We start from the raw sequence: 113,416 nt of genomic DNA, 5'->3' as shown, positions 1-113,416 counted from the left end.
TGCCCCTGCCGGCGGACGTCCAGGAGCACCTGGAGCTGGCGGTGCGGTCCGTGTCCGAGCTGGAGCTCGTCGCCGGCGGCCGGGGCGGTCGCCCCACGCTGCGCTGGGTGCCGGAGGACCAGCGGCACATCACCCTCGCCTTCTTCGGGGAGGTCCCCGACGGCGCCGTCGACGACCTGACGACCGACCTCAGAGCCGTGACCGCGGAGTGGCCGCCGCTCCGGCTGCAGCTGCGGGGCGCGGGCGTCTTCTCGCGCCAGACCCTGTGGGTCGGGGTCCACGAGGAGTCCCGTGCCCATGGCGGGCGCTGGCTCTGGGACGAGGCCGCCGGTGAGGGCCAGAGCGGCAGGCTCGTCGACCTGATGGCCGCGTGCGAGGACGTCGGCGCCCGGTACGCCGACTTCGAGCGCCGGGACCGCCGCCGGGCGCACGTCACGCTCGCGCGTTCCCGTAACCGGCGCCCGGACGACGGTGAGCTGTCACGCCGCGCGCAGGCGCTGTCGGTCTACACCGGGCCGCCCTGGACGGCGACCCACGCGCGGCTGCAGGTCTCCTACCTCGGGGCCGGCAAGGGAGGTACGCCGCTGCACGAGGCGGTTGCTGACCTGGAGCTCGCGGCGCAGTAGAACGGTCCCCGGCACCCCGGCACCCCGGCACCCCGGCACCCCGGCACGTAGCATCTACCAGGTTGTCGTTGAGCACCACGGCCGCACACGTCGGCCGCCAGTCGTGAGGAGAACGCATGATCCCTGCAGGCGCCGCACAGATTCCGGTCGACGGTGAGGAGCTCGCGGAGCGGGTCGCCGGCTCGCTCCGGGACGCCCTGCACCTGCGGGAGAGCGACGTGGCCGTCACCGCCGAGATGACCGCCCCCGACGCGGTGAACCACCTCGCCGTCGACCTCTCCGGCAGCGTCATCGACAACCGCTACCTCTCGCGCAGCTCGATCAGCCTCCGGCCGCCGAGGTCGACCGCCGGCGGCGTCTCCACCGAGCTGCGGTCCCTGGCCCTCACGGGACGCCCCCGTCGTCGCGTTCGGTGCACCGATCTCCGTCCAGCTCGACGCGCAGCAGGTCCCGGCGACGTGGCTGCACGACGACTCGGGCCAGCTGTGGCTGGCGTTCCGCGACGAGCGCCCCACCGACGGGGCCACCACCGGCCGGGCCGTCGTCGAGGGCGAGGTCGCCGCCGTCAACGCCGCCGCCGCGAGGGTGGCCGCCGAGGTCGGGAAGAAGAAGGGCGTCACCGTCAAGGACGTGAAGGTCACGCCGCGGACCACGGGCCCGAACCGGTGGAGCTTCGACGTCACGGCCAAGGTCACCAAGGGCTTCGCCTCGGCGAACGTCACGGCCCTCGCGAAGGTCCGGCTCGACGACGACATGGTGGTGCACGTCGAGGAGCTGACCGCCAAGGCGGGCGGCGTGATCGGTGCTCTCGCCGGCGGGATCATCGAGTCCGTCCTGGGCCGTTACCGCAACCGCTCGATCGACCTGAAGAACCAGTCCTTCGCAGGGGCGCGCGTCACCGGCATCGACGTCGACCTCGCAGAGCGTTTCCGCGTCACCGCCACGCTCGGGTCGTAGCCGTCGGACCGATGCCGCCGACCGACGGCGCACCACGGCCGCCGTCGGTCCCGATCCTCCGCGCCGGCCCCGGGTAGCGCCCGCCCGGCGCGCGTGCGACAGTCCAGTGGTGGACCGCGACGCGACCGCACCCACGACCCCCCTGCCGGACCCTGGGGCCCCGCAGGGAAAGCCCCGCACATTCTTCGGGCACCCGCCCGGCCTGGCGAACCTCGCCGGCGTGGAGATGTGGGAGCGGTTCAGCTTCTACGGGATGCAGGGCATCCTCGTCTTCTACCTCTACTACTCCGCCACCGAGGGCGGGCTGGGGCTGACCCAGGCCGAGGCGACGTCGATCGTCGGCGCGTACGGCGGACTGGTGTACCTGTCGTCGATCCTGGGCGCCTGGGTGTCCGACCGGCTGTTCGGCGCCGAGCACACGCTCCTCGGGGCCGCCGTGCTCATCATGTGCGGGCACATCTCGCTCGCCGTCGTCCCCGGCTTCGTGGGCGTCGGGATCGGCCTGGTCTGCATCGCGTTCGGGTCCGGCACGCTCAAGGCGACCACGAGCTCCGTCCTGGGCGACATGTACGAGCCCGACGACCAGCGGCGCGACGCCGGGTTCTCGATCTACTACATGGGCGTCAACCTCGGCGCCCTGATCGGCCCGCTGCTCACGGGGCTGCTGTGGAAGATGCAGGGGTTCCACTGGGGCTTCGGCCTCGCCGCCCTCGGGATGGCGGCGGGACTGGTCCAGTACCTGATCCTGCGCCGCTCGACGATCGGCTCGGCCGGCCACGAGGTCACGAACCCCCTACCCGCCAACCGGCGGGTCCGGTACGCCGCCGTCGCGGCCGCCGTCGTCGTCGTGATCGCGGTCCTGTCCCTGCTCGGCGCGATCACCGCCGAGAGGCTCGCCGGCATCGTCGTCGTCCTCACGCTGCTCGCCGCCGTGGCCCTGTTCGCGCTGATGCTCGGCTCCCGCAAGATCGACGAGATCGAGCGTGGTCGGGTGGTCTCGTTCATCCCGATGTTCGTCGCGAGCGCCGCGTTCTGGTCCCTGTTCCAGCAGCAGTTCACCGTGGTCGCCGTGTACGCCGACGAGCGCCTCGACCGCACGTTCCTCGGCTGGACCATGCCGCCGAGCTGGGTGCAGTCCATCAACCCCATCTTCATCATCATCTTCGCCGGCGTCTTCGCCGGGATGTGGCAGCGCATGGGTCCCCGGCAGCCGACCACGCCGTGGAAGTTCGCGATCGGCACGACCGTCATGGGGATCGCGTTCCTGCTCTTCATCCCCTACGCCGGCGGCGGCGAGAACAGCACCCCGCTGCTGTGGCTGGTCCTGATCCTCTTCCTCTTCACGATCGCCGAGCTGCTGCTCTCCCCCGGTGGGCCAGTCGCTCTCCACGAAGCTCGCGCCCCGGGCCTTCCACACGCAGATGATCGCGCTGTTCTTCCTCTCCGTCGCCGTGGGGTCGGCGGCCTCCGGCTGGCTCGCGCGGTTCTACGACCCCTCCCACGAACGCCCGTACTTCCTGGTGCTCGGCGCCGCGTCGATCGCGATCGGCGTCGCCATCGCGGCGATGAACAGGTGGATCACGCGGAAGATGGCCGGCATCCACTGATCCCGCCCGATGTGCCCGCCGGCTCGGTGGGCAGCAGCACGGTGGCGAGGATCCGTCGTCTCCGCCCGGGCGCCCCGGGCAGATCGCGGTACGGGGCGACGGCGGCCCTCAGGTCGGCGACGAGCCGTGCGGTCTCCTCGTCGGTCAGGTCGAGGGCGGCACGGCGGTACCCCACCTGGTCGCGCGCGAGGTCCACGTCGTCGCCCGCGAGGTAGCGGTCGTGGTCGGCCACGAGACCGAGGGCGAACGTGAGGAACGCCTGCTCGTGGTCGCGCCGGCTCATCCCGCGGGCGTCCTCGGCGCCGACCGCCGTCGGGGCGTCGGCAGCGAGCCGGTAGGTCCGCTCGACGGCGCCGCGCACCGGCCGCTCGCCGACGGTCTCCAGCACTCCGCCCCGCACCAGGGCTGCGACCTGGCGGTACAGGGTGGCGGCCGGGACGTCGGGCAGCTCGCCGCGCAGGTCCGCCGTCGTGAGCGAGCGTCCGCCGAGGAAGGCGTGGACGACCTGCAGCCGCACCGGGTGCAGAAGAATCTCCGTCGGGCGCACGAGAGGGATCTCCTCCTCAGGGACGATGACACCGTTCTCATCCGTGGGAACGATAGCAGCGTCAGAACCGGCGGCGCCCCGAGCCGCCGGCACTCCGCGAAGGACCGACATGGCCGAGATCAGCATCCGTTCCGGTGGGCACACCCTTGCCGGCACCCTCACCGTGCCCGACGGCGCGGGCCCGTTCCCCGCAGTCCTCCTCGTGCCGGGATCCGGTCCCGTGGACCGGGACTCGAACGTCAGGAGGCTGCGCCTGGACATCACCGGTCAGCTCGCCCGCGCCCTCGCCGGGTGCGGCTTCGCCACCCTGCGCTACGACAAGCGCGGCGTCGGCGCCAGCACCGGCGACTTCCGCGCCACCGGGTTCCTCGACGGCGCGGACGACGCCGAGGCCGCCCTGGAGGCGCTCGCGGCCGCGCCGGAGACCGACCCCGGGCGTGTGCTCATGCTCGGCCACAGCGAGGGCGCCCTCGTCGCGGGCATCGTGGCCGCCCGCTCGGCCGTGCCGGCGGGGGTGGTCCTGCTGTCCGGCTCGGCCACGCCCGGCGAGGGGCTGCTGCGCTGGCAGACCCGGCAGATCGCCCCGACGCTGCCCGCGGCTGTGCGGCTCGTGCTGCGGCTGCTGCGCACCGACCTGGAGACGAGGGTCGCGAAGAACCACGAGAAGATCCGGGCGACGACGACGGACGTGGCGCGCGTCGACGGCGCCCGGCTCAACGCCCGCTGGCACCGCGAGTTCATGGCCTACGACCCGCGCACCGACCTCGCCCGGGTCCACGTCCCGGTGCTGGCGGTCACCGGCACCAAGGACCTGCAGACCCCGGTCGACGACCTCGAGACCATCGCCGCCACCGTGCCGGGCGCCGTCGAGACGCACGCGGTTGCGGACGTCACGCACATCCTGCGCCGCCAGGACGGTCCCGCGTCGCTGAGCGCGTACAAGAAGGAGGTGCGCCGGCCGGTCGACGGCCGCGTCGTCGCCCTCGTCACCGACTGGGCGCGGCGGCAGGTCGGCGCCGCCGTCGGCCGGAGCTGACCGGTCCGGCAAGCACCGCCTGTGTGAAGCCTCTGTCCGGACCTGCCTGACAGAGGCTTCCCACCGCTCCGGTCAGCGGCGCCCCGTGCGGCCGACGAGGACGCCGGCCACGAACCCGGCGGCCCCGACGGCGAGCGCACCCGTGTAGCGCTGGAGCAGCACCGGCAGGACCGCGGAGCCGAGGTCGATCGCGTCGTCGGCCCGTGGCGTCGCGGTGGTTGCGGGCCGCGCCCGGGGAACCACGTACCCGTGCGTCCCATGCCGGACTGGACCTCGTCGAGGACGAGGAGGGCGCCGGCGTCCCGGGTGAGGCGGCGCGCGGCGGTCAGGTAGCCGCCCGGGAGCGGCCGGACCCCCGCCTCCCCCTGGACGGGCTCGAGGAACAGCGCGGCGACGTCGTCGGCCACGGCCCCCTCGAGGGCGGCGAGGTCGCCGAAGGGCAGGAACTCCACCCCCGCCGCGAGCGGCTCGAAGGGCTGGCGGTACGCGGCCTTGTGGGTCAGGGACAGCGCCCCCATGGTGCGGCCGTGGAACGCTCCCTCGAGCGCCAGCACGCGCGGGCGGGCCGTGCCGCCGTGCCGGCGGGCGAGCTTGAGGGCGGCCTCGTTGGCCTCCGCACCGGAGTTGGCGAGGAAGACCCGCGAACCAGCGGGGGCACCGCCCGGGGTGACGATCTCGAGCAGGCGTTCGGCGAGCGCGACCTGCGCCGGCGTGGTGAAGAAGTTCGACACGTGGCCGAGCGTGCCGAGCTGGGCCGTGACCGCGTCCACCAGCGCCGGGTGCGCGTGACCGAGCGCGTTCACGGCGATGCCGCCGAGGAGGTCGAGGTAGCGGTTCCCGTCGGCGTCCCACACCCAGGCGCCCTCGCCGCGGACGAGCACGCGCTGCGGGTCGCCGAAGGTGTTCATGACGGACCCGCGGTAGCGCTCGAGCCAGCCGTCGCCCGTGGTCGCGTCGGGACCGGCGCTCGCGCCCGTGCCGGCGTGGGTCTGCTCGCTCATGCGTCCTCCTCGTCGGGCTCGACGAGGGTGCCCACACCCTCGTCGGTGAAGATCTCCAGCAGCATCGAGTGGGGCTGCCGGCCGTCGATGACGTGCGCCTGGGGCACGCCGCCGCGCACGGCGCGCAGGCACGCCTCCATCTTGGGCACCATGCCGGACTGCAGCGACCCCAGCATGCGCTCCAGCTCCGCCGCCCCGACGTGGGAGACGAGCGAGGACCGGTCCGGCCAGCTGCGGTAGAGGCCCTCGACGTCGGTGAGCACCACGAGCTTGGTCGCGCCGATCGCCACGGCGAGGGCCGCCGCGGCGGTGTCCGCGTTGACGTTGAGCACCTGGGTGGGCTCGTCGGCGTCGACCGCCACCGTCGAGACGACCGGGATGCGGCCGGCGGCCAGCAGGTCCTCGACGGCCTGCGGGTCCACGGCCACCACGTCGCCGACCAGGCCGACGTCGGTGGGCTCGCCGTCGACGAGGGCCGGGCGGCGCACGGCCTGCAGCAGGCGGCCGTCCTCGCCGGACAGGCCCACGGCGTGGGCGACGTCGGCGTTGAGCAGGGAGACGAGCTCGCGCTGCACGTGCCCGGTGAGCACCATGCGCACGATGTCCATGACGTCCGGGGGTGGTCACGCGCAGCCCGCCGCGGAACTCCGACTCCAGGCCGACGCGCTCGAGCATCGTGGAGATCTGGGGACCGCCGCCGTGCACGACGACGGGCCGCAGCCCCACCTGGTGGAGGAACAGCACGTCCTTGGCGAAGGCCCGCTTGAGCTCGTCGTCGACCATGGCGTTGCCGCCGTACTTGACGACGACGCGGGCGCCGGAGAACCGGCGCAGCCAGGGCAGCGCCTGGATGAGCACCTCGGCCTTGTGCACGGGGTACAGGTGCTGCTCGACGTCCAGGCCCTCGGGGCCGGCGGGGAAGTCTGGTGTCTGCTGGCTCATGTGGAGTACGCGCTGTTCTCGTGGACGTAGTCGTGCGTGAGGTCGTTGGTCCAGACGGTGGCGGCGGCGCCGCCGGCGTGGAGGTCGACGACGACGCTCACCTCGCGGGCGGCGGCCAGGTCCACCAGGGAGCGGTCCTCCCCCACCCCGCCGGCGCGGCAGACGGTGACGCCGTTGATGCTCACGTCCACGGCGTCGGCGTCGAACGGGGCCACCTCCACGGGAACCGTGCCGACGGCGGAGAGCACCCGGCCCCAGTTCGGGTCGTTGCCGAAGACGGCGGCCTTGAACAGGTTGGAGCGGGTCACCGCCCGGGCGACCGCGACGGCGGCGTCCTCGGTGGTGGCGCCGGTCACGGTCACGGCGACGTCGTGGCTGGCGCCCTCGGCGTCGGCGACGAGCTGGCGGGCGAGGTCCGCGCACACGACGGTGACCGCCTCGGCCAGCTCCTCGCGCGTGGCGGTGGCGCCCGAGGCACCTGAGGCCAGGAGGACGACGGTGTCGTTGGTGGACATGCACCCGTCGGAGTCGACCCGGTCGAAGGTGACGGCGGTCGCGGCGCGCAGGGCGGCGTCGGCGTCCGCGGGGTCGACCGCCGCGTCGGTGGTCAGCACGCAGAGCATGGTGGCCAGCCCGGGGGCGAGCATGCCGGCGCCCTTGGCCATGCCGCCGACCGACCAGCCTCCGCGCGTGGCGACCGCCTCCTTGGGCCGGGTGTCGGTGGTCATGATGGCGCGGGCGGCGCCCGGGCCGCCGTCGGCGGAGAGGGCAGCGGCAGCGGCGTCCACGCCGCCGAGGAGGACGGGCATGTCGAGCCGCTCGCCGATCAGGCCGGTCGAGCAGACGACGACGTCGCCGGCCGAGACGCCGAGGACCTCGCCGACGTGCTCGGCGGTGCGGTGCGTGTCGGCGAAACCCTCCGGCCCGGTGCAGGCGTTGGCGCCGCCGGAGTTGAGGACGACGGCGTGGGCCACGCCGTCGCCCACCACGGCGCGCGACCACGTCACCGGTGCCGCCACCACCCGGTTCGAGGTGAACACGCCGGCGACGACGTGGTCGGGACCGTCGTTGACGACGAGGGCGAGGTCGGGGCTGCCCGACGCCTTGAGGCCGGCGGTGACGCCGGCGGCGCGGAACCCGGCGGGTGCGGTGATGCTCACGGTGCCACCCCCCACGGTGGTGAGGCCCGTCGTCTCGGGCAGGCCGAGCGCGAGGTTCATCGACTGCACGGCGGCCCCTGCGGTGCCCTTGACGAGGTTGTCGATCACGCAGACCGCCACGACCCGGCGGGCCCGCTCGTCGACCGCCACCTGGACGAGCGCGGTGTTGGCGCCGGTGACCATCGCGGTGGTCGGCCACGTCCCCTCGGGCAGCAGGTGCACGAACGGCTCGTCGCCGTAGTACTGCTGCCAGGCGGCGCGGACGGTGGCGGGGGGTGACGTCGGCGGCGAGCGGCGCCGTCACGGTGGCGAGGATGCCGCGCGCGACGGGCGCCAGGACGGGGGTGAACGAGAGCCGGACGGCGTCCGCACCGGCGGCCGTGAGGTTCTGCTCGATCTCCGGGACGTGCCGGTGGGTCCCGCCGACCGCGTAGGGGGCGAGCGACCCGAGGCCCTCGGCCGCGAGGAGGTGCGGCCTGGCGGCCTTGCCGGCACCGGAGTAGCCCACGGCGAGGACGGCGACGACGTCGGCCGGATAGACCAGGCCGGTCGCGACGCCGGGCTGGAGGGCGAGGGTCACGGCGGTGACGTTGCAGCCTGGCACCGCGACGCGGCGTGCGGTGCGCAGCCTCTCGCGCTGGCGCTCACCCTCGTGGGCGAGGATCAGCTCGGGCAGGCCGTACGGCCACGACCCGGCGTGGTCGCTGCCGTAGAACTGCTGCCAGGCGGCTGCGTCGGTGAGGCGGTGGTCCGCTCCGCAGTCGAGGACGAGGGCGTGCGAGCCGGTCTCCTCGAGCGCCGCAGCGATCTCGCCCGACGCACCGTGCGGCAGGGCGAGGACGACGACGTCGTGGCCGGCGAGCGCCTCGGCGGACGTGGGCTGCAGGACCCTCTCCGCGAGCGGACGCAGGTGCGGGTGGTGGGCGTCAAGGCGCTGCCCGGCGCTGGAGTGCGCCGTCAGCGCACCGATCTCGGCGTCGGGATGGTTCAGGAGCAGGCGCAGCACCTCGCCGCCGGCGTAGCCGGAGGCGCCTGCGACGGCGACGGAGAAGGACACCTGCATAACCATACAGCCCTCCGTATGCCCTGTCGCCGAGGGCGCGGATCGTCCCGCCATCCGGACTGACGAAGTACGTGCGCGTCGGAGGGAGCGCCGTCCGGGAGAGAGCCCCAGGGTCTCGAACCGCTTTTGTCCCTCCGGCGTCCGGCGCGCCATGCTGGGCCCATGCGCGCGATCCACGCCACCCGGCCAGGTGGCCCCGAGGTCCTGTCCGTCGTCGAGCTGCCGGACCCGGAGCCCGGTCCCGGCGAGGTCGTCGCCGACGTGGCGGCCGCGGGCGTCAACTTCATCGACACGTACAAGCGCGGCGGCGTGTACCCCATGGACTTCCCGCACGTTCCCGGCGCGGAGGGCGCGGGCACCGTCGTGTCCGTCGGCGACGGCGTCACGGACCTGGCCGTGGGCGACCGCATCGCGTGGGCGGACGCCCCCGGCTCCTACGCCGGACGGGTGGTCCTCCCCGCGGACGTGGCGCTGCCGGTGCCCGACGGGCTCGATCTCGAGACGGCTGCGGCCCTGCCGCTGCAGGGCATGACCGCGCACTACCTGGTCTCCTCGACGTTCCGGCTGGAGGCCGGGCAGACGGTGCTCCTGACGGCGGCCGCCGGCGGCGTCGGGCTCCTGCTGACCCAGCTCGCCGTGGCGCGGGGCGCCCGTGTCATCGGGATGGTCGGCTCGACGGAGAAGGAGGAGCTCGCGCGGGAGGCGGGGGCCGCCGAGGTCATCCGGTACGCCGAGCTGGACGACCTCACCACGGACGTCCCCCGCATCGTGCGGGACCTCACCGACGGGGTCGGCGTCGACGTCGCCTACGACGGCGTCGGCAAGGACACGTTCGACGCCTCGCTCGCGTCGGTGCGCCGTCGTGGCATGCTCGTCCTCTTCGGGGGCGCCAGCGGCCAGGTGCCGCCCTTCGACCTCCAGCGCCTCAACCGGGCGGGCTCGATCTTCACCACCCGTCCGACGCTGGGCCACTACACGGCCGACCGCGAGGAGCTGCTGTGGCGGGCCGGCGAGGTCTTCGCCGCCGCCGGCGCCGGGACGCTGAAGGTGCGCATCGGTGCGAGGTTCCCGCTCACGGACGCGCGCGCCGCGCACGAGGCGCTGGAGGCTCGCGCCACGACCGGCAAGGTCCTGCTGGTCCCCTGACCTCGCCCCCCGGGCGGGCGCTCAGCCGGCCTGGGCGAGGTGGGCGTCGAGCTCTCTGACGATGCCGCGCGCCCAGGCGCGGATCTCGTTCCAGTCGCGGTAGTCGCCCTCCGGAGCACCGGAGAGGCGGACGACCGAGCGCTCGCGCAGGACGAGAACGGAGGGGTCGAGCCGTCCCGCGAAGGTGGTGTAGGCGACCGGGTCGAGCTGGCGGATCACGGACGAGGCACGCACCGGGTCCTGCACCCGGCCGGACGAGGCGACGCCGGCGAGGCCGCAGGAGAACGCCCAGACGGGAAGCCGGTGCAGCTCGTCGCCGAGCCGGGCGACGAGGCTGCGCATCGACTCCATCCACTGGGTCATGTAGACGGCTGACCCGAGGACGACGGCGTCGACGCCGTCGAGACTGCGCACCTCCTCCGGAGCGACGCGCTTCGCCTCGTGCCGGGCCGCACGTAGCTCGTCGACGATGGCGTCACCGATCTCCGCGGTGGCGTGGTGCTTGGACGCGACGACGACGAGGATCCTCATTGCTCCACTGTGCAGCCGCGCCGCCGCGCGTTCGGGGGACCTTTGTCCTCGGATGCGGACGCCCCGTCATCATCCTGCGGCGGCGTCCAGGGCCGGTCCTCGGGGAGTGCCTGGCGTCCGGGCAGCGGCCTCGACGACGTCGGCCGCGGCACGCACCGCCGCCGCGGGGTCGATGCGGGCGGCGTACGCCGGCGCCGCCGGTCCGCGCCCGCAGCTTGGCGGCCGGGGCCCGCCGTCCCGGGCTGCGCCGTCGTCCCGTGGTTCACAGCCAGTGGTGCCGCTTGAAGACGACGTACAGGACCACGCCCATCCCCAGCATCGCCAGCAGCGCGAACGGGTAGCCCAGCGCCCAGCCCAGCTCGGGCATGTGCCGGAAGTTCATGCCGTAGATCGTGCCCACCAGCGTCGGGGCGAAGAGGATCGCCGCCCAGGACGAGATCCGCTTGACCTGCTCGCTCTGGAGGTAGCTCGCCTCGGTGACGCGCCGCATCTCCTCGTTCTGCTCCTGCGCCACCAGCGTCGCGTTGACCGTCAGGGCGTTCTGGAGCAGCGCCCGGAACGCCCCCCACGCGCTCGACCACGCGGATCGTGTGGTCGTGGACGTCACGGAGCCGGTGCCGCAGCTCCACGTCGACGCCGTAGCGGTCGAACCCCCTGCTCAAGGTTCTCGAGCATGCCCAGCAGCGGGTGGGTCGCCCGCTGGAAGGCCATCACCTCGCGCGAGAGCTCGTAGATGCGGCGGGAGACCGTCGGGTCGCTCTCGAAGAGCTGGTCCTCGATCTCGTCGATGTCGTTCTCCAGCCCCGCCACCACCGGGCCGTACTGGTCGACGACCTCGTCGAGGATCGCGTAGAGCACCGCCTCGGGACCTTGGCGGAGCGTCTGAGGGTCGCCCTCGAGCCGGCGTCGGACCCGTCCGAGGTTCGGGGACTCGGCGTGGCGGACGGTCACGACGAACCCGGGCCCGGTGAAGACGTGCAGCTCGCCGAACTCCACCTTCTCGACGTCCTCGAGGTACCTGGCCGGCCGCAGCACCGTGAACAACGTGTCGCCGTACCGCTCCAGCTTGGGCCGCTGGTGCGCCTTGTTGGTGTCCTCCTGGGCCAGCTCGTGGAGCCCGAACTGCCGGGCGACGGTACCGACCTCCTCCGGCGTCGGCCGGTAGAGGCCCACCCACGCCATGCCACCGTGCTCGCGCAGGAGGTCGAACGTTCTCTCGAGGCTCTCGGGCGCGGCGGCCCGGGCACCCTCCACGTAGATGACGTTGTCGATCACGCTCATCCGTGCCTCCTGGTCCTCGGGCCGCACCGACCGGCGACCGCGGTGGCACCCACGCCGCCGATGGTGTCACCACCGGCGGAGCGCGGCAGCGCAGTGCCCCCGGCGGGGCTTGAACCCGCGACCGACGGATTATGAGTCCGCTGCTCTGACCGGCTGAGCTACAGGGGCGCGCGGCGACCCGGCGCCGCGACGGCGTCCAGCGTACCCGCGAACGGACGGTTACCGTGTCCAACATGATCTTCGGCCGCCGCTCCCCCAAGCTCCCTCGGGAGGTCAGCGCCCATCTGGACCGGCGCGACACCCCGCTCGCCCAGACGGAGCTCACGGACGGCCGCTGGGCGGTGGTCGGCGCGGGCGCCCTGGTGCTGGTCGACGGCGACGGGGTCAGCGGCCGCTACCCCTGGCACACCATGGAGCACGGCCGCTGGGACGGCGAGGCGGGCGAGTTCACGGTCGCCTGGGTCGACGGGACCGTGGCCCCGCTCGTGCTGCGCCCCGCGGGCGACGAGGTCGCTCCGTTCACCTCGACCCTCCGCGAGCGGGTCCAGTCCTCGGTGGTGCACACCGAGAGCCTGGACACGCCCGGCGGGGCCTTCGTCCGCGTGAACATCCGCCGGGACGACAGCGGCGCCCTGCTCTCGCAGATCACCGTCCAGGGGGCCCTGCGCGGCGACGACGCGGAGCGCCAGCTCATCGACGACCTCGAGCGACGCGCCCGATCTGCTGTGGGGCTTCCCACATGAGCGATGAGCGGAGCCCCGGCCCGTGGGTCGGACGGCCTCGGATCTTTGCTAGAGTCTCATCTCGCCGATCCCGCGTAGCTCAATAGGCAGAGCATCCGACTGTTAATCGGACGGTTACTGGTTCGAGTCCAGTCGCGGGAGCAGCAAGGCCCGGAACCAACGGTTCCGGGCCTTTGTCGTTTCCGCTCGCCGGCCGGGAGGCGGCGGTCACTCCTGGCTGAGCGAGCGGCGCCGGTTCTCCAGCTCCATGAGCTGGGCGAAGATCTGCCCGTAGCCCGGGTCGGACGGGTCGGTTCGCTGGAGCGTGCCCTTGACGTCGGCGATCTCGCGGGTCAGGCCCATGCGGATCAGCGCCACGAGCACCCCGCGGGCGTACCCCCCGAGGGCCTCGGGCCGGTCCTCGGGAAGCGGCGCGACCGCCAGCTCGGTGATGACTCCCGCGACCGGGCCGACGGCGTTCTCGCGGACCTGCTCGGCCCACGTCGCGGCGGCCTGCCCGGCGACGTCGCCGCCCGCTCCCAGCGCCGAGAGCCGTTCGACCTCCTGGCCGCTAGGCGGTCGTCCCGCCGGCGGCCCGGACGGCGTCGTGCACCCCCCCGGTAGGCCGGCACGGTGAACGTGTCCGGCGCCAGGCCGTCGAAGCCGGCGGCGAGGGCGTGCTGCGGCAGCTGGAGGACGACCTCGAGCACCTGCCGCTCGAGCTGAGCCACGGGGTCCTCGCGGAACGCGCGCGGGGCGACGGGCCGGCCGTCGAACCCGCCCCCGAACGCGGCCCGGCCCCCTCGGACGGCGCCCGCGTATCGGCTCCCGGCGGGCTCGCCGCCGTATCGGCCGCCCGTGGGGCCGCCGCCGTTCCGGCCCCCGGGCGCGGAGCTGGGTGTAGATCTCCAGGTCCTCGTCGAACTCCGCGCGGCTCAGGCGGCGCACCGGCCCGTGGCCCGCTCGCTCGGCCGCCTCCCGCCGTGCCAGGACCACGAGAGCCACCAGGAACCCGGCCGCGAAGATCCACCACTGGAACGCGTACGAGATGTTCATGGCGTGCTTCGAGGTGGGCCGGTCGTAGCCGCCGACCGCCGCGGCGGGCGCCGGGTCCTCCGCGGCCGCCGTCACGTACCCGTCCAGCACCGGCAGCCCCGATGCCTGGCCGAGGTCGGTCACCCCGTCCGCGGCGGCGAGGACCTGGCCTGGGGCGAGCGTGTACACCTGCCCTGCGGGCGGGACGCGGTCGTGCGGGTCCTCCGCCTGCCGCAGCCGGGCGGTGAGCGTCACCTCTCCTGCCGGAGGCTGCGGCACGTCGACGCCGGAGTCGGCCACCTCGGCAGGGATCCACCCGCGGTCGACGACGACGAGCAGCTCTCCGCCGTCGGTCCGCGCCACGAACGGCGCGACCACGTGCATCGCGGGCGTGCCGTCGACGGGGCGGTTGCGCAGCAGCACGGTGCCGTCCTCGACGTAGTGCCCGCGCAGCCGGACGGGATGCCACTCGTCACCGGGCCGCACCGTCCCGGCGGGGGAGCCGAGCACGTCGTCGAGGAGGAGGGGCCGGGCGTCGTAGGCGGCGCTGACCTGCTCCGCCTCGGCGTGCCGTTGCACGTACCGGCCCCACTGCCAGTGGCCGAGCAGCACGCAGGCGACCGAGGCGGTCACCATGAGCGCGATCAGGCCGACCCAGCGACGGCTGCGCAGGAACGCGTAGCGCCTCCGGGCCGTCTCACCGTCCGCGCTCACCCGTGCGACTCGTCCAGCTCGCCGACCCCGACGACGTCACGCAGGAACGACCGGTCCGCCAGGAACCGGCTGAGGTGGTCGCGGTGCTCCTCGCAGGCCAGCCACACCTTGCGCCGGCCGGTCGTGTGCAGTCGTGGGTTGTTCCACAGCAGGGCGTGGACGGCCTCGGCGCCGCAGCCCCTGGCGCTGCAGCGCAGAACCTCCTCGGTCATCGCAGGTACTCCGTCGTGGGGTCGTAGGGCAGCTGGCGCGGGGGTGGCGGCCCCGGCGGGCCGAGGAGCGTGCTCGGAGGCTGCGGGCGCTCGCGGCCGGCGTTGGCCACCAGCACGGCGACCGCCGGCAGCACCACGGCGCCGGCCACGCACACCCACTTCCAGGGCCCGGGAACCACCAGGAGGAGCAGGAAGCAGGCGGTGCGGATCCCCATCGAGATCAGGTAACGCACCGTCCGGTCGTGCACGTCGTCGGCCAGGGCGCGCGGGGCGGAGGTGATCGCCTGCACCTGCGATCCCCGTGCGCGACGACCGGGCATCCTCATCCCTCAAGGCTACGCCGCGCACGCCCGACGGGGACCTTCGTCCCCCTTCCGGGCGGCCTGCTGTGGCAAGCCCCACTGGGCCGGCGCCGGGACGCCTTTTCGCGCTCGCCCGGGTGTCGGCTACGGTTTCCCCGCAGCGGCAGGCGGATGAAGAGGAGATGTCGTGGCCGAGAACGTCGGACGCAGCGTGCTGGTGACCGGGGCGAACCGGGGCATCGGTCGCGCGATCGCCGAGCGGTTCGTCGCCGCGGGCGACAGAGTCGCCACCATCTACCGCTCCGGCGAGCTGCCGGCGGGGGTCCTCGGCGTCGTCGGCGACGTGCGCGACACCGCCTCCGTCGACGCGGCGTTCACCCGGGCCGAGGAGGAGCACGGACCGGTCGAGGTCGTCGTCGCCAACGCCGGCGTCACCCGGGACCAGCTCCTCATGCGGATGAGCGACGACGACTTCGACACGGTCCTCGACACCAACCTCGCCGGCGCGTTCCGCGTCGCGCGCCGCGCCAGCAAGGGCATGATCCGCGCGCGCGCCGGGCGCATCGTCCTGATCTCCTCGGTCGTCGCACTCTACGGCGGTCCCGGGCAGGTGAACTACTCCGCGTCCAAGGCCGGCCTCGTCGGGATGGCCCGGTCGATCACCCGCGAGCTGGGCGGGCGGGGCATCACGGCCAACGTGGTCGCCCCCGGCTTCATCGACACGGCCATGACGCAGGCCCTGCCCGAGAAGCAGCAGCAGGCGTACCTCGGCGCCATCCCCGCTGGCCGGTTCGGCCACGTCGACGACGTCGCGGCCGCCGTCACCTTTCTCGCCTCGCCCGAGGCCGCCTACATCTCCGGGGCCGTGATCCCGGTCGACGGCGGCCTGGGCATGGGCCACTGACCACCACCGCCGACGTCGCGACGTCAACCACCGGCGCCCGCGGCGCCACCGAAAGGAGACCCATGGGACTGCTCGAGGGCAAGACGATCCTGGTGACCGGGGTGCTGAAGGACAACTCGATCGCCTTCCACGTGGCGCGCCTCGCGCAGGAGCAGGGCGCCAAGGTGGTCCTGACGTCCTTCGGCCGCCAGTTCCGCCTCACCGAGGTCACCGCGCGGCGCCTCCCCGAGCCGGCCCCCGTGGTCCAGCTGGACGTGCAGAGCCAGGAGGACCTCGACAACCTCGCCGACGCGGTGCGCGAGCACGTCGACCACCTCGACGCAGTGGTGCACTCCATCGGCTTCGCCCCGCGGTCCGTCATGGGCGGGAACTTCCTCGACGGGCAGTGGGACGACGTCGCCACCGCCGTGCACGTCTCCGCCTTCTCGCTCAAGGCGCTCGCCGTCGCCGCGCAGCCGCTGATGGTGCCCGGCTCGGCGCTCGTCGGGCTGACGTTCGACGCCAGCTTCGCCTGGCCGGTCTACGACTGGATGGGTGTGGCCAAGGCGGCCTTCGAGTCCACCGCGCGCTACCTCGCCCGCGACCTGGGCCCCTCGGGCGGTCGCGTCAACCTCGTCTCAGCCGGGCCCGTGCGCACCACTGCGGCGACGTCGATCCCCGGCTTCGACCAGGTGGAGGGCGGCTGGGACGAGCGCGCCCCGCTCGGCTGGGACGTCTCCGACGCCGAGCCCACCGCGCGCACCGTCGTCGGGCTCTGCTCCGAGTGGTTCCCGAAGACGACGGGGGAGATCGTCCACGTCGACGGCGGCGTCCACGCCATGGGGGTCTGACCTTGGCGCGGACCCTCGTCCTGCTGCGCCACGCCAAGGCGGAGCCCGAGGGCGATCTCGGCGACGCCCGCCGCCCGCTCGCGACGAAGGGCCGCAAGCAGGCCACCGCGCTCGGGCCGCGGCTCGCGGAGGCGGTGGGGGCGGTCGACGTCGCGCTCGTCTCCTCCGCGCTGCGCACCACCGAGACCTACAGGCTCGTCAGCCAGCAGCTCCGCGTCCGTGAGGACACGATCAGCGACGAGCTCTACGAGGCCGGCCCGCGGCAGGTGCTCGCCATGCTGCAGGCGCTCGACGCGGGCACCTCCACCGTCCTCGTCGTCGGCCACGAGCCCACGATGTCCCACCTGGCGCACCTGCTTCACGACGCGCAGGACGACCTCGCCCGGCAGGTGAGCCTCGGCATCCCGACCGCGGCCGCGTGCGTCCTCGAGGTCCCGACGGCCTGGGCGGACCTGGACCGGTCGACGGCGCACCTGCACCAGCTGCTGCGGCCCGAGGGGTAGCCGCCGTCAGGCGTGGCCGATCTTCCTTCCGTCGGCGCGCCAGACGGCGACGACGGCGGGACGGGGGAGCGAGCCGCCGCCGTCGGGCCAGTGCGAGAGACGGTTCTCGAACGAGGCACCGTCGAGCTCGCCCGGGTGCTGCACGCACACCATGACGCGCTCGTCGGTCACGAGCGGCCCGCAGGTCTCCGCGCCGGCGGGGACGGTGAGGAACTGCTTGACCTGGCCGCGCCGTCGGCCGTCGACGGCGACGCCGTGCAGCGCGTCGTTCGACCCGATGGAGCTGCCCGCCCCGTCGGTGGAGATCCACAGGTTCCCGTACCTGTCGAACGCCAGGTTGTCGGGGCACGAGATCGGCGAGACCTGGCTCTTGTCGAACCCCGCGAAGTAGGTCGACGGGTCGGCCGGATCGCCGCACACGAGCATCAGCCGCCACGCGAACGTCGTCGAGGTGTTGTCGTTGCGCGCGTCGACGAGTTCGAGGATCTGGCCGAACTTGTTGAAGGCGCGGGGGTTGGCCTCGTCGGTCTGGGCGGGCGTGCGGGCGGTGTTGTTCGTCAGCGCCGCGTACATCACGCCGGTCCTCGGGCTGGGCTCCACGTCCTCGGGGCGGTCCATCTTCGTCGCGCCCACGGCGTCGGCCGCCTCGCGGGTGAAGACGAGCGCCTCCTCGCCGCTCATGCCCTCGACGTGCGAGGTGGCCACGCCGTCGGCGCTCGTCACGAGCGGCACCCACCGTCCCGCGCCGTCGAACTCGCCGTCGACCGGGAGCGTTCCGTCACCGGTGATCTCCTCCGGCGAGTCGCCGGTGAGCACGGCGACGTACAGGGTCCCGTTGTCGAGCAGGTTGGCGTTGTGCGCGTCGTCGCCCTGGCGCATCGCGTCGCGGGAGACGAACTTGTACAGGTACTCGAAGCGCTCGTCGTCACCCATGTAGGCCACCGCGCGACGCCCCGGCGCGAGGATGACGTTGGCGCCCTCGTGCTTGAACCGGCCCAGCGCCGTGCGCTTCCGCGGCGTCGACGTGGCGTCGTAGGGGTCGACCTCCACGATCCAGCCGAACCGGTGCACCTCGTTCGGCTCCTTGGCGACGTCGAAGCGGTCGTCGAACCGCTCCCACTTCCGCCCCGTCGCGCCATCCTCGACCCCGTAGCGCCGCAGGCGCCGGTACGTCACCGGGTCCGGGCCGGCGAGCGCGGCGGCGTTCGCGAAGTACTGGTCGATGTTCTCCTCGCCGCTCAGCCACGTGCCCCACGGCGTCAGGCCCCCGGCGCAGTTGTTCAGCGTGCCGAGGACCGTCCGGCCCTTCGGGTCGGCGTTCGTGCGGACCAGGTCCGACCCGGCCACCGGGCCGGACAGGGCGAACGGGGTGGCTGTGACGAAGCGCCGGTTGAGCGGGTGGTCGACGACGACGTCGAGGGCGCCGGAGCGGCTGCCGTAGGCCCGCCCCGTGACGGCAACCACGCTGAGCCCGTGCGCGGCCCAGGAGACCTCCACCTGCTCCCGCGTCGGGTTCTCCGGGTCGTAGCCGGGAAGCATCATCTCCTCGGTGACGTACTCGTGGTTGACGCACATGAGGTGGTCGTCCCCGCCGAGGGGCAGCAGACCGAGGAAGTCGTTGTTGTAGCCGAACTGGCGCTCCTGCGCGGCGGCGGTCTGGTTGTCGGGGTCGAAGGGGGGTGCGTCGGAGAACAGCGGGTCGCCCCAGCGGACGACGACCTGCTGCAGGTAGCCGCCCGGGACGACCACGGTGTCGGCCGTGCTCGGTGCCACGGGTGCGAACCTCAGGCCGGGGGCGCCGCCGGTGCGCCCGCGTCCGCGGGCAGGGCCGCGCCTCCTCGTCGCGTCCCGGGGCGGCGGTGGCGGGGGACTCGTCCGGGCCGATGAGGTCCTCCAGCACCCCCTGCGCCCACGGGTCCCCGGCCTGAAGGAGGACCCCCAGCCGGTCAGCCCACCGCGGAGAGCTCCCGGGCCCGCGCCAGCCGCTCCTCCGCGCGAGCGCGGCCGGCCAGCGCCCGCAGGTGCGCGCACGGCCCGCGCCACCCGTCCTGCGGGCAGCACCACCCGCCACCACCACGAACCCCGCCCTCCGTCATACATCGATCGTATGTTCGACCACTGACATCGGCCCTCAGGCCTCCTCCATCGTGGATATCGGTAGGAAGAGTCCGGGTACGTCGGACTGACGGCGACCGGCGACCGGCGACCGGAGAGCGGCGAGCGGCGAGCGGCGACGGGCGACCGAAGACGGGGGTCAGGGAGGCCCAGCGAGACTCGGCAACTGACCGCTACCTGGCGGAGCGGCCCTTCAGGAGCGCCTCCACCAGTTCCGCCACGGCCTCGTCGGCGTGGTGCCCGATCTCCAGCCGGGCGAGCTCGCGCACGGGCTCACGGGCGTTTCCCATCGCGACCGGAAAGCCCACGCGAGAGAGCCAGACGACGTCGTTCTCGCCGTCGCCGATCCCGGCACAGAACGCGGGTGGCACACCGATCCGCTCGAGGATGGCGCTCAGTGCTGCCCACTTGTCGGCGCCCTCGGCGCTCATCTCGAAGGCGGTGTCCATCGACCGCACCATCCGCGGGAACTCCGCGCGGATCTCCGTGTCCAGGGCGTCGAGAGTGGCCGGCTTACCAAAGATGCATGCCTTGGTCGTCCCTGCGAACGGCAGCTCCCCGGCGGGGACTGCGCGGACGGGTGCGGCCGGATCTGCGCGCACGAGGAGATCGTGGACCACGCTGCCCTCCTCGACGACCATCGTGTCCACGGTGAACAGCGACGGCTCCACGGCCCGGCCGTCGCAGAACGCGACCACCGCCTGAGCCTCGTCGGGATCCATGACGGCGGCGCGCAGAGGGTCGGGATCCCGGGTGTCGACGGCGACCGCGCCGTTGGACGCCACCGCGTACCCGTCGATGCCGGCGTCGGCAAGGATGGCCGTAGCGGACCCGACGATCCGTCCGGTCACGATGATCGGCTCGACCCCGGCGGCACGAAGGTCGGCCAACGCCCGCAGCGTCCGCGGGCTGACCCGGTGGTCACCGCCGGCGAGGGTGCCGTCGACGTCGAAGGCGACGGCGCGCACGTCGAGCAGATCGTCGTGCAGATTCATGGGCTTCCTCGTGCAGGCTGCGGATGACGCCGGGCGGAACCGGGCCTTCACGGTATCTGCCGTCACCACTCGGTCGGAAACCTGTCCTGTCCGCCTGGTCAGACGTCGGGCTCCCCGCGTCCGTCGGCCAGGTTGGTGCCATGGGCGGGGCTGGAGCCATGCGCTGGGGTGCTGCCTCCGCCGGCCGGGCCGGTGACCAGCCCGCCGGCGCCCTCGCCGGCCAGGCTCCGGCGTCGTCCGCCGAAACCGCGTCGCAAGGTGCGGAAGGTCAGCGAGTACCGCGGTTCGCGTACGGCCGGGATGTGGTGCTGCCACCGCGTGCGCACCGGACCGGCGAGCACGTACGCGGACCGCGGCTCGAGCCACTGCTCCCACACCCGGCGCTCGTCCCCCTTGCCGAGCTGGAACCTCATCGGCGACGGCGAGCCCAGCGAGACCCCGACGACGTCACCGAACGCGGGCGCGTCCCGGTGCCATCCGATCGAGGCGCCGGGCGGGTAGAACGTGGCCAGCGCCTCGGCCAGGTCCGCCGTCGGCCGCTCCAGCAGCGCGGCGCACCGCGCGCGCACCGGCTCCAGCCAGTCCGGGATCGGCTCGCCGGGCATCACCGCTCCGGTCTCGAAGTGGTAGCTCGTGCCGTAGTGGCGCACGACGCGCCGCGCGACCTGGCCGAGCATCCGCACCTCGCCGTACTCGAGCGTCACGAGCCGCTCGAGGAGCCAGTCCTCCTGGGCCTCGCTGAGGAAGTCAGGCACGTAGCGAAGCCCGGCCGGCTCCTCGACGATCCCGCGCATCCGCCCCATCGGACCGCCGCCCGGCTACCCGGCCAGGTCCGCGGCGTCGAGGACGTCCCAGAGGTACGCGGGCGGTTCCATCCGCTGGGCGAGCAGAGAGACCTTTCGCACCGTCAGCACTGGCGCCTCCGCGTGACCGCCGGCCACCGCCGACAGCGCCTCCCGCACCGGCTCACCACTGCCCTCCGCCGTCGCGTAGGCGAGCGACACGTGCGGCCACCAGTCGTCGTCGCCGTGGACATCGAGGCCGGCGTCGGCGATACCGGCGCGCACGGCGGTCCGCAGTTCCTGCAGGCCCGAGTCGTCGCGCACCCCGACCACGACGCTGTCCCGGACCACCTCCGGCGCGGTGAGCTCCACCGTGACGGGCGCGAGGTCCCGCAGCCTTTCCCGCACGGACGACGTCACTCGTCCCGCCGCGTCCGGCGGCAGGGTGTCCAGGAAGGCGACGCCCTGGACGGTCAGGTGTAGGCCGCCGTCGGCCACGGGCGCAAGGTGCGCGAACCCCACCAGGGGCTCCCGCCAGGGGGCGAGGGCACGCACGACCTCGGGGTCGTCGACGAGAACGTGCCAGGTGAGGTCCACCCGGCCCGCGCGCCGGTCCGTGCGCGAGAAGTGGTCCTGCATCTGGAGCTCTGCGGTATGTCTGCCCATTCGTCACAGGGTATGGCGGGCCCCGCACCTCCGCGCGTTGCGGGTGCGCCCCGTCCGGTCCACGACAGAATCGAGGGCATGTGGACCGCCTACTGGACGACGTCGCCGCGCACCGGCGAGCTGCGCACCGAGCCCGGCCGCGATCCCGGCGACGGCGAGGCGCTCGTCCGCACGCTCCGTTCCGGCGTCAGCCGCGGCACGGAGATGCTCGTCCACGCGGGCGCCGTCCCGCCCGAGGTGGCCGCCACGATGCGGGCACCGTTCCAGGAGGGCGACCTGCCCGGCCCCGTGAAGTACGGCTACCTCTCGGTCGGCGTGGTCGAGGAGGGGCCGGACGAGCTCGTCGGCCGCCGCGTGTTCTGCCTCTTCCCCCACCAGGACCGCTACGTCGTCCCGGTCACCGCTCTGACCCCCGTTCCCGACGACGTTCCCTCCGACCGCGCCGTCCTCGCCGGCACGGTCGAGACCGCCGTCAACGCGCTGTGGGACGCCGCCCCTCGTCTGGGCGACCGGGTCGCCGTCGTCGGTGCCGGCATGGTCGGCGGTGCCGTGGCCGCGCTGCTGCGCACCTTCCCCCTGGACAGGCTGCAGCTGGTCGACGTGGACCCCGCCCGGGCCGAGCTCGCGCGGGCGCTCGGGGTCGACTGGGTCCACCCCGACGACGCGGCCGGCGAGTGCGACCTGGTCGTCCACTGCTCCACCTCGGAGCAGGGCCTCGCCCGCGGTCTGGAGCTGCTCGGCGACGAGGGGGAGCTGATCGAGATGTCCTGGTACGGGACCCGGACGCCCCGCGTGCCGCTCGGCGGGCCGTTTCACGCGCGCCGGCTGAGCGTCCGTGCGAGTCAGGTCGGCGCGGTCGCCGCCGCCCGTCGCGCCCGCCGGACGACGGCTGACCGGCTCGCCCTCGCCATGCGCCTGCTCGCCGACCCCGCCCTCGACGCGTTCCTGACCAGCCGCTCCGCCTTCGCCGACCTGCCGGCGGCGATGGAGCGCCTGTACGCCGGGACCGGGTCGCCGCTGTGCCACGTCGTCGTCTACCCCGAAGGAGCCTGATGTTCGCCCTCACCGTCCGTGACCGCATGATGATCGCCCACTCCCTGCCCCACCCGGCGTTCGGGCCCGCGCAGGCGCTGCACGGCGCGACGTACGTCGTCGAGCTGACGATCCGGCGCGCCGAGCTGGGGGAGGAGGGCATCGTCATCGACATCGGCGAGGCGACGGCGCTCCTGAAGGACGCCCTCGCCGACCTCGACTACACCAACCTCGACGAGCATCCCGAGCTCGCCGGCACCATGACCACCACCGAGGCGCTGGCGAAGCTCGTCGCCGACCGTGTGGCGGGTCGGCTGCCCTCCGGGGCGTACGCCGGGCTCGACGTCACCCTCCGTGAGCACCCCGACGCCTGGGCCACCTACACCCCGCGACCTCTGACGGCCGTGGTGGGAACGGGCGGGACGACGGCGCGCGCGGCGTCCGGCGCCGGCGCGCCGGGACCTGCCGGTTCGCGGTCCGACGCCGGCACGCTCGGCTTCGTGACCTGGGACCGCACCGGGCCCAGCGGTGGCAACACCTACAACGGCGAGCTCGTGGGAGCGCTGCGCGCCGCCGGGACCGACGTCGTCGTCCACGCCCTGCCCGGGACCTGGCCGGACCCGGCCGGAACCGACCTCGCACACCTGGCCGAGGCGTTCGCCGAGCACCCGGTGAGCGTCGTCGACGGCATCGTCGCGAGCGGCGCCCCCGGCCCGGTGGCCGACGCGGTGGCGGCGGGGCGGCGCGTCGTCGTTCTCGTTCACATGGCCGCAGCCGACGAGGTCGGGCTCCCGGCTGCCGACGTCGTCCGCCGCGAGGAGGCCGAGGGGCGGGCGCTGCGGGCGGCGACGACCGTCGTCGCGACGAGCGGCGCCGCGGCGCGGGACCTGGCGACCCGCCACGGCCTCCCGGACGTGCACGTGGCCCGACCGGGTGCCCGCCGTGCCGCACCGGCCACGGGGTCGGCGCCGCCCCGCATCCTCTCCGTCGCGAATCTCACGCCGACCAAGGACCCGCTGACCCTCGTGCGCGCCCTGGGGGAGCTGCGGGATCTGCGGTGGAGCGCGGTCCTCGTCGGTTCGCCCGACGTCGACCCCGCCTACGCGTCGGCCGTCCGGCACGAGGCCGAGGGCCTGGCCGACCGGGTCCGCCTCTCGGGGGCGCTGGCCGGCGGCGCGCTGGAGGACGAGTGGGCGGCGGCCGACCTCCTCGTCCTCAGCTCCCGCACGGAGACCTTCGGGATGGTGGTCCTCGAGGCCCTGGCCCACGGCGTGCCCGCCGTCGTCGGAGCGGGTACGGGTGCCGTCGAGGCCCTGACCCGGGGCGCTCCCGGTGCCGGCCCGTGGCCGCCCGGGCCTACGCTGACGGGCCCGGAGTTCCCCGGGGCGGCCGTGCCCACCGGGGGATCCCGCCGCGCTGACCGTCGTGCTGCGCCGATGGCTCACCGACGACGCGTCCGCACCACCTGGCGTCGCGCCGCGCTGGACCGGCGCGCCGGCTGCCGGGCTGGGACGTGACAGCGGCGATCGTCGGACAGCTGCTCGCCGGCTAGGCCCCGGGCGCCGGACGCTCAGGCGCGCACGGCCGCCAGGTCGAGCTCCGTGCAGATGTCCTTGCCCAGCGCGAATCGTCGGACAGGCGCGGAGAGCGCGTCCGCGAGGCGGTCGGAGCCGTCGAAGCGGATTCCGGGTATGCCGTCGCCGATCAGCAGCGGCGCCACGGTGAGGAACAGGCGGTCCAGGAGCCGGGCGACGAGGAAGGAGGAGACGACGCGCCCCCCGCCCTCTACGAGCACGCGTCCGAGCCCGCGCTGGCGCAGCGCGGCGAGCACCACGGCCGGGTCGAAGCCGGCCGGTCCCACCGGCAGGCGCAGCACGCTCACGTGCGCGGCCATCTCCGGGACGGCCGCGTCCGGGCCCACGACCCACAGGGTGGGCGCGTCGCTGACCGTCAGGACGTGCGAGTGCCGCGGGGCGCGGGCCCGCGGGTCGAGCACCACCCGTACCGGCGAGCTGCCCGGCACCGCGCGGACGGTGAGCCGCGAGTTGTCGGCGACGATGCTCGACACCCCGATCACCACGGCATCGACCAGCGCGCGCAACCGGTGCAGGTGCTCCCGGTCCTGCTCGCCGCTGACGTACTCCGCGTCCCCGGACCGTGCCGCGATGAAGCCGTCCAGGCTCTGCGCCAGCTGGCCGATCGCCAGCTCCTTCCCGGCCGCGACCAGCGGTCCGTAGCGATCGAGCAGCACGGAGTCGGCGCCAGCCACGCCGTGCGCCGGCACCCGCCCGGCGACGAGCTCCGACCACGCGTCCGGTACGGCGCCGACCGAGTCGTGGCGCATGCGGCGCCGCTTCGTCTCCAGGTAGAAGGAGTTCTCCGGCCGGTCCGCGACCGGCAGCATCTGCCGCGCCACCACCTCGATGCCCAGCTTGCCCAGGTGCTCCGCCTTCTCCGGGTTCGACGACATGAGCCGGACGCGGGTGGCGCCGAGGTCGTGGAGGATGTCGGCGACCTCGTCGTAGGTGCGCGCGTCGGCGGGGTAGCCCAGCTCGAGGTTGGCGTCCACCGTGTCCAGGCCGGCGTCCTGGAGGGCGTAGGCCTGCAGCTTCGCGAGCAGCCCGATGCCCCGCCCCTCGTGCCCGCGCACGTACACGACGGCGCCGCGCCCCTCGTTCGCGATGGTGGCCAGCGCCGCGTCGAGCTGCTCGCCGCAGTCGCAGCGGCGGGAGCCGAAGGCGTCACCCGTCAGGCACTCGGAGTGCACGCGCACGAGCGGTGCGAGGTCGTCGACCCCCTCGCCGGCGATGTCGCCCATCACCAGGGCCACGTGCCCGAGCCCGCCGGCACCGTCGTACCCGTGCATGGAGAAGGTCCCGTGCTCCGTCGGCAGCGTCGTCGACACCGTCCGGCGCACGGCCAGTCGTGGGAGGTCGGTCATCGCCAAAGACTGGCACAGAACCGGCACCACGGGTGCGCGCATCGCTCGGACGACGTCGGCTCGCCTCGGGTCTCGTGGCCGCTCACGAGGCGACGGCGTCGACGTTCCGGGTCCGCCCGGGGGACAGCGGACGACGACGGAACAGTGCCGCGAGGGTCGCGCCCGAGACGTTGTGCCAGATGGAGAACACCGCGCCCGGGAGCGCGGCGAGCGGGCTGAAGTAGGTGGCTGCCAGACCGGCCGCGAGGCCCGAGTTCTGCATCCCGACCTCGATGGCGACCGTCCGGCGCACGCGCTCGGGCTGCCGCGTCACGGCGGCGAGGCCGTAGCCGAGCGCGAGCCCGAGGCCGTTGTGCAGCACCACCGCGGCCAGGACCAGCAGACCGGCCTCGACGATCTTGTCCGCGCTGCCGGAGACGACGGCGGCGACCACCACCGTGATGGCGACGACCGAGACCCAGGGCAGGACGGGCAGCGCGCGCGTGACCAGACCCGGCAGGAGCGTGCGCACCACCAGCCCCAGCGCGACCGGGACCAGCACGATCTGCAGGATGGACAGCGCCATGCCCACGCCGTCGACGGGCATGTACCGGCCGGCGAGCCAGAGGGTGAGCACCGGCGTGAGGAGTGGGGCGAGCAGGGTGGAGACCGAGGTCATCGTGACCGACAGGGCGGTGTCGCCCTTGGCGAGGTACGCCACGACGTTCGACGCCGTGCCCCCGGGTGCGCAGCCGACGAGGATGACACCCGCCGCGAGCTCGGCCGGCAGCTGGAGCACCCAGCACACGCCCACGCCGAGCAGGGGCATGACCGAGTACTGCGCGCCCACGCCGAGCAGGACCGGCAGAGGGCGGGTCACCACGAGCCGGAAGTCCGGCAGCGTCAGCGTCAGCCCCATCCCGAACATGATGACTCCGAGCAGCGGGTTGATCGCCGGGGCCATCGGCGTGAAGGCGCCGGGTGCGAGGAACGCGAGCGTCGCGCCGGCGACGATCAGCATCGGGAAGAGGGTCACGGCGACGCGGGCGCCGCGGTCCTCCGTGGCGGGCCCGGAGGACGTGCGGGGCGGCTGCGTCGTCATGGGCGCCGATGATGCCCCGCGCCCGCCGGCGACGCACGGTGGCTCAGGATGCGGGCGGCGGACAGGGCGCCGGCGAGGTGCTGCGAACCTCCGCCGCCGCGGGGCGGTCAGTCCCGCGCGTACCGGTCCACGAAGTTGGCGAGGAGCCGCTGCGGGACGGTGATCTCCACGCCGCGCACCCTCGCCTCCACCTCCGCCTGCTCGGCGGGGTCGAAGTATCCGGCGTCGCGGTAGATGCGGATGCGCTCGAGGATGCCCGGGGCGTCGAGCTCGGGGTGGAACTGCGTGCCGTAGAGGTTCTTCCTCACGCGGAACATCTGCACGGGGCAGGACTCGCCACGGGCGAGGAGCACCGCGCCGGCGGGGAGCCGGCTGGCAGCCTCCTTGTGCCCGACGAACGCGTGGAACGTGCCGGGGAGGCCGTCGAGCAGCGGGTCGGCCGCCCCTTCCTCGGTGAGCTCGATGGTGGCGGCGTGGATCGGCTCGGCGTACGTGCCGTCCACCACCGCCCCGAGGTGGCGGGCCAGCGTGCCGACGCCGTAGCACGCCCCCAGGAACGGGAAGTCGGCGGGGATGAGCACCTCGAGCAGGCGGCTGAGCTCGTGCTCGACCCGGAGCTGGGTGTCGGACTTGTGCGCGTCCGGGACGGAGCTGGTGAACGGACTGCCACCGAGCATGATCCCCGACCAGTCGTCGAGATCGAGCGGCGGCAGCGGGGTCGACTCGAGGCGGATCCGGACGAGCTGGTCCTCGGTCAGGCCGCCGTAGCGCAGGAACGCCTCGTACTCGCTGTCGGCGGCGGCGTCCTCGGGGCGGGTAGCCACGAGCAGGAAGGGCTTCACGTCGCGATCCTAAGGTTCTGGACGCCCGCGGCCGCTCGGCAGCACCCCGGCGCGCGTCCCACGCCGCCTTCTGCGACCGTGAAGGTGCGAGGTGTCGAGCGAAGGAGCAGCGGTGGACGTTCTCTGGGGCCTGGGCGGCATGGTGGTAATCCTGGCCATCGCGGTCCTCTTCTCGGCCGACCGGCGGCGGATCAGCGTGCGCACGGTCGGGCTCGCGCTCGCGATCCAGGTGATCTTCGGCGTGCTGGTGCTCTACGTCCCCGCGGGCAAGGCGGTGCTCGGCGCGATGACGGAGGCCGTTCAGGCGGTCATCAACTCCTCGCGTGCCGGCATCGACTTCCTCTTCGGCCCGATCCTGCCCGAGGAGGGTTCCGTCTTCGCGTTCCAGGTGCTGCCGGTCATCGTCTTCTTCGCGGCGCTCACGGCGGTGCTGTACCACCTCGGGATCCTGCAGTGGGTGGTGAAGATCATCGGCGGCGGACTGGCGAAGCTGCTCGGCACCACCCGGCCGGAGTCGATGAACGCCGCCGCGAACATCTTCGTCGGGCAGACCGAGGCGCCCCTCGTGATCAGGCCGTACATCTCCGGGATGACCCGCTCCGAGCTCTTCGCCGTCATGGCCGGCGGTCTCACCACCGTCGCGGGGTCCGTGCTGGTGGGCTACTCCCTGCTCGGCGCCAACCTCGACTACCTGATCGCCGCCAGCTTCATGGCGGCGCCGGCCGCGCTGATGATGGCCAAGATTCTGGTGCCCGCGGGAGCGCTCGAGGACGCCGGGCCGACGACGGAGCCGGCGAGGTCCGTCGAGCGCGGCGCCGCGGACGCCGAGGACCGTGGCGGGCCGTCCGTCGTCCCCGCGTGCCGAGCGCGCACGGTGGGGTCGGCGCGCCGTGGGGAAGCAGAGACGGCCAGCGCGGGCCGGGAAGGAGTGGTCGGCGCAGCCGCCGCCGTCCGCCGTGGGCGGGGGAGCCGGCTGCCGCCGCGAGAGTGCCGTGTCGGTTCGTCAGCGGCCGTTCTCGAAGCAGACCCGACCCGGTCGTGCGCCGGGCGGGGCTCGAGGGACGGCCGACGAGGTTGCGGTTCTGGCTCGTGGACGGCGGTTTTCGGACCAGATACTCAACCTCGTCCGACGCCCTGGCCGGCTCCCTTCCGGATGGGTCCGGATGCGGGGGGGTCCGCCCCGACCGCGGACGGCGGGCCCGTCGTGTCAGCTGTCCTGGACGGCCTGCGCGGGTCGGCCGCCCGGTCTCCGACAGAACAGCCGCCCGCTCGGTGTCCGAGCGCTGCCTGTGTCCCAGCCCTACCGGTTCCCGAGCGGGCGACTGCCGGGCGCCTGTGTGGCCAACGACACGGCCTCCGGGGCGGCGCAGGGTGGCCCGGCCGTTGTCGGGGACGTGGGAGGCCCTGTAAGGTGGCAGCTGCCAAAGACCGCCGGTCGCCCGTCTCGCAGACGGGGCCAAGTCCGCTGACGCGGAGCCTGCGCAGGTGAGAGACGAGCTTGAGCCATTCGTGGCGCCCGAGCCCCGTGCCTTCCTGCGCACGGGGCTTTTCTGCGTTTCGGGCCGCCGACCGGCGTCACTACCGGAAGGAGGGCCATGGCGAGGCCTGACAAGGCGGCAGCGGTTGCCGAGATCACGGAGCAGTTCCGTGGGTCGAGCGCCGTCATGCTGACCGAGTACCGCGGACTCAGCGTCGCCCAGCTCAAGCAGCTGCGCCGCTCGCTCGCCGGTACTGCTAGCTACGCCGTGGTGAAGAACACGCTGACGGCCATCGCGGCGAAGGAGGCCGGCCTCGACAACCTCGAGGACGAGCTCTCCGGCCCCACCGCGATCGCGTTCGTGACCGGGGAGCCGGTCGACGCGGCCAAGGCCCTGCGTGACTTCGCCAAGGCGAACCCTCAGCTCGTGATCAAGGCGGGCGTCCTGGAGGGCAGCAAGCTCTCCGCCGAGGACGTCACCAAGCTCGCCGAGCTCGAGTCCCGCGACGTGCTGCTGGGCAAGGCGGCCGGAGCTATGAAGGCTGCGCTGTTCCAGGCTGCCTACCTCTTCACCGCGCCGGCCACCCAGGCTGCGCGCACCATCGAGGCCCTGCGCGAGAAGCAGGCCGCCGAGGCCTGATCCCGTCCGGGACCCGGCCGCGGCACGCACCACCCCCCACCCTCTGCTCGCGTAGCAGGACTACCAGGAAGGAACGCCAACCATGGCGAAGCTCAGCACCGACGAGCTCATCGAGGCTTTCAAGGAGCTCACCCTCATCGAGCTCTCCGAGTTCGTGAAGCAGTTCGAGGAGACCTTCGAGGTCACCGCTGCCGCCCCCGTCGCCGTTGCCGCCGCCGGTGCGCCGGCCGGTGGTGGCGCCGCCGAGGAGGCCGCCGAGGAGAAGGACGAGTTCGACGTCGTCCTCGAGTCGGTCGGCGACAAGAAGATCCAGGTCATCAAGGAGGTGCGCGCCCTGACCTCCCTCGGCCTGAAGGAGGCCAAGGACCTCGTCGACGGCGCGCCCAAGCCGGTCCTGGAGGGCGTCAACAAGGAGACGGCCGACAAGGCCAAGGAGCAGCTCGAGGGCGCTGGCGCCACCGTCACCCTCAAGTGATCTGACACCGGCCCCGTCCGGCGCGTCCATCGCGCGGGGAGGCGGGGCCGGGAGCCTCTTCGGCTCGACGACGAGGCCCGCACCTGTGGTGCGGGCCTCGTCCGTGCCTGCTGGACCTGGCACTATCCAGCCGGTATGCTGACGCTTTGCGCTGACCTCTGCCTGCCCATCAGGCTCCACCCGTCCCAGGTGATCAGTGCAGTGTGCATTCCAATCGCAGGGAAGGACCCCCTTTGGCTGCCTCGCGCACCTCTTCCGCACCTACTGCTGACGCTATCGCGAACCGTACGGCATCACGCCGCGTCTCGTTCGCCAAGATTCACGAGCCGCTCCAGGCGCCCGACCTGCTCGGGCTGCAGACCGAGAGCTTCGACTGGCTGCTCGGCTCCGACGCCTGGCGTGCACGCGTCGAGGCCGCCGCCGCGAGCGGCGACACCACCGTGAACAACACGTCCGGTCTGGAGGAGATCTTCGCCGAGATCTCCCCGATCGAGGACTTCGGTCAGTCCATGTCGCTCTCCTTCCGCGACCACCGCTTCGAGCCGCCGAAGTACACGGCCGAGGAGTGCAAGGAGAAGGACTTCACCTACGCCGCCCCGCTGTTCGTCACGGCGGAGTTCGTCAACTACACCACCGGCGAGATCAAGTCGCAGACGGTGTTCATGGGCGACTTCCCGCTGATGACCGAGCGCGGCACCTTCATCATCAACGGCACCGAGCGTGTCGTCGTGTCCCAGCTGGTCCGCTCCCCGGGGGTCTACTTCGAGCGGACCCCGGACAAGACGTCCGACAAGGACATCTTCACCACCAAGGTGATCCCCAGCCGCGGCGCCTGGCTGGAGTTCGAGATCGACAAGCGCGACGCCGTCGGCGTGCGCATCGACCGCAAGCGCAAGCAGTCCGTCACGGTCTTCCTGCGCGCCCTCGGCATGACCGAGTCCGAGATCCGCGAGGAGTTCGCCGACTACCCGGTGCTGCTCGAGACCCTCGAGAAGGACAACGTCTCCACCCAGGACGAGGCGCTCCTCGACATCTACCGCAAGGTCCGCCCCGGCGAGCCGCCGACGGTCGAGGCCGGCCGCACCCTGCTCGAGAACTACTACTTCAACCCCAAGCGCTACGACCTCGCCAAGGTCGGACGCTACAAGGTGAACAAGAAGCTCGGCCTGACCACGGAGCTCGGCGAGTCGGTCCTGCGCCTGGACGACATCGCCGCCACGATCAAGTACCTCCTCGCCCTGCACAAGGGCGACGTGACGATCCCCGGCACCCGCAACGGCGAGCCGGTCGACGTGCGCGCGGAGACCGACGACATCGACCACTTCGGCAACCGTCGCATCCGCGCGGTCGGCGAGCTGATCCAGAACCAGGTCCGCACCGGTCTGTCCCGCATGGAGCGTGTCGTGCGCGAGCGCATGACCACCCAGGACGTCGAGGCGATCACCCCGCAGACCCTGATCAACATCCGCCCCGTGGTGGCGTCGATCAAGGAGTTCTTCGGCACCTCCCAGCTCTCGCAGTTCATGGACCAGAACAACCCGCTCGCGGGCCTGACGCACAAGCGGCGTCTGTCGGCCCTCGGCCCGGGCGGTCTGTCCCGCGACCGCGCCGGCATGGAGGTCCGTGACGTCCACCCGTCGCACTACGGCCGCATGTGCCCGATCGAGACCCCCGAGGGCCCGAACATCGGTCTGATCGGCTCGCTGGCGACGTTCGCGCGCATCAACCCGTTCGGCTTCGTCGAGACTCCGTACCGCGTGGTCAGGGACGGCGTGGTCACGGACGACGTCGTCTACCTCACGGCCGACGACGAGGACCGCCACGTCATCGCGCAGGCGTCCGCCCCGCTCGACGACGACGGCAAGTTCCTCGAGGAGTCGGCCCTGTGCCGCCTCTCCGGCGGTGAGCCGGCTCTGGTGAACGTCAACGAGATCGACTACATGGACGTCTCCGCGCGGCAGATGGTGTCCGTGGCGACGGCGATGATCCCGTTCCTCGAGCACGACGACGCCAACCGCGCCCTGATGGGTGCGAACATGCAGCGTCAGGCGGTGCCGCTGCTGCGCAGCGAGTCCCCGCTGGTCGGCACCGGCATGGAGCGCCGCGCCGCCGTCGACGCCGGTGACGTCATCGTCGCCGCCAAGCCGGGCGTGGTCACCGAGGTCTCGGCCGACGCGATCCACGTCGCGGCCGACGACGGCACGAACCAGATCTACCGTGTCGCCAAGTTCCGCCGCTCCAACCAGGGCAACTCCTACAACCAGCGCGTGCTGGTCGACGAGGGCGCCCGGGTCGAGGTCGGCTCCGTCCTCGCGGACGGCCCGGCCACGCAGGAGGGTGAGCTCGCGCTCGGCAAGAACCTCCTCGTCGCGTTCATGTCGTGGGAGGGCTACAACTACGAGGACGCCATCATCCTGTCCCAGCGCCTCGTCGCCGACGACGTGCTCACCTCGATCCACATCGAGGAGCACGAGGTCGACGCGCGCGAGACCAAGCTGGGCGCCGAGGAGATCACCCGGGACATCCCGAACGTCTCCGAGGAGGTCCTGGCCGACCTCGACGAGCGCGGCATCGTCCGCATCGGCGCCGAGGTCAACTCCGGCGACATCCTCGTCGGCAAGGTCACCCCGAAGGGGGAGACCGAGCTGACCAGCGAGGAGCGCCTGCTCCGCGCGATCTTCGGCGAGAAGGCCCGCGAGGTCCGCGACACCTCCCTGAAGGTGCCGCACGGCGAGTCCGGAATCGTCATCGGCGTCCGCGAGTTCAGCGAGGAGGACGGCGACGAGCTGCCCCCGGGCGTGAACCAGATGGTCCGCGTCTACATCGCGCAGCGCCGCAAGATCACCGACGGCGACAAGCTCGCCGGCCGCCACGGCAACAAGGGCGTCATCTCCAAGATCCTCCCGGTCGAGGACATGCCGTTCCTGCCGGACGGAACCCCGGTCGACGTCATCCTCAACCCGCTCGGCGTGCCCGGGCGCATGAACGTCGGCCAGGTGCTCGAGCTGCACCTGGGCTGGATCGCGGCGCAGGGCTGGGACGTCACCGAGGCCGCCAAGGCGGCCGAGGAGTGGGCGCGCACCCTGCCCGAGGAGGCCCTCAGGGGCGAGCCCGGCACCCCGGTGGCCACGCCCGTCTTCGACGGCATCCACCAGGAGGAGATCCAGGGCCTGCTGCAGCACACGACGCTGAACCGCGACGGGGACCGCGTGGTGAACGCCGACGGCAAGGCGCAGCTCTTCGACGGCCGCTCCGGCGAGCCGTTCCCGGAGCCGATCTCCGTCGGTTACATGTACATCCTCAAGCTGCACCACCTGGTGGACGACAAGATCCACGCCCGTTCCACCGGTCCGTACTCGATGATCACCCAGCAGCCGCTGGGCGGTAAGGCGCAGTTCGGTGGTCAGCGCTTCGGCGAGATGGAGGTCTGGGCCCTCGAGGCCTACGGCGCCGCCTACGCCCTGCAGGAGCTGCTCACCATCAAGTCCGACGACGTCACCGGCCGCGTGAAGGTGTACGAGGCCATCGTCAAGGGCGAGAACATCCCCGAGCCGGGCATCCCGGAGTCCTTCAAGGTGCTCATCCAGGAGATGCGCTCGCTCTGCCTGAACGTCGAGGCGCTCGACGCCGAGGGCAACGCGATCGAGCTGCGGGACGCCGACGACGAGGTGTACCGGGCCGCGGAAGAGCTCGGCATCGACCTCTCGCGCCGTCCCGACGCCAGCAGCGTCGACGAACTGTAGGACCCGAGGGGGCGTGCCGTGGTCGCGTGGCCGGCCGAGAGAACACGGTCGGCCACGCCCCGGCACCGCCAGCCCCACCGGCGCCCAACCTCAAAGCTGTAAACGGTGTTCTACCGGAGGAAGTAGGAACCCTTGCTCGACGTCAATGTCTTCGACCAGCTCCACATCTCGCTCGCGACCGCGGGCGACGTGCGCGAGTGGTCGCACGGTGAGGTCAAGAAGCCCGAGACCATCAACTACCGCACCCTGAAGCCGGAGAAGGATGGTCTGTTCGGCGAGCAGATCTTCGGCCCCACCCGGGACTGGGAGTGCGCGTGCGGAAAGTACAAGCGCGTGCGCTACAAGGGCATCATCTGCGAGCGCTGCGGCGTGGAGGTCACCCGCTCCAAGGTCCGCCGCGAGCGCATGGGCCACATCGAGCTGGCCGCGCCCGTCACCCACATCTGGTACTTCAAGGGCGTCCCCTCGCGCCTGGGGTACCTGCTCAACCTCGCGCCGAAGGACCTCGAGAAGGTCATCTACTTCGCCGCGTACATGATCACCGAGGTCGACGAGGACGGCCGCCACGAGGACCTGCCCTCGCTCCAGAACGAGATGGACCTGGAGAAGAAGCAGGTCGAGACCCGGCGCGACGCCGACATCGAGGCCCGCGCGCAGCGGCTCGAGGCCGACCTCGCCGAGCTCGAGGCCTCGGGCGCCAAGGCCGACGCGCGCGACAAGGTGCGCAAGTCCGCCGAGCGCGAGATGGCGCAGCTGCGCAAGCGCGCCGACCAGGACCTGGACCGCCTCGAGCGCGTCTGGGACCGCTTCAAGAACCTCAAGGTCGGCGACCTCGAGGGCGACGAGCTGCTCTACCGCGAGCTCAACGCCCGCTACGGCATCTACTTCAAGGGCGCCATGGGCGCCGAGGCGATCCAGAAGCGCCTGGAGACCTTCGACCTGCAGGCCGAGGCGGACTCGCTGCGCGAGACCATCGCCACCGGCACCGGTCAGCGCAAGACCCGCGCGCTCAAGCGGCTGAAGGTCGTCAACGCGTTCCTGACCACCGGGAACTCGCCGCTGGGCATGGTGCTGGACTGCGTCCCGGTCATCCCGCCGGACCTGCGCCCGATGGTCCAGCTCGACGGCGGCCGCTTCGCCACCTCGGACCTGAACGACCTCTACCGCCGCGTCATCAACCGCAACAACCGCCTCAAGCGGCTGCTCGACCTCGGTGCGCCGGAGATCATCGTCAACAACGAGAAGCGCATGCTCCAGGAGTCCGTGGACGCGCTCTTCGACAACGGCCGCCGCGGGCGTCCGGTGACGGGCCCGGGCAACCGGGCGCTGAAGTCGATCTCGGACATGCTCAAGGGCAAGCAGGGCCGGTTCCGCCAGAACCTGCTCGGCAAGCGTGTCGACTACTCGGGCCGTTCGGTCATCGTCGTCGGCCCGACCCTGAACCTGCACCAGTGCGGTCTGCCGAAGCAGATGGCCCTGGAGCTGTTCAAGCCGTTCGTGATGAAGCGCCTCGTGGACCTCAACCACGCGCAGAACATCAAGGCGGCCAAGCGCATGGTCGAGCGCTCGCGCCCGCAGGTGTGGGACGTCCTCTCCGAGGTCATCCGCGAGCACCCGGTGCTGCTCAACCGTGCGCCCACCCTGCACCGTCTGGGCATCCAGGCGTTCGAGCCGCAGCTGGTCGAGGGCAAGGCCATCCAGCTCCACCCGCTCGTCTGCGGCGCGTTCAACGCCGACTTCGACGGTGACCAGATGGCCGTGCACCTGCCGCTGAGCGCGGAGGCGCAGGCCGAGGCCCGCATCCTCATGCTGTCCTCGAACAACATCCTCAAGCCGTCGGACGGCCGACCGGTGACCATGCCCTCCCAGGACATGATCATCGGGCTGTTCCACCTGACGTCGGACCGCACCGACGCGCGGGGCGAGGGCCGGTCGTTCGCCTCCATGGCCGAGGCGATCATGGCCTTCGACGGCGGCGACCTCGACCTGAACGCCGTCGTGAAGATCCGCTTCCCCGAGCTCGTCCCGCCGCAGGGCTGGACCGCGCCCGAGGGCTGGGAGGAGGGCGACGCCTACGTCCTCGAGACCACGCTCGGTCGTGCGCTGTTCAACGAGCTGCTGCCCGTCGACTACCCGTACATCAACCGGGTGGTGGACAAGAAGATCCTCGGCGGCATCGTCAACGACCTGGCGGAGCGCTACCCCAAGGTCGACGTCGGGGCGAGCCTCGACGCGCTCAAGGAGGCGGGTTTCCGCTGGGCCTCGCGCTCCGGCGTGACCATCGCGATCTCCGACGTCGTCGCTCCCGAGGCGAAGGCCGGCATCCTCGAGAAGTACGAGGGCGAGGCGGCCAAGATCCAGGAGCAGTACGACATGGGTCTGATCACGGACGACGAGCGCCGTCAGGAGCTCATCGACATCTGGACCCAGGCGACGAACGACGTCGACAACGCCATGCGGGAGAACTTCCCGGAGCGCAACACCGTGTTCCGGATGGTCACCTCGGGTGCGCGCGGTAACTGGATGCAGGTCCGTCAGATCGCCGGTATGCGCGGTCTGGTGGCGGACCCGAAGGGTGAGATCATCCCTCGGCCGATCAAGTCCAACTATCGCGAGGGTCTGTCCGTCCTCGAGTACTTCATCGCCACGCACGGCGCCCGCAAGGGCCTGGCCGACACCGCCCTGCGCACCGCCGACTCCGGGTACCTCACCCGCCGTCTGGTTGACGTCTCCCAGGACGTCATCGTGCGCGAGGACGACTGCGGCACCCGTATGGGTCTGACGATGACGATCGCCGAGCCGGACTCCTCGGGCAGCCTCGTGCGCGCGGAGACGGTGGAGACCAGCGTCTACGCCCGCACGCTCGCCCTCGACGTCAAGGACGCGGACGGCAACGTCCTCGCCCAGGCCGGGGACGACGCCGGCGACGTGCTCATCGAGCGCCTGGTCCAGGCCGGGGTCACCGAGGTCAAGATCCGTTCGGTCCTCACCTGCGAGTCGCACGTGGGCACGTGCGCCAAGTGCTACGGCCGATCCCTGGCCACCGGCAAGCTGGTGGACATCGGCGAGGCCGTCGGCATCATCGCCGCCCAGTCCATCGGCGAGCCCGGCACCCAGCTGACCATGCGTACCTTCCACACCGGTGGCGCCGCCTCCGCGGAGGACATCACGCAGGGTCTGCCCCGTGTGCAGGAGCTCTTCGAGGCCCGCACCCCCAAGGGTGAGGCCCCGATCGCCGAGGCCGCCGGCCGTGTGAAGATCGACGACACCGAGCGCACGCGCAAGATCGTCATCGTCCGCGACGACGGTCAGGAGGACGCGGTCTACCCGGTGACCAAGCGCGCACGCCTGCTGGTCGAGGACGGCGAGCACGTCGCGGTCGGGCGCCAGCTCATCGCGGGTGCGGTGGACCCCAAGAAGGTCCTGCGCATCCTCGGCCCGCGCGCCACGCAGAAGCACCTCGTCGAGCAGGTCCAGGAGGTCTACCGCTCCCAGGGCGTGGACATCCACGACAAGCACATCGAGGTCATCGTCCGCCAGATGCTGCGTCGCGTGACGGTGCTGGACTCCGGCGACTCCCGACTGCTGCCGGGCGAGCTGATGGAGCGCAGCCGGTTCGAGACCGAGAACCGCCGCGTCGTCTCCGAGGGCGGCACCCCCGCCTCCGGCCGGCCGGAGCTGATGGGCATCACCAAGGCCTCGCTCGCCACCGACTCGTGGCTCTCCGCCGCCTCCTTCCAGGAGACGACGAAGGTGCTCACCGAGGCGGCCATGAGCAGCCGGCGCGACCCGCTCCTCGGCCTCAAGGAGAACGTCATCCTCGGTAAGCTCATCCCCGCCGGGACGGGCCTGCCCCGCTACCACGAGGTGGTCGTGGAGCCGACCGAGGAGGCCAAGGCCCAGGCGTTCAGCCGGCTGGGCTACAGCGACATCGACTTCGCGCCCGCGGGCGGCACCAACGAGTCGATCCTGCTCGACGACCTGGACTTCGGTCCGGACACGTACGGGCTCGAGTTCCGCTGATCCAACGCAAGGGCGCTGCGGGGCCGGGAGGTTCGCACCTCCGGCCCCGCGGCGTCGCCGGGACGTGGCGATGGTGTTGCACGCCACGCCCCGGGCTCGTCCCAAGCTTTGACGCACGAATCCGCCGCGGAGTACGCTATTCGGCGGTGCCCGCGACATCGGGCTCTCGTGCGTGCGCCTCTCACGCCGCTGGGTCACGACCCCGGCAGGAGCGGGGCCCGCAGGCGTCACCGCCCAGTAGCAGCACGTCGATCCACGCTTTACGGTGGCAGACGAGGGCTCGCGACAGCTGGTCGACACGCCCGACAGCGGGGGCAAGGGGAAGCGAGCCAGGACGGGTCCGACGACCCGTGCCGGTCGACCCCAGGTCGGGCGAGCAGAGAACACATCGACACAGCAAGTACTTCGAGACGGAGATGTAGTGCCCACGATTCAGCAGCTGGTCCGCAAGGGCCGGAGCGTCAAGGTCGGAACCTCCAAGACGCCGGCCCTCAAGGGCAGCCCGCAGCGGCGCGGTGTGTGCACCCGCGTGTACACCACGACCCCGAAGAAGCCGAACTCGGCGCTTCGCAAGGTCGCCCGTGTCCGCCTGTCCTCCGGCATCGAGGTCACGGCGTACATCCCCGGCGTCGGTCACAACCTCCAGGAGCACTCCATCGTGCTGGTGCGCGGCGGTCGTGTGAAGGACCTGCCCGGTGTCCGTTACAAGATCGTCCGCGGCGCGCTCGACACCCAGGGTGTCCGTGGCCGCCAGCAGGCTCGCAGCCGCTACGGCGCGAAGAAGGAGAAGAAGTAATGCCTCGTAAGGGCCCCGCCCCGAAGCGACCGCTCGTCGTGGACCCCGTCTACGGCTCGCCCGTCGTCACCCAGCTGGTCAACCGCGTGCTGCAGGACGGCAAGAAGTCCACCGCCGAGCGGATCGTCTACGGCGCCCTCGAGGGCGTCCGCACGAAGACCGACTCCGACCCCGCCGTCGTCCTCAAGCGCGCTCTCGACAACGTCCGCCCGTCCCTCGAGGTGCGTTCGCGCCGCGTCGGTGGTGCGACCTACCAGGTCCCGGTCGAGGTGCGTCCGGTCCGTCAGACGACGCTCGCGCTGCGCTGGCTCGTCGACTACGCGCGCTCCCGCCGCGAGAAGACCATGACCGAGCGCCTCATGAACGAGATCCTCGACGCCTCGAACGGCCTCGGCGCCGCCGTGAAGCGCCGCGAGGACACGCACCGCATGGCCGAGTCCAACAAGGCCTTCGCGCACTACCGCTGGTAGTCACGACGCGTGCCGCCGGCGAACCCGGCGGCGCGCCGCAACGTCCTCACCCACGACACGACCGAAGAGAGCCTCACGTGGCACTTGACGTGCTGACCGACCTGACCAAGGTCCGCAACATCGGCATCATGGCGCACATCGACGCCGGCAAGACGACGACGACCGAGCGGATCCTGTTCTACACCGGCATCAACTACAAGATCGGCGAGACGCACGACGGCGCCTCGACGATGGACTGGATGGAGCAGGAGCAGGAGCGCGGCATCACCATCACCTCCGCCGCCACGACCTGCTTCTGGAAGAACAACCAGATCAACATCATCGACACGCCCGGCCACGTCGACTTCACGGTCGAGGTCGAGCGCTCCCTGCGCGTGCTCGACGGTGCGGTCGCCGTCTTCGACGGCAAGGAGGGCGTCGAGCCCCAGTCCGAGACGGTGTGGCGCCAGGCGGACAAGTACAACGTCCCGCGCATCTGCTTCGTCAACAAGATGGACAAGCTCGGTGCCGACTTCTTCTTCACCGTGAAGACGATCGAGGACCGGCTCAAGGCCACCCCGCTGGTCATGCAGATCCCGATCGGCTCCGAGTCGACCTTCCAGGGCGTCGTCGACCTCGTGAACATGCGCGCGCTCACCTGGCGCGGAGAGGTCAAGATCGGCGAGGACTACGAGGTCGAGGAGATCCCGGCCGACCTGCAGGACAAGGCCGAGGAGTACCGCGCGAAGCTCATCGAGTCGGTCGCGGAGACCGACGAGGAGCTGCTCGAGAAGTACCTCGGCGGCGAGGAGCTCACGGTCGAGGAGATCAAGAAGGGCGTCCGCGCCCTGACGGTCGCCGGCGAGGCCTACCCCGTCTTCTGCGGCTCGGCGTTCAAGAACAAGGGCATCCAGCCCATGCTCGACGCGGTGATCGAGTACCTGCCGTCCCCGCTCGACGTGCCGTCCGTCCAGGGCCACGCCGTCGGGGACGAGGAGACGGTCGTCGAGCGTCACGCCGACGAGAAGGAGCCCTTCTCCGCCCTGGCGTTCAAGGTCGCGTCGCACCCCTTCTTCGGCAAGCTCACCTACGTGCGCGTGTACTCCGGCACCGTGCCGCAGGGCGCCCAGGTCCTCAACTCGACCAAGGGCAAGAAGGAGCGCATCGGGAAGATGTTCCAGATGCACTCCAACAAGGAGAACCCGATCGAGGTCGCCCACGCGGGCCACATCTACGCGTTCATCGGCCTGAAGGACGTCACCACGGGTGACACCCTCTGCGCCCTCGACGCGCCGGTCATCCTCGAGTCGATGACGTTCCCGGAGCCGGTCATCCACGTGGCCATCGAGCCGAAGACCAAGGGCGACCAGGAGAAGCTGAGCACGGCGATCCAGAAGCTGGCCGAGGAGGACCCGACCTTCTCCGTCCGCCTGGACGACGAGACCGGCCAGACCGTCATCGGCGGCATGGGCGAGCTCCACCTCGACATCCTCGTGGACCGCATGCGTCGCGAGTTCAAGGTCGAGGCGAACGTCGGCGCCCCGCAGGTGGCGTACCGCGAGACGATCCGCCGCAAGGTGGAGAAGATCGACTACACGCACAAGAAGCAGACCGGTGGCTCCGGCCAGTTCGCGAAGGTGCAGGTCACCTTCGAGCCCCTCGACACCGCCGAGGGCGAGCTGTACGAGTTCGAGAACAAGGTCACCGGTGGCCGGATCCCGCGCGAGTACATCCCGAGCGTGGACGCCGGTATCCAGGACGCGCTCCAGAACGGTGTCCTCGCGGGCTACCCGATGGTGGGCGTGAAGGCCGTCCTCCTCGACGGCGCCTACCACGACGTCGACTCCTCCGAGATGGCGTTCAAGATCGCCGGCTCGATGGTGCTCAAGGAGGGCGTGAGGAAGGCCGACCCGGCCCTGCTCGAGCCCATGATGGACGTCGAGGTGCGTACGCCCGAGGAGTACATGGGTGACGTCATTGGCGACCTCAACTCCCGCCGTGGCATGATCCAGTCGATGGAAGACGCGAGCGGCGTCAAGGTCGTCCGCGCTCTCGTGCCGCTGTCCGAGATGTTCGGGTACGTCGGCGACCTCCGGTCCAAGACCCAGGGTCGCGCGGTGTACTCGATGCAGTTCGACAGCTACGCGGAGGTTCCTCGGAACGTCGCCGAGGAGATCATCAAGAAGACCCGGGGCGAGTGAGTCCCACAGGTCGACCCAGCAAGTAACCCATAACCGACCCGTAGGATCCCATCCGCCCCGGCAGGGGCCGCCAAGCGCCTGCCAGAGCTGAGAGACAACTACCCAAGTCCCAGGAGGACCCCAGTGGCGAAGGCCAAGTTCGAGCGGACCAAGCCGCACGTCAACATCGGCACCATCGGTCACGTCGACCACGGCAAGACGACGCTGACCGCCGCGATCTCGAAGGTGCTGGCGGACAAGTACCCGGACCTGAACACGTTCACCCCGTTCGACCAGGTCGACAACGCTCCCGAGGAGCGTCAGCGCGGTATCACGATCAACGTCTCGCACGTCGAGTACCAGACCGAGAAGCGCCACTACGCGCACGTCGACGCCCCGGGTCACGCCGACTACATCAAGAACATGATCACCGGTGCGGCCCAGATGGACGGCGCGATCCTCGTGGTCGCGGCGACCGACGGTCCGATGGCCCAGACCCGCGAGCACGTGCTGCTCGCCCGCCAGGTCGGCGTTCCCTACCTGCTGGTCGCGCTGAACAAGTCCGACATGGTCGACGACGAGGAGATCCTCGAGCTCGTCGAGATGGAGGTCCGCGAGCTGCTGTCGTCCCAGGGCTTCCCCGGCGACGACGTTCCGGTGGTGCGCGTCTCGGCGCTCAAGGCGCTCGAGGGCGACCCGGAGTGGGTCAAGTCGGTCGAGGAGCTCATGGAGGCCGTGGACGAGAACGTCCCGGACCCGGTCCGCGACATCGACAAGCCGTTCCTCATGCCGATCGAGGACGTCTTCACCATCACCGGTCGCGGCACCGTCGTCACCGGTCGTGTGGAGCGCGGTCAGCTCAAGGTGAACGAGGAGGTCGAGATCGTCGGTATCAAGGAGGCGAAGCAGACCACCACCGTCACCGGCATCGAGATGTTCCGCAAGCTGCTCGACACCGCGGACGCCGGCGAGAACGTCGGTCTGCTGCTGCGCGGCACCAAGCGCGAGGACGTCGAGCGCGGCCAGGTCGTCTGCAAGCCGGGTTCGATCACCCCGCACACGCAGTTCGAGGGTCAGGTCTACATCCTCGCCAAGGACGAGGGTGGCCGCCACAACCCGTTCTACTCGAACTACCGTCCGCAGTTCTACTTCCGGACCACCGACGTCACCGGCGTCATCACGCTGCCCGAGGGCACCGAGATGGTCATGCCGGGCGACAACACCGAGATGACGGTCGAGCTCATCCAGCCGATCGCCATGGAGGAGGGGCTCGGCTTCGCCATCCGCGAGGGTGGCCGCACCGTCGGCTCCGGCCGAGTGACCAAGATCCTCAAGTGATCACCCGCCAGGTCTGAGCCTGGCACCCGCCGGGGAGACCCGGCTGCCGGCTCCGGCCGGCGACGCAGGACCCACGGGGCCCGGCGGCTGCACCCGCAGCCGCCGGGCCCTCTGGCGTTCCCGGTTACTAGACCGGCGGGCCGGGTCGGCGTCAGATGCCCCGCCGCGGTCGCGGGACAGGCGCCCATGTCCAGTGCGCGCCGGTGCGCCGGGTGCGCCCGGTGCCGCCGGGTGCGCCCGGTGCCGCCGGGTGCGCCGGGTGTCGCCGGGTGCGCGCGGAGGTCCGTACGCACTTCGCGAATCTCCCCGCGCTCGGCGTGATGGCGGACCGGTCGGTGGCGGCCAGGAGCGGGGGAGTGAAGCTCAGGGCGCGGCGCGTGGGGGGTCGGCGGTGGCGGGCGGACCGTCCGCCGGTGCACGGGAGGGGCGGTGCGGTGGATCGCCCGCCGGGCGCGGGAGAGGCGGTGCGGGAGGATCGCCCGCCGGGCGCGGGAGAGGCGGTGCGGGCAGACCCCCTTCCGCACCGCGAACGCGCTGCACACCGTGCGGGGCGCGTGCGGTGCCGAGCGTCACAGCCCGTGATCGCGCTGAGGGCTCGCGGCACGGGGAAGCGGCCTGGTAACGTGGCGGGGCCGGGACGCGCGAGCGTGCCTGCCGGAGCGTGACCTAGTCCTCACCGCGGGGACGACGTGCGACTGGCCATCTGGCTGGTGGTTCTGGCAGACTAGTCCGGTTGCCTGGGGTCAGGCCCCAGAGACATGACTGCTGGATCGGGTGCCAACGCCCGGATCCGAACGAGCATCACAACGACCACCCCCGAACGGGGGATCCGGGTCGGAGCGTGTCGCCGAGCGCGACACGCCCGAGCGCGGGGGTCGGTACAGACAGCGGTACGAGAGAGGTTAGACGACGCCATGGCGGGACAGAAGATCCGCATCCGGCTCAAGTCCTACGACCACGAGGTCATCGACAGCTCGGCGCGCAAGATCGTCGACACGGTGACTCGCGCTGGTGCGACGGTCGTGGGCCCGGTGCCGCTGCCGACGGAGAAGAACGTCTTCACCGTCATCCGTTCGCCCCACAAGTACAAGGACAGCCGCGAGCACTTCGAGATGCGCACCCACAAGCGCCTCATCGACATCGTCGACCCGACGCCGAAGGCTGTCGACTCGCTCATGCGTCTCGACCTGCCGGCGGACGTGAACATCGAGATCAAGCTCTGAGGACACCTGTAATGACTACGACTTCCCAGCAGGCTGCCGGCCGCGCCGTCAAGGCGCTGCTCGGCACGAAGCTCGGCATGACCCAGGTCTGGGACGAGGCCGGCCGCCTCGTGCCCGTCACGGTCGTCCAGGTGGGCACGAACGTGGTGACGCAGGTGCGCACCGCGGAGACCGACGGCTACAACGCCGTGCAGCTCGCCTTCGGCCAGATCGACCCCCGCAAGGTCACGCAGCCGCTCAAGGGTCACTTCGAGAAGGCCGGGGTCACCCCGCGCCGTCACGTGACCGAGATCCGCACCACCGACGCGACGAGTACAGCCTCGGCCAGGAGCTCGCCGTCGACCTCTTCGAGGCCGGCCAGCGCGTCGACGTCGTCGGCACGACCAAGGGCAAGGGCACCGCGGGTGTCATGAAGCGCCACGGCTTCGCCGGCGTCTCCGCCTCCCACGGTGCGCACCGCAACCACCGCAAGCCGGGCTCGATCGGCGGCGCCTCGACGCCGGCGCGCGTGTTCCGCGGGCAGCGGATGGCCGGTCGGATGGGCAACGCCCGCCAGACCACCCAGAACCTGAAGATCCACGCCGTCGACGCCGAGCGGGGCCTGCTGCTCGTCGCCGGTGCCGTTCCGGGCAACAAGGGCGGCGTCGTCGTGATCCGTACCGCCGCGAAGGGGGCGTGACTCCCATGTCAACGCAGTCCGAGCAGTCCACCGTTTCTGTCGACGTCCTGGACGCCGCGGGGGAGAAGGCCGGCTCCGCCGAGCTGCCCGCCGAGGTGTTCGACGTCCAGACCAACGTGCCGCTGATCCACCAGGTCGTCGTCGCGCAGCTCGCGGCGGCCCGCCAGGGCACCCACGCCACCAAGACCCGCGGCGACGTCCGCGGCGGTGGCCGGAAGCCCTACAAGCAGAAGGGCACCGGCCGCGCCCGTCAGGGCTCGACCCGTGCGCCGCAGTTCGCCGGCGGTGGCACCGTCCACGGCCCGCAGCCGCGCGACTACAGCCAGCGCACCCCCAAGAAGATGAAGGCCGCCGCGCTCCGTGGCGCCCTCTCCGACCGGGCCCGCGCCGGCCGCGTGCACGTGGTCTCCGAGCTGGTCTCGGGCGAGACCCCGAAGACCTCGGCCGCCCTCGCCGCGCTGAAGAACGTCGTGGCGGACCGCACCGCGCTGGTCGTCCTCGAGCGCGGCGACGAGCTGACCGTCCTGAGCCTGCGCAACGTCCCGAGCGTCCACCTGCTCTGGGCCGACCAGCTCAACACCTACGACGTCCTCGTCAACGACGACGTCGTGTTCACCTCCGGTGCGCTGCAGGCCTTCCTGCGCGGCCCGAAGGCCGAGGAGGAGACGAAGTGAGCCTCGAGGCGAGCAAGAACCCCCCGCGACATCATCATCCGGCCGATCGTCTCCGAGAAGAGCTACGGCCTGATCGACGAGGGCAAGTACACCTTCGAGGTGGACCCCCGCTCGAACAAGACCGAGATCAAGAACGCCGTCGAGAAGATCTTCGACGTCAAGGTCGCCTCCGTGAACACGGCGAACCGACCCGGCAAGAGCCGCCGCACAAAGTTCGGCCTCGGCAAGCGCAAGGACACCAAGCGCGCGATCGTCACGCTGCGCGAGGGGACCATCGACATCTTTGGCGAGGTCGCCGGCTGACGCCGGCGCGCCGAAGGAAGGATCGAAAATGGGAATCCGTAAGTACAAGCCGACGACGCCGGGCCGCCGCGGTTCGAGCGTGGCCGACTTCGTCGAGATCACCCGGTCCGAGCCGGAGAAGTCGCTGGTCCGCCCGCTGACGAAGAGCGGTGGCCGTAACTCCACCGGCCGGATCACCACCCGTCACAAGGGTGGCGGCCACAAGCGCGCCTACCGCGTGATCGACTTCCGTCGTCACGACAAGGACGGCGTGCCCGCGAAGGTCGCGCACATCGAGTACGACCCGAACCGCACCGCGCGCATCGCGCTCCTGCACTACGCCGACGGCGAGAAGCGCTACATCCTCGCGCCGAACAAGCTCAAGCAGGGCGACCGCATCGAGAACGGTGCCGGCGCGGACATCAAGCCGGGCAACAACCTGCCGCTGCGGAACATCCCGGTCGGTACGGTCATCCACGCCATTGAGCTGCGGCCCGGCGGCGGTGCGAAGATCGCCCGCTCCGCCGGTGCGTCCGTCCAGCTGGTGGCGAGGGAGGGCAAGTACGCGCAGCTGCGCATGCCCTCCGGCGAGATCCGCAACGTCGACGTCCGCTGCCGCGCCTCCATCGGCGAGGTCGGCAACGCCGAGCAGTCCAACATCAACTGGGGCAAGGCCGGCCGCATGCGCTGGAAGGGCAAGCGCCCGACCGTGCGCGGTGTCGTCATGAACCCGGTCGACCACCCGCACGGTGGTGGTGAGGGCAAGACCTCCGGTGGTCGTCACCCGGTCAGCCCGTGGGGCCAGCCCGAGGGCCGGACCCGCCGTCCGAACAAGCCCAGCGACCAGCTCATCGTGCGCCGTCGCCGTACGGGCAAGAAGCGCTGATAGGGAGACGACGACATGCCTCGCAGTCTGAAGAAGGGCCCCTTCGTCGACGACCACCTGCAGAAGAAGGTGGACGCTCAGAACGACAAGGGCACCAAGAACGTCATCAAGACCTGGTCCCGCCGGTCGGTCATCACGCCCGACTTCCTGGGACACACCTTTGCGGTGCACGACGGCCGGAAGCACGTGCCGGTCTTCGTCACCGAGTCGATGGTCGGCCACAAGCTCGGGGAGTTCGCCCCGACCCGCACCTACCGCGGGCACGACAAGGACGACCGCAAGGCTCGTCGCCGCTGACGCGACGACCTTCCCGAGCACACCGAACCGACAAGTAAGGCAGGAACATGGAAGCCAAGGCGCAGGCGCGATTCGTACGCGTCACGCCTCAGAAGGCACGCCGTGTCGTGGACGTCGTCCGCGGCAAGCGCGCCGAGGAGGCGGTGTCCGTGCTGCGGTTCGCCCCGCAGGCGGCGGCCGAGCCCGTGCGAAAGGTCGTCGAGAGCGCGATCGCCAACGCCCGTGTGAAGGCCGACCAGGCCAGCGAGGCGTTCGACGAGAACAAGCTCGTCATTCTCGAGGCGTTCGTCGACGAGGGCCCCACCCTGAAGCGGTTCCGTCCGCGGGCCCAGGGGCGGGCCAGCCGCATCCTCAAGCGCACCAGCCACATCACCGTCATCGTGGGTGAGGCTGAGTCCAACGGCGCGGCCAAGCAGGCCGCCGGCACGAAGGGGAGGACCCGATAGTGGGTCAGAAGGTCAACCCGACCGGGTTCCGGCTCGGCATCACCACCGATCACCGTTCGCGCTGGTTCGCCGACAGCACCAAGGCCGGCCAGCGGTACCGCGACTACGTCCGCGAGGACGTGGCGATCCGTCGCCTCATGTCCGCCGGGCTCGAGCGCGCCGGCATCGCCAAGGTCGACATCGAGCGCACGCGGGACCGCGTCCGCGTCGACCTGCACACCGCCCGCCCGGGCATCGTGATCGGGCGCCGCGGCGCGGAGGCCGACCGGCTGCGCGGCGAGCTCGAGAAGCTCACGGGCAAGCAGGTCCAGCTGAACATCCTCGAGGTCAAGAACCCCGAGGTGGACGCCCAGCTGGTCGCCCAGGGCATCGCCGAGCAGCTCGCGAGCCGCGTGTCCTTCCGCCGTGCGATGCGCAAGGGCATGCAGTCCGCGCAGCGCGCCGGTGCCAAGGGCATCCGGGTGCAGTGCTCCGGCCGTCTCGGCGGCGCCGAGATGTCGCGTTCCGAGTTCTACCGCGAGGGGCGCGTGCCGCTGCACACCCTGCGCGCGAACATCGACTTCGGGTTCTTCGAGGCCCGCACCACCTTCGGCCGCATCGGCGTGAAGGTCTGGATCTACAAGGGTGACGTGACCGAGAAGGAGTACGCCCGCGAGCAGGCCGACTCCGCCTCCCGCGCTCCGCGTGGCCGTGGTGAGCGCCGTGGTGGCGCCCGCGGCGCCGGCCGCGGCGGCGAGTCCCGCTCGCAGGCTGCTCCCGCCGCGGCGGGCCAGGGCGAGGCCCCGGCCGCCGAGGCTTCGGCACAGACCGGAACGGAGGCCTGAGCCGTGCTCATCCCCCGGCGGACCAAGCACCGCAAGCAGCACCACCCCTCGCGCCGCGGCGTGGCCAAGGGTGGCACCACGATCGCCTTCGGCGACTACGGCATCCAGGCTCTGGAGGGCGCGTACGTCACCAACCGGCAGATCGAGGCCGCCCGTATCGCCATGACGCGTCACATCAAGCGTGGTGGCAAGGTGTGGATCAACATCTTCCCCGACCGTCCGCTCACCAAGAAGCCGGCCGAGACCCGCATGGGCTCCGGCAAGGGCTCGCCCGAGTGGTGGATCGCCAACGTCAAGCCCGGCCGCGTCATGTTCGAGCTGGCCGGCGTGGATGAGCAGCTCGCTCGCGAGGCCATGAGCCGCGCGCAGCACAAGCTGCCGATGAAGACTCGCTTCGTGAGTCGTGAGGGTGGTGAAGGCTGATGGCCATCGGAAGCAAGGGCCTGGCCCCGGCCGACCTGGACGGCATGGACAACGACCGTCTCGGGCAGGAGCTGGAGAAGGCCAAGGCCGAGCTGTTCAACCTGCGGTTCTCCGCCGCCACCGGACAGCTCGAGGACCACGGCCGGCTCAAGGCCGTGCGTCGTGACATCGCCCGCATCTACACGATCGTGCGCGAGCGCGAGCTCGGCATCCGCACGGCGCCGAGCACCGAGAAGTGAACGAGGTCCCAGTGAGCGAGAACACGACGTCCACGGCCCCCCGAGGCCGACCTGGACCGCAACTTCCGCAAGACGCGCCGCGGGTACGTGGTCAGCGACAAGATGGACAAGACCGTGGTGGTCGAGGTCGAGGACCGCGTCAAGCACGCGCTCTACGGCAAGGTCATCCGCCGCACCGAGCGGGTGAAGGCGCACGACGAGGCCAACGAGGTCGGTATCGGCGACCTGGTCCTGATCATGGAGACCCGCCCGCTCTCGGCCACCAAGCGCTACCGCGTGGTCGAGGTCCTCGAGAAGGCCAAGTAGCACCGGCCTCCCAGCCCCCCATCCGTTCGGCCAGGCTCGGCCCCGCCGAGAACCGGCACGACGACAGGAGTAATTCGAAATGATCCAGCAGGAGTCGCGGCTCAAGGTCGCCGACAACACCGGTGCCAAGGAGATCCTTTGCATCCGGGTTCTCGGCGGCTCGGGCCGGCGCTATGCCGGCATCGGCGACACGATCGTCGCCACCGTCAAGGACGCCATCCCCGGCGGCAACGTCAAGAAGGGTGACGTCGTCAAGGCGGTCGTCGTCCGTACGACGAAGGAGCGCCGCCGCCCGGACGGCTCGTACATCAAGTTCGACGAGAACGCAGCCGTCATCCTCAAGGCCGACGGCGACCCGCGCGGGACCCGCATCTTCGGCCCGGTGGGCCGCGAGCTGCGCGACAAGAAGTTCATGCGCATCATTTCTCTGGCGCCGGAGGTGCTCTGACCATGGCGAAGATCAAGAAGGGCGACCTCGTCGTCGTCATCGCCGGCCGGGACAAGGGCAAGCAGGGCCGGGTGCTCGAGGTCCACAAGGACTCCGACCGCGTCGTCGTCGAGGGCGTCCAGCGCGCCACGAAGCACACGAAGGTCGGCCAGTCCAGCCGCGGCGCCCGCACCGGCGGTATCGAGACGGTCGAGGCCCCCATCCACGTCAGCAACGTGATGGTCGTCGACCCGGAGACCAAGAAGGGCACCCGGGTGGGTTACCGCACCGAGCAGGTCGAGCGCGACGGCCGGACCCGCACCGTGCGGGTCCGCGTGGCCAAGCGTTCCGGTAAGGACATCTGAGCATGAGCGAGACCACCACCACCTCGATGCCGCGCCTCAAGCAGCGCTACCGCGACGAGATCGTCGCGGGCCTGCGGGAGGAGTTCCAGCACGCCAACGTCAACGAGGTCGCCGGCCTGACCAAGATCGTGGTCAACATGGGCGTGGGCGACGCCGCTCGTGACTCGAAGCTGATCGAGGGCGCCATCCGCGACCTCAGCCTGATCACCGGCCAGAAGCCGCAGGTCACCAAGGCCCGCAAGTCCATCGCGCAGTTCAAGCTGCGCGAGGGCCAGCCGATCGGCGCGCACGTCACGCTGCGCGGCGACCGCATGTGGGAGTTCCTGGACCGTCTGCTCTCCCTGGCGCTGCCCCGTATCCGCGACTTCCGCGGCCTGTCCGCCAAGCAGTTCGACGGGCACGGCAACTACACGTTCGGCCTGACCGAGCAGTCGATGTTCCACGAGATCGACCAGGACAAGATCGACCGCGTGCGAGGCATGGACATCACGGTCGTCACCTCGGCCACCACCGACGACGAAGGGCGCTCGCTGCTGCGTCGCCTCGGATTCCCTTTCAAGGAGGACTGAGATGGCGAAGACCGCTCTGATCCAGAAGGCCAACCGCAAGCCGAAGTTCGCCGTGCGCGCCTACACCCGCTGCCAGCGCTGCGGGCGCCCGCACTCGGTGTACCGCAAGTTCGGGCTGTGCCGCATCTGCCTGCGCGAGATGGCCCTTGCCGGCCAGCTCCCCGGTGTGACCAAGTCCAGCTGGTAACGACTACGTCGTAGGTCCCGCGAGGAAACCACGATGAGGAAGGGCTGAGGCCCGATGACTATGACCGACCCCATCGCAGACATGCTGACCCGTCTGCGCAACGCCAACTCGGCGTACCACGAGGCGGTGTCCATGCCGTACTCGAAGCTCAAGGCGAGCATCGCCGACATCCTGAAGGCCGAGGGCTACATCGCCGGCTGGAGCGTCGAGGACGCCGAGGTGGGCAAGAAGCTGACCCTGGACCTGAAGTACGGCCCGAACCGTGAGCGCTCGCTCGCGGGCGTGCGCCGCGTCTCCAAGCCGGGGCTGCGCGTCTACGCGAAGTCCACCAACCTGCCCAGGGTCCTCGGCGGCCTGGGGGTGGCGATCCTGTCCACCTCCTCCGGCCTGCTGACCGACCGCGAGGCTCAGAACAAGGGCGTGGGCGGGGAAGTCCTCGCCTACGTCTGGTGACCAGGAAGGAAGCAGACCATGTCTCGAATCGGTAGGCTCCCCGTCCCGGTCCCCGCGGGCGTCGACGTCACCATCGACGGCGCGAGCGTCACCGTCAAGGGCCCGAAGGGCACCCTGACGCACGCCGTGCCCGAACCCATCTCCGTCACCCAGGAGGACGGCACGCTCGTCGTGTCCCGTCCGAACGACGAGCGTGAGTCCCGGTCGCTCCACGGCCTGACCCGCACGCTGCTGAACAACCTGGTCATCGGGGTCACCCAGGGCTACTCCAAGGGCCTCGAGATCGTCGGCACCGGTTACCGCGTGCAGGCGAAGGGCTCGGACCTCGAGTTCGCCCTCGGCTTCTCCCACCCCCGTGTCGGTGAGCGCCCCCCGAGGGCATCACCTTCACCGTGGAGAGCCCCACGAAGTTCACCGTCTCCGGCATCGACAAGCAGCTCGTCGGAGAGACCGCGGCGAACATCCGCAAGCTCCGCAAGCCCGAGCCGTACAAGGGCAAGGGTGTTCGCTACGCCGGCGAGCAGGTCCGCCGCAAGGTCGGAAAGGCTGGTAAGTAAGCGATGGCTATCTCCGTCAAGGGCAAGGGCAAGAACGTCGCCCGTACGCGCCGCCACCTCCGGGTGCGCAAGCGCATCAGCGGCACCGCCGAGCGCCCGCGCCTGGTCGTCACGCGCTCCAGCCGCCACATGGTCGCCCAGCTCGTGGACGACACCACGGGCCGCACCCTGGCCTCCGCCTCGACCCTCGAGGCCGACCTGCGCTCCGCCGAGGGCGACAAGGTCGCGAAGGCGCGCAAGGTCGGCGAGCTCGTCGCCGAGCGTGCGAAGAGCGCCGGGGTCGACGCCGCGGTGTTCGACCGCGGCGGCAACAAGTACCACGGGCGGGTCGCGGCTGTGGCCGACGGCGCCCGCGAGGGTGGTCTGACCCTGTGACCAAGCACAGCGTACGAGAGCAGAGGAACATCTGATGGCTGCACCGCAGCGAGGCAGGACCAGTGGTCCGGCTACCGGCTCGGGCGAGAACCGCGAGGGCGGGAACCGCCGCGAGGGCGGCAACCGTCGTGACGGTGGCCGTCGCGACAGCAACCGTCGCGGGGCCGAGGACAAGAACCAGTACATCGAGCGCGTCGTCACGATCAACCGCGTCGCCAAGGTCGTGAAGGGCGGTCGGCGCTTCAGCTTCACCGCCCTCGTCGTCGTCGGCGACGGCGACGGCACCGTGGGTGTCGGCTACGGCAAGGCCAAGGAGGTGCCCGCGGCGATCGCCAAGGGCGTCGAGGAGGCGAAGAAGAACTTCTTCCGCGTCCCGCGCGTGGCCCGGACCATCCCGCACGCCGTGCAGGGTGAGGCCGCCGCCGGCGTCGTCTTCCTGCGCCCGGCCTCCCCGGGTACCGGGGTCATCGCCGGTGGACCGGTGCGCGCCGTCCTGGACTGCGCCGGGATCCACGACATCCTGAGCAAGTCGCTCGGGTCGTCCAACGCGATCAACATCGTCCACGCCACCGTGGCGGCCCTGAAGGGGCTCGAGCAGCCCGAGGCCGTCGCCGCGCGCCGCGGCCTCCCCCTGGAGCACGTGGCCCCGGCCGCGCTGCTGCGGGCCCGGGCCGAGGGCGAGGCCAAGGAGCGCGAGGACAAGGCTGCCTCCGAGCAGACCGTCGGGGCAGGTGCGTGATGGCTCAGCTCAAGGTGACCCAGACCAAGTCCGTCATCGGCGGCAAGCAGAACCAGCGCGACACGCTGCGTTCCCTGGGCCTCAGGCGCATCGGCCAGTCGGTCGTGCGCGAGGACAAGCCCGAGGTCCGCGGCATGATCACGACGGTGGCGCACCTCGTCGCCGTCGAGGAGGTCGACTGACCATGGCCGATTCCAAGAACACGCCCGAGACGCCGGCGCGCCCGCTCAGGGTGCACCACCTGCGTCCGGCCCCCGGGGCGAAGTCCGCCAAGATCCGCGTCGGTCGCGGTGAGGGCGGCAAGCGCGGGAAGACCGCCGGCCGCGGTACCAAGGGCACCAAGGCCCGGTACCAGGTGCCGGAGCGGTTCGAGGGCGGGCAGATGCCGCTGCACATGCGGCTGCCCAAGCTCCGCGGGTTCAAGAACCCCAACCGCACCGAGTACCAGGTGGTGAACCTGGAGAAGCTCGGCGCGCTCTACCCCGAGGGCGGCACCGTCACCCGCGAGGACCTCGTCGCCAAGGGCGCCGTGCGCGCCGGCCAGCTCGTCAAGGTCCTCGGGACCGGTGAGCTCGGCGTCAAGCTCGAGGTCACCGTCGACGCGTGGTCCGCGTCGGCGAAGGAGAAGATCGAGGCAGCCGGCGGATCCATCTCCGCCGAGTGAGCCCAGGGCGCGGGCGGTCCGGCACAGCCGGGCCGCCCGCGTCGTCGTTGCGGCCGTGGGGCGTGACCCGGGGGAGCGCCCCACCGCCGCGGCGTGCGCCGCAGCGCTGCGGCGGACCTCGCCGCGCCGGACGAACGCAGGGCGATCAGCATCAGGGCGGCGAGCAGCAGGGCGAACGCGGGCAGGCGCGCTCGTCGAGCAGCGGGGGCGCGACCCGAAGTCACCGGGGTCTCCGTCCTGTCGGCCGACCTCGCCCGCGACCGACCGGCCCCGGGTGAGGGAAGCCTAGGGGACGAGCCGGGCGCAGGTGTGTCGTTGGTCACACCCGTGTGCTTCGTGCCCCCGCGGGCGCGAGGTGGCCCGGTGCCGGGCCGCCCGCCTCAGGCTCCCGGCCTCCCGAGGATCATGCAGCTGAGGCGTGCCGTGCAGACGCGGCGGCCGTCGTCGTCCAGGACGGCGACGTCGAACGAGGCGGTGGACCGGCCGAGGTGCAGCGGCGTCGCGGTCGCGGTGACGTACCCCTCCCTGGCGGAGCGGTGGTGCGTGGCGCTGAGCTCCGTGCCGACGGCGGACAGGGCCGGCCCGGCGTGGATCGTGGCGGCCACGGAGCCGACGGTCTCGGCCAGGGCCGCCGTCGCGCCGCCGTGCAGCAGCCCGTACGGCTGGGTGTTGCCGGCCACCGGCATCCGGGCCACCACGCGCGCGGCGTCGGCCGTGACCAGCTCGATGCCGAGCCGCTCGACGAGCGTGCCCCGGAAGCTCGCGAGCAGGGCGGGCAGGAGGTCGTCCGTGTCAGTCATGGAGCCTAGGGTGGCACCCGTGACAGACACCCAACGCCCGCGTCTCCTGCTCGTCGACGGTCACTCGATGGCCTTCCGCGCCTTCTACGCCCTGCCGGTGGAGAACTTCTCGACCTCGACGGGCCAGCACACCAACGCGGTCTACGGGTTCCTGTCCATGCTCATCAAGCTGCTCGACGAGGAGCAGCCCACCCACCTGGCCGTGGCGTTCGACCTCTCCGAGCCCACGTTCCGCACGCAGGAGTACGCCGACTACAAGGGCACCCGCGACGCCGCCCCGGAGCCCTTCCGCGGCCAGGTGCCGCTGATCCGCGAGGTCATGGCGGCCATGAACGTCCCGGTCCTGGAGCGGTCCGGCTTCGAGGCCGACGACGTCCTGGCCACGCTCGCCACCGCAGGCGCCGGTGCCGGCATGGAGGTGCTGCTCATCTCCGGCGACCGCGACACCTTCCAGCTCGTCCGTGACGACGTCACCGTGCTGTACCCGATCCGCGGCGTCTCCACCCTCACCCGGATGACGCCCGAGGCCGTTGTCGAGAAGTACGGCGTCGTGCCGGAGCGGTACCCCGACCTCGCCGCCCTGGTCGGGGAGACCAGCGACAACCTGCCGGGCGTGCCGGGCGTCGGCCCGAAGACGGCCGCGAAGTGGGTCAACCTCTACGACGGGCTCGACAACGTCATCGGCCGGGCCGGCGAGATCGGCGGCAAGGCGGGCCAGAACCTGCGCGCGCACCTCGACCAGGTGATCGTGAACCGCCGCCTCAACGGGCTGGTGACGGACGTCGAGCTTCCGCTGGGCGTCGACGACCTCGCGCGCCGCCCCTTCGACCGCGAGGCCGTGCACCAGCTGTTCGACACGCTGGAGTTCGACGTCCTGCGCGAACGGCTCTTCGCCACGTTCCCGGACAAGGACGAGGCGGCGCCGGCCGCGGCGCTCGAGATCGACGTGGTGGCGGTGCAGGACCTTCCGGGCGGCCTCGGGCCGTGGCTGGCCGAGCGCCGCGGCCAGCTCCTCGGCCTCGACGTCACCGGCACCTACTCGCAGGGGTCCGGGGACGCGTGGACGCTGGCGGTCGCGGACGACGGCGGGCACGCCGTCACGGTCGACCTCTCCGAGCTCCCGGCCGAGGAGGAGTCCGTGCTGGCGGCGTGGCTGGCCGACCCGGCGCAGGCCAAGGCCGTGCACGAGGCGAAGCGCGCCTGGCACGCGCTCCGCGGGCGCGGGCTGTCCCTCACCGGCGTCACGTTCGACACGGCGCTGGCCGGCTACCTCTCGCACCCCGACCAGCGCCGGTACGCCCTCGCCGACCTGACCGTGCGGTACCTGCGCCGCGAGCTGGACCTGGACGAGGCGGGGGAGGGCCAGGGGATGCTCGCGCTGGACGGCGGGACCGCCGACCGGCCCGCCGCGTCCGCGCGGGCGCCGTGGTGGAGCTGGCGGAGGTGCTCGGGGGCCGAGCTCGCCGAACGGGGCGCCGCCCACCTGCTCACCGACCTCGAGCTCCCCGTCCAGCGGGTGCTCCAGGACATGGAGAGGGTCGGCATCTACGCCGACGCGGAGAGCCTGGAGTCGCTGCGCCGCGACTTCGACCACGAGGTCGAGCGTGCCGCCGCGATGGCGTTCGAGGCCATCGGGCACGAGGTCAACCTCTCGAGCCCGAAGCAGCTCCAGGAGGTGCTGTTCACCGAGCTGGAGATGCCGAGGACCAAGAAGACGAAGACGGGCTACACCACCGACGCCGACGCGCTGGCGGACCTGTACGCCAAGACCGAGCACCCCTTCCTCGAGCACCTGCTCGCGCACCGCGACCAGATCCGCCTGCGGCAGACCGCCGAGGGGCTGCTGCGCTCCATCTCGCCCGACGGGCGCATCCACACCACCTTCCACCAGACGATCGCCGCGACCGGGCGGCTCAGCTCCACCGACCCCAACCTGCAGAACATCCCGGTGCGCACCGAGGACGGGCTGCGCATCCGCGAGGGCTTCGTGGTGGGCGAGGGCTACGAGCAGCTCCTGACGGCCGACTACTCCCAGATCGAGATGCGGATCATGGCGCACCTGTCCGCCGACGCGGGGCTCATCGACGCGTTCAACTCGGGGGAGGATCTGCACTCGTTCGTCGGCAGCCGCGTCTTCGACGTGCCGACGGACGAGGTGACGCCCGCGCAGCGCAGCAAGATCAAGGCGATGAGCTACGGCCTGGCCTACGGGCTGAGCGCGTTCGGCCTGTCCAAGCAGCTCCGTATCGAGGTCTCCGAGGCCCGGACCCTCATGGAGGGCTACTTCGAGCGGTTCGGCGGTGTGCGTGACTACCTCACCGGGGTCGTCGACCAGGCGCGCCGTACCGGCTACACCGCGACGATCATGGGGCGGCGCCGCTACCTGCCGGACCTGACGAGCGACAACCGGCAGCGCCGCGACATGGCCGAGCGGATGGCGCTCAACGCGCCCATCCAGGGCTCGGCGGCAGACATCATCAAGGTCGCCATGGTGGGGACCCGTCGTGCGCTCGACGCCGCCGGACTGCGGTCGCGCCTGCTCCTGCAGGTCCACGACGAGCTGGTGCTCGAGGTGGCGCCCGGGGAGGCCGAGGAGGTCGAGGCGCTGGTGCGGCGCGAGATGGCCGGCGCGGCGGACCTTTCCGTGCCGCTGGACGTCTCCGTCGGGACCGGCCGGTCCTGGCGCGACGCCGCGCACTAACTGCAGGGCCGCCGCACCGGCGGGCGTCGGTTCGCCTCCGTCCACGGGCGGCGGGCCGTCCACGTCCACGGGCGGCGGGTCGTCCCCGTCTACGGGCGGCGGGTCACGAAGATCGCCGTCCCGGGCAGGAGCGTCCCGCGCTCGGGCCCCCACCCGCCCCAGACGTTGTCGTTGTCCGCGGGCCATTCCGGCTCCACCAGGTCCTCGACCACGAGGCCGGCCCCGACGACGTCGCGCACGTGGTCCCCGAGCGTGCGGTGATACTCGGCGTAGAGGGGTGCCCCGGCGGCGTCCCGCTCGACGTACGGCGTGCGGTCGAAGTACGAGCGCGTGACCGTGAGCCCCCTCGTCGTCGGATCGTCGGGAAAGGCCCACCGCACCGGGTGGCTGACCGAGAAGGCCCAGCGCCCGCCCGGGCGCAGCACCCGCGCCGCCTCGGCGTGGACGCGGCCGGCGTCCGGCACGAACGGCAGGGCGCCGAACGCGGTGAACACGACGTCGAAGCTCGCCGCCTCGAACGGCAGCGCCCGGGCGTCCGCGAGCACCGTCGGCACGGTGACGCCGGTGGCCGCGTCGAGCTCGCGGGCACGGTCCAGCATGCCCCGTGCGACGTCCGACGCGACCACGTCCACGCCCTGGGCCGCGAGCCACCGGGAGCACTGCGCGGCGCCCGCCCCGACCTCGAGGACCCGGGCGCCGTGCAGCTGCTCAAGCGGGCCGAGCAGGTGAGCCTCGGCCTCGCGCAGGCCCTCGGGGCACCAGCAGAAGTCCGCCGGGCCGAGGAAGTCGCCGTGCTCGGCGAGGTACTCGGCGGACTCCTGGCTCCACCAGGCGGTGTTGGCGCGGGCGGCGGCTCGCCGTCGACCGGTTCGTAGCCGGCTCGGGCCGGGGCGTTCGGGGTGGACATGCCACCAGTGTGCGCGACGTGGGCGCGGAGCGGCCCCGGCGGAGGCACCCCGGCGTGACGCCCGTCACCGGGGGCCGGCGGTGGTTGCCCGGGCGGGGACGACGTCGGTAGGATCGATCCTTGGTGCAGTTGTGCCCATGTGGCTGCTCCTGCGCCGAAACTTCCAGAACAATACTGTCCGCACTAGTTCCCTGTCCGCATCGGAGTCCACCACTCAATGACCACCACCACGCCCACGCAGCCGACGTCCCCGCAGGTTGCCGTCAACGACATCGGTTCCGAGGAAGACTTCCTCGCCGCGATTGACGAGACCATCAAGTACTTCAACGACGGCGACATCGTCGAGGGCACCATCGTCAAGGTCGACCGGGACGAGGTTCTCCTCGACATCGGTTACAAGACCGAGGGCGTCATCCTCTCCCGCGAGCTCTCCATCAAGCACGATGTGGACCCCGACGAGGTCGTCTCCGTCGGAGACAAGATCGAGGCGCTCGTCCTCCAGAAGGAGGACAAGGAGGGCCGGCTGCTCCTGTCGAAGAAGCGCGCCCAGTACGAGCGCGCCTGGAGCACGATCGAGAAGATCAAGGAGGAGGACGGCGTCGTCACCGGCACCGTCATCGAGGTCGTCAAGGGCGGCCTGATCCTCGACATCGGTCTGCGCGGCTTCCTCCCCGCCTCCCTCGTGGAGATGCGCCGGGTCCGCGACCTCCAGCCCTACGTGGGCAAGGAGCTCGAGGCCAAGATCATCGAGCTCGACAAGAACCGCAACAACGTGGTGCTGTCCCGCCGCGCCTGGCTCGAGCAGACCCAGTCCGAGGTCCGCTCGCACTTCCTGCAGACCCTGCAGAAGGGCCAGGTTCGTCCCGGCGTGGTCTCCTCCATCGTCAACTTCGGTGCGTTCGTCGACCTGGGTGGCGTGGACGGGCTCGTGCACGTCTCCGAGCTCTCCTGGAAGCACATCGACCACCCGAACGAGATCGTCGAGGTCGGCCAGGAGGTCACCGTCGAGGTTCTCGACGTCGACATGGACCGCGAGCGTGTCTCCCTGTCGCTCAAGGCGACGCAGGAGGACCCGTGGCAGGCCTTCGCCCGCACGCACGCCATCGGCCAGGTCGTGCCCGGCAAGGTCACCAAGCTCGTCCCGTTCGGTGCGTTCGTGCGCGTCGAGGACGGCATCGAGGGCCTGGTCCACATCTCGGAGCTGGCCCAGCGCCACGTCGAGGTTCCGGAGCAGGTGGCCAAGGTCGGCGACGAGGTCTTCGTCAAGGTCATCGACATCGACCTGGACCGCCGCCGCATCTCGCTGTCCCTCAAGCAGGCCAACGAGGGCGTCGACCCCACCAGCGACGACTTCGACCCGTCGCTGTACGGCATGGCCGCGGAGTACGACGAGCAGGGGAACTACAAGTACCCCGAGGGCTTCGACCCGGAGACCAACGAGTGGCTCGAGGGCTACGAGACCCAGCGCGAGGCCTGGGAGGCCGAGTACGCCGAGGCGCACGCCCGTTGGGAGGCGCACAAGAAGCAGGTCGCGTCCGCCATGGAGGCCGACACCGAGGCTGTCGCCTCCGCGGGCGCCGGCACCGCCGGACCGGCCACGTACAGCTCGGCGCCGGCCGAGGCGCAGGGCACGCTCGCGTCCGACGAGGCCCTGGCCGCGCTGCGCGAGAAGCTCACCGGTCACTGAGTCCCGCGCCGCCGACGGCGGCCGGACCGGGTCACCACGACCCTGACCGACGACGAGGCCCGTCGCTCCTTCGGGAGCGACGGGCCTCGTCGTCGGTGCGGTGCCTCGGCGTCCGGCGTGCGGTCGCCCTGCGTCGGTGCCCCGCCGGCGGACGTGTCAGACGAGCTTCGCCGTGAGCTCGATGGGCGTGGCCCTCAGCGCCTGGCTCACCGGGCAGCCGGTCTTGGCGGCCTCGGCGATGCGCTGGAAGTCCTCCTCGGAGATGCCGTCGATGCGAGCCTCGCAGGTGAGCTGGATGCCCGTGATGCCCTCACCGGCCACGAAGGTCACCTCGGCGGTCGTGCGCAGCTCGGTGGGCGGGGTGCCGTTCGAGTCCAGCTCGTTGGAGAAGGCCATCGAGAAGCAGCTGGAGTGAGCGGCGGCGATCAGCTCCTCCGGGTTCGTCCGTCCTCCGTGCTCCTCGGTGCGTGCCTTCCAGTCCACGTCGAACGTGGCGAGGCCCGAGCTCTCCAGCCTGGTGGTGCCCGAGCCCTGGAAGAGGTTTCCCTGCCAGGTGTTCGTGGCCTTGCTGGTGAGTGGCTTCGGCATCGTGCGCTCCTGTCTCTCGGCGCCCGTGGGCGGTCCGGTCGGTCCTTGCCGTCAACATCCTGCCGTGAGGGCGGGCCCTTGGCCACGCGCCCAGTACCCTCGACGGGTGACCCAGCACCGGCTCGGCCCCTTCGGCCGCCGCCCCCGGGCGGGCCCCGCGGAGGTCGGCCGATGCTGAGCGTGGGCCTGACCGGCGGGATCGGCTCGGGCAAGTCGACCGTCTCGGCCGAGCTCGCCCGGCTGGGCGCCGTCGTCGTCGACGCCGACCGCCTCGCCCGCGAGGTCGTGGCGCCGGGCACGCCCGGCCTCGCCGCCGTCGTCGCGGAGTTCGGCGACGACGTGCTGGCGCCCCGACGGCTCCCTCGACCGGGCCGCCCTGGCCGCGCGGGTCTTCGCCGACCCGGTGGCGCTGGATCGTCTCGGCGCCATCACCCACCCCCTCGTGGCCGCGGAGAGCCGACGGCGGCAGGAGGCTGCTCCGGAGGACGCCGTCGTCGTCCACGACGTCCCGCTCATCGTGGAGAACGGGCTGGCGGACCGGTACGACCTCGTAGTCGTCGTCGGCGCGGACGAGAACGTCCGGGTCTCGCGGCTGGTGACCCGCCGAGGCATGTCGGAGGAGGACGCGCGGGCGCGGATCCGTGCCCAGGCGGACGACGCGGCCCGGCGCGCCGTCGCCGACGTCTGGATCGACAACTCCGGAACTCCCGAGGAGCTCCTCGCGGACGTCCGCCGGCTGTGGGGGGAACGGCTGCTGCCCGAGCGGGACCGGCGCCTGCGGGGGAGCGGGGCGGCCGCGGAGGTCTACCCCGTGCCCGACGGCGAGGACCGCCCCTGATCCTCCGCCTCCTCGGCGGGGGCCGGGTCGGCGAACGGCACCTGCGACGGCACGACCGTGGCCTGGCGGACGGGACTCGGCCGGCGCAGCCGGAGCGGGTCCCGGCGCAGGTCCACGTACAGCGACACGCACAGTCCGCCCATGATGAGTACGAAGGGTGTCGCCGCCAGGATCGTGAACGTCTGGAGCGCGGCGAGCCCGCCGACGAACAGCAGCACCGCCGCGACCGCGCCCGTGAGCACCGCCCACACGATGACCACCGGGGTCCACGGAGTCGCGCGGCCGTAGGAGGACAGGGTGCCCATGACCAGCGATCCGGCGTCGGCGCCGCTGATGAAGAAGACGGCCGTGAGCACCATGACCACGATCGTGGCGCCCGTGTAGAACGGGTACTGGCTGAGCATCGCGAAGAACCCGGCCGCCTCGTTGCCGGCACCGGCGATGTCGACCCCGTTGTGCTGGAGGTTGATGCCGGCGCCGCCGAAGACGGAGAACCAGACGATGCTGACCGCGGTGGGCGCCAGCAGCACGCCCAGCACGAACTCCCGGATGGTGCGGCCGCGGGAGATCCGCGCGATGAACGTCCCGACGAACGGCGTCCACGAGATCCACCACGCCCAGTAGAAGATCGTCCAGCTGGCGAGCCAGTCGCCGCCGCCGAAGACGGCCGACTGGAAGCTCATCGGCACGAGGTTGGAGAAGTACGCCCCGAGGGACTCGGGCAGCAGGTCCAGGATGAAGACGGTGGGGCCCACCACGAAGACGAACACCAGCAGCGTCGCGGCCAGCACGACGTTGGTGTTGCTCAGCCACTTGATGCCGCGCGAGACGCCGCTGGACGCGGAGATCACGACGCCCACGGTCAGCACGCAGATGATGACGACAGGGGTCGCGGCGCCCGGGTTCTCCTCGAACTCGCCCGTCCTCAGCAGCGACAGACCGGCGGCGATCTGCAGGGCGCCGAGCCCGAGGGACGTGGCGGAACCGAACTTCGTGCACAGGATGGCCAGGACGTCGATGGGCCGGCCCCAGCCGCGGCGCTCGATCCGGTCCCTGCCCAGGATGGCCTGGAAAGGGGCGCTCATGAGGTTGCCCCGGCCCATCCGGTGGGTGGAGTACGCGAGGGCGAGGCCGACCACGGAGTAGATGGCCCACGGGTGCAGGCCCCAGTGGAACAGCGTGTACGCCATGGCGTTCTCCGCGGCCGCGGGGCTGCCGGGATCGGCGTCGACGAACGGCGGCGGTGAGGCGAGGTGGGTGACGGGCTCGTAGACCCCGAAGAACATCAGCCCGATGCCCATGCCCGCGCTGAACATCATCGCGATCCAGGAGATGCGGGAGAACTCCGTCTCCTCGCCCTCCCGCGAGATCGGGATGCTCCCGAAGCGTCCGAACGCCAGAACCACGGAGAAGACGACGAAGGCCGCGGCCCCCAGGATGAAGACCCACCCGAAGGTGGTCGTCACCCAGTTGAGCGCAGCCCCGGCGACCTCGCCGACGGCGTCCGTGAAGAGCACGCCGAGGAGGCAGATGGCGACGACCAGTCCGACCGAGACGGCGAACACCGGCTTGTCGACGGTGGCCCAGCCGCGCGCCTGCTCCTCCGGTCCGGCGGGAGCGGTGGTGGCGCCGTCCGGCGGTTGTGTCCCCATGCGGTTCTCGGTCTCCTTCCCCCCCGGGTCGAGACGGACGGGCGCGGCACGCGGGTCGAGGCGGCAGGCAGGGTGGACGGGGCACCCCGGCGCCCGCTCGGCATGCCGCCCTGCGCTCAGTATCGTGGCACCCATGAATGGCGAGGGCGACCCAGGACCGGTGCAGCGCGAGGGTGACACGGGTCGCATCTTCTTCGGCAGCCACGGCGAGCTGCCCAAGTCCGACCTGCGGGTCGCCGCCTACACCGAGATCGATGCCGCGAACGCCGCGATAGGCGTCGCGATGGCCGCCGCGCCCCTGTCCCGGGACGCCGCGACGATGCTGCTGAGCGTGCAGAACGACCTGCTCGACCTGGTCACCGACCTCGGCGTGTCCACGTACGGAGAGCCTGTGGAGGTCACGATCGTCCCGGCGTACGTGGAACGGCTGGACAGGGCTGTCGAGCACTTCTCGGAGCAGGCCGCAGACCTCGGCGGGATGGTCCTGCCGGGCGGGACGCTGGGCGCCGCGCTGCTCTACCAGGCCCGGGCGGCGGTCCGTCGTGCCGAGCTGGCGGTCTGGCGTGCGGTCGAGGCCTACCCGGACGCCGTCAACCGGGAGGTGGGCCGCTACCTGAACCGGCTCTCGACGCTGCTGTTCGTCGTCGCCAGGGTCGTCAACGTCGAGCTGGGGGACGTCGACTGGGTGCCCGGTTCCACCGAGCAGGCCGTCGCCCCGGTCACCGAGCCGGAGCCCGGCACCGCCGGCTGACTCCCTCGGCGAGGGCAGGGGCGTGCCCCGCCGTGGGGCGATGTCGGTGCTCCGACGTACCGTTGACCCATGCGTCCAGTGACCGATCTGCAGCGCACCGTCGCCCCGTTCGAGGTCGTGTCCGAGTACACCCCCTCGGGCGACCAGCCGACGGCGATCGCCGAGCTCACCGAACGGCTCCGCGCCGGGGAGAAGGACATCGTGCTGCTCGGCGCCACGGGCACCGGCAAGTCCGCCACCACGGCCTGGCTCGTCGAGCAGGTCCAGCGCCCGACCCTGGTGATGGCACCGAACAAGACGCTCGCCGCCCAGCTCGCCACGGAGTTCCGCGAGCTTCTGCCGAACAACGCCGTCGAGTACTTCGTCTCGTACTACGACTACTACCAGCCCGAGGCGTACGTGCCGCAGACGGACACGTACATCGAGAAGGACTCCTCGATCAACGACGAGGTCGAGCGGCTGCGGCACAGCGCCACCAACTCGTTGCTGACCCGCCGCGACGTGGTCGTGGTCGCGTCCGTCTCCTGCATCTACGGCCTCGGCACGCCGCAGGAGTACGTCGACCGCATGGTGCAGCTGAAGGTCGGGGACCGGGTGGAGCGGGACGACCTGCTGCGCCAGTTCGTCACGATGCAGTACGTCCGCAACGACATGGCCTTCACCCGGGGCACCTTCCGGGTCCGCGGCGACACCATCGAGATCATCCCTGTCTACGAGGAGCTGGCCATCCGGATCGAGCTGTTCGGCGACGAGATCGACGGTCTGAGCACGCTCCACCCGCTGACCGGTGACGTCGTGCGCTCGGAGGAGGCCGTGCACCTCTTCCCGGCCACCCACTACGTCGCCGGCCCCGAGCGGATGGAGCGGGCGATCACCGGCATCGAGGCCGAGCTCGCCGAGCGGCTGGACGATCTCGAGCGCCAGAACAAGCTGCTCGAGGCGCAGCGCCTGCGGATGCGCACGACGTACGACATCGAGATGATGCGCCAGATCGGGACGTGCTCGGGCATCGAGAACTACTCCCGGCACATCGACGGCCGCGGTCCCGGCACCGCGCCGCACACCCTCCTTGACTACTTCCCCGAGGACTTCCTCCTCGTCGTCGACGAGTCGCACGTGACCGTGCCGCAGATCGGTGCGATGTACGAGGGCGACATGTCCCGCAAGCGCACCCTCGTCGACTTCGGGTTCCGGCTGCCCTCGGCGATGGACAACCGTCCGCTGCGCTGGGAGGAGTTCCTCGAGCGGATCGGCCAGACCGTCTACCTCTCGGCCACGCCGGGGCCGTACGAGCTCAGCCAGTCCGACGGCGTGGTGGAGCAGATCATCCGCCCGACCGGCCTCGTCGACCCCCGAGATCGTGGTCAAGCCGACGAAGGGCCAGATCGACGACCTGCTCGGCGAGATCCGCGAGCGGGTGGAGAAGGACGAACGGGTCCTCGTCACGACCCTGACGAAGAAGATGGCCGAGGACCTCACCGAGTACCTGCTCGAACGCGGCGTGCAGGTCCGGTACCTGCACTCCGACGTCGACACGCTGCGGCGCGTGGAGCTGCTGCGCGAGCTGCGGCTGGGGCAGTTCGACGTGCTCGTCGGCATCAACCTCCTCCGCGAGGGCCTCGACCTGCCCGAGGTGTCCCTCGTGGCCATCCTCGACGCGGACAAGGAGGGCTTCCTGCGCTCCTCCACGTCGCTCATCCAGACGATCGGCCGTGCGGCCCGTAACGTCTCCGGCCAGGTGCACATGTACGCCGACACCGTCACCGACTCGATGGCGCACGCGATCGAGGAGACGACGCGGCGTCGCGAGAAGCAGGTCGCCTACAACGTGGCCAACGGCATCGAGCCGACGGCGCTGCGCAAGCGGATCGCCGATGTCACCGACATGCTGGCGCGCGAGGACATCGACACGGCCGAGCTGCTCGAGGGCGGCTACCGCGGCGCGGGCAAGGGCCCCGGCACGAAGGACCGCCGGAAGTCGGGGGAGTCGGCCCGCGAGAAGCTCGCCGGCGCGGCCGCGAGCGACCTGGCGGAGCTGATCCAGGACCTCTCGCAGCAGATGCACGCCGCGGCGGAGGAGCTGCAGTTCGAGCTGGCCGCGCGGCTGAGGGACGAGATCGTCGACCTCAAGAAGGAGCTGCGCCAGATGACGGCCGCGAACGCCTGACTCGGCCGACGCATCTCCCGGGCCCACCCGTACGCCCGGCCCGGTCGCAGGGAAGTGGCGCCCGGTACGTCCGCTCCTGCGGCGTCCCCGCCCACCCGTGACGGTCGCGCGGCCCTCCGCGGGTGCCGTATCGTTGCCCAGGCGGAGGGGAGTATTCCCCGAACAGTGGCGCCGTCATCACGGCGGGCGACAGATCTGCCCGCTCGGTGCCACCGGCCCGGACCATCGACGGTCGTCCCTTGCGCTCGGGCGCGGCGGACGGTCACGGACCAGGCGGAAGAGACCTCCGGTACCTGACCCCTACGTACCGGAGGAACCGTGGAAGTCCACGCCCTTGGTTGGATCGCTCTCGGCGCGCTGATCGTCGTGATGATCACGATCGACATCGTCGGCCACGTCCGTCACCCGCACGCCCCCACCTTGAAGGAGGCGGCCTGGTGGTCGGTGGCCTACGTGGCCATGGCCATCGTGTTCGGCTTCGTCGTCTGGGCCGTCTACGGCGGCCAGTACGGGACGGAGTACTTCGCCGGGTACGTCACCGAGAAATCGCTCTCGGTGGACAACCTGTTCGTCTTCGTGATCATCATCGCCGCGTTCAAGATCCCGAGGAAGTACCAGCAGGAGGTCCTGCTCGCAGGCATCATCATCGCCATCGTCCTGCGGGGCATCTTCATCGCGCTGGGCGCCGCCGTGATCGCGAACTTCTCCTGGGTGTTCTACATCTTCGGCGCGTTCCTGATCTGGACCGCCATCTCCCAGGCGCGTCAGGGCGTCGAGGATCCGGACGAGCACGAGGAGTACCACGAGAACGGCTTCGTCCGCCTCGTGCGCCGGTTCGTGCCCGTCACGCCGGGCTTCGTGGGCGGCAAGCTGGTCCACCGCCACCACGGCCGGACGATGATCACGCCGATGCTGCTGGCGATCCTGGCGATCGGCAGCGCCGACCTGCTCTTCGCCGTGGACTCCATCCCGGCCATCTTCGGCCTCACCAAGGAGCCGTACCTCGTCTTCGCCGCGAACGCGTTCTCTCTCCTCGGCCTGCGTCAGCTGTACTTCCTCATCGACGGCCTGCTCGACAAGCTCGTCTACCTGCACTACGGCCTCGCGGCCATCCTGGGCTTCATCGGCCTCAAGCTGGTGGTCCACGCGCTCCACGAGAACGAGCTGTCCTTCATCAACGGCGGCGAGCACTGGACGGCCATCCCCCGAGCCCTCGATCCTCGTCTCGCTCGCGTGGATCGTCGGCGTGCTCCTCGTCACCGTGGTCGCGAGCCTGCGCAAGAACAAGAGGGACGCCAGGCTCGCCGCCGCGGAGGAGTACATCCGCAGCCGCGGCGAGTCGGACGTCGACCGCCGGCCGCACATCCCGCCGGTCGAGCCGGTGCAGCGCGGCTCGGAGGACTGACCTCCCGCGCACAGGGAACGCACTCGGGGACCGGGCGGCACCGCTCCCGATCTCCGGGTGCGGCGCACCGCCCGCGCTGAACGCGGCACACCGCCCGGCCCCCCGGAGGGGGCCGGGCGGTGCCGTGTGGCGTCTACGCCTCCCGCAGGGCCAGCTGCCGGGCGAGCGCCGCACAGACGACGAGCTGCAGCTGGTGGAAGACGATGACAGGAACCGCCACCACGGCGGCGGTCGTGACGGGAAAGAGCACCGCCGCCATCGGCAGGCCCGTCGCGAGCGACTTCTTCGAGCCGCACATCAGCAGCGCGATCCGGTCCGGCAGATCGAGACCGACGGCGCGGCCGCCCCACCACGTGGCGGCGAGCATGGCGGCCAGCAGGACGGCGGAGATCAGGAGCAGGGCGAGGATCATCGTCAAGGACACGGTGTCCCACACGCCCGCCGCCGTCGCCGCCGCCACGGCGCCGAGCACGACGACGAGGATGGTCCCGCGGTCCACGCTCACCGTCAGCCACCGGCGGGCCCGGATCCAGCTGCCCACCCACGGTTGCAGGAGCTGCCCGACGACGAAGGGCGCTAGCAGCTGGAGCAGCACGTCCCGCAGGCCACCCAGACCCACGGCGCCGGACCGGTCCATGAGCACGAGCACGAGGACCGGGGTGAGGGCCATGCCGAGCACGTTCGACACGGTCGCGGCGCAGATCGCCCCCGCCACGTTCCCCCCGCGCGATCGACGTGAACGCGACGGACGACTGCACCGTCGACGGCAGCAGCGTCACGTACAGCAGGCCCGTGGCGAGCGCGGAGCCGACCAACGATCCGGTGACCGCGTGCAGCGCGAGCCCCAGCAGCGGGAACAGGACGTACGTCGAGAGCAGGATCGCGCCCTGCAGGCGGATGTTGCGCAGGCCGGCCAGCACCTCGCGGGTCGACAGCCGCATCCCGTAGACCAGGAAGAGCACCGTGACGGCGACGTCACCGGCCGTGGCGAGCCCCGCGCGCACGGGCGCCGTCGTCGGGACCACCAGGCCGGCCACCATCGTGGCCAGCAGCGCGAGGACGAAGGGGTCCGCGAAGGTCCGGAGGGCCCGGCCCATCACCCGAGCGAGCCGACGACCGGGCTCCAGGCGCGTGCGGTCCGGCGCACGATGAGGTGGGCGCGGTGGAACGGGTCCGAGTCGAGCAGGTGGATCGCCGCGTCGTGGTTCTCCGCGCGCACGAGCAGGAGCGCGCCGGGGGCGGCCGCGTCGAGCCACGGCCCCGAGGCGAGCAGGGATCCGGCTTCGTGCAGCCCGCCGAGGAAGGCCCGGTGCTGCGGACGCAGCGCGTCGAGGTCCTTCGTGCGGTTCTGGTCGTAGACGTACTCGACGGCGAAGAGGGTCATGATGGTCAGGGTAGCGACTGGCGCGCCAGAGTCGACGCGAAGAGGGGCCGGGTTCCGGGTGGCGCTGGTTCCTCACCAGCCGCGGGCGCGCCACTCCGCCAGATGGGGACGCTCGCGCCCGAGCGTCGTGTCGTCCCCGTGGCCGGGGTAGACACGGGCGTCGTCGTCGAACCGGGCGAAGACGCGGCGCTCGACGTCGTCCATCAGGGAGGTGAAGTCCCCGGGCCTCCAGGTCCGGCCCACGCCGCCGGGGAAGAGGGAGTCGCCGGTAAAGAGGTGCACGCGGCCGGGGCGGGGGCCGTCGTCCCCCTCGCGCAGTGCCAGCGCGACCGATCCGGGCGTGTGGCCGCGCAGCGCGACGACCTCCAGCTGGACGTCGCCGACCCTCACCACGTCACCGTCGGCCAGGGTGCGCGTGGCGGCGACGGGCAGCTCTGCCGCGTCCTCTTCCCCGACGAGCACCGCCGCTCCGGTCGCCTCGACCACCGCGGGCAGGGCTCGGTGGTGGTCCCAGTGCCGGTGCGTGGTGACGACGGCGTCGAGCCTCCCCGAGCCCTCGTCCACCAGCGCGAGGAGACGCGCGGCGTCGTCGGCGGCGTCGACCAGGAGCTGCGAGCCGTCGCCGGCCGTGACGAGGTAGGCGTTGTTGTCCTGCTCCGAGACGGACACCTTCCGCACGGTGACGGACCCCAGGCGGTGGACGACGGCGGAGCCGCCGGGCTCGACGTGGGCGTCGGTCAGGTCCTCGCGCAGCTCGTCGTCCATGGTCCGCATCATGCCCGGCCGACGGAGGGTCGACGTACGGGCGGCAGGGTCGCCGCGCGGGCGCCCACCGGCGTCGCGCTCACGCTCGCGGCGTGGAGCGCATGGGCGGCACGCACCAGCGTGAGGTGGGAGAACGCCTGCGGGTAGTTGCCCGTGAAGCGTCGGCCGACCGGGTCGTACTCCTCCGCGAGCAGCCCCAGGTCGTTCGCCGACGCGACGAGCTCGTCCATGTGCCGGGCGGCGGTCTCGACGTCACCGGTGCGGGCCAGGGCGTCCACGAGCCAGAAGCAGCAGGCGAGGAACGGGTGCTCGCCGCCGGGCAGCCCGTCCACGCCCGTCTCGGTGCGGTAGCGGCGCACCCACGGCCCGTCGGCGAGCTCCTCCCGGACCCGGGCGACGGTCCCGAGGATCCGCGGGTCGTCGGGCGGCAGGAACCCCACCTGCACGAGCTGCAGGAGGGAGGCGTCCGTGGTCCTCGCCCCGTAGTGCTGGACGAAGGAGTTGAGCCCGGCGTCGTACCCGTGGCGCAGCACGTCGGCGCGGATCTCCTCGCGGACCCCGCGCCACGTCTCCACCGGCCCGTCGCAGCCGAACTCCTCGACGGCCCGCACGGCGCAGTCGAGGGCCGCCCAGCACATGACCTTGGAATGGGTGAAGTGGCGGAGGGGCCCGCGGATCTCCCAGATGCCGTGGTCGGGGGAGCGCCAGCGCCGGACCATGTGGTTGACGAGGACCCGCTGGAGCGCCCAGGCGTCGTCGTCGGCCGGCAGGTCGGAGCGGCGGGCGAGGTCGAGGGCGAGCATGACCTCGCCGAGGACGTCGTTCTGGTGCTGGTCCACGGCACCGTTGCCGATGCGCACCGGCCGTGACCCCGCATAGCCGGTGAGGTGGTCGAGCGTGCGCTCGGGCAGGTCCCGCGCCCCGTCGAGGCGGTACATGATCTGCAGGTTCTCGGGGTCGCCCGCGGCCGCCCGGAGCAGCCACCGTCGCCACTCGTCGGCCTCGTCCCGGTAGCCGACGTCGACCAGGGCCTCGAGGGTGAGCGCCGCGTCCCGCAGCCAGGAGTACCGGTAGTCCCAGTTGCGTCCGCCGCCGATCTCCTCGGGCAGCGACGTCGTGGCGGCCGCCGCGATGCCGCCGGTCGGCTCCTGGGTGAGCAGCCGCAGCGTGAGCAGGGACCGCACGACGGCCTCGCGGTACGGGCCCTCGTACGACGTCGCCCGCGCCCACTCCGACCACAGGTTCTCGGTCTCCCGGACCTCCGCGTCGATGTCGGGCCGGCACGGCACGGGTTCCCACGACTTCGTCCACGTGAGCACCTGGTCGACCACCTGGCCCGCGGTCACGTCGAACCTGTCCTCGTGGCGGCCCTCCCGTCCGCGCGGGAGCCGGTCTCCGGCCAGCGTCAGGGCGTCGGGACCGGCGACGGCGCGGATCACCTCCGACCCGTCCGTCGCGCGGTCGCGGTGCACCCAGGGCCGCGTCCTGCCGTACCCGAAGCGGACGACCCACTCCTGCTCGAACGTCACCGTCCCCGTCAGGCCCTCGATCCGGCGGATGAGGTCGGACCGGTCGTTCGCGAGCGGCATGGCGTCGGTCACGCGCGCGGTTCCGGTAGGGGTGGTCCAGACCGTCTCGAGCACGAAGCTGTCGCCGCGGTACCGGCGGGTCGCGGTGACGCGCCCGTCCGACCCGCGGGCGCCGTCGTGGGGCCCGCCACGGCGCCCGTCCGACCCGCCGTCACCGGCGACGGCGGCCAGCCGCCAGCGCCCGTTCTCCGGCGTGCCGAGGAGGGCCGCGAAGAAGGCGGGGGAGTCGAGCCACGGCAGGCACAGCCAGTCCACCGAGCCGTCCCGCGAGACGAGCGCGACCGAGTGGGCGTCGCCCAGCGCCGCGTAGTCCTCGATCGGGGTCGGCCCGGGGCGGTCGGGCGCGGCCTGCGGCGAGGTGCCGGTCATCGTCCCGATGGTCCCAGACGGGCACGCCCCGGGCCAGGGGGCCGCACGGACCGGCGTGACGTCGAACACACGTGCGGAGGTCATCGGCGGCGCCTATGATTCTGCGGGTGAGCGATCAGCTACTCGTGCGCGGCGCGCGCGAGCACAACCTCCGCAACGTCAGTCTCGAGCTTCCCCGGGACAGGCTCATCGTCTTCACCGGTCTGTCGGGGTCGGGCAAGTCCTCGCTCGCGTTCGACACGATCTTCGCGGAGGGCCAGCGCCGCTACGTCGAGTCGCTCAGCTCCTACGCCCGGCAGTTCCTCGGGCAGATGGACAAGCCCGACGTCGACTTCATCGAGGGGCTCTCGCCGGCCGTCTCGATCGACCAGAAGTCCACCAACCGCAACCCGCGCTCGACGGTCGGCACGATCACCGAGGTCCACGACTACCTCCGCCTGCTCTTCGCACGCGCCGGGACGCAGTACTGCCCGGTGTGCGGCGAGAGGGTCACGGCGCAGACGCCGCAGCAGATCGTGGACCGGCTGCGGGAGCTGCCCGAGGGCACCCGGTTCCAGGTGCTCGCCCCCATGGTCCGCGGGCGCAAGGGCGAGTACGCCGACCTCTTCCGCAACCTCCAGGCGCAGGGCTTCGCCCGGGCGCGCGTGGACGGCGAGGTCGTCCCGCTCGCCCAGCCACCGGTGCTGGACAAGAAGCTCAAGCACGACATCGACGTCGTCGTGGACCGCCTCGTGATCCGCGAGAACGTCCGGCAGCGGCTCACGGACTCGGTCGAGACGGCGCTCCGGCTCGCCGAGGGCCTCGTCGTCGTCGAGCTCGTCGACCTCGACGCGGACGACCCCGGCCGCGAGCACCGCTTCTCGGAGAAGCGCGCCTGCCCGAACGACCACCCGCTGACGCTGGAGGAGGTCGAGCCGCGGACCTTCTCCTTCAACGCCCCCTACGGCGCCTGCCCGGAGTGCACCGGCATCGGATCCCGCCTGGAGATCGACCCCGAGCTCGTGGTGCCGGACGAGGAGCTCAGCCTCGCCGAGGGCGCCGTCGCGCCGTGGGCGTCGCAGGGCGAGTACTTCCTGCGGCAGCTGCGGGCGCTGGCGGAGCAGCTCGAGTTCTCCGTGGACGTGCCGTGGCGGGCGCTGCCCAAGCGCGCCAAGCAGGCGGTTCTGTACGGCAAGGACTACGAGGTCAAGGTGCGCTACCGCAACCGGTGGGGCCGGGAGCGCTCGTACACCACCGGTTTCGAGGGCGCCGTCGACTTTGTCCGGCGCAAGCACGACGAGACCGAGTCCGAGTGGTCGCGGGAGCGCTACGAGGGCTACATGCGCGAGGTGCCCTGCCCCGTGTGCCACGGCGCCCGCCTCAAGCCGGAGGTCCTCGCAGTCCGGCTCGGCGAGCTCAACATCGCCGAGCTGAGCGACATGTCGATCGAGGCGGCCAAGCGCCACCTCGACAGCCTGACGCTCGGCGTGCGCGAGGCCGCCATCGCCGGACAGGTGCTGCGGGAGATCCACGTCCGGCTGCAGTTCCTCCTCGATGTGGGCCTGAACTACCTGACGCTCTCCCGCGCCGCGTCGACCCTCTCCGGCGGCGAGGCGCAGCGGATCCGGCTGGCCACCCAGATCGGCTCGGGCCTCGTCGGTGTGCTCTACGTGCTCGACGAGCCCAGCATCGGGCTGCACCAGCGCGACAACCGCCGCCTCATCGACACCCTCACCAGACTGCGCGACCTGGGCAACACCCTCATCGTCGTCGAGCACGACGAGGACACGATCCGGGTGGCGGACTGGATCGTGGACATCGGCCCCGGCGCCGGCGAGCACGGCGGCAAGGTGGTCCACTCCGGGGACCTGCCCGGCCTGCTCGCCGCCGAGGAGTCCGTCACCGGGGCCTACCTGTCGGGCCGGCGCGCCATCCCCACGCCGGCGAAGCGGCGCAAGATCGACAGGAAGCGTCAGATCACCGTGGTGGGGGCGCGGGAGAACAACCTCAGGAACATCAGCGTCTCGTTCCCGATCGGCACGTTCGTGGCCGTCACCGGCGTGTCCGGCTCCGGGAAGTCGACCCTGGTCAACTCGATCCTGTACCGGGTGCTGGCGGCCGAGCTCAACCGTGCCCGGAACGTCCCGGGCCGGCACACCCGGGTCACGGGCCTGGACGAGCTCGACAAGGTCGTCCACGTCGACCAGTCGCCCATCGGGCGCACCCCGCGGTCCAACCCGGCCACCTACACCGGGGTGTGGGACAACATCCGCAAGCTCTTCGCCGAGACCACCGAGGCCAAGGTGCGCGGCTACGGCCCCGGCCGGTTCTCCTTCAACGTCAAGGGCGGCCGCTGCGAGGCGTGCAAGGGCGACGGCACCATCAAGATCGAGATGAACTTTCTGCCCGACGTCTACGTGCCGTGCGAGGTGTGCGAGGGGGCGCGCTACAACCGCGAGACCCTCGAGGTGCACTACAAGGGCAAGACGGTCGCCGAGGTGCTCGACATGCCGATCGCCGAGGCGGTCGACTTCTTCGGCGCCGTGCAGAAGATCAAGCGGTACCTGCAGACCCTCGTCGACGTCGGTCTCGGGTACGTCCGGCTCGGCCAGCCCGCCACGACCCTCTCCGGCGGTGAGGCCCAGCGGGTCAAGCTCGCCGCGGAGCTCCAGCGCCGCTCGACCGGGCGGACCGTCTACGTCCTCGACGAGCCGACGACGGGCCTGCACTTCGAGGACATCCGCAAGCTCCTGCAGGTGCTCCAGGGCCTGGCGGACAAGGGCAACACGGTCATCGTCATCGAGCACAACCTCGACGTCATCAAGAACGCCGACTGGGTCATCGACATGGGCCCGGAGGGCGGCTCCGGAGGCGGCACGGTGGTGGCCGCCGGCACGCCGGAGCAGGTGGCCAAGGTGGAGGAGTCCTTCACCGGGCAGTTCCTCCGCGAGGTGCTCGAGGGAAGGCTCGTCCACGCCACGTCCTGAGGTCTGCCCGCACGGTGGGCGTTGTCGCTAACGTGGGCCCATGGGAGCACTCCAGACGTACAGCGTGACGGTGGACTGGACCGGGGCCGACGAGCGCGGCACCGCCAGCTACACGAGCTACTCGCGCGACCACGAGCTGCGGGTGGAGGGCAAGCCGACCCTGCTGGCGACGTCGGACCTGAAGGTCCGCACCGACGTCAGCCGGTACCGGGCCGAGGAGCTGTTCGTCGGCTCCCTCTCCCAGGCCCAGATGCTGTGGTTCCTGCGCACCGCGGCCAAGCACGACGTCGTCGTCCTGAGCTACGCGGACAAGGCAACCGGGACCCAGCGCGTCGAGGGAGCCGGGTCGGGCCCGTTCGTCGAGGTCGTCCTGCGGCCCCACGTGACGTACGCCGGGCCCATGAGCGAGGAGTCCGCCGCGCGGCTGCACCACGAGGCGCGTGAGTACAACCATCTCGCACGCTCGGTCGGCTTCCCCGTGCGGGTGGAGCCGGTGCAGGTGTCCGTCGCCACGGTGTGAGGTCCGGCCCGCGGAGCAGGGGTGTCGGCACGCTGACGTAGGCTCGGGAGCATGGCCGACCCGTCCACGTACCGTCCCCGGCCGGGCGAGGTTCCCGACCGGCCGGGCGTGTACCGCTTCCGCGACCCGCACGGCCGCGTCATCTACGTCGGCAAGGCGAAGAGCCTGCGCAACCGGCTGTCGAACTACTTCCAGGACCTCTCCGCGCTCCACCCGCGCACCCAGCAGATGGTGACCACCGCGTCCTCGGTGGAGTGGACGGTCGTCGGCACCGAGGTCGAGTCGCTCGCGCTCGAGTACGCCTGGATCAAGGAGTTCGACCCGCGGTTCAACGTCAAGTACCGCGACGACAAGTCGTACCCCTTCCTGGCGGTGACGATGGGGGAGGAGGTGCCGCGCGTGCAGGTCATGCGCGGTGCCAAGCGCCCCGGAACCCGGTACTTCGGGCCGTACACGCACGCCTGGGCCATCCGGGACACCGTCGACCAGCTGCTGCGCGTCTTCCCGGTCCGCACGTGCTCCGCCGGGGTGTACCGGCGCGCGCAGACGTCGGGCCGGCCGTGCCTGCTCGGCTACATCGACAAGTGCTCCGCCCCGTGCGTGGGCCGCATCTCCCCCGAGGACCACCGGGAGCTCGCCGAGGAGTTCTGCCGGTTCATGGAGGGTGAGACCGGCCCGCACCTGCGCCGCCTCGAGCGCGAGATGAAGGAGGCCTCCGCCGCGCTCGACTTCGAGCGCGCCGCCCGCCTGCGCGACGACGTCGGTGCCCTGCGCCGCGTGGTCGAGAAGAACGCCGTCGTCCTCCCGGACGGCACCGACGCGGACATCTTCGGCCTCGCCGCCGACGAGCTCGAGGCCAGCGTGCAGGTCTTCCACGTCCGGGGCGGCCGGATCCGCGGCCAGCGCGGCTGGGTCGTGGAGCGCGTGGAGGACCTCGACGACGCGGGCCTGGTCGAGCACCTCCTCCAGCAGGTCTACGGCGACGCCCAGCCGGCCGTCGCCCCGAAGGACGAGAAGTCGGTCGGCAGGGCACGTGCCCGCCGCGCGGACGGGCAGGCCACGAGCGTCGACGACGTCCGGCACACCCCCACCACCGCCGTCCCGCGCGAGATCCTCGTGCCCGTGATCCCGACCGACGTCGAGGGCCTGACGGCGTGGCTGTCCGGCTCGCGCGGCGCGAAGGTCCGCATCCGGGTGCCGCAGCGCGGTGACAAGAAGCACCTCGCGGAGACGGTCCGGACCAACGCCGAGCAGGCGCTCAGCCTCCACAAGAGCCGGCGGGCGGGGGACCTCACGAGCCGGTCGCGAGCGCTCTCGGAGCTGCAGGAGGCGCTCGGGCTCGCCGACTCGCCGCTGCGCGTCGAGTGCTACGACATCTCGCACACCCAGGGCGCGCACCAGGTCGGGTCGATGGTGGTGTTCGAGGACGGGCTGCCCAAGAAGTCCGAGTACCGCCACTTCATCGTGCGCGGCCAGGACGGCAAGGGCGCGCGGGACGACACCGCCGCGATGGACGAGGTGCTGCGCCGCCGGTTCCGCCGTTACGTCGCCGAGCGCGACGCGGAGGAGCAGGCACGAGGCGGCGGCGCGCTCTCCGACGCCGGTGCCCGCGCCGTGGGGGCCGCGCTGGCGGGTGACGACCCCGACCGCACCGGCACGGTGGACATCGACGCCCTGGACGACGACGGGGTGCCCCTGCGCGCGGGGCCGGTCGACCCGACCACGGGCCGGGCCCGGAAGTTCGCCTACCCGCCCAACCTCGTCGTGGTCGACGGCGGGCAGCCCCAGGTGGCGGCGGCCCAGCGCGTGCTCGACGAGCTCGGCATCGACGACGTCGCGCTCGTCGGCCTGGCCAAGCGGCTGGAGGAGGTCTGGCTGCCGGACGACGACTTCCCCGTGGTGCTGCCCCGTACCTCGCCGGCGCTGTACCTGCTCCAGCACCTGCGCGACGAGTCGCACCGGTTCGCGATCACCCACCACCGGTCCAGGCGGGCGAAGGCGATGACCCGGTCGGTGCTCGACGACGTGCCCGGGCTCGGTCCGACGCGGCAGCGAGCGCTGCTCAAGGCCTTCGGCTCGGTGAAGAACATCCGTGCAGCGACCGTCGAGGAGGTCGCCGCGGTCAAGGGCGTCGGACCGCGCACGGCACGGGCCGTGCTGGAGGCGCTGGGTGCACCGGGTGCCGTCACCGCGGCCACGCCGGACGCCGCCGCGACCACGGACGGCGCAGCCGCGGCCACGCCTGACGCGGCGCCCGACGGCGCCCCGTCGGCGCCCGACACCGCCGGCGAGGACCAGCGCGTCCATGCCGGGCGCGACCACCTGGCATCCTGAGGGCATGCAGAGACCGGGGAACGACGAGAGCAGGCCGTCCACCGTCCCGGAGGGCATCCCCCTCCTCGACGAGGAGGCGCGGCTCCCGAAGAACGACCCGCCCGAGCTGCTGATCATCACCGGGATGTCCGGTGCCGGCCGCTCGCGCACGGCCGCGGCGCTGGAGGACCTCGACTGGTACGTCGTCGACAACCTGCCGCCGCGGATGCTGGCCGCGCTCGCCCGGATGATGACTCCGGGGGAGGGCGGGGTGCACCGTCTGGCGGCGGTGGTCGACGTCCGCTCGCGGGAGTTCTTCGCCGAGCTGGTCAGCGTGCTCGACCAGCTGCGGGTGCAGGGCACCGACTACCGCATCGTCTTCCTCGACGCCGCGGACGAGGAGCTCGTGCGCCGCTACGAGTCCGTGCGCCGCCCCCATCCGCTGCAGGGCGACGGCCGGCTGCTCGACGGCATCCACGAGGAGCGTCAGCTGCTCGCGCACCTGCGCCGTCGTGCCGACGTGCTGATCGACACGAGCACCCTGTCTGTCCACGACCTGGCTCGCAAGGTCCGCGAGGTCGTGGCGGGGGAGCCGGACCGGCCGCTGCGGCTGACCGTCGTCTCCTTCGGCTTCAAGTACGGTCTGCCGCTCGACGCGGACCACGTGGTCGACGTCAGGTTTCTCACCAACCCGTACTGGGTCTCCGAGCTGCGGCACCTGACGGGCACCGACGAACCCGTCCGCGACTACGTCCTGGGCCAGGACGGGGCGACGCAGTTCGCCGACCGCTACGTCGAGGCGATCGCGCCAGTGCTGGACGGGTACATCGACGAGCTCAAGCCGTTCGTCACCATCGCCGTCGGCTGCACCGGCGGCAAGCACCGGTCGGTCGCCATGGCGGAGGCGATCGCGCAGCGCCTGCGGGATCGGGGGCAGTCGGTCCGCACCCTCCACCGGGACATGGGGCGGGAATGAGTCTCGCTCCCGGCGACCGCACCCCACGCACGACAGGCCTCCAGCCCGGGGCGCGCGGGCCTGCCGTGGTCGCCCTCGGCGGCGGCCACGGGCTCGCGGCCACCCTCGGCGCGCTGCGCCACCTCTCGCAGAACCTCACCGCCGTCGTCACGGTCGCGGACGACGGCGGATCGTCCGGCCGGCTGCGGCACGAGCTCGGCGTGCTCCCGCCCGGCGACCTGCGCATGGCCCTCTCGGCGCTCTGCGACGACGGCGAGTGGGGCCTGACCTGGCGGGACGTGCTCCAGCACCGGTTCGTCTCGGACGGTCCGCTCAACAACCACGCGGTCGGCAACCTGCTGATCGTGGCGCTGTGGGAGCTGCTCGGCAGCGAGGTCGCCGGCCTGGACCTGGTCGGCCGGCTCCTCGGCGTGCAGGGCCGGGTGGTGCCGATGGCCGCCGTGCCCCTCGAGATCGAGGCGGAGGTGCACTCGCCCGAGGGCACCCGCACGGTCCACGGCCAGTACAACGTGGCGGTCACCCCCGGCCGGGTGGAGAAGATCCGCCTCGTGCCGGAGGACCCGCCCGCCTGCCAGGAGGCGGTCGAGGCGGTCCGGGCCGCGGACTGGGTCGTGCTCGGCCCCGGCTCCTGGTACACCTCCGTGATCCCGCACCTGCTGGTCCCCCAGCTGGCGGACGCGCTGCGGACCACCACGGCGCGCCGGGCACTGACGGTCAACCTGTCGGCCCAGGTGGGGGAGACCGACGGGATGACCGCCGCCGACCACGTCCGCAGCCTGCACGAGCTCTCCCCGGGCCTGCGCCTCGACGTGGTGCTGGCCGACCCCTCCGCCGTCGAGGACCTCGACGACCTCACGGAGGCGGCCGCCGCCTGCGGCGCCGAGGTGCTCCTGCGGCAGATCGGTGTGGGGGACGGCACAGCTCGTCACGATCCGCTCCGGCTGGCCGCCGCGTACCGTGACGCCTTCGAAGGAGTGCTGGGGGGATGTGGGCAGATCCCGGCAGGAAAGCGCGGGGGAATGAGTGCGAAGATGGCCGGCATGTCGTTGACCTCTGCCGTGAAGGACGAGCTCGCCCGGGTACGGGTGGACAAGGTGTCGGCCCGTAAGGCCGAGGTTGCTGCGACCCTCCGCTTCGCGGGCGGGCTGCACATCATCTCGGGCCGCATCGTCGTGGAGGCGGAGCTCGACGCCGGGATCGCCGCCCGCCGTCTCCGCCAGACGATGCAGGAGGTCTACGGCCACCACTCCGACATCATCGTCGTCTCCGGCGGTGGGCTGCGCCGCGGCAACCGCTACGTCGTGCGGGTGGTGCGCGACGGTGAGTCCCTCGCCCGCCAGACCGGTCTCCTGGACAACCGCGGCCGCCCGGTCCGCGGACTCCCCCCGCAGGTGGTCTCGGCCGGCGTGGCCGAGGCGACGGCGGCCTGGCGGGGCGCGTTCCTCGCGCACGGCTCGTTGACCGAGCCTGGCCGGTCCAGCTCGCTGGAGATCACCTGCCCGGGTCCGGAGGCCGCGCTGGCGCTCGTCGGTGCCGCCCGCCGCATGAACGTGGCGGCGAAGGCCCGGGAGGTCCGCGGGATCGACCGTGTGGTGATCCGCGACGGTGACGCGATCTCCGCCATGCTCACCCGCATGGGCGCCCACGACGCCGTGCTCGTGTGGGAGGAGCGACGCATGCGGCGGGAGGTGCGCGGGACCGCGAACCGGCTGGCGAACTTCGACGACGCCAACCTCCGGCGCTCGGCACGTGCCGCCGTCGCCGCCGGCGCCCGCGTCGAGCGGGCCTTCGAGATCCTCGGGGACGACGTGCCGGACCACCTCGTCAGCGCCGGGCGCCTGCGCCTGGCGCACAAGCAGGCGAGTCTCGAGGAGCTGGGCCAGCTCTCGGACCCGCCGCTGACGAAGGACGCCGTGGCGGGGCGGATCCGACGGCTGCTCGCGATGGCGGACAAGCGGGCCCACGAGCTCGGCATCCCCGACACCGAGGCGATCCTCACGCCGGAGATGCTCGACCTCTGAGTTGGCCCGCACGGTCGGCGCGGGGCCCGACGGTCAGCGGCCGCCCCCGGGACGGCAGCGGAACCGTCCGCAGGAGACCTCGCCAGGGTAAAGTCGGTTCGCCGGTGGCAAACCCGCCCGTGCCGGCACGGTGCCCCCGGCCCGGTGGCCGGGACCGCCCCGGCCCCACGTTCCAACGATTCGCCCGCGGTGCTGTGGCCGCCGTCACAGGTCCATTGCGGACCATGGTCCCCGGGCGTTTTGTCCCTCCGTGGGTAAACTCGGGACTGCTGGTCGAGGTGATCGTCGCGCGGTCCGCGAGGGCGAGAGCCTTGCCCGGGAGCACCCAGCGAGGTGCTCACGACTTTCGGACAATGTGTGCGCCGAGCGGCGCACTCCAGGAGGACACTGTGACCATCCGCGTCGGCATCAACGGTTTCGGCCGCATCGGTCGTAACTTCACCCGCGCCGTGCTGGAGTCGGGCGCCGACGTCCAGATCGTGGGCGTCAACGACCTGACCGACAACAAGACCCTCGCGCACCTGCTGAAGTACGACTCCGTGTTCGGCGTCCTCAAGGAGGACGTGTCGTACACCGAGGACAGCATCACCGTGGGCAACCAGACCTTCAAGGCGCTGGAGGAGAAGGACCCGGCCGCTCTGCCCTGGGGCGAGCTCGGCGCTGACATCGTCATCGAGTCGACCGGTCGTTTCACCGACGCCACCAAGGCCAAGGCGCACATCGACGCCGGCGCGAAGAAGGTCATCATCTCCGCGCCCGGCAAGAACGAGGACGCCACCTTCGTAGTCGGTGTGAACCACACCGACTACGACCCGCAGAACCACAACATCATCTCCAACGCCTCCTGCACCACGAACTGCCTCGCGCCGATGGCCAAGGTGCTCGACGAGGAGTTCGGGATCGTGCGTGGCCTCATGACCACGATCCACGCCTACACCGCGGACCAGAACCTCCAGGACGGCCCGCACAAGGACCTCCGCCGCGCCCGCGCCGCCGCGCTGAGCATCATCCCGACCTCCACGGGTGCGGCCAAGGCCGTCTCCCTGGTGCTCCCGCAGCTGAAGGGCAAGCTCGACGGCTACGCGCTGCGTGTGCCGACGCCGACCGGCTCGGCCACCGACCTCACCTTCACCGCCGGCCGCGAGGTCACGGTCGAGGAGGTCAACAACGCGATCAAGAAGGCCGCGGAGTCCCCGGAGCTCAAGGGCATCCTCCAGTACACCGAGGACCCGATCGTCTCCAGCGACATCGTCGGCAACCCGCACACCAGCATCTTCGACGCGGGCCTGACCAAGGTGATCGGCGACCAGGTCAAGGTCGTCTCCTGGTACGACAACGAGTACGGCTACGCGAACTCCCTGGTGACGCTGGCCCAGTACGTGGGCGAGCGCCTCTGAGCCTCGTACCGCAGCAGTGACGGACGTCCGCGTGCGCAGCATCCGCTCGCGCACGCGGACGTCCGCGCGTCGGGGCACCTGAGCGGCGTCGACGCCGTGGCAGGGGCCGCACCGCGACCCAGTGCAAGAAGACGTAGACGACCTAAGGAACGATCTTCGTGAAGACCATCGAGGACCTTGGAGAGCTGCGCGGCAAGCGCGTGCTCGTCCGATCCGACTTCAACGTCCCGCTGGACGGGACGACCATCACCGACGACGGCCGCATCCGTGCCGCGCTCCCCACGCTCCAGCAGCTGCTGGCCGAGGGCGCGAAGGTCGTCGTCACCGCTCACCTCGGCCGCCCCAAGGGCAGCCCCGACCCCAAGTACTCGCTCGCGCCGGTCGCCGAGCGTCTCGGCGAGCTGCTCGACACCAAGGTGACCCTCGCGAAGGACACCGTCGGTGAGGACGCGCGGTCCGTCGTCGGCGGCCTGGTCGACGGCGAGGTCGCGCTCCTGGAGAACGTGCGCTTCGACGGCCGCGAGACCTCCAAGGACGACGCCGAGCGCGGCGCCTTCGCCGACGAGCTCGCGGCTCTGGCCGACGCCTTCGTCTCCGACGGGTTCGGCGTGGTGCACCGCAAGCAGGCCTCCGTCTACGACGTGGCGCAGCGCCTCCCGCACGCGGCCGGCCAGCTCGTCTTCAAGGAGATCGACTCCCTGCGCCGGGCGACCGAGGACCCGGAGCGGCCCTACGTCGTCGTCCTCGGCGGTTCGAAGGTCTCCGACAAGCTGGGTGTCATCGCCAACCTGCTCGGGAAGGCGGACCGGCTGCTGATCGGCGGCGGCATGGTCTTCACCTTCCTGGCAGCGCAGGGGCACGGCGTCGGCCGGTCGCTGCTCGAGGAGGACCAGCTCGAGACGGTGCGGGGCTACCTCGCCGAGGCGGAGGAGAAGGGCGTCGAGATCGTCCTGCCCACCGACATCGTGGTCGCGCCGGAGTTCAAGGCGGACTCCCCGGCGACGACGGTTGCCGCAGACGCGATCCCCGACGACCAGATGGGCCTGGACATCGGCCCCGAGTCCCAGCAGGCGTTCGCCGCCAAGATCGCCGACGCGAGGACCATCGTGTGGAACGGCCCGATGGGCGTCTTCGAGTTCGAGGCGTTCTCGGCCGGCACCCGGGCAGTCGCGCAGGCGATGTCCGACGCCGACGGCTTCACGATCGTCGGCGGCGGTGACTCCGCCGCGGCCGTGCGCACGCTCGGCTTCGACGAGACGACCTTCTCCCACATCTCCACGGGCGGCGGCGCGTCCCTGGAGTTCCTGGAGGGCAAGACCCTCCCCGGCATCGCCGTCCTGGAGGACTGAATGGCCACCGCACGCACCCCGCTGATGGCGGGCAACTGGAAGATGAACCTCGACCACCACGAGGCCATCTCCCTGGTCCAGAAGCTGGCCTGGACCCTCAAGGACGCCAAGCACGACTACTCGTCGGTCGAGGTCGTCGTGGTCCCGCCGTTCACGGACATCCGCTCCGTGCAGACGCTCGTGGACGGCGACAAGCTCGACATCCGCTACGGCGCCCAGGACCTCTCCGCCCACGAGTCCGGCGCCTACACGGGCGAGATCTCGGCCGCGATGCTGGCCAAGCTCGGCGTGAGCTACGCCGTCGTCGGGCACTCGGAGCGCCGGGAGTACCACGCCGAGGACGACGCGCTGGTCGGGGCCAAGGCGAAGGCCGCGCTGGGCGCGTCGATCACGCCGATCATCTGCGTCGGTGAGGGACTGGACGTCCGCAAGGCCGGCGAGCAGGTGTCCTACACGCTCGCGCAGGTCGACGGGGCGTACGACGGTCTCAGCGCCGAGCAGGCCGCGCAGACGGTCATCGCCTACGAGCCGGTCTGGGCCATCGGCACCGGTGAGGTCGCGACGCCGGAGGACGCGCAGGAGGTGTGCGCCGCCATCCGCGGGCGACTGGCGGAGCTGTACGACGACTCGGTGGCGGAGACTGTACGGGTCCTGTACGGCGGCTCCGTGAAGTCCTCGAACGTCGCGGCCATCATGGCGAAGGACGACGTCGACGGTGCCCTGGTCGGCGGCGCGAGCCTGAAGGCCGAGGAGTTCGCGGCCATCGTGCGTTACCAGGACCACCAGGTCGCGTAGCGGGATCCTGGACCGACGGCCGCGCAACGGCAGCTCGCACGAGCGCCGCTGTGCGGCCGTCGCAGTTTCGGAATCGCGGGCCGACCCACGCGTGGGGACGGTCCCTCGGACGTTCCCGATCGCTTATCCTTGACGCGGCGCTGCGGCGCGGCGCCCACCGCTCGACACGACGAAACGGACAACACCTTGGACGTACTGCGGATCGCTCTTGAGGTGGCGCTGGTGCTCACCAGCATCTTCCTGATCCTGACCATCCTCATGCACAAGGGAAAGGGCGGCGGCCTCTCCGACATGTTCGGCGGCGGCCTCTCGAGCTCCGTCGGCTCCTCCGGGGTTGCCGAGCGCAACCTGAACCGGATCACTGTCGGCGTCGCGGTGGTCTGGGGGGATCACGATCATGCTCATCGGTCTGATCCAGAAGTTCGAGATCTGAGGAGATCGTCGTGGCTGGAGGAAGTGCGATCCGTGGGTCGCGCGTGGGCGCGGGACCCATGGGAGAGACCGAGCGGGGCGAAGCGGCTCCTCGCACGTGGGTGAGCTACTGGTGCGCCAACGGGCACGAGGTCCGGCCGAGCTTCGCCAAGGAGCCTGACATCGTGATCCCCGAGGTGTGGGACTGCCCGCGCTGCGGCCTCCCGGCCGGGCAGGACAAGGACAACCCTCCCGTGCCGCCCAAGAACGAGCCGTACAAGACTCACCTCGCCTACGTGAAGGAGCGGCGCTCCGACGAGGACGGTGCCGCCCTCCTGGAGGAGGCCCTCGCCGCCCTTCGCGAACGCCGCGGTAACTGAGCCCCAGGACTGCGTCTACGCCCCTCCGGCCGTTGGTCGGAGGGCGTAGACGTCTCTGGCGGCACACCGGTTGGCGCGCGCGGGAGGATGGCCGTGCAGACGGCGCGTTCTCTGTAGCGCGCGGAGATGCTCTGTTCTTCGGGCGTGCCGGGGTTATCCGGCGTGCTGGCGTGCTGGCGCGCTGGCGTGCCGGGTTGGTCGTCGTGGCGGGTCCCGCGCTGCCTTCCGGGCCTCAGAACGGTGGGTCGCCGTTGGCGAGGAGGTCGGCCCAGCGGGTGGTGGCTGCCGGGGTGCCGGCGGGCGGGTCGGGGGTGTGCCGGTACCGGTGGCCGGTGCGAGGAACGGTCCAGATGACGGTGCCGTCCGTCTCGCGGCGCACGTGCCAGTGCCGGGTGGTCTTGAGGTTGTGGTGGCGCCGGCACAACGGGTGCAGGTTGCACGTGCTCGTCTGCCTGACGAGGTGCGCGATGGACGGGTCGTAGGCGATGCGGTGGTCCAGGTCGCACACCACCGACGGCCGCGCGCAGCCGGGGAAGGTGCAGGTGAGGTCCCGGGCCTTGACGGTGCGGGTCAGGTCCGCCCCGGGCCGGTACGCCGTGGTGGAGAGGTCCGTGAAGTGGCCGTGCTCGTCGGTCAGCAGGGCCCGCCAGGTCGCGTCCTGGGCGAGCTCGCGGGCGAGCTCGGCGGGGATGGGCCCGTATCCGGCGAGGTGGCCGGCCTGGTGGTCCAGGCCGAGCAGGGTGCCGGCGCCGACGGTGATCTGCGCCCCCGCCCGCGCCGTCCGCGTGGGCAGGGGGTGGCCGGCCAGGTCGACGCCGCGGTCCAGGACGGTGGCGAAGAGGTCGACGATGAAAGCGACGTAGACGAACCCCTCCCAGGTCAGCCCCCGAGGGCAGCGTCTCGACGACCGACAGCCACCCCCCGGCCGTGCGTGACCGTGTCGCGGACACGTCCGCGATGCGGCCGGCGTGGCGCCGGACCAGGCCGGTACCCACCACCACCCCGCCCGGGACCGCCGTCCCCGCGCGCACCGAGGAGGAGTCCCGAGGATGAGCGACACGACCCGCCAGAACCCTGACGAGACGGGCAGCGCCACCCGGGGCATGTACGGGGTGATCCTGCGCCGGCTCGGCGTCCTGGTCGCGGCGCTGGCGGTGCTCGGCTCCGTCGTCGGCTGGCTCGTGGCCGGCACCCCGGGCCTCTGGGGGGCGCTCATGGGCGCGGGGATCGCCGCACTGTTCATGGTCGGGACCGTCGTGACGATGATGCTCACGGCGGACCGGCCGCTGCCGGTCGCCACGGCAGCCGGGGTCGGCGGGTGGCTGGCGAAGATGATCCTTCTCTTCGTCCTGCTGCTGCTCGTGCGGGACCGCGACTTCTACTCCCCGGGCGTCTTCTTCGCGGTCCTCGTGCTCGCGATCGTCGGGTCCCTCGCCATCGAGATGGCGGCGGTCCTCCGCGCCCGGGTGCCCACGGTGGATCTCTCGGCCCGCGCGTCCTCCGGCGGGAGCGGCGGCGCCGGCGAGCAGCGCTCCCCGGAGTCGTAGGTCACGCCGGCGGCGGTGGTCCGTGTCCGAAGCACCGCCGCAAATGCGTTAGGCTTTCAGCGTTCCCAGTACGCCGTCCCCCGTCGGACGTGCCCGGGGAACCCACACGTGCCCGACCCGAGCCACCAGGGGGACACACTGTCTGCCGCATCGATGCTGACGTCCAGCACCTCCGCCGTCGTGCTCGCCGCCGAGGAGGGAAGCGGGTTCCACGGCCCCAGCCTCACGGACTTCTTCCCGCCGGCCGTCCTCTTCGAGGGGACGATCTTCGAGTTCAACCGGATCACGCTGGTGCGGCTCATCGCGACCGCGATGCTCATCCTCTTCTTCTGGCTCGCGACCCGGAAGCTCCAGCTCGTCCCCGGCCGCGTGCAGTCGATGGGCGAGATGGCCGTCGACTTCGTCCGCAAGGGCATCGCGGAGGAGTCGCTCGGCCGTGAGATCGGCCGGAGGTACACCCCGATCCTCGTGGTGATCTTCTTCGGCGTCCTGTTCATGAACATCACGGGCATCCTCCCGTTCCTGAACATCGCCGGGTCCTCCGTCATCGGCATGCCGCTGGTGTTCGCGCTCCTCTCCTACGTCACCTTCATCGTGGCGGGCGTCAAGGCCCAGGGCGGCGGGCACTTCCTCAAGAGCCAGCTCTTCCCGCCCGGGGTGCCGTGGCCCATCTACATCATCCTGACGCCGATCGAGTTCCTCTCGACCTTCATCATCAGGCCCGCCACGCTGACCGTCCGTCTCCTGGCCAACATGCTCGCCGGCCACCTGCTGCTCGTGCTCTGCTTCGGCGCGACGCACTACCTCTTCTTCGAGGCGAGCGGCGCCGGCCTGACGATCGCCGGCCTCGGCACGCTCGCCGCGGGCTTCGCCTTCACGCTGTTCGAGATCTTCGTCGCGGTGCTGCAGGCGTACGTCTTCACCGTCCTGACGGCGGTGTACATCCAGCTTTCCGTCGAGTCCCACTAGTACAGACGTCGTCGCCGCGGCACCTGCCCGGGGGGCGGAACCGAAACGACGTGGCCGCCGGCCACGCCACACAGGAAGGAAGACCTCCGCATGGAGATCACCGGAGACATCGCGACCATCGGCTACGGTCTCGCGACCATCGGCCCCGGCATCGGCATGGGCATCCTGGTCGGCAAGACCCAGGAGGCCGTGGCGCGCCAGCCCGAGCTGGCCGGTCCGCTGCGCATCAACATGTTCATCGGTATGGCCCTGGTCGAGGCCCTCGGTCTGATCGGCCTCGCTGCAGGCTTCGTGTTCTGATGCAGGCCACCGCCCTCACGCTGGCGGCGGAGGCCACGCAGAACCCTCTGCTCCCCGCCGTCTACGACATCATCTGGTCGCTCGTCTGCCTGGCGATCATCGGCTTCTTCCTCGTGAAGTACGCCGTGCCGCGCATCACGGCGATGCTCGACGAGCGTGCGGAGAAGATCGAGACGGGTCTGCAGCAGGCGGAGCGGGCCCAGCAGGCCGCGGCCGACGCGGAGGAGCGGATCGCCGCCGAGCTCGCGCAGGCGCGTCGCGACGCCGCCGAGGTGCGCGAGCAGGCCCAGGCCGAGGCCAAGGCCATCGTCACCGAGGCCCGGAGCAAGGCCCAGGTCGAGGCCGACCGCGTCACCGAGAGCGCCGCACGGCAGATCGAGGCGGACCGCCAGGCCGCCCAGATCTCGCTGCGGGCCGACGTCGGCATGCTGGCCACCGAGCTGGCCTCCCGCATCGTCGGCGAGTCCGTCAGCGACCACGCGCTGCAGTCCCGTGTCATCGACCGGTTCCTCGACGAGCTCGAGGCGCAGCCGGCCGACCGGGCCCCGGCCCGCCGGGAGGCGTGATGCGGGCGAGCAGCCAGGCGGCGCTGGACCGGGCGCGGGAGCGGTGGGAGCCGGTCCTGCGTCAGGCCGGCGAGCGTGCGCGCACGCTCGGCGAGCAGCTCTTCGGGGTGGTCGACGTGCTCGACAGCTCCGTGGCGCTGCGGCGCGCCCTCACCGAGCCCTCGCGGGCCGGGGAGGACAAGGCCGGCCTCACCCGTGACGTGTTCACCGGCAAGGCGGACGCCGAGGTGGTGGACCTGCTCGCCGGCCTCGTGCGCGAGCGCTGGTCCGAGCCGCGCGACCTCGCGGACGCGTCGAGATCCTGGCTGCCGACTCGGTGCTGGCTGCCGCCGAGCAGGCCGGCCGGCTCGAGCAGGTCGAGGCGGAGACCTACCGCCTCGAGCGGATCGTGGCGGAGCAGCGCGAGCTGCGGCTGGCGCTGACTGACAGCGAGACGGCGGCGGAGCGCCGCGGCCAGCTCATGGAGCGGGTGCTGACCGGCAAGGTCGCCCCCGAGACCGCGACGCTCGCCGTGCGGGCCGCGGCGTCCCCGCGCGAGCACACGCTCCCGGCGTTGCTGCGCGCGGTGGGGGAGCAGGCGGCCGCGCGCCGCGAACGCCTCATCGCCTCCGTCACCTCCGCCGTCCCGCTCACCGACGCGCAGATCGAGCGGCTGACGCGCATCCTGGAGCGGCAGCACGGCCGCGCCGTGCAGGTGCACGTGGCTCTCGACCCGGCCGTGGTCGGAGGGATGCGGATCCAGGTCGGCGACGACGTCGTCGACGCAACGCTGGCCTCGCGCGTCGCGGACGCCCGCAGGCGGCTCGCGGGCTGACCGCCCACCGGTACGAACTGACATGTAGCACCGACCGCGTCCCGGCGGTCAGACAGAACGAAGGAAGAGCAGATGGCTGAGCTGACGATCCGGCCCGAGGAGATCCGGGCTGCGCTGGACAGCTTCGTGAGTTCCTACGAGCCCACCCAGGCAGTGAGCGAGGAGGTCGGGCACGTCACGCTGACGGCCGACGGCATCGCGCAGGTCGAGGGCCTGCCCGGCGCGATGGCCAACGAGCTGCTCCGCTTCGAGGACGGCACGCTCGGCCTCGCGATGAACCTCGACGTGCGCGAGATCGGCGTCGTCGTCCTGGGCGACTTCACCGGCATCGAGGAGGGCCAGGAGGTCCGCCGCACCGGTGAGGTGCTCTCCGTGCCGGTCGGCGAGGGCTACCTCGGCCGCGTCGTCGACCCGCTGGGCCAGCCGCTGGACGGCCTCGGCGAGATCCAGGGCGTCGAGGGCCGCCGTGCCCTCGAGCTCCAGGCGCCGGGCGTCATGGCCCGCAAGTCGGTGCACGAGCCGCTGCAGACCGGCCTGAAGGCGATCGACTCGATGATCCCGATCGGGCGCGGACAGCGTCAGCTGATCATCGGCGACCGCCAGACCGGCAAGACCGCCCTGGCGATCGACACGATCCTCAACCAGAAGGCCAACTGGGACTCCGGCGACCCGACGAAGCAGGTGCGCTGCATCTACGTCGCCGTCGGCCAGAAGGGCTCGACGATCGCCTCCGTGCGCGGCACGCTCGAGCGCGCCGGGGCCCTGGAGTACACGACGATCGTCGCGGCCCCCGCGTCCGACCCGGCCGGCTTCAAGTACATCGCCCCCTACACCGGCTCGGCCATCGGCCAGCACTGGATGTACCAGGGCAAGCACGTCCTCATCGTCTTCGACGACCTGTCGAAGCAGGCCGAGGCGTACCGCGCCGTGTCCCTGCTGCTGCGCCGTCCGCCGGGCCGCGAGGCCTACCCGGGTGACGTCTTCTACCTCCACTCCCGCCTGCTCGAGCGCTGCGCGAAGCTCTCGGACGAGCTCGGCGCCGGCTCGATGACGGGCCTGCCCCTCATCGAGACCAAGGCCAACGACGTCTCGGCCTACATCCCGACCAACGTCATCTCCATCACCGACGGCCAGATCTTCCTGCAGTCGGACCTCTTCAACGCCAACCAGCGCCCCCGCCGTCGACGTCGGTATCTCCGTCTCGCGCGTCGGCGGTGACGCCCAGATCAAGGCGATGAAGAAGGTCTCCGGCACCCTGAAGATCACGCTCGCCCAGTACCGGGCCATGGCGGCCTTCGCGATGTTCGCGTCCGACCTGGACCCGACGACGCGCCAGCAGCTCACCCGGGGCCAGCGGCTCATGGAGCTGCTCAAGCAGCCGCAGTACACCCCGTACCCCGTCGAGGACCAGGTGGCGTCGATCTGGGCCGGCACCAACGGCTACCTCGACGACGTCGACGTCCAGGACGTCGCCCGGTTCGAGTCCGAGCTGATCGACCACCTGCGACGCCACACCTCCGTCCTGACCACCATCGCCGAGAGCGGCAAGCTCGAGTCCGCCACCGAGGACGAGCTGCGCGCCGGCGTGGAGGAGTTCCGCAAGGGCTTCCTCGACGCCGAGGGCAACCCGCTGGGCGCCGAGCCCGACGTGGACGTGGACGAGGTCGAGGCGGAGCGTTCGCAGGAGCAGATCGTCAGCGCGAAGCGAGGCTGAGCGTGGCGGGCGAGCAGAGGGTCTACAAGCAGAAGATCAGGGCCACCCAGACCCTGAAGAAGATGTTCCGCGCGATGGAGCTCATCGCGGCCTCGCGCATCGGCAAGGCGCGGCAGGCGGCCCAGGGCGCCGACCCGTACACCCGGGCGCTCATCCGGGCGGTCTCCGCCGTCGCGGCGCACGCCAACCTGGACCACCCGCTCATCTCCGGGCGCGACGACACCCAGCGCGTCGCTGTTCTCGTGGTGACGTCCGACCGCGGCATGGCCGGGGCCTACTCGGCCACGGTCCTGCGGGCCACCGAGCGGCTCCTCGGCGAGCTCGAGGAGCAGGGCAGGAAGCCGGTCCTCTACGTCACCGGCCGTCGCGGCGAGGGTTACTTCCGCTTCCGCGGCCGCGAGGTCGTGCAGTCCTGGACCGGCGGGTCCGACGCGCCGACGACGGAGCGTGCCGGCGAGATCGCCGACACCCTCCTCGGCGCGTTCCTCGCCCCGGAGGCGGAGGGCGGCGTCAGCGAGGTGCACGTGGTGTACACGCGCTTCGTCTCGATGGTCTCGCAGGTGCCGGAGGTCCGGCGCATGCTGCCGCTCGAGGTCGTCGAGGGTGTCTCGCCTCCCGGCCAGGAGCCGCTGCCGCTGTACGAGTTCGAGCCGAGCCCGGACGAGGTGCTCGACGCGCTGCTGCCGATGTACGTGCGCCGGCGCATCCACTCGCAGCTCCTCATGGCGGCGGCCTCGGAGCTCGCCGCTCGTCAGCAGGCCATGCACACGGCCACGGACAACGCCGAGGACCTCATCCGCGACTACACGCGGCTGGCGAACACGGCCCGTCAGGCCGACATCACTTCCGAGATCACCGAGATCGTCTCCGGTGCCGACGCGCTCGCGTCGAGCCGGTGAGCCCATCCACCCGACCGGGGACAAACGAAGGAACCAAGAAATGACTGCCACTGCCACCGAATCGGCCAAGACCGGCGGGACCGGTGTGGGCCGGATCTCCCGAGTGACCGGTCCCGTCGTGGACATCGAGTTCCCGGCGGACGCCATCCCGAACATGTACAACGCGCTGACCACCGAGGTCTCCCTCGGCGAGGAGGCGGGCGGTACGTCCACCATGACCCTCGAGGTCGCGCAGCACCTGGGCGACAACCTCGTGCGCGCCATCGCGCTCAAGCCGACCGACGGCCTGGTCCGTGGCGGGAAGGTCGTCGACACCGGCGCCCCGATCTCCGTCCCGGTCGGCGACGTCACCAAGGGGCACGTGTTCAACGTGACCGGCGAGGTGCTCAACCTCAAGGAGGGCGAGCAGCTCGAGGTCAACGAGCGCTGGGCCATCCACCGCGAGCCGCCGGAGTTCGACCAGCTCGAGTCCCGGACGCAGATGTTCGAGACCGGCATCAAGGTCATCGACCTCCTCACGCCGTACGTGCAGGGCGGGAAGATCGGCCTGTTCGGCGGTGCGGGCGTCGGCAAGACCGTCCTCATCCAGGAGATGATCCAGCGCGTGGCGCAGGACCACGGCGGTGTGTCCGTGTTCGCCGGCGTCGGCGAGCGCACCCGCGAGGGCAACGACCTCATCGTCGAGATGGAGGAGGCCGGCGTCTTCGACAAGACGGCCCTGGTCTTCGGCCAGATGGACGAGCCGCCGGGCGTGCGTCTGCGCGTGGCCCTCTCCGCGCTGACCATGGCGGAGTACTTCCGCGACGTCCAGAAGCAGGAGGTGCTGCTCTTCATCGACAACATCTTCCGCTTCACGCAGGCCGGTTCCGAGGTCTCCACGCTGCTGGGCCGCATGCCCTCTGCGGTGGGCTACCAGCCGAACCTGGCCGACGAGATGGGCCAGCTGCAGGAGCGGATCACCTCCACCCGCGGACACTCCATCACCTCGCTCCAGGCGATCTACGTGCCCGCCGACGACTACACCGACCCGGCGCCGGCCACGACGTTCGCGCACCTGGACGCCACGACCGAGCTCTCCCGCGACATCGCCTCGCGCGGTCTGTACCCGGCCGTCGACCCGCTGGCCTCCACCTCCCGCATCCTCGACCCGCAGTACGTGGGCCAGGAGCACTACGACGTGGCGACCCGCGTGAAGTCGATCCTGCAGAAGAACAAGGAGCTGCAGGACATCATCGCCATCCTCGGTGTCGACGAGCTGTCCGAGGAGGACAAGATCACCGTCGCGCGTGCGCGCCGGATCGAGCAGTTCCTCTCGCAGAACACCTACACCGCGGTGAAGTTCACCGGCGTCGAGGGCTCGACGGTCCCGGTCGCCGAGACGGTCGAGGCGTTCAGGCGCATCACGGACGGCGACTACGACCACGTCCCGGAGCAGGCGTTCTTCAACATCGGCGGCATCGAGGACCTCGAGCGCGCCTGGTCGAAGATCCAGTCCGAGCTGCGCTGACGCCCACCAGATCGAGGAGGTCGCCGCTGTGGCGATGAAGGTAGACGTCGTCTCGACGACCGCCCCGCTGTGGGGCGGGGAGGCGACCAGCGTGGTCGTCCCCGCCGCCAACGGCGACCTGGGCATCCTGCCCGGGCGCCAGCCGGTGCTCGCGGTGCTGCGTCCCGGGGTCGTCCGCATCACCCCGACCTCGGGGTCCGTGGTCACCCTGGACGTGACCTCCGGGTTCGTGTCCGTCGACGAGGACGCCGTCACCGTCGTCGTCGAGGGCACGGACGTACTCGCCGAGAACCTTCGGTAGGCCGCATTGACGTGGGCGGGGACGGCCGGGGCTGTCTTGGTGGTCCTCGCCCTCGTCGCTGTCCTGCTGCTGGCCCTTTTCGCGGTGCGGGTGCGGCGCCTGGCGCACCGCATCGGTTCCTTCGAGTGCGCCCTGCGACCCCCCGGGCGGCGTGACTGGACGAGCGGGATCGCGGTCTTCGGCGTGGGCCGGGTGGACTGGTACCGGCTCGTCTCGCTGTCGCTGCGCCCGGACCGCACGTTCGCGCGCGCCGACCTGGAGGTGCGCGAACGGGTGCACCGCTCGCCGGACGGCAAGGGACAGGTCACCGAGATCCGGTGCGGCCAGCCCGGCAAGGAGGTCGACCTGGCCATGCGCCGTGACTCCCTGGCCGGCCTCGTGAGCTGGCTGGAGTCCGCCCCGCCGCGCGGCGACTACTTCGTGTAGACCGTCTCCCGACCGTGGGAGAGGGCCGCCCCCGACCGAAAGCCGGAAGAACGTGCGTGTCGTCATCGCCACCTGCTCCGTGGACTACTCCGGGCGTCTCGACGCCCACCTGCCGCTGGCCACCCGCCTGCTCATGGTCAAGGCGGACGGGTCGGTGCTCGTCCACTCCGACGGCGGCTCCTACAAGCCGCTGAACTGGATGAGCCCCCCGTGCCGGCTGGCCGTCGCCGAGCCGGACGACACCGACGCCGGGCAGGGCGTGCGCGAGGTCTGGACGGTGCAGAACGCCAAGAGCGACGACAGGCTCGTCGTGCGCATCCACGAGATCGTCGCCGACCACTCGGCCGAGCTCGGCGTGGACCCCGGGCTGGTGAAGGACGGGGTCGAGGCGCACCTGCAGAAGCTGCTCGCCGAGCAGATCGACCTGCTCGGCCCGGGTCACCAGCTGGTGCGCCGGGAGTACCCGACGGCGATCGGCCCGGTCGACATCATGGCGAAGGACCCGTCAGGGGTCTCCGTGGCGGTGGAGATCAAGCGCCGCGGCGACATCGACGGCGTCGAGCAGCTCACGCGCTACCTCGAGCTCCTCAACCGTGACCCGCTGCTGGCCCCCGTCCGCGGCGTCTTCGCCGCGCAGGAGATCAAGCCCCAGGCACGCGTCCTCGCGACGGACCGGGACATCCGGTGCGTCCTGCTCGACTACGACGCGATGCGGGGCCTGGACGACGTCGAGTCCCGCCTGTTCTGACCGTCCCGCCAGGCCGACCGCCGGCGGCGGCGCGCGTCGGTCCGGGACGCGTCCTGCCCGGGGTGTTGGATGGGGGCATGACTGAGCAGACCGTGGTCCGGGGCCGGGTGGTCACCCCGGAAGGCGTGATCGACGACGGCGCCGTCGTCCTGGACGGCGCCACGATCGCCTGGGTCGGACGCGCCACCGACGCCGCGGAGGCGGGATTTCCCGGCGTCGGCGCCTCGCCGGCCTCCGACGACGGCGTCCTGGTGCTGCCGGGCCTGGTGGACCTGCACTGCCACGGCGGCGGCGGCTCCTCGTTCCCGGACGCGCAGGAGCCCGAGGACGTGCTGCGCGGGGTGCTGGAGCACCGGCGGCACGGCACCACCTCGCTCGTCGCCTCCCTCGTCACGGCCGCGCCCGGGACGCTGCGCGACCGGGTGCGCCTGCTCGCTGACCTCGCCGAGCGCGGCGAGATCGCCGGCATCCACCTCGAGGGCCCGTTCCTGTCCACGGTGCGGTGCGGCGCCCAGGACCCGGACCTGATCATCGAGCCGGACCCGCAGCTGACGGCCGAGCTGCTGGAGCTCGGGCGCGGCCACGTGGTGACCATGACGGTGGCGCCCGAGCACCCTGGCAACCGCGACGGCGTCGCCGCCGCGCTGGTCGCCGGCGGCGCGCTGCCGTCCTGGGGCCACACCGACGCGGGGCCGGAGGACGCCGGCGCCGCCCTGGAGGCAGGGGCGGCGCTCCTCACGGCCGGGGACCCGCGCTCGAGGCGCGCCACCGTCACCCACCTGTTCAACGGCATGCACCCGCTGCACCACCGCGACCCCGGGCCGATCGGGGAGTTCCTCGCCGCCGCCTGCCGCGGCGACGCCGTCGTGGAGCTGATCGGGGACGGCACGCACCTGCACCCGGCCGTGGTCCGCGAGGTCCACGAGCTCGTCGGCCGGCAGAACGCCGTGCTCGTCACCGACGCCATGGCCGCCGCGGGGATGCCCGACGGCGCCTACCGCCTCGGCTCGCAGGACGTCACGGTCGCCGGCGGGGTGGCGAGGCTGACCGAGGGGGGCGCGATCGCCGGCGGCACCGCCCATCTCCTGGACGTCGTGCGGACCACCGTGGACGGCGGGGTGCCGCTGGTCGACGCCGTCTACATGGCGTCGGCCGGCCCGGCGCGCGTCCTCGGCGACGAGTCCGTCGGGGCTCTCGAGGCCGGCCGGCGCGCCGATCTGCTCGTCACGGACGCCCGGTTGCGTCCGCTCCGCGTCATCCGTCACGGCCAGGAGGTCACCGCATGAGCCCGCGCACGTTCCCCGAGTCCTTCGTGTGGGGCGCCGCCACCGCGGCGTACCAGATCGAGGGCGCCGCCGCCGAGGGCGGCCGGGGCCCCTCCATCTGGGACACGTTCTCCCGGACGCCGGGCCGGACGCTGAACGGCGACACGGGTGACGTCGCCGCGGACCACTACCACCGGTGGCGCGAGGACGTCGCCCTGATGGCCGAGCTGGGCCTCGACGCGTACCGGCTGTCGATCTCGTGGCCGCGGGTGCAGCCGGGCGGCCGCGGCGACCTCAACCCCGAGGGCGTCGCGTTCTACCGCGAGCTGGTCGACGCCCTGCTCGAGGCCGGCATCAACCCGGTCGTCACGCTGTACCACTGGGACCTTCCCCAGGAGCTCGAGGACTCCGGCGGCTGGACGAACCGGGAGACGGCGTACGCGTTCGCCGACTACGCCCGCGCGATCGCCCGCGAGCTGGGCGAGCGCGTGGAGGTGTGGACCACCCTGAACGAGCCGTGGTGCAGCGCCTACCTCGGGTACGCCTCGGGGGTCCACGCGCCCGGCCGCACCGACCCGGCCGCGGCGCTCGCCGCCGCGCACCACCTCAACCTCGCGCACGGTCTGGCCGCGCAGGCCATCCGCGACGAGCTCGGTGACGGGACGAACGTCTCCATCACGCTCAACCTGCACGTGACCCGCCCGGCGGACCCGGGGGCGCCCGGGCGACCTCGAGGCCGCCCACGAGGTCGACCTGATCGGCAACCACATCTTCCTCGGGCCGATCCTGGACGGTTCCTACCCGGTCGAGCTGCGCGAGCTGACGGCGCGCCTGACGGACTGGTCCTTCGTCCGGCCGGGCGACCTGGCGCAGATCCGCCAGCGCCTGGACGTGCTCGGGGTGAACTACTACTCGACGAGCTACGTCCGCCGCCGCGAGGCCGGCGAGCCGGCGACGGGCGGCACCGGCGGCCACGGCGACGGGGCGGCGAGCCCCTGGGTCGGGCTGGACCGGGTGGAGTTCCTCGACCCGGCGGGCCCGCTGACCGACATGGGCTGGAACATCGAGCCCGAGGGGCTCTACGAGCTCCTCACCGCCCTGGACAACGCCTACGACGGCCTGCCCCTCGTGGTGACCGAGAACGGCGCCGCCTTCCCCGACGTCGTGGGCGAGGACGGGCAGGTCCACGACCCGCAGCGCGTCGACTACATCCACCGCCACCTCGACGCCGTGGCTCGCGCGATCGAGGACGGCGCCGACGTGCGCGGGTACTTCGTGTGGTCGCTGCTGGACAACTTCGAGTGGGCGTACGGCTACGCGAAGCGGTTCGGGGTGGTCCACGTGGACTACGAGACGCAGGCGCGCACCCCGAAGGACTCGGCCCGCTGGTACGCGCAGGTCGCGCGCTCGGGGCAGCTGCCCGAGGTCACCGAGGTGCTCGCCTGAGACAATCGTTCCCGTGCCGTCGTCCCGTCGCTCCCGCCGCCGCCCGTACGGCGAGGGCCACGTGCCCCTCGATCCCGACCGGCTGCGCGCCGTGCCCCGCACCGAGACCGGTCCGGACGGCGAGGACTACACGGTCCGCCAGGTCCGCGGGTCGGAGAAGAGCTACCGGTGCCCGGGTTGCGACCAGCTGATCGCCCCCGGCACCGCCCACGTGGTGGCCTGGCGCACCGAGCACCTGCTCGGCCGGCAGGCGGCGGTGGACGAGCGGCGCCACTGGCACCGGGCGTGCTGGCAGGCGAGGGGCAGGCGGCGCCCCGCCCGGTGAGCGCGCCGCCGGGCAGGCGGCGGCGTGCGGTGCGGCGGGCCGCCTGCGGTCCGGCGACCCGCATGACATGCTCGGCCCCATGACTGCCCGGCTCTCGCTGACCCGCCACGGCCCCGACGAAGCGGTGCCCCTCGTGCTGCTGCACGCCTTCCCGCTCGACAGCCGCATGTGGGACGACGTCGTCGCCGACCTGACCGACCTGCCGCTGATCACCCTGGACGCGCCCGGCTTCGGCGACTCGCCGGAGCCCGCCCTGCTGGGCGAGACCCTCGGTCACCCCGCCGGACCCCTCGCTGCCGCTGTACGCCGACGCGGTCGCCGCCACCCTGCGGGACGCCGGGGGTGGACCGCGCCGTGGTCGCCGGCCTGTCGATGGGCGGCCACCGCGCCGGCACCGATGAGGAGCCGACGACGGTCCAGCGGACGGGCCGCGGCAGGTGACTCCGGTCCGCGTCCGGGAACCGCAGACCCGGCCGACTCCGGGAGGGTCCCGACCCGGACCTGCGGCTTCTCCGGCCTGGGGACCAAGGCGGGAAGCGCGAGAGCACCGGCCGCCGTGGACACCACCACTGGCCAGACGGCACCCCATCCGCCGTCGGGCCGGCTCAGGGTCGCGGCGGCGGCCAGGAGACCGAGGAGGACCAGCACGCCGGAGCCGCGCCACCGCTCCGTTCGTTCGGCCAGCCCGGCGCCCACCGCCAGAACCAGGAGGACGACGAGGATGCCGACGCCGAGCGCGACCTTGTCGTTGGTGCCGAACCAGCTGATAGCCAGGTCCTTCAGCGAGGGCGGCGTGCGGTCGATGAACGCCTCGGCCACGGCCTCGACCGGACCGGGACCACTCCCGGCGACCCGGGCGAGCATCTCCGCCAGCGCGACCGAGGCGCCCGTGACGACGACGCCCACGAGCCCCGCAGCAGCGCGGCCGGCCATGGTCCGAGCGTAGTCTCCGAGGGTCAGGTCCGGTTGTGCCGCAGGCTGCACACCCCTCGGCCTGGGTAGCCTGCTGCCCATGGCCGTCGACGTGCTCACCGCGATCTCGATCGACCGGCCGCTGGTCCTTGTCGCCGACTACGCGGCAGACCCGGCGAACGCCCCGGAGTGGTACGCCAACATCGCGTCCGTCTCGTGGCAGACGCCGCCGCCGGCGACCTTGGGCTCCCGGCTCGACTTCGTCGCGCACTTCCTGGGTCGGCGGCTCAGCTACACGTACGAGATCGTCGATTTCGTGCCGCACGAGCGTCTGGTCATGCGAACGGCACAGGGCCCCTTCCCGATGGAGACCACCTACACCTGGACCTCCCAGGGCGAGCGTCGGACGCGGATGACCCTGCGCAACCGGGGCGAGCCGTCAGGCTTCTCGGCCGTGGCCGCACCGGTGATGTCGAGAGCCATGCACCGCGCCACCACCAGGGACCTGGCACGGTTGAAGAGCCTGCTCGAGTCCCGCTGAGGCCGGCCGCCCCTCGCCGCAGGCCGTGATGCCGCCGGCGGCGGACCCCCCGGTGCGTGGACACGGTCCGCCGCCTTGACCGGTTTTCTCGCGTGGCCCGATGAGTGGTCGATGAGCGGGGCGGCCCGCTCCACTTTCACTCTGCGCAAACGTCAATACGCTCATTCTGTGGTGCAGAAGACCGACCCGTACCGCATCGATGCGGTCGACCGTGCCCTCCAGCTGCTCAGCCTGCTGCGGGACCGCGGTCGGCTGAGCGTGACCGAGGCCGCCCACGAGCTGGGCGTCGCTCCGTCGACCGCGCACCGGCTGCTCTCCACGCTGGGCCTCCGGGGGTGGGCGGTGCAGGGCGACAAGCGCCTCTACGAGGCCGGGCCGGAGCTCGCGGTGCACGTGCCGGCCGCTGCCGGCATCCCGGAGGTGCGGCGCCGCGTCAGACCGCACCTGGCGTCCCTCTACGAGCAGCTCGACGAGACCGTGCACCTCATGGTCCTCAGCGGCACGGACGTCCGGTTCGTCGACGGCATCGAGAGCGAGCAGACGCTCCGGGTCAGTCTGCGGGTCGGCACGCGGGCGCCTGCCCACACGACGCCTGGCGGCAGGGCGATGCTCGCGGAGCTGTCCCCCGACGCGCTCGTGACGCTCCACGCCGGCGGCCTGCGGCCCGGGCCGGGCGGGCACGCGAGGACGGTTGAGGAGCTGGGCACCGAGCTCGAGCAGGTGCGCGCCCAGCGGTTCGGCCTGAACCGGGAAATGAGCGAGCCCGGCGTCGTCGCGCTCGGCGCGTCCCTCGGCACGGAGGTGGGCGGCCTCCGTGCGGCGCTCACCGTTGCGGTGCCCACCGCGCGCCTCACCGGTGCCGACGCCGAGGCGGTCGCCGCCGCGCTGGTGGAGACGTGCGCACAGGCGCACGCAGAGCTCTCGACGGCGTCACCGCCCGGGTGACGGCGTCGGAGCTCCGGCTCAGGCGCCGGCCCTGGTCAGCGCCTCCACGACCCGTGTCATCGACGACTTGAGGTTCCAGCGCTCGGCGAGCGCGACGACGGCGCCGGGGTCCGCGGGCGTGTCCGGCAGGGTGTCCTCCACCTCGGCGACGGGTGCGTCACGGGCCACCTGGACGACGGTCGGGGCGACGGCGAGATAGTCCCGGGCCGCACGGAACTTCGCCTGCTGGCCGGCGCTGACCTCGCCGCTCTCCACCGCGGCCAGCACCCCGGCGAGGGTGCCATGCTTGCGCAGCAGCGACGCGGCGGTCTTCTCCCCCACGCCGGGAACCCCCGGCAGGCCGTCGCTGGGGTCGCCGCGCAGGGTGGCCATGTCCGCGTAGGCCGCACCGGTCGGCACGCCGTAACGTTCCTGCAGCGCCGCCTGGTCCACGACCTGGAGGTTCTTCACGCCCTTGACCGGGTACAGCACGGTGACGCCGGCGCGTCGTCGACGAGCTGGAAGAGGTCGCGGTCCCCGGTCACCACCTCCACCGCGCCCCGCTCCCCGTCTCTCGCGGTCACCTCCCGGGCCACGAGGGTGCCGATGACGTCGTCCGCCTCGAAGCCGGGAGCGCCGACGCGCGCGATCCCGAGCGCCGCCAGCGCCTCGACGATGACCGGCACCTGGGCGGTCAGCGCCGCAGGCACCTGCTCGCCGCCGTCGGAAGCGAGCCGGTGCTCCTTGTAGGACGGGATGGCGGCCACCCGGAACGCCGGGCGCCAGTCGTCGTCCCAGCACGCCACCAGGCGGGCGGGCCGCCGGTCGGACACCAGCTGGGCGATCATGTCGAGGAACCCGCGCACGGCGTTGACGGGTGTGCCGTCGGGCGCCTTGATGCTGTCCGGCACGCCGTAGAAGGCGCGGAAGTACAGCGACGCGGAGTCGAGGAGGAGCAGCGGGCCGCCGGGACTGGTCATGCGCCAAGCATGCCGTACGCCACTGACGACGCCGCCGCCCGCACCGTCGCGCGAGGCGGGCGCCGTCCCCGGGAGAGACCTACATCGCCCGCGCGAGGCTGCGTCGCAGGGCCCACGATCCCAGGCCGAGCAGCACGACGGCCATGGCGAGCAGGACGCCGACCTGCGGCAGGATGTCGGTCAGCGTGCCGTCGTGACGCTGGATCTGCGCGAACGCCTCGTACGCCCAGGCGTGGGGCGTCACGAGGGAGACGCCCCGGAGCGAGTCCGGGAATAGCTCGAGCGGCAGCATCCCGCCGCCCAGCGCGGCGAGGACGAGGCCGAGCCCGATGCCCGCCCCGACCGCGGCGTTCTCGTTGTCGAGCAGCGACCCGACGAGCATCGCGGCGCCGGCGGCCGCGGCCGAGAAAGCGGCCAGCACGAGTGCGGACAGGCCCAGGTTGCCCCAGTCGACGCCGAAGAGGACCGCCGTCGCGGCCATGATGTACGCGCCCTGGAACAGGGCGATGACGAACCGTCCGAGCGCCTGCCCGCCCAGCACCTGCAGCGTGGAGACGGGTGCGGCCAGGGTGCGGCCCACGACGCCGTAGCGGCGGCCCTGGATGAGCGTGGTCGAGCCCGCGAGCGAGATCAGGAAGACGAAGAGCAGCACCTGGGACGCCGCGCCCACGTCGAACTGACCCACGCCGGAGAGTTCCTGCGCGACCTCGTCGACGTCGACGACCTCCAGCCGCGCCCCGTCGAGAGCTTCGGACGCACGCTCCAGGGCGGTCCGCGCCGCCGTCGGTTCCGCCCCGGCGGCGGTCAGTGCGGTGAGCTGGCCCTGCTCGGCGGTGACGGCCTGGACGGCGGTCCGGACACGCTGGACCGTGGCCGGAGCTCCGGCCTGCGAGCTCGCTACGACGTCGATCGTGACGTCCTCACCCGCGGCGAACGCGTCGGCGTCGCCGGGCTCGATCTGGAGGGCGACGTCGGTCCGTCCCCGCGCCACCTGCTCGAGGGCGTCGTCGGCGTCCGCGGACGTGACCCGGACGTCGTCGTCCTCGAGGGCTTCGACGATCGCCGTGCGAAGGTCGCTGCCCTCGCCGACGACGACCACGCGCCCGCCGGGACCGCTCCCGCCGAACTGCGAGCCGATCAGGAGCACGAGGATCAGCGGGAAGATGAAGACGAAGAAGATGTTGGAGCGGTCGCGCAGGAACCGTCGCAGCTCCACCGCGGCGATCGCGCGGACCTGTCTCACAGTGCCCTCCCCCGGTCCGGCAGCAGTCTCGAGGCAGCGACGACGACGAGCGTGAAGCCGAGCATGTAGAGCACGGGGACGCCGACGTCGGCGAGCCCCCCGCCTCCCGACGTGATGCCCAGGCCCCGGATGAACGCGGCCACGGGATTGAGGTCGAGCAGCTGCCCGACGACGCCGCCGGCGGTCAGCGGGAAGAAGGCTCCTCCGGCCGTGCCCAGCGCGATGGCCAGGATCGACTGCACGATGTTCGCCTGCTCGGCGGTGCGCGCGAGGCGGGCGATCACGAGCATGAGCGACGTGGCGGCGGTGACCGCGCAGACCACCAGTGCGCCGACGGCGAGCGGCGACCCGAAGTCGACGCCGAACATCAGAGAGCCGGCCACGAGCAGCACCGAGGTCGCGACGACGCCGAGCACGAAGCTGACGAGCGCCTTGGCGGCCACCACCAGCCCGGGCCGCATCGGCATGGAGCGCAGGCGTGCGAGCGTGCCCTGCTCACGCTCGGCCACGAGGCTCAGCACGCCGAAACCCACTGTGAACAGAAGGAACAGTCCGGCCTGTCCGGCGACGAGGGTGCCCAGACCGCTCAGCTGCTCGCTGGATGCCTCCCCCTCCGCGAGGTCGACGACCGGTCCTGCGGTCGCGGCCTGCTGGGCGATCGCCCCGATCTGCTCGTGGGGCAGCCCGAGCTCGCCGGCGGCCGCCGCGGCCACGGCGCCGGCGCCGAGCTGGTCGAGCACCCCCTGGACGACAGCCACGAGGATGTCGCTCTCGATGCCGGCGCCGTCACCCTCGACCATCTGGACGACAGGGGCGTCGCCCTGGGCGAGAGCGTCGGAGAAACCGTCGGGGACAACTATCCCGAGCTGGGCGGTGCCGGCCTCCGCCAGCTGCCGGACCTCGTCGGCGTCGACCTCGCGCACGGTGACCTCCGGCGACCCGACCTCGCCGAGAGCCGCCACGACCACCCGGCCGAGATCGTCGTCGTCCGGGACGGCGGCGGCGACGGTGACCGGTTCGAGCTCGAGGTCCTCCGTGCCGCCGAAGACGAGGTTGAAGACGACCATGAGCGCGAGCGGCACGACGACGGCGAAGATGACGACCGACTTGTCCCGCACCCTCTGACGCAGGTCGGACGCGGCCATCGTCCAGAGCTGGTCCATGTCAGTCCCTCAGCGCCTTGCCGGTCAGGTGGAGGAAGACCGACTCGAGGTTCGGCCGGGTGATCTCCACGTCGGTCAGCGACATGCCCGCTGCCGTCGCCCCGGTGACGATCGCCGCGACGACGGACGGGGCGTCGTGGACGGTGAGCACCAGCTCGCGACGGTCGGCGTCCACCCGCTCCACCGCGGGCAGAAACCGCAGCGCCTCGGCGGCCGCCGCGAGGTCCGCGCGGCCGCCGAGACGGATCCGGTCGACGCCGCCGGTCAGGCGGATCAGCTCGTCCCGGGTCCCCTCGGCCTGGATCCTGCCGGAGTCGACGACGGCGATGCGGTCGCAGAGGCGCTCCGCCTCCTCCATGTAGTGCGTGGTGTACAGCACGGCCATGCCCTCGACGGACAGCGCCTCGACCGACTCCAGGATGGCGTTCCTCGACTGCGGGTCCACACCCACGGTCGGCTCGTCGAGGATGAGGAGCGTGGGCCGGTGGAGAAGGCCGATGCCGATGTTGAGGCGGCGCTTCATGCCGCCCGAGTACTCCTTCGTGGCGTCCTTTGCGCGGTCCGCGAGCCCGACGAGCTCGAGGACGGTCTCGATGCGGGCGGCGAGCTCCTTGCCGCGCAGGCCCTGCAGCCGGCCGAAGAACGTGAGGTTCTCGCGCCCGGTGAGCTCGGGGTAGATGGCGAGGTCCTGCGGCACCAGGCCGATGTGACGCTTCACGTCGGTGCGGTCTGGTCCCATCGGCTGCCCGGCCACGGTGACGGTGCCCGCGTCCGCGGCGATGAGGCCGGAGACCATCGAGATGGTGGTGGTCTTCCCAGCACCGTTCGGACCGAGGAGCCCGTACGTCTCGCCGGGCGCGATGCGGAAGGAGACGCCGTCGACGGCTGTCAGGTCGCCGAAACGCCGCACGAGGTCGGAGACGACGAGAACGTCGTCGCCGTGCGGAGTGGTGCGGGAGGGCTCGGGGTGTGTGGAGGTTGCCGTCACGTCTGCGCCTGCCTGTCGAGATCTCGCGGGGCGGGTCCCCGCGCCGCCCTCCCGCATCGTGTCACACCCGACCGTCCGATTTCCGGGACTTATGCCCCCTGAGCACTCCCCCATGGCCGCCGTCCCGGGTGCGAGCGCCTCGCCCGGCCGAATCCGGCCGCGCCGCACGTTCCACAGCAGCCCGGCGTGGCGCTCCTCCTGTGGAGGCCGCCGACGCGGTGTGGGCGCCAGACGCTTGGCTGGGGCCGAAGGAGGCGATACCCATGACTCGAGAGACGCTGGAGTCCCTGAACACCCAGACCCTCATCGGCAACACCGCCCAGCGCGGCACGGCGTGGCACTACCGCGCGGAGCTGCAGGGGGACGAGCCGAACCACTACCCGGGGCCCATCCCGGTGGACGACGTCGCCCGCCGGCTCTTCGGGTGGCGGGCCGAGTCCAGGCCGGTGGCCGTCGAACGTCCTGCGGACGCGGCCACCATGACCCATCTGAGCGCCACCGGGCAGCCGGTGCGATGGGTGGCGGTGAGCTCCCGGCAGGCGATCGTGCGGTCCGACCGCGACGACGGCACGGTGCTCGGGGTGTTCACCCAGGCGTACGAGCCGCACCAGTATGCCGAGTACCTGCTGCGTACCGTGTCGGACATCCTCGACGACACGTTGACCATCAGCTCGGCCGGGCTGCTCCGCGACGGCGCGATCGCGTGGGTCGAGGTCAGCGTCCGCGAGTCCGTCACCACGCCCGAGGGCGTCGAGTTCCGGCCCAACCTGCTCGCCACCACCACTCACGACGGATCCCTGGCGACCACCTACAAGCGCACCGTCACCGACGTCGTGTGCGACAACACGCGGGCGGCCGCCCTCACGGAGCACGGGCCGGAGATGCGGATCCGCCACTCGCGCGGGTCGCGCGTGAAGCTCGACGCCGCCCGGCATGCGCTGGAGATCGTCCACTCCACCGCCGACGTCTTCGCCGACGAGATCCGGCGCCTGTGCGAGGTGGAGGTGGACCGCGCTACCTGGTCCAGGTTCCTCGACTCGTGGGTGCCGCTCCAGGGTCCGCTGGGCGAGGACCTCCCACGGCGGGCGCTGAAGCTCGCCGAGCAGAAACGCGAGACGATCGACGACCTCTACCGGCACGACGGCCGTGCGCAGCCGTGGGCCGGGACCGCGCACGCCGTGCTCCAGGCGGTCAACACCTACGAGCACCACTCCAGCCCCATGCGTGGGTCCTCGCGCGCCCAGCGCAACATGCTCCGCACCGTCGACGGCACCTATGCGTCGTTGGACCGCGCTGCCTGGGCCGCCCTCCAGCGGGTCCTGCCCGCCGGGACCGCGGCGGCTGAAGCGTTGACCCGGCCCACGACGGCGCAGGAGTGGGCGCTCGTGGACGGTTGACGGCGGCGGTCGTGTGCCGGCGCGTCATGCGCAGCGGCGGTCGTGTGCCGACGCGTCATGCGCAGCGGCGGTCGTGTGCTGGCGCGTCAAGCGCAGCGGCTGTCGCGTCGCAGGAGTGGGCGCCGTCCGCTCAGCGCCGCCGGTGCAGTGCCGCCGGCTCAGCGCCGCCGGTGCAGTGCCGCCCGCTCAGCGCCGCCGGTGCAGTGCCGCCCGCTCAGCGGCCGAACGTCTCGTAGTACTCCCACGACGGCGGAACTCGGCCGAACGCCCGAGCACCCGCCCGCGTCGACGCGCGGGCGGGGACCCGGGGCGGGGACGAAACGGGCCGGTGGCAGAGACCCGGTTGCGGGCGAAGGAGTGCCGGCGGAGAAGATCGGGGCGAGGCCGAGCACCAGACCGATCCCCATCATCACCGCGAGGAGCGCGGCGAGCAAGGAACTGTTGATGCCGGCGGAGGCGAGGAGGGCTGTCACGAGGAGGCCTCCGCCCATCAGCATCCAACCCTTGCGAGCGGGTGAGAGCTGGCTGGACCAGCCCGGGCGACGGGGAGTGCCGGAGTCGCGCATCGAACCTCCTGGGGGAAGGGCGTTGAGACGGGACCTTAGTCCCACCCGAATCCGGACGCCATGCGTTGTCCGAATGCTCCCCGTTCCCGAGGTGGTTCTTCTCAAATTCCGAGACGTCACCGCAGTTCCCCGCCCCGAACTCGCTCCACCCCGCTCCGACCTCGGACGCCCCGGCTCCGACCCCTGACTCACTCCAGGGGCGACTCCGGCCTCGCGACTCCGCTCCCAGGACCTGCTCCGCCTCGCGCCGCCTCCGACCGGTGTCGCGACGGTCTACGAACTCCCGGCCGCCGCGCGGTAGATCGCCGTGGCCACGACCAGGTCCTCCCACGGCATCCCGGTGCCCTTGAAAACCCGCGGGCCGGAGCCCTCCGGGCCGGCCCTGCCGGTCACGACGTCGTGGAGGGTCAGCAGGTCGTCCTCGCGCAGGACGCCGGAGGCGATCGGCAGCACGATGTCGCCGGCCTCACGGAGCGTGCTGGCCCGCGACTCCACGACGACCGTCGAGCGGGAGATCAGAGCGTCGTCCACCTCACGGGTGTGCGGGAAGTGCGAGCCCATCGCGACGACGACGGCGCCGTCCTTGACGAGCGTGCCGTCGAAGAGGGGGCCCGGCGAGGACGTGCAGCAGCAGACGATGTCCGCGTCCGTGACCGCCTCGGCGGCGTCGTCGGGAAGGTAGCTGCGCACGGTGGCGCCGGCGGCGGCGAGCTCCTCAGCCAGCGTCTGGAGGGGCTCGGGCCTGCGACCGACCAGAGCGACGTCGGCGATGTCGCGGACCTCCAGCATCGCCAGGGCGTGGGCGCGGGCCTGCGGGCCCGTGCCGAAGACGGCCAGTCGCTCCGGGCGGCCGGGCGCCGGGGCCAGATGGCGCACCGCGAGGGCCGAGACAGCAGGGGTGCGCAGGTTGGTCAGGGCGATGCCGTCGACGACGGCGGCGGGCCGCTGGCCCGGGCCCTCGAAGAGGAGGAACGCTCCCTGGATGAGCGGCAGGTCCTGGTTCCCGGGCGTGCTCGAGAGCAGCTTGACCCCGGAGTGGTCACCGAGGGTGGATGGCATGATCAGCAGCTCACCGGTGGCCGTGGCCAGGCGCGAGCGTGGCGCGTCGAGCTCGGGGTCGAGACCGCCGCGCAGCGCCGCCTCCAGCGCGTCGGCCGCCGCGGTGACCGACGTCGTCCGTGCGACGTCCCCGGAGGAGACGAGGGTCATGCCGGCGAAGGTGACGGGCGCGACGTCGGCCGGGCCCGGTGCGAGTTCTGTCATGACGCCTTTCCGGTGGCTGTCGGTGCCGTCCTCAACGGGCCGCCGGCGCGCGGTCCGCGTCGGGCAGCGGGGCGGCCCAGTCACCGCGGATGTGGTCGAGGTGGGTGCTCATCACCCGGGCGGCCCGCTCGCCGTCGCCGGCAAGGAGCGCGTCCAGCAGCTCGGCGTGCTCCGCCGCCGATGATTCCAGCTGCCCCTCCTCGGCGAGGTGGTGGAGGCCGTAGAGGCGGGTCTGGTCGCGCAGCGTGGCCACGAACTTCACCAGCCGCTTGTTGCCGAGGAGTTCGAGCAGCGACAGGTGAAACTCCCTGTCCGCGTTGAGGAAGCGGGGTATGTCCCTGGCCGCCGCCGCGGCGGCGCTCTCCTCGGCGTGCGCGCGGACCTCGGCCTCCCGGCCGGCGATGCCGGCCTCACCGAGGGTCCGCATCGCCGGGACCTCGAGCATGATCCGGAGCTGCTGGATCTCGTCGAGGTCCTCGTCGGTCAGGCGGGTGACCTGGAACCCGACGTTCGGCACGACCTGCATGATCCCCTGCTCGACGAGCGTCAGCATCGCCTCGCGGACCGGGCCGTTGGACGTCCCGAGCCGTGCGGCCATGCCGGCCGCGGAGTGGATCTCCCCGGGCCGGATCTCGCCCGAGACCATGCCCTGGCGGATGACCGCAAGGGCCTGGTCCTTGAGGCTGGGCCGCGTGAGCTTCATCTGTCCCTCCCTCCGCTCAGTGGCCGGCCGGGAGGTGGCCGAAGCGGTGGAGGGTGCGGGAGACGGCCTGCTCGCGCACGGCACCGAGCAGCTCGCGCCGCCCGGTGGCGAGGACCGGTCCGGCGAGCACGGTGACCGCCGGCGAGGAGAGCTCGTCGACGATCCGGTCCGCGTCGGGGCCGGTGCCGATCACCCGGATCCGGTCGGCAGGAGCCCTGCGGACCTGGGCGAGGAACTCCGTGGTCGTCTCGCCGCGCGTGACCAGGCCGGCGAGGCGCCGCAGGCCCGCCTGGGCATTCTCGCCGGCCCCGTCCAGCGCCTTCAGCGCGGCGCTCGTCTCAGGGTCGAGGCTGACCCGGACGTCGCTGCCGGCGAGCTCGGCGGCGAGCAGGACACGAACCATCTCGACGACGGAGGCGCCCGGCACCGTCCGCACGGTCACCGCTGCGGGCCGGTAGCGGAACAGGTTGGCCTCGACGCTCAGCCCGCTCTCGTCGTGCTCGGTCCCGAGTGCGGCCGACCAGGCGGCGGCGTCGGAGTCGACGGCGGAGCGCAGCCAGGACCGGTCCGCCTGGGACGTGACCAGGCCGGTGTAGTCGGCCAGGGCGGCCCGTACCGCCGCCGTGCTCTCGGCCTGCTGGGCGGGCGTGCCGTCCGGTTCCCAGGTGCCGAGCTGGGCGACGTAGTTGGGGCCGCCGGCCTTGGCGCCCGGTCCGACCGAGGAGGACTTCCAGCCGCCGAAGGACTGCCGGCGCACGATCGCGCCGGTGATGTGCCGGTTGACGTAGGCGTTGCCGACCTCGACCCGGGAGAGCCAGTGGTCGATCTCGGCCTCGTCCAGGGAGTGGAGTCCGCCGGTCAGCCCGTAGTCGGTGGCGTTCTGGAGCTCGATGGCCTCGTCGAGGTCCTTCGCGTACATGATGCCGAGCACGGGGCCGAAGGCCTCGGTGAGGTGGAAGAACGAGCCGGGCGCGACGTTGTCCTTCAGGCCGGGCGACCAGAGCCGGCCGGAGTCGTCGAGCGGGCGAGGTTCCACCAGCCAGGTCTCGCCCGGCTCCAGACGCGTCAGCGAACGCTCGAGCTTGCCCGTCGGCGGCTCGATGACCGGGCCCATCGTGGTGGTCAGGTCCGTGGGCCAGCCCACGCGCAGCGAGCGCACCGCGTCGACGAGCTGGCGGCGCAGCCGCTCGGACCTCCCCGCGGATCCGACCAGGATCGCCAGCGACGCGGCCGAGCACTTCTGCCCGGCGTGCCCGAAGGCGCTCTTGACCAGGTCGGCGACGGCGAGGTCGTAGTCGGCGGCCGGGGTGATCACCAGGGCGTTCTTGCCGGAGGTCTCCCCCAGGACCCGCGGCCCGCGGGACCGGCCTTGACGCCAGGACATGAACAGCTCGGCGGTCTCGGCGGCTCCGGTCAGGATGACGGTGTCGACCCCTTCGTGGGACACCAGCGCCTTGCCGACCTCGCCCTCGTCGGAGCGCACCACCTGGGCGACGGCGGCCGGGACGCCGGCGGCGTGCAGGGCGGCCATGGCGATCTCGGTGCAGCCGGGCACGGCCGGTGCGGGCTTGATGACGACGGCGGAGCCGGCGGCCAGGGCGGCGAGGACGCCGCCGATCGGGATCGCCACCGGGAAGTTCCACGGCGGGGTCACGAGGGTGAGCACGTCCGGGGTGAACCGGGCGCCGTCGGTGTGCAGGGAGGCGCCGGGCTCGAGCTCGAGCGCACGGTCGGCGTAGTAGCGGGCGAAGTCGATGGCCTCGGAGACTTCCGGGTCGGCCTGGTCGATCGTCTTGCCGCCCTCGTGGACCATCTGGGTGACGAGGTCGCCGCGGCGCGCCTCGAGCTCGTCGGCGGCACGGCGCAGCACGGCGGCACGCTCGGCGGCCGGGAGGGCCGACCACGCAGGCTGGGCCGCGCGCGGGGCGCGGGCCATGGCCCGCTCCGCGATGGTGGTGCTCCACGAGGTCGCCGAGCGGCTCCTCGGCGACGGCGTCGCCCAGCGGCGGGACGTGCTCTGGTGCGAGCGTCCGCGGGGAGGCATGGAGCAGCCCCGCCTGCGGCTGGCGCCGCTCGACGTCGCCGGCTCCGTCGCCACGCAGCTGCTGGCCGGCCGGGCCGCGGTGCTGACGTCCGCGACCCTCACCCTCGGCGGCACGTTCGACCCCATGGCTCGCTCGCTCGGCCTCACCCTCGACGAGGACACCCCGCTCGAGACCCTCGACGTCGGCTCGCCGTTCGACTACCCGCGCCAGGGGATCCTCTACATCGCCCGGCACCTGCCGCCGCCCGGCCGGGACGGACCCACCCCGCAGGCGCTCGACGAGCTCGTCGAGCTCGTCCGGGCCGCGGGCGGTGCGACGCTCGGCCTGTTCTCCTCCCGCCGGGCGGCGAAGGCGGCCGCGGAACGGCTGCGCGAGGAGGTCGACACCCCGGTGCTGTGCCAGGGGGACGACCAGCTGCCCACCCTGGTGCGAGCGTTCGCCGCGGACGAGCCGACCAGCCTGATGGGCACCCTCTCCCTCTGGCAGGGCGTCGACGTGCCGGGCCCGACGTGCCGGCTCGTGGTCATCGACCGCATCCCCTTCCCGCGTCCCGACGACCCGGTCCGGTCCGCGCGCTCCGACGTGGTCGCCGCGGCCGGGGGCAACGGGTTCATGAGCGTCGCCGCCACGCACGCGGCGCTCCTGCTCTCCCAGGGCGCGGGGCGACTGGTGCGCTCCACCGCCGACCGCGGCGTCGTCGCGGTGCTGGACCCCCGGCTGGCGACCGCCCGGTACGGCACCTTCCTGACCCGGTCCATGCCGCCGCTGTGGCGCACGCACGACGGCGAGGTGACCCGCGCGGCTCTCCGGCGTCTCGCTGCCGCCACCCCCGCCGTCGCCTAGGGTGTAGCCGGACGGACCGGGACGAAACCGCAGGGAGAACAGATGAGCGAGCCGCTCGAGGTCGGTGGGCGCAGCGAGCTGCTGGGAGAGGGCAGGCCGGGGGACCGGCGCCCGAGCAAGGTCGCGATCGTCGGTGCCGGCGCGGTGGGCTCCACGCTCGCGTACGCGTGCCTGCTCCGCGGCGCCGCCCGGGAGGTCGTGCTCTACGACCTCAACAGGGCGAAGGTCGAGGCGGAGGCCCTCGACATCGCCCACGGCATCGCGTTCACGCCCATGGGGACCGTGTCGGGCTCGGACGACCTCGCCGTCTGCGCCGACGCCGACATCGTGATCGTCACCGCCGGCGCCAAGCAGCGGCCGGGACAGTCTCGCCTCGACCTCGCCGGCGCAACGATCGGGATCATGCGGGACCTGCTGCCGCGCCTCGTGGAGGTGGCCCCCGACGCGACGTACGTCATGGTGGCCAACCCCGTCGACGTCGTCACCTATGCGGGTCTGAAGATCTCGGGCGTGCCGGAGGACCGGTTCTTCGGCTCGGGCACGGTCCTGGACACCTCCCGCCTGCGTTACCTCGTCGCGCAGAAGTGCGGGGTCGCGGTCCAGAACGTCCACGCCTACATCGCGGGCGAGCACGGCGACTCCGAGATACCGCTGTGGAGCTCGGCCATGATCGGCGCGGTGCCCCTGCTCCAGTGGGGTTACACGGCCGACGGCGAGCTCCTCGACGAGGCGGTGCGCGCACAGATCGCCGAGGAGGTCGTCACCTCCGCCTACCGCATCATCGAGGGCAAGGGCGCCACCAACTACGCCGTCGCCCTGGCCGTCGTGCGCATCATCGAGGCGGTCCTGCGCGACGAGCGTCGCGTGCTGTCCGTCTCCACGCTGCTCGACGACTACCTCGGGATCTCCGACGTCTGCCTGTCCGTCCCGACCGTCGTGGGACAGACCGGTGCCGGGCGGCGGCTGGTCCCCGTGGTGACCGAGCACGAGCGTGCGGGACTGCGCAGCAGCGCGGAGTCCGTGCGCGCCGTGATCCGCCAGTTCGGGTTCTGACGGGCCGCCGCGCCGCTCAGAGGCTGCGCAGCACCGTCACCACGCGGCCGAGGATCTGGGACTCGTCGCCCGGGATGGGGGAGAAGGCCGGGTTCTGGGGCAGCAGCCACACGTGCCCGTCCCTCCGCTGGAACGTCTTCACGGTGGCCTCGCCGTCGATCATGGCCGCGACGACCTCGCCGTTCTCGGCCACCGGCTGACGGCGCACGACGACCCAGTCCCCGTCGCAGATGGCCGCGTCGATCATCGACTCGCCGACCACCCTGAGCAGGAACAGCTCACCCTCGCCGACGAGCTGACGCGGCAGCGGGAAGACGTCCTCGACCGCCTGCTCCGCCAGGATGGGACCGCCCGCCGCGATGCGGCCGACCACGGGCACGAAGGTCGGTGACCCGGTCAGGAGCCCCTCGCCGTCGACCGTGCCGACCGCCTCGGACACGGACGGCACGCCGCGGGGTGTCAGCTCCAGGGCACGGGGCCGGTTCGGGTCGCGTCGCACGAAGCCCTTGCGCTCGAGCACCCCGAGCTGGTGCTTCACCGACGACGGGCTCGTGAGACCGACGGCCTCACCGATCTCACGCATGCTCGGCGGGTAGCCGCGCGAGGAAACCGTCTCCCGGATGGTCTCGAGGATCATGCGCTGCCGGTCCGTCAGCTCCTGGACGGCGGGCGGGTCGGGCTGGTCTGCCTGCTTCTCGGCCTTGCTCACGACGGCGGGTCCTTCCTCGTGCGGGTCCTGCGGCGGACGGGGCGGCCGCCGATGTCAGTGGTCGGTGGTGGGCTTCTCGACGTCAGCCTAGAAGGCCCGGAGCCCGATCTCAAACAACTGTTCGACGGTGTGTCGACAAAGAGCGTCCGGCCCGGATAGTCTGCGTACAGACGTTCGACGAACAGAGGTTCGAGGAGATCGACATGAGTGCAGTGCTCGCAGATCCGGCGTGGCAGCCGGCCCCGGCGTCCCGGCCGCGGCCGGCGCGGCGCGGAACCGGTGCACGCCCCGTGCGTCGCGGCAACCTTCAGCTCGTGGGCCCCGGTTTCGTTCCGGTGGCAGATGTCCCGGCGCGTGATGCCCGCGCAGGCTCGGTCGAGCACCGCACCGGGTCGTCCGCACCCCTTCGCCTGACCGTCCGGGGGCGCCGCGTCGTCGCCGTCCTGTCCCTCGTCGCGGCCACCGCCCTCTCGGTGGGCGCCGGCGCGCTGGTGGGGATGGCGGCGAACCCGTCCACGGACGGTGCGACGACCACGGTGACGGTGGGCGCCGGCGACTCGCTCTGGTCGCTGGCGAGCGCGGCCGCGTCGCCCGGCGAGGACCCGCGCGACGTCGTGGAGGAGATCGCGGCGCTGAACGGTCTCGCGTCCTCCGACCTCGCGGTGGGGCAGGAGCTGCTCGTTCCCGCCGGATGACCGGCGCACCTGCTTGCACCCGGGACCGGGCGGGACCTACGGTTCCTCAGGCGCCCGCGCCGCCGGTGCTCCGCGCCCCGGATGCGGCCGCCGGGTGCGGTCCGCGCAGGGCGGGCGCAGGGAGGAGCTTCAGCGTGCACTGCCCGTTCTGCCGTCATGCCGACACGCGGGTGATCGACTCACGCACGGCCGAGGACGGTTCGGCCATCCGCCGTCGTCGTCAGTGCCCCTCGTGCGGGCGGCGCTTCAGCACGGTGGAGACGTCCAGCCTGACGGTCGTCAAGCGCTCCGGCGCCACGGAGCCCTTCAGCCGGGAGAAGGTGGTCGCGGGCGTGCGCAAGGCCTGCCAGGGACGGCCGGTGTCCGACGACGACCTGGCGCTCCTCGCCCAGCAGGTCGAGGAGGCGTTGCGCTCCTCGGGAGCCGCGCAGATCGACGCCCACGAGATCGGCCTCGCGATCCTCGGGCCGCTGCGTCAGCTCGACGAGGTGGCCTACCTCCGCTTCGCCAGCGTGTACTCCTCC

103 protein-coding genes, 2 tRNA genes and 17 pseudogenes (2 of these 122 cut by a window edge) are annotated in these 113,416 nt (G+C 72.0%); 83 read left to right on the top strand and 39 right to left on the bottom strand.

The annotated features are described in order from the left end of the window. From DA06_RS06150 to DA06_RS06140, 3 genes and pseudogenes are all read left to right on the top strand, one after another. Positions 1 to 626 carry the 3' portion of a 2'-5' RNA ligase family protein gene (locus DA06_RS06150; RefSeq protein WP_043498282.1) on the top strand. 19 nt of this gene lie to the left of the window's left edge, so 626 of the gene's 645 nt are visible here — the last part of the coding sequence; the start codon falls outside the window, past its left edge; the stop codon is at positions 624 to 626. A gap of 585 nt (positions 627 to 1,211) precedes the next feature. Further along, the gene (locus DA06_RS06145) at positions 1,212 to 1,583 is read left to right on the top strand and encodes a hypothetical protein (protein ID WP_043498281.1); all 372 of its coding nucleotides are present in this window, start codon (positions 1,212 to 1,214) and stop codon (positions 1,581 to 1,583) included. 226 nt (positions 1,584 to 1,809) lie between these two features. Continuing rightward, positions 1,810 to 3,190 (top strand): annotated as a pseudogene (locus DA06_RS06140) (peptide MFS transporter). Here the strand turns inward: DA06_RS06140 and DA06_RS06135 are convergent. Further along, positions 3,162 to 3,737 (bottom strand): helix-turn-helix domain-containing protein, encoded by a 576-nt coding sequence (locus DA06_RS06135; RefSeq protein WP_043498279.1) that lies wholly within the window; start codon positions 3,735 to 3,737, stop codon positions 3,162 to 3,164. The pseudogene DA06_RS06140 and the gene DA06_RS06135 sit on opposite strands and share 29 nt — an antisense overlap. A gap of 25 nt (positions 3,738 to 3,762) precedes the next feature. Here DA06_RS06135 and DA06_RS06130 point away from each other — a divergent pair. Continuing rightward, positions 3,763 to 4,578 (top strand): annotated as a pseudogene (locus DA06_RS06130) (alpha/beta hydrolase family protein); the annotation flags it as partial. Here DA06_RS06130 and DA06_RS06125 read toward each other — a convergent pair. The 4 genes and pseudogenes from DA06_RS06125 to DA06_RS06110 form a co-directional block, all read right to left on the bottom strand. Beyond that, a complete protein-coding gene (locus DA06_RS06125) occupies positions 4,482 to 5,774 on the bottom strand; it encodes an aminotransferase class III-fold pyridoxal phosphate-dependent enzyme (protein WP_418607150.1) in 1,293 nt (430 codons plus the stop codon). The pseudogene DA06_RS06130 and the gene DA06_RS06125 overlap by 97 nt on opposite strands. Further along, positions 5,771 to 6,716, bottom strand: a pseudogene (argB, locus tag DA06_RS06120) (acetylglutamate kinase). The gene DA06_RS06125 and the pseudogene argB overlap by 4 nt, the downstream one beginning before the upstream one ends. Further along, complete coding sequence (argJ, locus tag DA06_RS06115; RefSeq protein ID WP_418607149.1) at positions 6,713 to 8,098, bottom strand: bifunctional glutamate N-acetyltransferase/amino-acid acetyltransferase ArgJ; 1,386 nt, start codon at positions 8,096 to 8,098, stop codon at positions 6,713 to 6,715. Before argJ ends, argB begins: the two are co-directional and overlap by 4 nt. A 100-nt stretch (positions 8,099 to 8,198) precedes the next feature. Further along, positions 8,199 to 8,939: pseudogene (locus DA06_RS06110) on the bottom strand (N-acetyl-gamma-glutamyl-phosphate reductase); the annotation flags it as partial. Positions 8,940 to 9,101: 162 nt separating this feature from the next. Between DA06_RS06110 and DA06_RS06105 the strand changes: the two are divergent. Beyond that, positions 9,102 to 10,085 carry a quinone oxidoreductase family protein gene (locus DA06_RS06105; protein ID WP_043498268.1) on the top strand — a complete coding sequence of 328 codons (984 nt, stop codon included), beginning with the start codon at positions 9,102 to 9,104 and terminating at the stop codon, positions 10,083 to 10,085. 21 nt (positions 10,086 to 10,106) lie between these two features. On the opposite strand, the gene DA06_RS06100 is transcribed toward DA06_RS06105, so the two are convergent. The 3 genes and pseudogenes from DA06_RS06100 to DA06_RS06090 form a co-directional block, all read right to left on the bottom strand. Beyond that, positions 10,107 to 10,616 carry a flavodoxin domain-containing protein gene (locus DA06_RS06100; RefSeq protein ID WP_043498266.1) on the bottom strand — a complete coding sequence of 170 codons (510 nt, stop codon included), beginning with the start codon at positions 10,614 to 10,616 and terminating at the stop codon, positions 10,107 to 10,109. A gap of 262 nt (positions 10,617 to 10,878) precedes the next feature. After that, positions 10,879 to 11,897, bottom strand: a pseudogene (locus DA06_RS06095) (magnesium and cobalt transport protein CorA). A gap of 94 nt (positions 11,898 to 11,991) precedes the next feature. Then, positions 11,992 to 12,065: transfer RNA gene (locus tag DA06_RS06090), tRNA-Ile, on the bottom strand. A 56-nt stretch (positions 12,066 to 12,121) separates the two neighbouring features. Between DA06_RS06090 and DA06_RS06085 the strand changes: the two genes are divergently transcribed. Together DA06_RS06085 and DA06_RS06080 are read left to right on the top strand one after the other, a co-directional pair. Next, entirely contained in the window at positions 12,122 to 12,640 is a 519-nt protein-coding gene (locus DA06_RS06085) for a hypothetical protein (RefSeq protein WP_052436424.1), read from the top strand. Positions 12,641 to 12,708: 68 nt separating this feature from the next. Continuing rightward, a tRNA-Asn gene (locus DA06_RS06080) sits at positions 12,709 to 12,781 on the top strand. Positions 12,782 to 12,847: 66 nt separating this feature from the next. On the opposite strand, the gene DA06_RS06075 is transcribed toward DA06_RS06080, so the two are convergent. From DA06_RS06075 to DA06_RS06065, 3 genes are read right to left on the bottom strand one after another with little or no spacing between them, the layout of a single operon-like run. Continuing rightward, positions 12,848 to 14,368: an SURF1 family cytochrome oxidase biogenesis protein gene (locus tag DA06_RS06075; protein WP_418607148.1), complete on the bottom strand. Its 1,521-nt coding sequence runs from the start codon at positions 14,366 to 14,368 to the stop codon at positions 12,848 to 12,850. Next, positions 14,365 to 14,580: a hypothetical protein gene (locus DA06_RS06070; RefSeq protein WP_043498251.1), complete on the bottom strand. Its 216-nt coding sequence runs from the start codon at positions 14,578 to 14,580 to the stop codon at positions 14,365 to 14,367. The genes DA06_RS06075 and DA06_RS06070 overlap by 4 nt, the downstream gene beginning before the upstream one ends. Next, entirely contained in the window at positions 14,577 to 14,906 is a 330-nt protein-coding gene (locus tag DA06_RS06065; protein ID WP_418607146.1) for a DUF3099 domain-containing protein, read from the bottom strand. The genes DA06_RS06070 and DA06_RS06065 overlap by 4 nt, the downstream gene beginning before the upstream one ends. A gap of 163 nt (positions 14,907 to 15,069) precedes the next feature. Here DA06_RS06065 and fabG point away from each other — a divergent pair, with 163 nt between their 5' ends. From fabG to DA06_RS06050, 3 genes are all read left to right on the top strand, one after another. Next, on the top strand, positions 15,070 to 15,786 hold the full coding sequence (gene fabG / locus DA06_RS06060) for a 3-oxoacyl-ACP reductase FabG (protein WP_043498249.1): 717 nt from the start codon (positions 15,070 to 15,072) through the stop codon (positions 15,784 to 15,786). Between the two features lie 62 nt (positions 15,787 to 15,848). Next, entirely contained in the window at positions 15,849 to 16,616 is a 768-nt protein-coding gene (gene fabI, locus DA06_RS06055) for an enoyl-ACP reductase FabI (protein WP_043498246.1), read from the top strand. 2 nt (positions 16,617 to 16,618) lie between these two features. Next, positions 16,619 to 17,119, top strand: a complete 501-nt coding sequence (locus tag DA06_RS06050) for a histidine phosphatase family protein (protein ID WP_052436422.1) — start codon at positions 16,619 to 16,621, stop codon at positions 17,117 to 17,119. A 6-nt stretch (positions 17,120 to 17,125) separates the two neighbouring features. Here DA06_RS06050 and DA06_RS06045 read toward each other — a convergent pair whose 3' ends face one another. The 5 genes from DA06_RS06045 to DA06_RS06025 form a co-directional block, all read right to left on the bottom strand. Continuing rightward, positions 17,126 to 18,892, bottom strand: coding sequence for a PhoX family protein (locus DA06_RS06045; RefSeq protein ID WP_418607144.1), 1,767 nt, complete (start codon positions 18,890 to 18,892; stop codon positions 17,126 to 17,128). A 173-nt stretch (positions 18,893 to 19,065) separates the two neighbouring features. Next, positions 19,066 to 19,215 (bottom strand): hypothetical protein, encoded by a 150-nt coding sequence (locus DA06_RS06040; protein WP_418607142.1) that lies wholly within the window; start codon positions 19,213 to 19,215, stop codon positions 19,066 to 19,068. A 192-nt stretch (positions 19,216 to 19,407) separates the two neighbouring features. After that, positions 19,408 to 20,229: an HAD family hydrolase gene (locus DA06_RS06035; RefSeq protein ID WP_043498233.1), complete on the bottom strand. Its 822-nt coding sequence runs from the start codon at positions 20,227 to 20,229 to the stop codon at positions 19,408 to 19,410. 98 nt (positions 20,230 to 20,327) lie between these two features. Beyond that, positions 20,328 to 21,023, bottom strand: coding sequence for an alpha-ketoglutarate-dependent dioxygenase AlkB (locus DA06_RS06030; protein ID WP_418607141.1), 696 nt, complete (start codon positions 21,021 to 21,023; stop codon positions 20,328 to 20,330). 24 nt (positions 21,024 to 21,047) lie between these two features. Next, positions 21,048 to 21,677, bottom strand: a complete 630-nt coding sequence (locus DA06_RS06025; protein ID WP_418607139.1) for a 2'-5' RNA ligase family protein — start codon at positions 21,675 to 21,677, stop codon at positions 21,048 to 21,050. A 78-nt stretch (positions 21,678 to 21,755) separates the two neighbouring features. On the opposite strand from DA06_RS06025, the gene DA06_RS06020 reads away from it, so the two are divergent. Together DA06_RS06020 and DA06_RS06015 are read left to right on the top strand one after the other, a co-directional pair. Beyond that, positions 21,756 to 22,730 carry a zinc-dependent alcohol dehydrogenase gene (locus DA06_RS06020; RefSeq protein ID WP_043498230.1) on the top strand — a complete coding sequence of 325 codons (975 nt, stop codon included), beginning with the start codon at positions 21,756 to 21,758 and terminating at the stop codon, positions 22,728 to 22,730. Continuing rightward, positions 22,730 to 24,226 (top strand): 6-carboxytetrahydropterin synthase, encoded by a 1,497-nt coding sequence (locus DA06_RS06015; protein WP_052436421.1) that lies wholly within the window; start codon positions 22,730 to 22,732, stop codon positions 24,224 to 24,226. The genes DA06_RS06020 and DA06_RS06015 overlap by 1 nt, the downstream gene beginning before the upstream one ends. Before the next feature lie 53 nt (positions 24,227 to 24,279). On the opposite strand, the gene ribA is transcribed toward DA06_RS06015, so the two are convergent. From ribA to DA06_RS06000, 3 genes are all read right to left on the bottom strand, one after another. Further along, a complete protein-coding gene (gene ribA, locus DA06_RS06010) occupies positions 24,280 to 25,650 on the bottom strand; it encodes a GTP cyclohydrolase II (protein ID WP_043498239.1) in 1,371 nt (456 codons plus the stop codon). Between the two features lie 82 nt (positions 25,651 to 25,732). Next, complete coding sequence (locus DA06_RS06005; protein WP_043498228.1) at positions 25,733 to 26,731, bottom strand: bile acid:sodium symporter family protein; 999 nt, start codon at positions 26,729 to 26,731, stop codon at positions 25,733 to 25,735. Positions 26,732 to 26,838: 107 nt separating this feature from the next. Further along, positions 26,839 to 27,573, bottom strand: coding sequence for a glutamine amidotransferase (locus tag DA06_RS06000; RefSeq protein WP_043498226.1), 735 nt, complete (start codon positions 27,571 to 27,573; stop codon positions 26,839 to 26,841). A gap of 112 nt (positions 27,574 to 27,685) precedes the next feature. Between DA06_RS06000 and DA06_RS05995 the strand changes: the two genes are divergently transcribed. The 30 genes and pseudogenes from DA06_RS05995 (at position 27,686) to rplO (ending at position 53,309) form a co-directional block, all read left to right on the top strand. Then, a complete protein-coding gene (locus DA06_RS05995) occupies positions 27,686 to 29,062 on the top strand; it encodes a Na+ dependent nucleoside transporter N-terminal domain-containing protein (protein ID WP_418607136.1) in 1,377 nt (458 codons plus the stop codon). 106 nt (positions 29,063 to 29,168) lie between these two features. Continuing rightward, complete coding sequence (gene rplJ, locus DA06_RS05990; RefSeq protein ID WP_043498219.1) at positions 29,169 to 29,690, top strand: 50S ribosomal protein L10; 522 nt, start codon at positions 29,169 to 29,171, stop codon at positions 29,688 to 29,690. 82 nt (positions 29,691 to 29,772) lie between these two features. After that, positions 29,773 to 30,165 carry a 50S ribosomal protein L7/L12 gene (rplL, locus tag DA06_RS05985; RefSeq protein WP_043498217.1) on the top strand — a complete coding sequence of 131 codons (393 nt, stop codon included), beginning with the start codon at positions 29,773 to 29,775 and terminating at the stop codon, positions 30,163 to 30,165. Between the two features lie 233 nt (positions 30,166 to 30,398). Further along, entirely contained in the window at positions 30,399 to 33,908 is a 3,510-nt protein-coding gene (gene rpoB, locus DA06_RS05980) for a DNA-directed RNA polymerase subunit beta (protein WP_043498215.1), read from the top strand. Positions 33,909 to 34,040: 132 nt separating this feature from the next. Continuing rightward, complete coding sequence (locus DA06_RS05975) at positions 34,041 to 37,931, top strand: DNA-directed RNA polymerase subunit beta' (RefSeq protein WP_043498213.1); 3,891 nt, start codon at positions 34,041 to 34,043, stop codon at positions 37,929 to 37,931. 421 nt (positions 37,932 to 38,352) lie between these two features. After that, positions 38,353 to 38,727: a 30S ribosomal protein S12 gene (rpsL, locus tag DA06_RS05970; protein WP_043498211.1), complete on the top strand. Its 375-nt coding sequence runs from the start codon at positions 38,353 to 38,355 to the stop codon at positions 38,725 to 38,727. Next, positions 38,727 to 39,197 (top strand): 30S ribosomal protein S7, encoded by a 471-nt coding sequence (rpsG, locus tag DA06_RS05965; RefSeq protein WP_043498209.1) that lies wholly within the window; start codon positions 38,727 to 38,729, stop codon positions 39,195 to 39,197. Before rpsL ends, rpsG begins: the two co-directional genes overlap by 1 nt. Positions 39,198 to 39,274: 77 nt before the next feature. Continuing rightward, positions 39,275 to 41,377: an elongation factor G gene (gene fusA / locus DA06_RS05960; protein WP_043498207.1), complete on the top strand. Its 2,103-nt coding sequence runs from the start codon at positions 39,275 to 39,277 to the stop codon at positions 41,375 to 41,377. A 123-nt stretch (positions 41,378 to 41,500) separates the two neighbouring features. After that, complete coding sequence (gene tuf / locus DA06_RS05955) at positions 41,501 to 42,694, top strand: elongation factor Tu (RefSeq protein WP_043498205.1); 1,194 nt, start codon at positions 41,501 to 41,503, stop codon at positions 42,692 to 42,694. 914 nt (positions 42,695 to 43,608) lie between these two features. Continuing rightward, complete coding sequence (gene rpsJ, locus DA06_RS05950) at positions 43,609 to 43,917, top strand: 30S ribosomal protein S10 (RefSeq protein ID WP_043498203.1); 309 nt, start codon at positions 43,609 to 43,611, stop codon at positions 43,915 to 43,917. A gap of 11 nt (positions 43,918 to 43,928) precedes the next feature. After that, positions 43,929 to 44,596, top strand: a pseudogene (rplC, locus tag DA06_RS05945) (50S ribosomal protein L3). A gap of 5 nt (positions 44,597 to 44,601) precedes the next feature. Beyond that, positions 44,602 to 45,270, top strand: coding sequence for a 50S ribosomal protein L4 (gene rplD / locus DA06_RS05940; RefSeq protein WP_043498199.1), 669 nt, complete (start codon positions 44,602 to 44,604; stop codon positions 45,268 to 45,270). 15 nt (positions 45,271 to 45,285) lie between these two features. Further along, positions 45,286 to 45,573 (top strand): annotated as a pseudogene (gene rplW, locus DA06_RS05935) (50S ribosomal protein L23); the annotation flags it as partial. Positions 45,574 to 45,601: 28 nt separating this feature from the next. Continuing rightward, positions 45,602 to 46,438, top strand: a complete 837-nt coding sequence (rplB, locus tag DA06_RS05930) for a 50S ribosomal protein L2 (RefSeq protein ID WP_043498195.1) — start codon at positions 45,602 to 45,604, stop codon at positions 46,436 to 46,438. 15 nt (positions 46,439 to 46,453) lie between these two features. Then, the gene (gene rpsS, locus DA06_RS05925) at positions 46,454 to 46,735 is read left to right on the top strand and encodes a 30S ribosomal protein S19 (RefSeq protein ID WP_043498193.1); all 282 of its coding nucleotides are present in this window, start codon (positions 46,454 to 46,456) and stop codon (positions 46,733 to 46,735) included. Between the two features lie 47 nt (positions 46,736 to 46,782). Next, positions 46,783 to 47,181, top strand: coding sequence for a 50S ribosomal protein L22 (gene rplV / locus DA06_RS05920; RefSeq protein WP_043498191.1), 399 nt, complete (start codon positions 46,783 to 46,785; stop codon positions 47,179 to 47,181). Next, positions 47,181 to 48,005: a 30S ribosomal protein S3 gene (gene rpsC, locus DA06_RS05915; RefSeq protein ID WP_043498189.1), complete on the top strand. Its 825-nt coding sequence runs from the start codon at positions 47,181 to 47,183 to the stop codon at positions 48,003 to 48,005. Before rplV ends, rpsC begins: the two co-directional genes overlap by 1 nt. Positions 48,006 to 48,008: 3 nt before the next feature. After that, entirely contained in the window at positions 48,009 to 48,428 is a 420-nt protein-coding gene (gene rplP / locus DA06_RS05910; RefSeq protein WP_043498187.1) for a 50S ribosomal protein L16, read from the top strand. After that, a complete protein-coding gene (gene rpmC / locus DA06_RS05905; protein WP_043498186.1) occupies positions 48,428 to 48,667 on the top strand; it encodes a 50S ribosomal protein L29 in 240 nt (79 codons plus the stop codon). The genes rplP and rpmC overlap by 1 nt, the downstream gene beginning before the upstream one ends. A 51-nt stretch (positions 48,668 to 48,718) precedes the next feature. Then, complete coding sequence (gene rpsQ, locus DA06_RS05900) at positions 48,719 to 48,973, top strand: 30S ribosomal protein S17 (RefSeq protein ID WP_043498184.1); 255 nt, start codon at positions 48,719 to 48,721, stop codon at positions 48,971 to 48,973. Positions 48,974 to 49,052: 79 nt separating this feature from the next. Beyond that, the gene (gene rplN / locus DA06_RS05895; RefSeq protein ID WP_043498182.1) at positions 49,053 to 49,421 is read left to right on the top strand and encodes a 50S ribosomal protein L14; all 369 of its coding nucleotides are present in this window, start codon (positions 49,053 to 49,055) and stop codon (positions 49,419 to 49,421) included. Positions 49,422 to 49,423: 2 nt separating this feature from the next. After that, positions 49,424 to 49,765, top strand: a complete 342-nt coding sequence (gene rplX, locus DA06_RS05890) for a 50S ribosomal protein L24 (RefSeq protein ID WP_043498180.1) — start codon at positions 49,424 to 49,426, stop codon at positions 49,763 to 49,765. A gap of 2 nt (positions 49,766 to 49,767) precedes the next feature. Beyond that, positions 49,768 to 50,334, top strand: coding sequence for a 50S ribosomal protein L5 (gene rplE, locus DA06_RS05885; protein WP_043498178.1), 567 nt, complete (start codon positions 49,768 to 49,770; stop codon positions 50,332 to 50,334). A 1-nt stretch (position 50,335) separates the two neighbouring features. After that, positions 50,336 to 50,521 (top strand): type Z 30S ribosomal protein S14, encoded by a 186-nt coding sequence (locus DA06_RS05880; RefSeq protein WP_043498176.1) that lies wholly within the window; start codon positions 50,336 to 50,338, stop codon positions 50,519 to 50,521. Between the two features lie 54 nt (positions 50,522 to 50,575). Beyond that, positions 50,576 to 50,974, top strand: a complete 399-nt coding sequence (gene rpsH, locus DA06_RS05875; protein ID WP_043498174.1) for a 30S ribosomal protein S8 — start codon at positions 50,576 to 50,578, stop codon at positions 50,972 to 50,974. Positions 50,975 to 50,992: 18 nt separating this feature from the next. Continuing rightward, positions 50,993 to 51,531 (top strand): annotated as a pseudogene (gene rplF, locus DA06_RS05870) (50S ribosomal protein L6). Between the two features lie 3 nt (positions 51,532 to 51,534). Continuing rightward, entirely contained in the window at positions 51,535 to 51,906 is a 372-nt protein-coding gene (rplR, locus tag DA06_RS05865; protein WP_043498171.1) for a 50S ribosomal protein L18, read from the top strand. Between the two features lie 34 nt (positions 51,907 to 51,940). Continuing rightward, positions 51,941 to 52,645, top strand: a complete 705-nt coding sequence (gene rpsE, locus DA06_RS05860; protein ID WP_043498169.1) for a 30S ribosomal protein S5 — start codon at positions 51,941 to 51,943, stop codon at positions 52,643 to 52,645. Continuing rightward, entirely contained in the window at positions 52,645 to 52,827 is a 183-nt protein-coding gene (gene rpmD, locus DA06_RS05855) for a 50S ribosomal protein L30 (protein ID WP_043498167.1), read from the top strand. Before rpsE ends, rpmD begins: the two co-directional genes overlap by 1 nt. A gap of 2 nt (positions 52,828 to 52,829) precedes the next feature. Beyond that, positions 52,830 to 53,309: a 50S ribosomal protein L15 gene (rplO, locus tag DA06_RS05850; protein WP_052436420.1), complete on the top strand. Its 480-nt coding sequence runs from the start codon at positions 52,830 to 52,832 to the stop codon at positions 53,307 to 53,309. Between the two features lie 380 nt (positions 53,310 to 53,689). Here rplO and DA06_RS05845 read toward each other — a convergent pair whose 3' ends face one another. Continuing rightward, positions 53,690 to 54,109 (bottom strand): hotdog fold thioesterase, encoded by a 420-nt coding sequence (locus DA06_RS05845; protein WP_043498136.1) that lies wholly within the window; start codon positions 54,107 to 54,109, stop codon positions 53,690 to 53,692. A gap of 19 nt (positions 54,110 to 54,128) precedes the next feature. On the opposite strand from DA06_RS05845, the gene polA reads away from it, so the two are divergent. Continuing rightward, entirely contained in the window at positions 54,129 to 56,810 is a 2,682-nt protein-coding gene (polA, locus tag DA06_RS05840; RefSeq protein ID WP_418607129.1) for a DNA polymerase I, read from the top strand. An 89-nt stretch (positions 56,811 to 56,899) separates the two neighbouring features. On the opposite strand, the gene DA06_RS05835 is transcribed toward polA, so the two are convergent. After that, positions 56,900 to 57,514: a class I SAM-dependent methyltransferase gene (locus DA06_RS05835; protein ID WP_418607878.1), complete on the bottom strand. Its 615-nt coding sequence runs from the start codon at positions 57,512 to 57,514 to the stop codon at positions 56,900 to 56,902. Here DA06_RS05835 and DA06_RS05830 point away from each other — a divergent pair. Together DA06_RS05830 and rpsA are read left to right on the top strand one after the other, a co-directional pair. After that, on the top strand, positions 57,509 to 57,685 hold the full coding sequence (locus DA06_RS05830) for a hypothetical protein (RefSeq protein WP_418607127.1): 177 nt from the start codon (positions 57,509 to 57,511) through the stop codon (positions 57,683 to 57,685). The genes DA06_RS05835 and DA06_RS05830 overlap by 6 nt on opposite strands. A 249-nt stretch (positions 57,686 to 57,934) precedes the next feature. Further along, positions 57,935 to 59,404: a 30S ribosomal protein S1 gene (rpsA, locus tag DA06_RS05825; protein ID WP_043498131.1), complete on the top strand. Its 1,470-nt coding sequence runs from the start codon at positions 57,935 to 57,937 to the stop codon at positions 59,402 to 59,404. A 156-nt stretch (positions 59,405 to 59,560) separates the two neighbouring features. Here rpsA and DA06_RS05820 read toward each other — a convergent pair whose 3' ends face one another. Then, a complete protein-coding gene (locus tag DA06_RS05820) occupies positions 59,561 to 59,992 on the bottom strand; it encodes an OsmC family peroxiredoxin (protein ID WP_043498129.1) in 432 nt (143 codons plus the stop codon). Between the two features lie 171 nt (positions 59,993 to 60,163). Between DA06_RS05820 and DA06_RS05815 the strand changes: the two are divergent. Continuing rightward, positions 60,164 to 60,283 (top strand): annotated as a pseudogene (locus DA06_RS05815) (dephospho-CoA kinase); the annotation flags it as partial. 112 nt (positions 60,284 to 60,395) lie between these two features. Next, the gene (locus DA06_RS05810) at positions 60,396 to 60,830 is read left to right on the top strand and encodes a dephospho-CoA kinase (protein WP_052436417.1); all 435 of its coding nucleotides are present in this window, start codon (positions 60,396 to 60,398) and stop codon (positions 60,828 to 60,830) included. Here DA06_RS05810 and DA06_RS05805 read toward each other — a convergent pair. Beyond that, entirely contained in the window at positions 60,797 to 62,482 is a 1,686-nt protein-coding gene (locus tag DA06_RS05805) for a BCCT family transporter (RefSeq protein WP_418607125.1), read from the bottom strand. The two genes, DA06_RS05810 and DA06_RS05805, sit on opposite strands and share 34 nt — an antisense overlap. Before the next feature lie 133 nt (positions 62,483 to 62,615). On the opposite strand from DA06_RS05805, the gene DA06_RS05800 reads away from it, so the two are divergent. From DA06_RS05800 to DA06_RS05790, 3 genes and pseudogenes are all read left to right on the top strand, one after another. Continuing rightward, complete coding sequence (locus DA06_RS05800) at positions 62,616 to 63,233, top strand: cob(I)yrinic acid a,c-diamide adenosyltransferase (RefSeq protein ID WP_418607123.1); 618 nt, start codon at positions 62,616 to 62,618, stop codon at positions 63,231 to 63,233. 69 nt (positions 63,234 to 63,302) lie between these two features. After that, a pseudogene (uvrB, locus tag DA06_RS05795) lies at positions 63,303 to 65,400 on the top strand (excinuclease ABC subunit UvrB). 318 nt (positions 65,401 to 65,718) lie between these two features. Beyond that, positions 65,719 to 66,885, top strand: coding sequence for a TerC family protein (locus tag DA06_RS05790; protein ID WP_418607121.1), 1,167 nt, complete (start codon positions 65,719 to 65,721; stop codon positions 66,883 to 66,885). Positions 66,886 to 66,938: 53 nt separating this feature from the next. On the opposite strand, the gene DA06_RS05785 is transcribed toward DA06_RS05790, so the two are convergent. The 5 genes and pseudogenes from DA06_RS05785 to DA06_RS05765 form a co-directional block, all read right to left on the bottom strand. After that, positions 66,939 to 67,520, bottom strand: coding sequence for a bile acid:sodium symporter (locus tag DA06_RS05785; RefSeq protein WP_418607120.1), 582 nt, complete (start codon positions 67,518 to 67,520; stop codon positions 66,939 to 66,941). 73 nt (positions 67,521 to 67,593) lie between these two features. Then, a pseudogene (locus DA06_RS05780) lies at positions 67,594 to 67,845 on the bottom strand (bile acid:sodium symporter); the annotation flags it as partial. A gap of 56 nt (positions 67,846 to 67,901) precedes the next feature. Next, entirely contained in the window at positions 67,902 to 68,189 is a 288-nt protein-coding gene (locus tag DA06_RS05775; protein ID WP_043498127.1) for a YciI family protein, read from the bottom strand. A gap of 72 nt (positions 68,190 to 68,261) precedes the next feature. Further along, positions 68,262 to 68,954 carry an MBL fold metallo-hydrolase gene (locus DA06_RS05770; protein WP_052436419.1) on the bottom strand — a complete coding sequence of 231 codons (693 nt, stop codon included), beginning with the start codon at positions 68,952 to 68,954 and terminating at the stop codon, positions 68,262 to 68,264. An 8-nt stretch (positions 68,955 to 68,962) separates the two neighbouring features. Beyond that, the gene (locus DA06_RS05765; RefSeq protein WP_052436418.1) at positions 68,963 to 70,912 is read right to left on the bottom strand and encodes a glycoside hydrolase family 15 protein; all 1,950 of its coding nucleotides are present in this window, start codon (positions 70,910 to 70,912) and stop codon (positions 68,963 to 68,965) included. A gap of 95 nt (positions 70,913 to 71,007) precedes the next feature. Between DA06_RS05765 and uvrA the strand changes: the two genes are divergently transcribed. From uvrA to DA06_RS05710, 11 genes and pseudogenes are all read left to right on the top strand, one after another. Beyond that, on the top strand, positions 71,008 to 73,878 hold the full coding sequence (uvrA, locus tag DA06_RS05760; protein ID WP_418607117.1) for an excinuclease ABC subunit UvrA: 2,871 nt from the start codon (positions 71,008 to 71,010) through the stop codon (positions 73,876 to 73,878). 40 nt (positions 73,879 to 73,918) lie between these two features. After that, entirely contained in the window at positions 73,919 to 74,398 is a 480-nt protein-coding gene (locus DA06_RS05755; protein WP_043498125.1) for an OsmC family protein, read from the top strand. Between the two features lie 51 nt (positions 74,399 to 74,449). Further along, positions 74,450 to 76,732 carry an excinuclease ABC subunit UvrC gene (gene uvrC / locus DA06_RS05750; RefSeq protein ID WP_052436415.1) on the top strand — a complete coding sequence of 761 codons (2,283 nt, stop codon included), beginning with the start codon at positions 74,450 to 74,452 and terminating at the stop codon, positions 76,730 to 76,732. A 4-nt stretch (positions 76,733 to 76,736) separates the two neighbouring features. Continuing rightward, positions 76,737 to 77,687, top strand: coding sequence for an RNase adapter RapZ (gene rapZ / locus DA06_RS05745; RefSeq protein ID WP_043498147.1), 951 nt, complete (start codon positions 76,737 to 76,739; stop codon positions 77,685 to 77,687). Then, positions 77,684 to 78,517 (top strand): annotated as a pseudogene (locus tag DA06_RS05740) (gluconeogenesis factor YvcK family protein); the annotation flags it as partial. The gene rapZ and the pseudogene DA06_RS05740, both read left to right, overlap by 4 nt. 210 nt (positions 78,518 to 78,727) lie before the next feature. Then, entirely contained in the window at positions 78,728 to 79,708 is a 981-nt protein-coding gene (gene whiA, locus DA06_RS05735) for a DNA-binding protein WhiA (protein WP_043498145.1), read from the top strand. A gap of 389 nt (positions 79,709 to 80,097) precedes the next feature. Next, positions 80,098 to 81,105: a type I glyceraldehyde-3-phosphate dehydrogenase gene (gene gap / locus DA06_RS05730; protein ID WP_043498123.1), complete on the top strand. Its 1,008-nt coding sequence runs from the start codon at positions 80,098 to 80,100 to the stop codon at positions 81,103 to 81,105. A 158-nt stretch (positions 81,106 to 81,263) separates the two neighbouring features. Beyond that, the gene (locus DA06_RS05725; RefSeq protein ID WP_043498121.1) at positions 81,264 to 82,454 is read left to right on the top strand and encodes a phosphoglycerate kinase; all 1,191 of its coding nucleotides are present in this window, start codon (positions 81,264 to 81,266) and stop codon (positions 82,452 to 82,454) included. Beyond that, positions 82,455 to 83,249: a triose-phosphate isomerase gene (tpiA, locus tag DA06_RS05720; RefSeq protein ID WP_043498120.1), complete on the top strand. Its 795-nt coding sequence runs from the start codon at positions 82,455 to 82,457 to the stop codon at positions 83,247 to 83,249. It begins immediately after the preceding gene. 186 nt (positions 83,250 to 83,435) lie between these two features. Further along, positions 83,436 to 83,682: pseudogene (gene secG, locus DA06_RS05715) on the top strand (preprotein translocase subunit SecG). A 10-nt stretch (positions 83,683 to 83,692) separates the two neighbouring features. After that, positions 83,693 to 84,040 carry an RNA polymerase-binding protein RbpA gene (locus tag DA06_RS05710; RefSeq protein ID WP_418607113.1) on the top strand — a complete coding sequence of 116 codons (348 nt, stop codon included), beginning with the start codon at positions 83,693 to 83,695 and terminating at the stop codon, positions 84,038 to 84,040. A gap of 232 nt (positions 84,041 to 84,272) precedes the next feature. On the opposite strand, the gene DA06_RS05705 is transcribed toward DA06_RS05710, so the two are convergent. Next, the gene (locus tag DA06_RS05705; RefSeq protein ID WP_418607111.1) at positions 84,273 to 85,100 is read right to left on the bottom strand and encodes a DUF222 domain-containing protein; all 828 of its coding nucleotides are present in this window, start codon (positions 85,098 to 85,100) and stop codon (positions 84,273 to 84,275) included. On the opposite strand from DA06_RS05705, the gene DA06_RS05700 reads away from it, so the two are divergent. The 15 genes and pseudogenes from DA06_RS05700 (at position 85,090) to DA06_RS05630 (ending at position 96,867) form a co-directional block, all read left to right on the top strand. After that, the gene (locus tag DA06_RS05700; RefSeq protein ID WP_052436414.1) at positions 85,090 to 85,587 is read left to right on the top strand and encodes a hypothetical protein; all 498 of its coding nucleotides are present in this window, start codon (positions 85,090 to 85,092) and stop codon (positions 85,585 to 85,587) included. The two genes, DA06_RS05705 and DA06_RS05700, sit on opposite strands and share 11 nt — an antisense overlap. Before the next feature lie 153 nt (positions 85,588 to 85,740). After that, on the top strand, positions 85,741 to 86,556 hold the full coding sequence (gene atpB, locus DA06_RS05695) for a F0F1 ATP synthase subunit A (protein ID WP_043498111.1): 816 nt from the start codon (positions 85,741 to 85,743) through the stop codon (positions 86,554 to 86,556). A 90-nt stretch (positions 86,557 to 86,646) separates the two neighbouring features. Continuing rightward, entirely contained in the window at positions 86,647 to 86,856 is a 210-nt protein-coding gene (gene atpE, locus DA06_RS05690) for an ATP synthase F0 subunit C (protein WP_211338682.1), read from the top strand. Then, positions 86,856 to 87,422, top strand: a complete 567-nt coding sequence (locus tag DA06_RS05685) for a F0F1 ATP synthase subunit B (protein WP_043498109.1) — start codon at positions 86,856 to 86,858, stop codon at positions 87,420 to 87,422. The genes atpE and DA06_RS05685 overlap by 1 nt, the downstream gene beginning before the upstream one ends. Then, positions 87,422 to 87,844 carry a hypothetical protein gene (locus DA06_RS05680; protein WP_418607109.1) on the top strand — a complete coding sequence of 141 codons (423 nt, stop codon included), beginning with the start codon at positions 87,422 to 87,424 and terminating at the stop codon, positions 87,842 to 87,844. The genes DA06_RS05685 and DA06_RS05680 overlap by 1 nt, the downstream gene beginning before the upstream one ends. Further along, on the top strand, positions 87,739 to 88,236 hold the full coding sequence (gene atpH / locus DA06_RS05675; protein ID WP_418607108.1) for an ATP synthase F1 subunit delta: 498 nt from the start codon (positions 87,739 to 87,741) through the stop codon (positions 88,234 to 88,236). Before DA06_RS05680 ends, atpH begins: the two co-directional genes overlap by 106 nt. Positions 88,237 to 88,308: 72 nt before the next feature. Next, positions 88,309 to 89,950, top strand: a pseudogene (atpA, locus tag DA06_RS05670) (F0F1 ATP synthase subunit alpha). A 2-nt stretch (positions 89,951 to 89,952) separates the two neighbouring features. Further along, positions 89,953 to 90,849, top strand: coding sequence for a F0F1 ATP synthase subunit gamma (locus tag DA06_RS05665; RefSeq protein ID WP_043498107.1), 897 nt, complete (start codon positions 89,953 to 89,955; stop codon positions 90,847 to 90,849). 40 nt (positions 90,850 to 90,889) lie between these two features. Further along, on the top strand, positions 90,890 to 92,356 hold the full coding sequence (atpD, locus tag DA06_RS05660) for a F0F1 ATP synthase subunit beta (protein WP_043498104.1): 1,467 nt from the start codon (positions 90,890 to 90,892) through the stop codon (positions 92,354 to 92,356). Positions 92,357 to 92,390: 34 nt separating this feature from the next. Further along, positions 92,391 to 92,657: a F0F1 ATP synthase subunit epsilon gene (locus DA06_RS05655; protein WP_418607876.1), complete on the top strand. Its 267-nt coding sequence runs from the start codon at positions 92,391 to 92,393 to the stop codon at positions 92,655 to 92,657. A 39-nt stretch (positions 92,658 to 92,696) separates the two neighbouring features. Next, a complete protein-coding gene (locus DA06_RS05650) occupies positions 92,697 to 93,083 on the top strand; it encodes a DUF2550 family protein (protein ID WP_418607106.1) in 387 nt (128 codons plus the stop codon). 52 nt (positions 93,084 to 93,135) lie between these two features. Next, positions 93,136 to 93,831, top strand: coding sequence for an endonuclease NucS (nucS, locus tag DA06_RS05645; RefSeq protein WP_043498100.1), 696 nt, complete (start codon positions 93,136 to 93,138; stop codon positions 93,829 to 93,831). 77 nt (positions 93,832 to 93,908) lie between these two features. After that, a complete protein-coding gene (locus tag DA06_RS05640; RefSeq protein WP_043498097.1) occupies positions 93,909 to 95,117 on the top strand; it encodes an N-acetylglucosamine-6-phosphate deacetylase in 1,209 nt (402 codons plus the stop codon). After that, positions 95,114 to 96,542: pseudogene (locus DA06_RS05635) on the top strand (GH1 family beta-glucosidase). Before DA06_RS05640 ends, DA06_RS05635 begins: the two are co-directional and overlap by 4 nt. A gap of 13 nt (positions 96,543 to 96,555) precedes the next feature. Beyond that, complete coding sequence (locus DA06_RS05630; protein WP_043498096.1) at positions 96,556 to 96,867, top strand: hypothetical protein; 312 nt, start codon at positions 96,556 to 96,558, stop codon at positions 96,865 to 96,867. A gap of 273 nt (positions 96,868 to 97,140) precedes the next feature. On the opposite strand, the gene DA06_RS05625 is transcribed toward DA06_RS05630, so the two are convergent. Continuing rightward, complete coding sequence (locus tag DA06_RS05625; RefSeq protein WP_418607104.1) at positions 97,141 to 97,800, bottom strand: hypothetical protein; 660 nt, start codon at positions 97,798 to 97,800, stop codon at positions 97,141 to 97,143. Between the two features lie 79 nt (positions 97,801 to 97,879). Between DA06_RS05625 and DA06_RS05620 the strand changes: the two genes are divergently transcribed. Then, complete coding sequence (locus tag DA06_RS05620) at positions 97,880 to 98,320, top strand: SRPBCC family protein (protein ID WP_043498071.1); 441 nt, start codon at positions 97,880 to 97,882, stop codon at positions 98,318 to 98,320. A 168-nt stretch (positions 98,321 to 98,488) separates the two neighbouring features. Next, positions 98,489 to 99,265, top strand: a complete 777-nt coding sequence (locus tag DA06_RS05615) for an IclR family transcriptional regulator (RefSeq protein WP_418607102.1) — start codon at positions 98,489 to 98,491, stop codon at positions 99,263 to 99,265. 18 nt (positions 99,266 to 99,283) lie between these two features. Here DA06_RS05615 and DA06_RS05610 read toward each other — a convergent pair. From DA06_RS05610 to DA06_RS05595, 4 genes and pseudogenes are all read right to left on the bottom strand, one after another. Next, positions 99,284 to 100,224: pseudogene (locus tag DA06_RS05610) on the bottom strand (5'-3' exonuclease). A 79-nt stretch (positions 100,225 to 100,303) separates the two neighbouring features. Further along, complete coding sequence (locus tag DA06_RS05605) at positions 100,304 to 101,467, bottom strand: ABC transporter permease (protein WP_043498069.1); 1,164 nt, start codon at positions 101,465 to 101,467, stop codon at positions 100,304 to 100,306. Next, entirely contained in the window at positions 101,464 to 102,630 is a 1,167-nt protein-coding gene (locus tag DA06_RS05600; protein ID WP_418607100.1) for an ABC transporter permease, read from the bottom strand. The genes DA06_RS05605 and DA06_RS05600 overlap by 4 nt, the downstream gene beginning before the upstream one ends. Position 102,631: 1 nt before the next feature. Next, entirely contained in the window at positions 102,632 to 103,618 is a 987-nt protein-coding gene (locus tag DA06_RS05595; protein ID WP_418607098.1) for an ABC transporter ATP-binding protein, read from the bottom strand. Positions 103,619 to 103,881: 263 nt separating this feature from the next. Between DA06_RS05595 and DA06_RS05590 the strand changes: the two genes are divergently transcribed. Continuing rightward, entirely contained in the window at positions 103,882 to 105,015 is a 1,134-nt protein-coding gene (locus DA06_RS05590; RefSeq protein WP_418607096.1) for a DUF932 domain-containing protein, read from the top strand. Between the two features lie 158 nt (positions 105,016 to 105,173). Here DA06_RS05590 and DA06_RS05585 read toward each other — a convergent pair whose 3' ends face one another. The 4 genes from DA06_RS05585 to DA06_RS05570 form a co-directional block, all read right to left on the bottom strand. Then, entirely contained in the window at positions 105,174 to 105,581 is a 408-nt protein-coding gene (locus tag DA06_RS05585) for a hypothetical protein (RefSeq protein ID WP_418607095.1), read from the bottom strand. A 273-nt stretch (positions 105,582 to 105,854) separates the two neighbouring features. Continuing rightward, positions 105,855 to 106,844: an ornithine cyclodeaminase family protein gene (locus tag DA06_RS05580; protein ID WP_418607094.1), complete on the bottom strand. Its 990-nt coding sequence runs from the start codon at positions 106,842 to 106,844 to the stop codon at positions 105,855 to 105,857. Positions 106,845 to 106,875: 31 nt separating this feature from the next. Continuing rightward, positions 106,876 to 107,547 (bottom strand): GntR family transcriptional regulator, encoded by a 672-nt coding sequence (locus tag DA06_RS05575; protein WP_052436412.1) that lies wholly within the window; start codon positions 107,545 to 107,547, stop codon positions 106,876 to 106,878. A 16-nt stretch (positions 107,548 to 107,563) separates the two neighbouring features. After that, positions 107,564 to 109,483 (bottom strand): aldehyde dehydrogenase family protein, encoded by a 1,920-nt coding sequence (locus DA06_RS05570; protein ID WP_418607092.1) that lies wholly within the window; start codon positions 109,481 to 109,483, stop codon positions 107,564 to 107,566. Between DA06_RS05570 and DA06_RS05565 the strand changes: the two are divergent. Continuing rightward, positions 109,470 to 110,435 (top strand): annotated as a pseudogene (locus DA06_RS05565) (ATP-dependent DNA helicase); the annotation flags it as partial. The gene DA06_RS05570 and the pseudogene DA06_RS05565 overlap by 14 nt on opposite strands. 42 nt (positions 110,436 to 110,477) lie before the next feature. Then, positions 110,478 to 111,488: an L-lactate dehydrogenase gene (locus DA06_RS05560; RefSeq protein WP_043498047.1), complete on the top strand. Its 1,011-nt coding sequence runs from the start codon at positions 110,478 to 110,480 to the stop codon at positions 111,486 to 111,488. 16 nt (positions 111,489 to 111,504) lie between these two features. Here DA06_RS05560 and lexA read toward each other — a convergent pair whose 3' ends face one another. Beyond that, the gene (lexA, locus tag DA06_RS05555; RefSeq protein WP_418607874.1) at positions 111,505 to 112,125 is read right to left on the bottom strand and encodes a transcriptional repressor LexA; all 621 of its coding nucleotides are present in this window, start codon (positions 112,123 to 112,125) and stop codon (positions 111,505 to 111,507) included. 275 nt (positions 112,126 to 112,400) lie between these two features. Between lexA and DA06_RS05550 the strand changes: the two genes are divergently transcribed. Together DA06_RS05550 and nrdR are read left to right on the top strand one after the other, a co-directional pair. Beyond that, complete coding sequence (locus DA06_RS05550) at positions 112,401 to 112,892, top strand: LysM peptidoglycan-binding domain-containing protein (RefSeq protein WP_418607090.1); 492 nt, start codon at positions 112,401 to 112,403, stop codon at positions 112,890 to 112,892. Positions 112,893 to 113,026: 134 nt separating this feature from the next. Beyond that, positions 113,027 to 113,416, top strand: the 5' portion of a protein-coding gene (gene nrdR, locus DA06_RS05545) for a transcriptional regulator NrdR (protein ID WP_418607089.1). It continues 186 nt past the right edge of the window; only the first 390 of its 576 coding nucleotides appear in the window; its start codon is at positions 113,027 to 113,029; the stop codon falls past the right edge of the window.

The organism is Georgenia sp. SUBG003 (assembly GCF_000715355.2).
In the GTDB taxonomy this organism is placed as follows: Bacteria; Actinomycetota; Actinomycetes; order Actinomycetales; family Actinomycetaceae; genus Georgenia.
This window is presented reverse-complemented; position numbering and strand designations above follow the sequence as displayed.

Coding starts and splice junctions, on each gene's coding strand:
- DA06_RS06125 (WP_418607150.1), bottom strand. CDS start 5,774: ATGAGCGAGCAGACCCACGCCGGCACGGGCGCGAGCGCCGGTCCCGAC.
- DA06_RS06105 (WP_043498268.1), top strand. CDS start 9,102: ATGCGCGCGATCCACGCCACCCGGCCAGGTGGCCCCGAGGTCCTGTCC.
- DA06_RS06100 (WP_043498266.1), bottom strand. CDS start 10,616: ATGAGGATCCTCGTCGTCGTCGCGTCCAAGCACCACGCCACCGCGGAG.
- DA06_RS06070 (WP_043498251.1), bottom strand. CDS start 14,580: ATGACCGAGGAGGTTCTGCGCTGCAGCGCCAGGGGCTGCGGCGCCGAG.
- DA06_RS06065 (WP_418607146.1), bottom strand. CDS start 14,906: ATGAGGATGCCCGGTCGTCGCGCACGGGGATCGCAGGTGCAGGCGATC.
- fabI (WP_043498246.1), top strand. CDS start 15,849: ATGGGACTGCTCGAGGGCAAGACGATCCTGGTGACCGGGGTGCTGAAG.
- DA06_RS06040 (WP_418607142.1), bottom strand. CDS start 19,215: ATGACGGAGGGCGGGGTTCGTGGTGGTGGCGGGTGGTGCTGCCCGCAG.
- DA06_RS06035 (WP_043498233.1), bottom strand. CDS start 20,229: ATGAATCTGCACGACGATCTGCTCGACGTGCGCGCCGTCGCCTTCGAC.
- DA06_RS06030 (WP_418607141.1), bottom strand. CDS start 21,023: ATGCGCGGGATCGTCGAGGAGCCGGCCGGGCTTCGCTACGTGCCTGAC.
- DA06_RS06025 (WP_418607139.1), bottom strand. CDS start 21,677: ATGGGCAGACATACCGCAGAGCTCCAGATGCAGGACCACTTCTCGCGC.
- DA06_RS06020 (WP_043498230.1), top strand. CDS start 21,756: ATGTGGACCGCCTACTGGACGACGTCGCCGCGCACCGGCGAGCTGCGC.
- DA06_RS06015 (WP_052436421.1), top strand. CDS start 22,730: ATGTTCGCCCTCACCGTCCGTGACCGCATGATGATCGCCCACTCCCTG.
- ribA (WP_043498239.1), bottom strand. CDS start 25,650: ATGACCGACCTCCCACGACTGGCCGTGCGCCGGACGGTGTCGACGACG.
- DA06_RS06005 (WP_043498228.1), bottom strand. CDS start 26,731: ATGACGACGCAGCCGCCCCGCACGTCCTCCGGGCCCGCCACGGAGGAC.
- rplJ (WP_043498219.1), top strand. CDS start 29,169: ATGGCGAGGCCTGACAAGGCGGCAGCGGTTGCCGAGATCACGGAGCAG.
- rplL (WP_043498217.1), top strand. CDS start 29,773: ATGGCGAAGCTCAGCACCGACGAGCTCATCGAGGCTTTCAAGGAGCTC.
- rpsG (WP_043498209.1), top strand. CDS start 38,727: ATGCCTCGTAAGGGCCCCGCCCCGAAGCGACCGCTCGTCGTGGACCCC.
- rpsJ (WP_043498203.1), top strand. CDS start 43,609: ATGGCGGGACAGAAGATCCGCATCCGGCTCAAGTCCTACGACCACGAG.
- rplD (WP_043498199.1), top strand. CDS start 44,602: ATGTCAACGCAGTCCGAGCAGTCCACCGTTTCTGTCGACGTCCTGGAC.
- rplB (WP_043498195.1), top strand. CDS start 45,602: ATGGGAATCCGTAAGTACAAGCCGACGACGCCGGGCCGCCGCGGTTCG.
- rpsS (WP_043498193.1), top strand. CDS start 46,454: ATGCCTCGCAGTCTGAAGAAGGGCCCCTTCGTCGACGACCACCTGCAG.
- rplV (WP_043498191.1), top strand. CDS start 46,783: ATGGAAGCCAAGGCGCAGGCGCGATTCGTACGCGTCACGCCTCAGAAG.
- rpmC (WP_043498186.1), top strand. CDS start 48,428: ATGGCCATCGGAAGCAAGGGCCTGGCCCCGGCCGACCTGGACGGCATG.
- rplN (WP_043498182.1), top strand. CDS start 49,053: ATGATCCAGCAGGAGTCGCGGCTCAAGGTCGCCGACAACACCGGTGCC.
- rplX (WP_043498180.1), top strand. CDS start 49,424: ATGGCGAAGATCAAGAAGGGCGACCTCGTCGTCGTCATCGCCGGCCGG.
- rplE (WP_043498178.1), top strand. CDS start 49,768: ATGAGCGAGACCACCACCACCTCGATGCCGCGCCTCAAGCAGCGCTAC.
- DA06_RS05880 (WP_043498176.1), top strand. CDS start 50,336: ATGGCGAAGACCGCTCTGATCCAGAAGGCCAACCGCAAGCCGAAGTTC.
- rpsH (WP_043498174.1), top strand. CDS start 50,576: ATGACTATGACCGACCCCATCGCAGACATGCTGACCCGTCTGCGCAAC.
- rplR (WP_043498171.1), top strand. CDS start 51,535: ATGGCTATCTCCGTCAAGGGCAAGGGCAAGAACGTCGCCCGTACGCGC.
- rpsE (WP_043498169.1), top strand. CDS start 51,941: ATGGCTGCACCGCAGCGAGGCAGGACCAGTGGTCCGGCTACCGGCTCG.
- rpmD (WP_043498167.1), top strand. CDS start 52,645: ATGGCTCAGCTCAAGGTGACCCAGACCAAGTCCGTCATCGGCGGCAAG.
- rplO (WP_052436420.1), top strand. CDS start 52,830: ATGGCCGATTCCAAGAACACGCCCGAGACGCCGGCGCGCCCGCTCAGG.
- DA06_RS05845 (WP_043498136.1), bottom strand. CDS start 54,109: ATGACTGACACGGACGACCTCCTGCCCGCCCTGCTCGCGAGCTTCCGG.
- rpsA (WP_043498131.1), top strand. CDS start 57,935: ATGACCACCACCACGCCCACGCAGCCGACGTCCCCGCAGGTTGCCGTC.
- DA06_RS05820 (WP_043498129.1), bottom strand. CDS start 59,992: ATGCCGAAGCCACTCACCAGCAAGGCCACGAACACCTGGCAGGGAAAC.
- DA06_RS05805 (WP_418607125.1), bottom strand. CDS start 62,482: ATGGGGACACAACCGCCGGACGGCGCCACCACCGCTCCCGCCGGACCG.
- DA06_RS05800 (WP_418607123.1), top strand. CDS start 62,616: ATGAATGGCGAGGGCGACCCAGGACCGGTGCAGCGCGAGGGTGACACG.
- DA06_RS05775 (WP_043498127.1), bottom strand. CDS start 68,189: ATGACCCTCTTCGCCGTCGAGTACGTCTACGACCAGAACCGCACGAAG.
- DA06_RS05770 (WP_052436419.1), bottom strand. CDS start 68,954: ATGGACGACGAGCTGCGCGAGGACCTGACCGACGCCCACGTCGAGCCC.
- DA06_RS05765 (WP_052436418.1), bottom strand. CDS start 70,912: ATGACCGGCACCTCGCCGCAGGCCGCGCCCGACCGCCCCGGGCCGACC.
- uvrA (WP_418607117.1), top strand. CDS start 71,008: ATGATTCTGCGGGTGAGCGATCAGCTACTCGTGCGCGGCGCGCGCGAG.
- DA06_RS05755 (WP_043498125.1), top strand. CDS start 73,919: ATGGGAGCACTCCAGACGTACAGCGTGACGGTGGACTGGACCGGGGCC.
- uvrC (WP_052436415.1), top strand. CDS start 74,450: ATGGCCGACCCGTCCACGTACCGTCCCCGGCCGGGCGAGGTTCCCGAC.
- rapZ (WP_043498147.1), top strand. CDS start 76,737: ATGCAGAGACCGGGGAACGACGAGAGCAGGCCGTCCACCGTCCCGGAG.
- whiA (WP_043498145.1), top strand. CDS start 78,728: ATGTCGTTGACCTCTGCCGTGAAGGACGAGCTCGCCCGGGTACGGGTG.
- tpiA (WP_043498120.1), top strand. CDS start 82,455: ATGGCCACCGCACGCACCCCGCTGATGGCGGGCAACTGGAAGATGAAC.
- DA06_RS05700 (WP_052436414.1), top strand. CDS start 85,090: ATGAGCGACACGACCCGCCAGAACCCTGACGAGACGGGCAGCGCCACC.
- atpB (WP_043498111.1), top strand. CDS start 85,741: ATGCTGACGTCCAGCACCTCCGCCGTCGTGCTCGCCGCCGAGGAGGGA.
- atpE (WP_211338682.1), top strand. CDS start 86,647: ATGGAGATCACCGGAGACATCGCGACCATCGGCTACGGTCTCGCGACC.
- DA06_RS05685 (WP_043498109.1), top strand. CDS start 86,856: ATGCAGGCCACCGCCCTCACGCTGGCGGCGGAGGCCACGCAGAACCCT.
- DA06_RS05680 (WP_418607109.1), top strand. CDS start 87,422: ATGCGGGCGAGCAGCCAGGCGGCGCTGGACCGGGCGCGGGAGCGGTGG.
- atpD (WP_043498104.1), top strand. CDS start 90,890: ATGACTGCCACTGCCACCGAATCGGCCAAGACCGGCGGGACCGGTGTG.
- DA06_RS05655 (WP_418607876.1), top strand. CDS start 92,391: ATGAAGGTAGACGTCGTCTCGACGACCGCCCCGCTGTGGGGCGGGGAG.
- DA06_RS05640 (WP_043498097.1), top strand. CDS start 93,909: ATGACTGAGCAGACCGTGGTCCGGGGCCGGGTGGTCACCCCGGAAGGC.
- DA06_RS05625 (WP_418607104.1), bottom strand. CDS start 97,800: ATGGCCGGCCGCGCTGCTGCGGGGCTCGTGGGCGTCGTCGTCACGGGC.
- DA06_RS05620 (WP_043498071.1), top strand. CDS start 97,880: ATGGCCGTCGACGTGCTCACCGCGATCTCGATCGACCGGCCGCTGGTC.
- DA06_RS05600 (WP_418607100.1), bottom strand. CDS start 102,630: ATGGACCAGCTCTGGACGATGGCCGCGTCCGACCTGCGTCAGAGGGTG.
- DA06_RS05590 (WP_418607096.1), top strand. CDS start 103,882: ATGACTCGAGAGACGCTGGAGTCCCTGAACACCCAGACCCTCATCGGC.
- DA06_RS05585 (WP_418607095.1), bottom strand. CDS start 105,581: ATGCGCGACTCCGGCACTCCCCGTCGCCCGGGCTGGTCCAGCCAGCTC.
- DA06_RS05580 (WP_418607094.1), bottom strand. CDS start 106,844: ATGACAGAACTCGCACCGGGCCCGGCCGACGTCGCGCCCGTCACCTTC.
- DA06_RS05575 (WP_052436412.1), bottom strand. CDS start 107,547: ATGAAGCTCACGCGGCCCAGCCTCAAGGACCAGGCCCTTGCGGTCATC.
- DA06_RS05570 (WP_418607092.1), bottom strand. CDS start 109,483: ATGGCCCGCGCCCCGCGCGCGGCCCAGCCTGCGTGGTCGGCCCTCCCG.
- DA06_RS05560 (WP_043498047.1), top strand. CDS start 110,478: ATGAGCGAGCCGCTCGAGGTCGGTGGGCGCAGCGAGCTGCTGGGAGAG.
- lexA (WP_418607874.1), bottom strand. CDS start 112,125: ATGATCCTCGAGACCATCCGGGAGACGGTTTCCTCGCGCGGCTACCCG.
- DA06_RS05550 (WP_418607090.1), top strand. CDS start 112,401: ATGAGTGCAGTGCTCGCAGATCCGGCGTGGCAGCCGGCCCCGGCGTCC.